This window comes from Streptomyces sp. NPDC107517 (assembly GCF_055582645.1).
In genome coordinates, this window is the sequence record NZ_JBVJPM010000009.1 from 1 (window position 1) to 115,343 (window position 115,343).

The window sequence follows — 115,343 nt, forward strand, 5'->3', positions numbered from 1 at the left end:
CCGTGAGACCGCCCCCGCACGATCGAAGTCCCGCTACACTCCCGCCACCCGGCGAAAAGACCAGGTCAGACAGCGAAATCCTGCTGGAGTACTAGTGGCGGCTCGTAGAAGGACGTAGCGGGGTCACGGTCTGTAAGGGACCGACCGGGTAGCCTCCCGGGCCCATTCGGCCCATGACCCGCACGGCACGAACCCGCAGCCTGAAAAGTGTCCGATGGCGGCAGCCGAGCCCTTGGAGGACGCCATGAACGGCACTCCGACCGGCGTGCACGATGTGATGCGCCATCGGGTTGTGGCCCTGCGCACCGGCGCGTCCTTCAAGGACATCGTGAAGGCGATGCGTGAGTGGCGGGTCAGCGCACTCCCGGTGCCGGACGATGACGGGTTGGTCCGTGGAGAGTGCCCTGACCGGACCGCCCCGGCACCGCCCCTCGACCCCGGCCTTCCGGACGCCGGCCACACCCGCGCGGCCTGACGCAGAGCGGCCGGCACTGGACCAGAGGCGGCGACGATGACAAGGACAGTTCCTGTAAAGGCCGCCTCACTGAGGTGGCGCTGGCGACGCAACTCGCTGCGCCGGCACAGCGATGTGGTCGAGGCCTGGCTCGTGCTCGTCATCTGGCTGCTCGCGGTCGCCACCGGCCTTCTGGCGGGTGTACTGGTGGTACAGGCCGTCGACTCGGCCTTCTCGGCGCAGGCGGCCAAGGCTCATGCCGTGACTGCGGTACTCACTGATCGAGCGGCGGGTACCGGGCCCACCACCGGGGGTTACGACGACGGCAGAGTATGGGCGGCCGTGCGCTGGACGGACGCTGACGGCGCGGTGCACACCGGCGAGGCGAAGGTCCTGCCGAGGGCGCCGGCAGGCACGCGGGTCACGGTGTGGACGGACGGGAAGGGCGGGGTGGTGCCGGCACCTGCCACCGGCGCCGAGGCGACGCTGCAGGAGTCCTTGGCCGCCATCCTCGTCGCGCCACCGGTCGCTGCCGCGGTCTGGGGCGCCGGCTGGGTGGTACGTAACCGGCTCATCCGGCGGCGCTTGGCCGAATGGGACGAGGAGTGGAAACAGATCGGCCCGCAGTGGGGGAACCTCAGTGGAGGAAGAGGCTGAGACCCACCACTTCGCGGCTGCCGGCACCGAGCCTGCTGCGGCAAGATGCCCCGCTCATTCGTTTGCGCCCCTTGGAATGGTGCACCCTCACGCACCTTGTCTTCCCTGCCTGCTGGCACGCTGCTCGAGCTTGGGGGTGGCGCTGATCGCGTACTACTGGGGCGTCGCCTCCGGATGCGCCACGGAAGAGATGGCGCATGCCGTCGCGATCGACGTCGACAGGTCGGCCCGCACCGAGCCCGCACCGAGCCCGGGCCGACCGCGGCAACGGGCGCCTGACAGCAGCCCCGTGAATGCGCGGACGCCCACTCCTGCACATTGCGACACCTGCCGAAACGTCACCGTGAGTCTTCCCGGCTCCCGTACGAAGGGGAGAAACGCCACCGAGCTAGTGTGCAGGCACTCCACCTGGCAGCGGCGCCGGGATCTGCGAACGGGAAGGTCACATGCCCATGGACACCAAGGCGTACCTCGAGGACCTCTACGGGCAGGTCTGCCGTCGCAGCGCGGGGGAGGGGGAGTTTCACCAGGCGGTGGAGGAGGTGCTGCACTCCCTCGCGCCGGTGCTTGAACGGCACCCGGAGTACGTGGACGCCGGGATCGTGGCGCGTCTGTGCGAGCCGGAGCGGCAGGTGATGTTCCGGGTTCCGTGGGTGGATGACCAGGGCGCTGTCCAGGTCAACCGCGGTTTCCGGGTGGAGTTCAACAGTGCGCTCGGCCCGTACAAGGGGGGTCTGCGCTTCCACCCGAGCGTCAATCTCGGCATCGTGAAGTTCCTGGGCTTCGAGCAGATCTTCAAGAACTCGCTGACGGGTATGGCGATCGGTGGTGGCAAGGGTGGATCGGACTTCGATCCCAAGGGCCGTTCGGACGGCGAGGTCATGCGGTTCTGCCAGTCCTTCATGACCGAGCTCTACCGGCACCTGGGCGAGCACACCGACGTGCCCGCCGGGGACATCGGTGTGGGGGCCCGCGAGATCGGCTACCTCTTCGGTCAGTACAAGCGGATCACCAATCGGTACGAGGCGGGCGTCCTGACCGGCAAGCCGGTGGCCTGGGGCGGATCGCACGCCCGCACCGAGGCCACCGGCTACGGCACGGTCTACTTCGCCCAGGAGATGCTCGCGACCCGCGGCCAGGACTTCGAGGGTCGCCGGGTGGTCGTCTCGGGCTCCGGCAACGTCGCCCTGTACGCCATCGAGAAGGTCCATTCCCTGGGCGGTCGCGTGATCGCCTGCTCCGACTCCTCGGGGTACCTCGTCGACGAGGACGGCATGGACCTGGCGCTGCTCAAGGAGATCAAGGAGGTGCGCCGGGAGCGGATCTCCGCCTACGCCGAGGCGAAGCCGACCGCACGTTTCTCCGCTCGCGGCACGGTGTACGACGTCTCGTGCGACATAGCTCTGCCGTGTGCGACTCAGAACGAACTGCGCCGCGAGGACGCCGTCGCGCTGGTCAAGAACGGCGTGCTGGCCGTCGCCGAGGGCGCCAACATGCCCTGCACCCCTGAGGCCGTCGGGGTGTTCCACGAGGCCGGGGTGCTCTTCGGTCCGGGCAAGGCCGCCAACGCGGGTGGCGTGGCCACCTCCGCGCTGGAGATGCAGCAGAACGCGGCCCGCGAAACGTGGACCTTCCAGCAGACCGAGTCCCGCCTCGCCGCGATCATGCGTGACGTCCACACCCAGTGCCGTGAAACCGCCGAGGTCTACGGCGCCGCCGCGGACGACTACGTCCTGGGCGCCAACGTCGCCGGCTTCCTGCGTGTTGCGGACGCCATGAACGCGCAGGGAGTGATCTGAGGTCAGCGCCTGGTGCGGGCGAGCATGCTGAAGGCGTTCGCCGCGACGATCGCCCCGATGCCCGCCCACTCCGGCCCGCCCAGATCCTGGCCGAGCCCGATCCGGCCGACGAGCGCGGCCAGGAGCGGGTTGACGCTCATGAAGAGGCCGAACGCCTGGGCGGGCACCCGGCGCAGGGTGAACAAGTCCGCCAGGTACGGCACCGCCGAGGAGAGCACACCGGCGGCGATCGCACAGCCCACGGCACCGGCGGACGGCGGGTGGTGGAGCACCACGACGACGCCGACCGGCATGAACATCGTGGCCGACACGAGTGTGGCCGCCGCGGAGCCCTGAGCACCGGGGACGCGGCGGCCGACCTCCCGGTTGAGCAGGATGTACGAGGCCCAGCAGCACGCCGCGAACAGGCCCAGGCCCATCCCGACGTAGTCCGCGGAGGGCTGTGGCCGCATCAGCACGACGACGCCCGCCGCGGCGACCACCGCACAGCACGCGTCGATCCGCCGCCGCGCCCCGGCCAGCGCGATCGCCAGCGGCCCGAGGAACTCCAACGTCACCGCGAGGCCCAGACCAATGCGGTCGATCGCGCTGTACAGGGACAGATTCATGGAGCCGAACACGACGGCGAGCCCCAGGACGGGCTGCCACTGCGCCCAGGTGAAGCTCCGCAGACGAGGGCGTGCGACAGCCGTCAGGACGACGGCAGCCACGTACTGGCGTACGGCGACCACACCGACGGGACCGATGGAGGGGAAGGCGAGCGAGCCGACCGCCGCACCGGTCTGGTTGGACAGGCCGCTGCCGATCATCGTGGCCACACCGACGAGTCGGCCCCTGGGCGGCTCGGGAGGCGCTGAGGGGGCACGGAGCTGAACGGGGGTCGACGCGGATACGCGTGCGGGTCGCATGCAACGAGCGTGCAGCCCGGGGACGCTTGCACAAAATGCGTTCGCCGCGCCAGCTATACGCTTGGGTTATGAATGTGGAGTTGCGGCAACTGCGCTGCCTTGTCGCCATCGTCGATGAGGGCAGCTTCACCGACGCGGCCATCGCGCTCGGCGTCTCCCAGGCCGCTGTGTCCCGTACTCTCGCGGCGCTCGAACGTGCCCTGGACGTAAGGCTGTTGCGGCGCACTTCCCGCGAGGTGACGCCGACAGCGACCGGCCTGCGCGTGGTCGCGCAGGCCCGTCGCGTGCTCGGTGAGGTGGACGACCTCGTCCGGGAGGCCACCTCGGGTCACACCACCTTGCGGATCGGCTACGCCTGGTCCGCGCTCGGCCGCCACACACCGGCGCTCCAGCGCCGCTGGGCCCAGGCACATCCCGAGACCGACCTGCACCTGGTCCGCGTCAACTCCGCGACGGCCGGTCTGGCGGACGGTGCCTGCGATCTCGCGGTGGTCCGCCGTTCGCTCGACGACCGCCGCTTCGACTCCGCCATCGTGGGCCTGGAGCGGCGCCTGGCCGCCCTGTCCACCGATGACCCGCTGGCCTCGCACTCCGCGATCCGTCTCGCCGACGTCGCCGACCGCACCCTGCTGATCGACCGCCGCACGGGTACCACCACCGTCGACCTGTGGGCGCCGGACTCCCGCCCCGCGGTCGAGGAGACCCACGATGTCGACGACTGGCTCACCATCATCTCCAGTGGCCGCTGCGTCGGCATGACGGCGGAGTCCACCGCCCACCAGTATCCGAGGCCTGGAGTGACCTACCTGCCCGTGCAGGACGCCGAGCCGATCGCGGTGCGGATCGCCTGGTGGCGGGACGACCCGCACCCCGCGACCCAGGCCGTGATCGAACTGCTCACCGCGCTCTACCGCACCGGCTGAGTAATGAATGGGCAGCCAAAAGCTTCAGGCCCGGGAAGACCGGACGAGCGGGTCGAGGTTCGGCGAGGTGAAGGGGTACGAAGACGATCCGCTGACTGCTCCCGAACTACCCCCTGTGCCGCTCGAACCGCGAGGCCGAGTGCGCCGAGCCGCGCGGCGGGCGCGGCCGGACCCGTCATCGGCGTGGTCGGAGACCCCGTGGACGACAGGAATCCGGCGGTGGCCGGGTTCGCCTGTTCCAAGGGTGGGTGATGCGAGAACTCGCATGGTCCGTAAGGGACTTCGTAAAAATTTGCTACTCCCGGGAGACGGGGGCCGTCTTCTGGGATCATCGGCCGGGATGAACCTGCAGGGGGGCTGGCACGAGTCAGCGAGGATGTGGCGTGCCCTGATACGGGCCGCGTGACCTGACCGGACGGAGTCCTGCGCGGGCCGGCCCGCGCGCGCCGCTCGTGGCTTCCATGAGCGGCGCACGGGACGGGTTCCGCACGATCGGGCGCTGCAGGTATCGAAGACCGAGGTGGGGAGATTGACGATGGGGACTGGCATGAGCGGCTTCACCAAGACGGGGTTGGACAGGGTGCACGACGTGCTGTCACGGCATGTCGACTCGGGGAAGATCCCAGGCCTGGTCGCGCTGTTCAGCCGGGGTGACGAGACGCATGTCGAGACGATGGGGACGGTGCGTCACGACGGCGGCGCGCCGATGCGCCGGGACACGATCTTCCGGATGGCCTCGACGTCCAAGCCGGTCTCGATCGCGGCGGCGATGGTGCTGCTCGACGAGTGCAGGCTGCGCCTCGACGACGCCGTGGACCAGTGGCTTCCGGAACTGGCCGACCGCCAGGTGCTGAAGCGGGTCGACGGCCCGCTGGACGAGACCGTGCCGGCGCGCCGGCCGATCACCGTACGGGACGTGCTGACCTCCACGTTCGGCCTCGGCATGGATATGACGGTGCTCGGCACGCCGATCATGAACGCCGTCTTCGAGCAGGGGATCACCCCCAATCTGCCGGAGCCGATGCCCGAGCCGGACGAGTGGATGCGCCGCCTCGGCACGCTTCCGCTGATGTACCAGCCCGGAGAGTGCTGGCAGTACCAGATCAGCAGCGATCTGGTGGGCGTGCTCGTCGCCAGGGTCACAGGGCAGTCGTTCGAGTCGTTCCTGCGCGAGCGCGTCTTCGAGCCGCTGGGCATGAAGGACACCGGGTTCCACGTGCCGGCCGACCAACTCCACCGGCTGCCGCCGCTGTACGCCCCCGACCCGGGGACCGGCGAGTTCCAGGTGTGGGACGACGCCGAGACGGGACGCCACAGCGCGCCGCCGGCGTTCCAGGGCGGGGGCGGCGGGCTGAACTCCACCGCGGACGACTACCACGCCTACTTCCGGATGCTGCTCAACGGCGGGATGCACGAGGGCGAACGGATCCTGTCGCGGGCCGCCGTCGAGCTGATGACCACCAACCGTCTCTCGCCCGAACAGCACGCCGCCCGGCACAAGTTGGCGGTCGACAACGTCCATGTGTCCCACGGCCAGGGGCAGCACGGTGGCTGGGGCTTCGGGATGGCGGTGCGCACCTACCGCGGTGACTACGCGCCCGTCGGCCAGTTCGGCTGGGACGGCGGAAGCGGCACCTCGACCTATGCCGACCCGGAGAACCAGCTCACCGGAATCCTGCTCACCCAGGTGGGGGCGTCCGTCCCGGATCCGGTGCATCTCATGCTCGACTTCTGGACCACGCTCTACCAAGCGATCGACGACTGACCGGGGGAGGACGGCGACGCGAGCCCGGCGCCGGAACAGGGGGCCTGCGGGTGCGCTGATCACGAAGGGTGGACAGGCTGGGTGCGTGGCCTGCACACTTAACGAATGATCAGCAGAGTTCTGGAGCAGGCGCAGCCCTTCGGCCCCCTCGGCAAGGGTGAGCGCCTCGCCCTGGAGGACGTCGGCTCGGGCGTCCTCCAGGGGTACTGCCACGCCGGCCGTGCGGCGCGGCGCGCCTACGGCGGGGCGGTCGTGGGCCAGGCCCTGGCCGCGGCGTACCGCACCGTCGAGGACGACCGCGCCGTGCACTCCCTGCACGCCTACTTCCTGCGCCCCGTCACGCCCGAGCGCCCCGCGCGCTACGTGTCCGACGTGGTGCGGGACGGGCGGAGCTACTCCGTGCGCCAGGTGACCGCCACCCAGGGCGGCAGGGACGCGCTCACGATGAGCGTGTCCTTCAAACTGCCACAGCAGGAAGGGAGCCCGCGACAGCCCGGCATGCCGGCCGTTCCGGGACCCGAAGGCCTCGACGACGGGTTCGCGTTCCGCCCGGCGACGCATCCGCTGCGCACGGCGGTGGAGTACCGGAAGGTGCCGGACGTCCACGGCGCGGTCGAGGGGCAGATCGAACGGTTCGGGTGGTTCCGCACGGTCGGCGCCCTCCCCGACGACCCCGCGCTGCACGCCTGCGCCCTCGCGTACATCTCCGACGCACCACTGGCCCCCACGGCCCTCGTGCCGTACGGGGAACCGCGGCCGGCCGGCGTCGTCCTCGCCTCGCTCGACCACGCGATGTGGTTCCACCGCCCGTTCCGGGCCGACGCCTGGCTCCTGTACGCCTGCCGCAGTCGCCTCGCGGGCGACGGGCGGACCCTGGCGTACGGCGAGTTCTGGGACCGGGACGGGAGGCTCGTCGCGTCGGTCGTCCAGGAGGCGCTGCTGCGGATACGGGAGGAATCCGGGCCCGCGTGAATCAGCCGCCCGGCTCGCCGCATGGGCAGCATCTGCATGTGCGGCATGACTTAACGATCGTTCAAGGAGGGTCGGCGGAGACGGGAAAGCCATGCAGATCAACACCGGTTCGTCCGCCCTCGTCACCGGTGAGGCCTCCGGCCTCGGGCGGGCGACCACCGAGCGCCTCGTCGCGGGCGGTGCCCATGTCGTCATCTTCGACCCGTCTGGACGGCTCGATCCGCATGGCCCCAAAGCCGCGAACCGGTCTTGAACGTGTGCTCAACGCATTGACGCCGTGCTGCCGGGCCGGGATGCTCACGGTCCGGTCCCGTCCTGTGACCAGTCGCCGAAGCCGACGCCGATGGAGGACTCCCGCATGGGCCCCTTCCTGCCCGACGCCGTACGACAGCACGCCGCGCTGAACCCCGACGCTCCCGCCGTCACCGAAGGCTCACGGACGCTGACCTTCGCCGAGCTCGATCGGCGGGGCAACCGTGTCGCGCAGGCCCTCCTCGCCGAGGGTCTGCCCAAGGGCGCCCACGTCGGATATCTCGTACGCCCCGGCATCCTCTCGGCGGAGCTCCTCATGGGCTGCGCCAAGGCGGGGCTCGTCGCCACCCCGCTGAACTGGCGCCTGGCCGAGCGCGAACTGGTCGCGGTCGCCCAGGACGCCGAACTCGCCGTCGTCCTCACCCAGACCGAGTTCCTGCAAGGCGCGCGTGCCGTCCGTGCCGCGCTTCCCGGCATCACCCTCGTCACCGGGAGCGAGGCGGACGCGGGCGAGCACACATACGAGAAGTGGCTGGCCGCGGCGAACGATGTCGACCCGGGCGCCGGGAACGAGGACGCGGTCTTCCTCCAGCTCTACACCTCTGGCACCACCGGGCTGCCCAAGGGCGTCCAGCTCACGCTGAACAACTGCAGCGCGAGTGAGGACCAGCTGTGCGAGATGGGCTGGACGACGGCGTCCGTCTCCCTGAACGTCATGCCCGTCTTCCACATCGCAGGCACCGGCTGGCTGGTGAACGCGCTCGCCGCGGGCGCCCACACGGTACTGGTCCCCGACCTCGTCCCGGCTGCCGTCGTCGACCTCATGGAGCGCCATCGGGTCACCCACACGTTCTTCGTGCCCGCCATACTCCACCTCCTCACCACACTGCCCGACATCGACGAACGCGACTTCTCCGCGCTCCAGTTGATCGTCTACGGCGCCTCGCCCATCACGCCCGCACTGCTGCGCCGCTCCATGGAAGCGTTCGGCTGCGGCTTCTACCAGAAGTACGGCCTCACCGAGACGACCGGTTCCGCCTCGCGGCTGCTGCCCGAGGATCACGTCGTGGACGGCCCGCGCTCGGCGCTGCTGCGGTCGGCGGGCAACGTGTGGCCGGAGGTCGAGGTGGCCATTGCCGACCCGGTCACGGGCGATCATGTGGCGCCGGGTGTCGTGGGCGAGATCCTCACCCGCTCCCGCCAGGTCACCCCGGGCTATTGGAAGCGGCCCGAGGAGAACGAGGCGCTGTTCACCGCCGACGGCTGGCTCAGGACCGGCGACGCGGGATACCTGGACAAGGACGGCTACCTGTTCATCACCGACCGGATGAAGGACATGGTGATCACGGGCGGCGAGAACGTGTACCCGATCGAGGTCGAGTCCGTGCTCGCCGAGCACCCCGCGGTCCTCGACGTCGCCGTGTTCGGAACCCCCGACGAAAAGTGGGGTGAGGCCGTCACCGCCGCCGTCGTCCTGCGGCCCGGGGCGGAGCCCGCCACCGCGCAGGACCTCATCGACTTCACGCGCGAGCGCATCGCCTCGTACAAGAAGCCGCGGATCGTCCACTTCATGGAGGAGCTGCCCCGCAACCCCAGCGGCAAGATCCTCAAGCGGGTCCTGCGCCAGAATCTGGCCCCGCGCGAGCCCTGATCGGCGGGAACACGCTGATCGTCATGCCGCCCATACGGGGAAAGGTGTGCCGCATATGCGTAGAAATGCGTGATAAATCCCACAAAGATATGCTCGGAGGGTTCCCGGCGTCGACGGCGCGGGGCTGGACGGAGCGCCGGAGGCGACAGGCCCGGCCGGCTGACCGGGGCTTCCCGGCTCACTTCTCCGGAGCGAACGCATGGCAGGACGGCGCAGGGCGGAGATCGGCCTCGGGGAGCGCCTCGCCCTGAACCGCGTGGGCACCTTCGAGTGGGATGTGGAGGGGGACACCCTCGAGCTGGACGCGGCGGGCCTCGCCGTCCTCGACATCGGGCCCGACGAGTACGACGGCCGGCCCGAGTCCTTGCTCTCCCAGGTCGCGCCCGAGGAGGGCGCCCGGCTCGGCGCCGCCGCGATGACGGCGATCCACGCGGGACGCTCCTCTTTCGGTGCCTACTTCCGCATCCGGCGCCGCGACGGCGAGCAGCAGTGGACACATCTGCGCGGCCGAGTCCTCAGGGACGAGCACGGCACACCCCGGCACGTGGTCGGCATCGTGCGGGACGCCGGCGCGGACCGCGCCCAGCTCGCCATGACCAGCCCCGTCCAGCTCGGGGGGTGGCAGCGGATGACCACCGTCCTCCAGGGCGCCGCCGACGCCCTGTCCCGCGCCATGACGGTGGCCGATGTGACCGCCGTCCTCACCGGCGCGGGCGGACTCGAACGCTTCGGCGCCGACGGACTCGTCCTCGGCCTCGTCGAGGGTGACGCGCTCCAACTCATCGCCCTGTCAGGCGAATCGACGCCCATGCTCGAAGAACTCGAGCTGCACCGCCTCGACGAGTCGCTGCCCCTCGCCGAGGCGGTGATCACCCAGCGCCCCCGCTTCGTGACCTCCCTGCGCCAACTCGCCGACACCTTCCCGCGCCTCGGCCCCCACGTGAAACGCCTTGAGCTGGACGCGGCCGCTTTCCTGCCGCTGGTCGCCCAGGCCCGCTCCGTCGGGGGCCTCGCGCTCCTGTTCCGGGGGCGCGACGAGTTCACGGCCGAGGACCGTGACCTGTTCCTCGGCCTCGCGAGCGTCGTCGCCCAGTCCCTTCAGCGGGCCATCCTCTTCGACAGCGAACGCGACTTCGCCATGGGCCTCCAGTCGACGATGCTGCCCCGGCACATCCCCGAGTTCCCGGGCGTCGAGATCGCGGCCCGCTACCACGCGGCGGGCCGCGGCCGGGAGGTCGGCGGCGACTGGTACGACGTGATCCCGCTGCCCCGGCGCAGGATCGGGATCGTCGTCGGTGACGTCGAGGGGCACGACACCCGGGCCGCCGCCGTCATGGGCCAGTTGCGCATCGCGCTCCGTGCCTTCGCGGGTGAGGGCCACCCGCCGTCCACAGTCATCGCGCGCGCCTCGCGCTTCCTTGCCGAACTCGACACCGACCGCTTCGCCACCTGCACGTACGCCCAGGTCGACCCGGCCACCGGAGATGTACGAGCGATCAGGGCCGGCCACATGGAACCGCTGCTGCGGCACGCGGACGGCCGCGTCAGCACCCCACCGGTGCGGGGCGGGCTCCCGCTGGGCCTGGCCACGGAGTTCGAGCAGGAGGAGTACCCCGAGACGCGGCTCGACCTGCTGCCCGGCGAGGCGTTCATCCTTTTCACCGACGGCCTCGTCGACCATCGGGGGCGCGACGTGACGGCAGGCGTGAAGGCCATCACCGAAGCGGTGCGTCACGGGCCCGTCCAGGCGCGCGCCATCGCCGAGCATCTGTCGGCACGGCTCTCGCAGGCCACGCCGACCGCCGACGACGTGGCACTGCTCGTCCTGCGCCGGGACCTCGACCCCGGAACCCCGCTCGCGCCGCGCATCCACCAGTACCTTCACCCGGCGGACCCGCAGGGTCTCGTCGAGACCCGCACAGCGCTGCGAAGCGCCCTTGAGGACTGGGGATTCGCCGCGGTGGCGGACGACATGGAGGTCGCCGCCGGTGAGCTGATGGTGAACGCGCTCCTGCACACGGAGGCCGGCGCCGTCATCACCCTCGAAGTCCTGCCGGGGCCGGTGCGGCGCGTCCGGCTGTGGGTCAAGGACCGGTCGAGCGTCTTTCCGCGCCGCCGCACTCCGGGCGAGGCGGCGACATCGGGGCGCGGGCTGCTCTTGGTCGACGCGGTCGCGGACTGCTGGGGCGTCGAGCCGCGGGGGGAAGGCAAGGCGGTGTGGTGCGATTTCGTGGAGCCGGAGCCGGCTGGGCGTGCCTAGGGTCTTTCGTTCGGCTCAGGCCCCGCTCCCTGTCCCGGGCTGAGCCGAACGTAAGTCCCTAGGACACGGCGAGATCCTCGCCGGTCTCGTCGAGATGGGCCGCCATGGCGGCGACCGCATCGTCCGGTGAGCCCGTCGCGATGGCGGCCAGGATCCGCCGGTGGGCCGTGATGGTCGCCCGCTGGCTGTCGCCCCGGCGGGACCGCCCTTCGTAGCTGGCGAGACGGTGTGCGGTGAGGATGTCCGAGAGTGACTCCAATACGAGTGCCAGCATCCCGTTCCCGGCCATGCGCGCGATCTCGTGGTGGAAGGCGAGGTCGAGGGCCACGAAGCGGTCGCGGTCCTCGACGGCGTCCTCCATCTCGTCGAGCAGCGTGGCCGCCGCGTCGGGGGAGGCGTCGCCGGACGCGACCCGCGCCGCCGCCCGGGACGCCAGCGCGCCCTCGATGGCGGCGCGCGCGTCCAGGACGTCCGCGAACTCCAACGACTGCTGGCGCAGCCGGAATTGGAGGATCTGCCCGAACACCCGCGCCGAGGGGACGTTGACCCTGGCCGGCCGGCCCTGGCTCGACACGAGGATCTCGCGGGCGGACAGCACCCGGATCGCCTCGCGCACCGCGAGCCGGTTGACCCCGAACCTGGCCGCGAGTTCGCCCTCCGAGGGCACGTCGTCGCCGGGCTCGAGCCCCGACTCCTCGATCAGGTCGACGATCTCGCCGGCGACCTGATCGAACAGCGTGGTGCGGCGCACTGCCACGTGGAAACTCCTTCGGGGGATGTGCCGGGCGGGCCCCAGCGTACCGTCGACGTCACGGCGGAAATCAGGCGTGTGCGCTGCTCAGCACCACGTACTCCCACTGTCCGAGCGGGCGCGACAGCAGCGGACGGTCGTCGCGCCAGGCCGCGGTGAGGCGTTCGCCCCTGGCCGTCACCTGGACCACCGAGCGCGGTTCCGGCATGCCCTGGGGCAGCCGGAGCCGGAAGTCGTCGGCTTCGTCCGGCGAGGCGTTCCACACCACGACGCGCCAGTCCGTGCCGTCGGTCAGCGCCTGTGTGACGAGCCACGGATGCCCGGTGGCCCGTGCGTGCGCACCCCGCGACAGCCAGTCGAGTACGGCGCCCAACTGCGCCTCGCGCTGCGCGTTCATCAAGGTCGTGCCGGGGGTGTGGGCGGGCCAGGGGGTGACGGCGACCCGGCCGCCCAGCGCGTTCTCGTACAGGAGGAGTCCGCTGCCTCTCTCGCGGTCGAGCTGATCGCGGACCACGCTGGCGACGCGCGCGTCCGGCGCGGGGTCGAACGCGACCACGGTGGAACGGTCGTAGCTCTCGGCGTCCAGCGAGATCGCGCAGCCGGGGCGCAGGGAGAATTCGGGGTCGGTGCAGATCTCGCGGGAGTGACCCTCGGGGGACGGCCGCGCCCCCGTCACGCCGATCAGCGGGCCGTAGCCGCGCTCGAAGAGGATCCGGGCCGCCACCGAGTCGAGCAGCAGTCCCTGGCTGAGCCACTCGCGCAGTTCGGCGTCTTCGAATGCCCAAGTCGCCTCCCCCGAGAGGGCGTTGACGCTCGCGCCGCCCCGGGCGGTGACGGCGTGGCCCGCGGCGCCGAGCAGTCCGGCCCATGAGCCGTGCGGGACGACGAGCGACCGCCAGCCCGCACGCTCCGTGTGGGTGCGCCTGCCGGTCCGCTCCGACCAGGGCAGCCCGACGCCGACCGTACGGAGGGTCTTGGGAAACGTCTCCGAGAGCCAGTCGAACGTGTCCCGCCACTCCGAGAGGAAGGAGGCGCGGCGGGGTTCGTCGTCCGGGTGGTTGCCGAGGAAGTCGTAGAGGCTGATCGCGAGGCCGTCGCTGCCGAGGACGTGGGCCAGGGACATCTGGGCGCCCGTCTGGCGGAAGGACTTGTTCCAGTGTCCGTAGGGCCAGCACTCGATCTCGGGGAAGCTGCGGAGGCCCTCGGGCTGCACCGCGCGCTGCATGTCCAACTGCTGGATCGCGCACGGAAGTTCGGGTCCGGCGGCGTCGGAGTAGCCCCAGAAGTGCGGGCGGTGCAGGGCCGGGAGGTCCAGCCAGGACTGCCAGTCGCGGCCCTCGGCGGCGTGGGAGTCCGTGCGTGAGGACATCAGGCCGAGCCGGTCGCCGAGTATCTCGCGCCAGGACGTGAGGAGTTCACGCTGCGTGTTGTCCCAGAAGTCCAGCCAGCGCTCCCGCCAGGGGTGCGGGTCGCCGGGCGCGGTACAGGCCGCGACCAGCTTCTCGCGCGTCGTCTCGATGCCGGTGCGGCGGGCGAACTCGGCCAGGTGGAGCGGGCAGAAGCAGCCGCCCCAGTCGAGCGGACGGTGGTTGTGCAGCCGGATGTCGTCCTCGATCCACACCGTGTCGACGTCCTCGGCTGCGTACAGACGCAGGGTCTGCGCGAAGTACGCGCGCCAGCCGGGGTCCAGCGGGCACACCTGCACGTCGGCGGCCGTCCCGTGCTGGTCGGTCATCGTCTGCCAGGTCTGGCCGGGCTTGAGGGAGCGGGCCCAGTCGCTGTGGCCCACGGTGTGGCCGGGGTTGAGGCTCACGGCGATGCCCTCGGCGCGGAGCCGGGTGCGCCAGGGGCGTGTGGCCGCCAGCCAGTGCGCGACGCCGTCGAGGCTCTCGTGGCCGTCGTTGAACTCCAGGCCGAAGAGGAACACGCAGATCTCCTCGGCTCGCGCCGCCCGCGCCAGGGCGAGCAGCCTGTCGCCGGCCTGCGTCGGATCGTCGGCCGGATCCACCTGGAGTCGGAGCACATAGCGTGAGGTCACTCGTTCGCACCTTCGGTCTCGGGGCCCGGCCGGGGCGCGGGGCGACAGCAAGGGTCGCTACTTAGCAGCTAGGCTGTCAAGAGTCGGCGAGGGTCGGGCAGCGGAGCGAACGAGGAGTGGCGATGGGACGGTTGGCGGACCGGGTGGTCCTGGTGACGGGCGGGGCGCGCGGCATCGGCCGGGCGCTCGTCGAGACGGCCGTGCGCGAGGACGCGGCCGTGGCGTTCTTCGACCTGGACGAGGAGTCCGGAGCGGCGCTGCGCGACGAACTCACCGGCAGGGGTGCCCGCGTCGCCTTCCGCCGGGTCGACGTCACGGACGGGCAGTCGGTCGCCGACGCCGTGAGCGACGTGGCCGCCACGCTCGGACCGGTCGACATCCTCGTCAACAACGCAGGACGCAACGTCTACGCCGACCCGGTCGCGATGACCGAGGCCGAATGGGACCAGGTCTTCGACGTCGACCTCAAGGCGGCCTTCCTCTGCGCGAAGCACACCCTGCCGTCGATGATCGAGCGCGGCAGCGGGGCGATCGTCAACATCGCGTCCCTGCACGCGAAACTGACCTGCGCCGGCATGTACCCGTACGCGGCGGCCAAGTCCGGTCTCGTCGGGCTGACCCGCTCGATGGCCCTGGAGGTCGCGCCGCACGGCGTACGGGTCAACGCGGTCAGCCCCGGCTACATCAGGACGGCACTGGTCGACGAGTACTTCGAGCAGCACCCGGACCGGGACGCCGAGCGCAAGGCGCTCGACGTCCATCCGCTGGGCCGGATCGGCACCCCCGAGGAGGTCGCCGAAGTCGTCTGCTTCCTCGCCTCCGACGCGGCGTCCTTCGTCACGGGCGCGGAGTGGGCCGTGGACGGCGGGCTCGGAGTGCGGTTCGCCTGATCTCCCTCACGACAAGTCCCCCTGTCAGCCGGCCCCGGTCGCGGCGGCGATGCGCTCCCGGGTGTGCCGCAGCTCGGTGACCACCGGTCGGCCCGTCACCAGTTCGCCGCCGTGCACGAAGCCCTCCTCGCGGTCGCGCAGCGCGTCGATCAGCCGCCCGCGCCAGCGCTCCAGCAGCGTCGCGTGCTCGGGCAGCCGGGCCAGGTTCACCAACTCCTTCGGATCCTCGGCGAGATCGAAGAGCTGCTCGTGCCCGTCGCCCGACATCCACAGATACTTGTGCCGCCCGTCGGTCACCCACTGCAGCGACTGCCCCAGATAGGTGTGCTCCCCGTGCAGATACTCCCGCCAGTCGTCCGGGCGCTCACCGCGAAGGAACGGCAGCAGGCTGCGCCCGTCGACACTGTCGGGCACCGGAAGTCCCGCCGCTTCGAGCAGCGTCGGCATCACGTCGCGCAGTTCCACGACCTCGTCGGCCACCGAGCCGCCCGCGTCGCCGCGCATCGACGGCGCGAGGTTCATCAGGATGGGCACCCGTGCAGAGCCCTCGAAGCCCAGTGCCTTACGGAACATGTGGTGATCGCCCATCATCTCGCCGTGGTCCGACACGAAACAGAACATCGTGTCGTCACCGAGACCCGCCTCGACCAGCGCCTCGCGGAACCGCTTGATCTGCAGATCTATGTGCGCCATGTGCCCGTAGTAGCCCGCCCGCGCCCGGTGCACCAGCCGCGGATCGATCACGCCGACGGCCGCCTCGTGATAGCCGTCCTTGCGGTACGGCGCATAGTCGTCGACCCAGTCACCGACCACGGGTTCGTACGGGTCGAGGGCCATGTACTGGTCGAAGGCCCACTCCGGCGGGTCGTACGGGTGGTGCGGCCGGTGGAACGACAGATAGAGGAAGAACGGCTTGGTGGGGTCGCGGCGCGGCAGCCACTCGATCGCCTCGGTCACCGCCCACGTCGTCGGATGGAGCGCCTCGGGCTTGTCCCAGGGGCGCGCGACGATGGAGTTGCAGCTGACGCCGTGGTCCGCGTAGTCGGCGGCCGGCGTCATCCCGGGCTGGCGGCGCAGCCAGGGCACGTAGTCGTCGAAGAACTCGAAGTTGCGGCTGTGACGCCTGCGCGCGTAGTGCAGATAGCCGTCGTGCAGCCGTACGTCGTCGAAGCCCAGGCGGGCGCGCTCCGGGAAGACGTGCATCTTGCCGACGGCCTGGGTCTGGTAGCCGCCGCGCCGGAACTCGCCCGGCAGCGTCACCGGGTGGACCTGCTCGAAGGGCACACCCTCGCGGTACCCGACCCGGCCGTGCCGCTCCTGCGACTGTCCTGTGAAGAGGGCCACGCGGGCGGGAACACAGGTCGGCGTCGCGGAGTAGGCGCGGTCGAAACGCACACCTTCGCCCGCGAGTTCGTCCAGGTGAGGGGTGTGGACGTCGGGGTGGCCCGCGGCGGAGAGGCAGTCGCCCCTCCACTGGTCCACACAGATCAGTACGACATTGGGCTGGCGCAAGAGGCTCTCCGGGTCCGGGTGTCCCGTCGGCCCCGGTCACCGCCGACGGGTGGGCGACGGTGACGATCATGCCTGGAGCGGGGCGGCCCGAACAGGGTGCGGGGGCGACTGAGCAGAGAGCGCACAGTCGATGTGGCGACAAGGAGCCATGACGCGCTCAGCAGCGCGGGGACGTGTCCAGGGTGGCGGCCCGGCTCCTGTACTCCGTCGGCGTGATGTCGTACGCGGTGCGGAACGCGCGGCTGAAGTCGGCCGCGCGGGGAAAGCCCCAGCGGGCCGCCACGGCGTGGATCGGGCAGGAGCCCAGCGCCGGATCGACGAGGTCGCGACGGGCCGCCTCCAGACACCGGCGGCGGATCCAGGCGGCGACCGTGGCCTCTTCGTTCTCGAACAGCCGGTGCAGATGGCTGGTGGAGATGTGGTGCGCGGCAGCGACGCCCGCGGGGGTGAGCTGCGGGTCGTGCAGGTGTTCCTGGACGAACTTCTTGATACGCAGGACAAGGGCGCGCCGGTACGTGTCCCCAGGGAGGCTGTTCTCGGCCTCAAGGGCATGGGCGAACAGCGCGGTGACCAGATCGGTCACGAGACCTCCCAGCCGGGGCCCGTCGGCGGGGCGGTAGCAGGCGGTGTCGGCGGTCAGCTGGGACAGGAACTGTGCGAGCAGCGCACCGATCCCCGTCCCGGCCGGCACCCGCTTCGGGACCGAGCGGCAGTCCGCCCCGGGGGCAGCGGCACCAGCGCCTTGGGCAGTTCGAGGCCCACGGCCGTCACCGGGTCCTTGCCGGTGCGGATCTCCCACGGCACCGACGAGTCGTTGATGTGCAGGTCGGACGGCCGGTACACGGCCTCCTCGCGGTCCCAGCTGCCGGTCCCCGTCCCGCCGAGGAGCAGTGAGAGGTGGTACAGCTCCGGGTCGGAGCGGCGGATGAGCCGGGGTGTTCGCCGGATGACGAGCTGCTGGAACGTGGCCGGCCACACGGACACGGAACCGAGGTCGATGACCCGTTGAGTGGCCCAGAAGTCATCGGCGTGGTCGCTGGTCATCCGCACCGGCGCGTGGGTCTGCCCCACCCGCTCCGCCCAGTACGCAAGCCGGTCGGCCGCCGGCACGTCCGCACTCCGGAACTCCGTCTCGTTCAGCACGCGATCTTCTCCCCGTTGCGTCCCCGTCGGAAGATCAAACACGTCGACGATAAACGTCCGATGGACGGATCCGGGTGCCACCTGGGGCGAGGCGGATGTGCGTGCCGGGCCCCGCGAGCCCGGCCTGATCCGAACGAGAGGCCCTAGGCTTCACGAGGCACAGGCACCGACCTCAGGAGCGCGCACCGTGTACGACCCCGCACCGGCCCACCCGTACCCCGACAGCACCGGCCCGGACGAGGCTCCCGCCCCGCACCCGCTGCTGGCGCCCGTGCTGGGCCTCCTGGGCATCTGGCGCGGACGCGGACAGGGCGGATATCCCACGCTCGAGGGGGACTTCACGTACGCGCAGGAGATCACCTTCAGCCACGACGGCCGGCCGTTCCTCCGCTTCGAGGCCCGCGCCTGGCTGCTCGACGCCGATGGTGCGCCGCTGCGGCCGTCGGCGCGCGAGAGCGGCTGGTGGCGGCTCCAGCCCGAGGGCCGGGTGGAGTCACTGATCACGCAGCCGACCGGCATCGCGGAGATCTCCGTCGGCACCGCGGACGGCAACACGGTCGACCTCTCCACCGACCAGGTGGCGCTCACGCCCACCGCCAAGGAGGTCAAGGCCACGCGCCGCCGCTACGCGCTGACCGACGACGGCACCCTCACGTTCACCCACGACCTCGAGGCCGTCGGGATGCCGCTCCAGCACCACCTGTCGGCTCGGCTGCGGCGCGTGGGCTAGCCCACGGGGGGTGAGGAACTGCCGTCGGTTGAGCGTGCATAAGTGTGCATGCCGGTCCTCTAGTTGCGTTACGATCATGGTGTGAATCTGACCGAGTGGGCACGAGCGCAGGGGGTGAGCCCCCACACCGCGTACCGGTGGTTTAAGAACGGGACGCTTCCCGTGCCCGCTCAGCGTGTTGGGCCGCGCACGATCCTCGTGAACATCGACGCTGCCCATGCTCGCGAGGCAGGCGGGGGTCTGGGCCTGTACGCCCGCGTCTCCTCCCACGATCAGAAGGCCGACCTGGAACGCCAGGTGGCCCGGTTGTCTCAGTGGGCGGCCAAGGCTGGTCACCGTGTCGTGCGTGTTGAGGCGGAGATCGCTTCCGGGATGAACGGTGCCCGTTCGAAGGCGAAACGTCTGCTGGCCGATCCGGCGGTGACCACGGTCGTGGTCGAGCACATAGACCGTCTCGGCCGCATGAACGTCGAACTCGTGGAAGCGGCCCTGTCCGCGCACGGCCGTCGCCTCGTCGTCCTGGACGACGGCGAGGTGGAAGACGACCTGGTACGCGATGTGGTGGAGGTGCTGACGTCGTTCTGTGCCCGCCTGTACGGGAGCCGCTCGGCGAAGAACCGTGCCCGCAAGGCCATGTAGGCCGCGCAGCATGGCTGAGAAGGAGCAGCTGCGGCAGATCGCCCGGCCGTTCGTCGCCGATGGCCCCTCGGGTGTCTCGATACGGGACCGCCTCAAGGGCCTGACCGGCGAGGACGAGAAGGTGCTGCGGGCCGTGGGCGAGCACATGGGGCGCCTGGCTTCCGCTGACCTGGCCCGCAGGTGCCGTGACGGCCTGGATCACTCCACCGACACGTGGGCCGCCCGCAAGAGGGACCTGACCACTGAGTCTTCTTCCCGGTGGGCCGGTTCGGTCACCTCCAACACCCACGACCAGTGGGGCCTGTCCCGCCGCGCCCAGTACGCACACCTCGCCTCCCTGGACGCAGGTATCCGCACCCTGCGGCACCGCCTGTCCCTGCCCGTCGGGGAGAAGGGCAGCCGGGGCAAGCCCGGCGGCTACCGCTCCAAGAGCGAGTTTTTCCACAAGACTAGGCGTCTGTCGATCCTCGAAGAACGGTATGAGCGCGTACGCGGCGAGCGGGAAGCCGGACACGTCTCGGTCGTGCGCGGGGGCCGCCGACTGCTTCACCAGCGTCACCACCTCAACGCCGCGAACAAGAAGCCCGAGCAGTGGCGTGCCGAGTGGGAGACGGAGCGCTGGTTCCTGACCGCTGACGGCGAGTCCGGCAAACGATTCGGGAACGAGACGATCCGCGTCACCCCCGACGGCGAGGTCAGCATCAAGCTGCCCGCTCCGCTCGCCGACATGGCCAACGCCCGGCATGGCCGGTACGTGCTGGGCGCCCGCGTAGCCTTCCCGCACCGGGGCGACGAATGGCGCGACCGCATCGGAGCAAACCGGTCCGTGGCCTACCGCATCCACCTCAACACCTCCTTCGCCCGCTGGTACCTCGATGCGTCCTGGACCCGCAAAGAGCTGCCCGTCACCCCACTCGACAGCTTGCGGACCGGTGGAATGATCGGCGTGGACACCAATGCCGATCACCTGGCCGCCTGGCTGCTCGACGCACACGGCAACCCGATAGGTGCACCGCGCCGCTTCGACTACGACCTGACTGGCACCGCCAGCCACCGTGACGCCCAGCTCCGCCACGCCCTCACCCGACTCCTTCACTGGGCCAAGACCACTGGCGTGCAGGCCATCGCGATCGAAGATCTCGACTTCACCGACACCAAGACCCGAGAGAAGCACGGCCGGAAGAAGAAGTTCCGACAGCTCATCTCCGGTATCCCCACCGGAAAACTCCGCGCACGCCTGTTGTCGATGTGCGCGGAAGCCGGTATCAGTGTGATCGCTGTCGATCCCGCCTACACCTCGATGTGGGGCGCGGAGCACTGGCAGAAACCGCTGACCACCAGGCGGCGCCCCGCGACACGGCACTACGCCGCATCGGTGGCGATCGGACGACGTTCCCTCGGTCACCGGATCAGGCGACGGACGGCACCGCCCCCACACCACCAGAGCGATGGTGTGGGGCATCGGACGGTCCAGGCCCGACCCAGCGGCCGAGGGCGCGAGGGAAACCGCCCCCGAGTACCCGGACCACGGACACGATCCGATGGCGCTGGACACGGAGCGAACGCGGTGGACCAGAACGCCCAAGACCGTTCGGGGCGTTCGGCTGAGCACGTGCAACCCATGCTCAGTCTTTAGGAACGGTAGGGGAATTGGCAGAATGTGGCCACCGGATGGTTACCCGGAAGTAACTGTGGCTGCTTTGATGTGGCGTGCTCACGTCCCTCACAACTCCCCCACAAGAAACGGGAGGCCACGTGTCCCGCGTTGCCCGCCGCACGACCGGTTCCGCCCTCGCCGTCACCCTCGCCGCCGCCTCCGCGGTCCTGACCGCCCCGCAGGCGTCGGCGGCGACACCGGCCGAAACGCCGAGGCTCAAGGTCCTGACGTACAACACGTTCCTGATGAGCACGAACCTCTACCCCAACTGGGGTCAGGCGCACCGGGCGGCGGCCATCCCGGCCGCGCCGTTCTTCCAGGGCAACGACGTCGTCGTGCTCCAGGAGGCGTTCGACAACACGACGTCCGACGCGCTCAAGAGCAACGCGGCGGCGCAGTACCCGTACCAGACCCCCGTCGTCGGGCGGTCCAAGGACGGCTGGGACGCCACCGGCGGCTCGTACTCGTCGACGACGCCCGAGGACGGCGGCGTGACGCTGCTCAGCAAGTGGCCGATCGTGCACAAGGAGCAGTACGTCTACAAGGACGCGTGCGGCTCCGACTGGTGGTCCAACAAGGGCTTCGTCTACGCCGTCCTCGACGTGAACGGCGCGAAGGTGCACGTGGTCGGGACACACACCCAGTCCACGGACTCCGGGTGCGGGGCCGGTGAGGCGGTCAACGACCGCAGCCTCCAGTTCAAGGCCGTCAAGTCCTTCCTGGACGCCAAGCACATCCCGGCCGACGAGCAGGTCATGGTGGCGGGCGACCTGAACGTCGACTCGCACGGCACGGAGTACGCCTCCATGCTCGCCGACGGCGGCTTGGTCGGGGCCGACTCACGGACCGGGCACCCGTACTCGTTCGACACCGAGACGAACTCGATCGCGAGCTACCGCTACCCGGGCGAGCCCAAGGAGGACCTGGACTACGTCCTGCACGTCCAGGGTCACGCGCGGCCGACGGGGTGGGTCAACAACGTGGTCAAGGAGTCCACCGCGCCCTGGACCGTGAGCAGTTGGGGCACGAGCTACACGTACGACAACCTGTCCGACCACTACCCGCTTCAGGCCGGCCGCTGAGTGACCCGCGTCCGGCGCCGGGCCAGGGAGGTCCGGCGCCGGACGCGGTCGCGCGGGTCCGAGGAGGGCGGGCCGCTCACAGCCCTCGGGCAGCGCGGGCCGCCGGCCCCGACCCTCTCCTGTGGCGCCCCGCGACCCCCTCCGCAAGGCTGGAGCAGGGGGCCGCCGCACGCAGCTCAGGAAGGGCCCCACATGCCGGACGCGCAGGACGCCGCCCCGCACTCCGCCTCGGCGCAGGGGGTACGCGTGTCGGAGAACGGGCCGTACGTCGTCACCGGCGGCGTCCCTCTCATCCAGCTGGTCATCGTCACCGACGCGCGGGGTCAGTCCGTCGAGTGGTGGCAGCAGCGCACGTACGACACCGATGAGACGTACGCGCTGTGCCGCTGCGGGCAGTCCGCGAACAAGCCGTTCTGCGACCGCAGCCATGAGCGGGCCGGGTTCGACGGCACCGAGACCGCGAGCCGGCTGCCCTATCTGGAGCAGGCCGACGAGCAGGACGGACCCGAGCTCAGCCTCACCGACGCCCAGCCCCTGTGTGCCTTCGCGCGGTTCTGCGACGCCGACGGGCAGGTGTGGAACCTCGTCGAGGAGAAGGGCAGCGCCGACGTGGTGACACGCGAGACGGGCGACTGTCCCTCAGGGCGCCTCGTCGCCTGGAACCTCGCCGAGCGGCGCCCCGTCGAGCCCGGCCTCCCGCCGTCCATCGGCATCATCGAGGACCCGCAGGAAGGCGTCAGCGGGGGAATCTGGGTGCGCGGCGGCATCCCGGTGACCGGCGCCGACGGCACGCCGTACGAGGTCCGCAACCGCGTGACCCTGTGCCGCTGCGGCGCCTCGCGCAACAAGCCGTTCTGCGACGGCAGCCACGCGTCGATCGGTTTCAAGGACACCTGACCGGGGCGCACTCCGTTTCGAGGGCGCCCGACCGCGCCGTCTCCGGCACCGGTGGCCGTACGCCGTACGGGTCATCCCAGCGCGCCGTCGTCCGCGGCTGCCACTGGAATGGACGAGTGCCTCCATGGAGCGGACCCCTCACTCAGAGCCCCGGCAGTTCGCCCGACGACTGTCTGGCGCGCAACGACTGGATCTGCGGCCAGTACCTGAGCACCCGCCGCCACATCCTCCTCGACGCGGTCGTCCAGCACCTCCAGCTCACCGCGCTCGCCGTCCTGATCGCGCTGGTGATCGCCGTGCCGCTGGCCGTCGTCGCGCGCCGCTGGTCCCTCGCGGCAGGACCCGTCCTCGGACTGACGACCATCCTGTACACGATCCCGTCGCTCGCGATGTTCTCGCTGCTGCTGCCCGCGTACGGCCTGTCCGCGTCCCTCGTCGTCGCCGGCCTCGTCCTGTACTCGCTCACGCTCCTCGTCCGCAACATCCTCGCGGGCCTGCGCGCGGTCCCCGAAGACACCCGGCAGGCCGCGCGCGGCATGGGGTACGGGCCGGTCAGGCTGCTGCTGACCGTGGAGCTGCCGCTCGCGCTGCCCGCCGCGATGGCGGGCCTGCGCATCGCCACGGTCTCCGCCGTCTCCCTCGTCACGGTGGGCGCCATCGTCGGCTACGGCGGCCTCGGCAACCTCATCTACGCGGGCATGAACACGTTCTTCAAGGCGCAGGTCCTCACCGCGTCCGTGCTGTGCGTGGTCATCGCGGTCGCCGCCGACCTGCTGCTGCTCGGGGTGCAGCGGATCCTCACGCCCTGGACGAGGGCGAGCCGCGCGTGAAGACCCTCACCGACGCCTGGGACTGGCTCGCCGACGCCTCGCACTGGTCCGGCGACGACGGCATCTGGCACCGGCTCGCCCAGCACCTCGCCCTGACCGTCGTCTGCCTCGTCATCAGCTGCCTGATCGCCCTGCCCGTCGCACTCGTCCACGGCCACCTAGGCAAGGGCGGCGCGCTCGCCGTGAACATCTCCAACGTCGGCCGAGCCGTCCCCACCTTCGCGGTCCTCGTCCTGCTCCTGCTCACGCCGCTCGGCAAGTACGGCGAGGGACCCACCGTCGTCGCCCTGGTGCTCTTCGCGGTCCCGCCGCTGCTCACGAACGCCTACGTCGGGATACGCGGCGTCGACCGTGACATCGTCCGGGCCGCCCGCGGCATGGGGATGACGGGACGGCAGATGCTGTTCCAGGTGGAGGCGCCCCTCGCCCTGCCGATGATCATGAACGGGGTGCGGATCGCCGCCGTGCAGCTCGTCGCCACCGCGACGATCGCGGCCCTCGCGGGCGGCGGCGGCCTCGGCCGCATCATCACCGCCGGGTTCAACCTGGCGAGCACCCCGCAGGTCGTCGCGGGTGCCGTCCTCGTCGCCGTCTTCGCGCTGCTCGTCGAGGGGGTCTTCGAGCTCGCCGAACGGTACGCGCCCGCCCTCGCCCGGAGGAGGGCCTGATGAGGGCCTTACGGCGACGGGCCGCAGCAACAGCCGTACTCCTCCCGCTCCTCGCTCTGTTCCTTGTCGGCGCATGCTCCGGCGGACCCTCCCTGGAGAACCAGGGCGCGGTCACCGCCCCGCCCGGCGACAGCAAGCACCTCACCATCGGCACGGCCGGCTTCACCGAGAGCGACGTACTCGCCCAGATGTACGCCCTGCTCCTGAAACAGGCCGGATACAGCACCGAGATCCTGTCCGTCGCGAACCGTGAACTGTACGAACCCGCCCTGGAATCCGGCCAGATCGACGTCGTGCCCGAGTACGCGGCGACCTTCGCCGACTGGCTCAACGCCAAGACGAACGGCGCCAAGGCCCCGCCCGTCGGATCGCCCGACCTCGACGCCACCATGATGGCGCTGCGCGGCCTCGCCGCCCCGCGCGGGCTCACCGTCCTCGACCCGGGCAGGGCGGTCGACCAGAACGCCTTCGCCGTGACAACCGCCTTCGCGAAGCAGCACGGCCTCAGGACGCTCAGCGACCTCGGCGCGTCGGGCCTGAAGGTACGGCTCGCGGCGGGCGACGAGTGCGTCCAACGGCCGTACTGCGAGCCGGGCCTGAAGAAGACGTACGGCATCGACGTCACCGGCGTCGACCCCAAGGGCGTCAGCACCACCCAGTCGAAGAAGGCGGTCCAGGACGGCAAGGACCAGATGGTGCTCACCACGACGACCGACGCGACCCTGTCCGACTTCGGCCTCGTGCTGCTTGCCGATGACAAGCATCTGCAGAACGCCGACTACATCGTGCCGGTCGTCAACCGGTCGCGGGCGGGCAGTGAGCGCGTCGCCAAGGCCCTCGGCGCGCTGAACTCCGTACTGACCACGCAGGACCTGGCGTCCATGAACCAGCAGGTGGACAGCTGGCGCAGGCTTCCGGAGGACGTGGCGCGCTCGTACCTGGAGTCGAAGGGTCTGCTCAAGCACTGAACGTTCATGGGTTCCAGCTGACTTCCACACAGGGGGCGGGTCGCTCACGCGTCGGCGACCGAGTCGAATTCCACCTTGCTGCGCGCCACGCCCTGCGCGTCCGCGTCCACCGAGCGGCGCAGCGCCTCATGGAGTTTCGCCGGGGTCAGCACGCCGAGGAAGCGGGCGCCGTCGAGGACGGCGACCCAGCCCGCGTCGTGCTGGAGCATCACGCCGAACGCCTGCTTGAGCGGGGCACCGACGGGGACCCAGGCGTTCATGCGGTGCGCCAGGTCGCCGACCAGCCCCTCCTCGCCCGCGAGCGACAACTCGTCGATACCGACCCAGCCGTGCAGATCGCCGTCCGCGTCGAGGACGACGGCCCAGCGCGCGTCCTCGTCACGCAGCCGGGCGGCGGCGTCGCGGGCGGGCTCGCCCGCGCGGGCCACCGACGGCTGGTCCAGGTCGTTTGGCTCGATCTCGGTCACGGAGAGCCGCTTCAGACCACGGTCGGCGCCGACGAACGCGGCGACATACGGCGTCGCGGGCGTGCCGAGCACGGCGCCCGGGGTGTCGAACTGCTCGATACGGCCCTGCCCGTAGACGGCGATCCGGTCGCCGAGCCTCACGGCCTCCTCGATGTCGTGCGTGACCAGGAGAACCGTCTTGCGCACGGCGGCCTGCATCCGCAGGAACTCATCCTGCAACTGCTCGCGGACCACTGGGTCGACCGCGCCGAACGGCTCGTCCATCAGGAGCACCGGCGGGTCGGCGGCGAGCGCGCGGGCCACGCCGACACGCTGGCGCTGGCCGCCCGACAGCTGTTCCGGGTAGCGGGACCCGTACTGCTTCGGGTCGAGTCCGACCAGGTCGAGCAGCTCGGCGGCCCGGGCGCGCGCCTTGGACTTCTTCCAGCCGATCAGCGCCGGCACGGTCGCCGTGTTGTCGAGGATCGTGCGGTGCGGGAAGAGGCCGACCTGCTGGATGACGTATCCGATGCGGCGGCGCAGCTTGACCGGGTCGAGCTCGGAGATGTCCTCGCCGTCGACGAAGATCCGGCCGGAGGTGGGTTCAATGAGCCGGTTGACCATCATCATCGTGGTGGTCTTCCCGCAGCCCGACGGGCCGACCAGGGTGACCAGTTCGCCCTCGCCGACCTCGAAGGACAGATCGTCCACGGCCGTCGTGCCGTCCTCGTACCGCTTGGTGACGTGGTCGAACCGGATCATTCCCTCACGCTAGCCGCGTCCGTCACTCCCCGCTCACCAGCACCACCTCCAGGGTGCGCGGGCCGTGCACGCCCTCGACCCGGTCGAGTTCGATGTCGCTCGTGGCGGACGGACCGGAGATCCACGTCAGGGGACGCGTGGGGTCGAGCCGTTCAAGGGCCTGCGGGACGGAGGAGACGACCTGGTCCGGGACGCGGACGACGCAGATGTGGTGATCGGGGATCAGCGTGATGCGCCTGCGGCCCTGGTCGGGCGAGCCGTCGAGCACGATGGTCCCGGTCTCGGCGATGGCGACCGCGCAGCCGGTGACGACGGCCCCGGACCGGTCCAGCTCCGCGGCGGTGCTGACCGCACGGTCGTGGATACGCGGCGGGTCGGCGGCCGACATCCACTCGGGCGGCAGCCCCGGCGGCACCAGTACGGTGTCCGGCCACCGCTCGCCGAGCAGCCGCATGATCAGAGCCGGCAGCTCCTGCGGGTCCGTGCGGTGCACGATCGCCCGGTAGTCCGCCAGGTTCTCCGCCAGCAGGTCGACGGTCTCCTCGGTGGTCCGGGAGCCGTGCTCACGCCGGTACTCCCGGTCCACGGCCGTCTCGTACGACTCCCGCGCATCGCCCCGGGGCGCGTCGCCCAGCGCGCGCCGCACCCGGCCCAGGATGATGTCCCTGCTGTTCACTTGCCGCTCTCCTTCTTGCCGTGCGTGCGCTGCCACCAGTCCCTGAACGGCTCCGCCGGCACCTGCGGCAGATCCCGCGTCGCGCTCCAGGCCCGGCCGGGACCGGGGAGCGTGCGGGGATGGAAGCGGCGGGTGCGCGAGGCGACGCGCTGGCCGGCGCGCAGGGCTCCGGGGTGGGTGAATGCCCAGGCGGCCGCGCGCATGGCCGCCCGCTCCGCCGCGTGCCCCTTCGCCGGTTTCAGGACCACCCTGTTGCCGTGCCGGGTGGCCGGCCCGCCCTGCACGATCCGCTCGCGCAGGTGGACGAGGACTTCGGGGATGTCGATGGCGACGGGGCAGACTTCATAGCAGGCGCCGCAGAGGCTAGAGGCGTAGGGGAGTGAGGCGTCGATCTCGCTTGCGGTGCCCCGGAGTTGGGGGCTGAGGATGGCGCCGATGGGGCCCGGGTAGACGGAGCCGTAGGCGTGGCCGCCGGCCCTTTCGTAGACCGGGCAGACGTTGAGGCAGGCGGAGCAGCGGATGCAGCGCAGGGCCTGGCGGCCGACCTCGTCGGCGAGGGTGTCGGTGCGGCCGTTGTCGAGGAGGACGAGGTGGAAGGCGCGTGGCCCGTCCGCGGTCTTGGCGTCGGTGGTCCCGGTCCACATCGAGGTGTACGGGTTCATGCGCTCGGCCGTCGAGGAGCGGGGGAGTGTCTGGAGGAAGACTTCGAGGTCGCGCCAGGTGGGGACGATCTTCTCGATGCCGACGACGGAGATGAGGGTCTCGGGCAGGGTGAGGCACATGCGGCCGTTGCCCTCGGACTCGACGACGACCAGGGTGCCGGTCTCGGCGACCATGAAGTTCGCCCCGGAGATGCCGACCTTGGCGCGCAGGAACTTCTCGCGCAGGTGGAGGCGCGCGGCTTCGGCGAGTTCGGCGGGGGTGTCGGTGAGGCCCTCGGGGGCCGGGCGGCCCCACTCGCCCATTTCCTTGGCGAAGATGTCGCGGATCTCGCCGCGGTTGCGGTGGATGGCGGGCACGAGGATGTGGGAGGGGCGGTCGTGGCCGAGCTGCACGATCAGCTCGGCGAGATCGGTCTCGTAGGCGTGGATGCCTTCGGCTTCGAGGTGCTCGTTGAGGCCGATCTCCTGGGTGGCCATCGACTTGACCTTGACGACTTCGGACTCGCCGGTCTCCTTGACCAGGCGTGTCACGATCCGGTTGGCCTCGTCGGCGTCGGCGGCCCAGTGGACGACGCCGCCTGCCGCGGTGACGGCCTCCTCCAACTGCAGGAGGTAGGTGTCGAGATGGCGGAGTGTGTGGTCCTTGATCTGCTTGCCGGCCTCACGCAGGAGCGCCCAGTCGTCGAGTTCGGCGACGGCCTTGGCCCGCTTGTCGCGGATCGTGTGCGTGGCGTGCCGGAGGTTCGCGCGCAAGGTGGTGTTGCCGACAGCCTCGTGCGCGGCCTTCGGGAATGCAGGCATGCCGACGAACGTGCCGCTCATGACAGGGGCTCCTCTTCCGTGCTCGCCAGGATCTCCGCGATGTGGACGGGGCGCATCGCGGTGTGCAGGCGGGACATCGTGCCGCCGAGGTGCATCAGGCAGGAATTGTCCGCCGCACACAAGACGTCGGCGCCGGTCGACGTGGCGTTGCGGACCTTGTCCTCGCCCATCGCCGCCGAGACATCGGAGTTCTTCACGGCGAAGGTGCCGCCGAACCCACAGCACTCCTGTGCGCCCGGCAGCTCCTTGAGATCAAGTCCCTTGACGGCCTTGAGCAGTTGGTAGGGCCGGTCACCGAGGCCGAGGGAGCGCAGGCCGTGGCACGTCGGGTGGTACGTCACCGTGTGCGGGTAGTACGCGCCCACGTCCGTGACCCCGAGCACGTCCACCAGGAACTCGGTGAGCTCGTACGTCTTCGGCACGACCGGCGCCAGAGCGGCCGCGAGCCCGTCGCCGCGGCCCTCCGCGCGGGCCCGCTCGCCCATCCGCGGATACAGCTCGCGCACCATCGCCCCACATGACCCCGACGGCGTCACGATCGCGTCGTATTCACCGAATACATCGGAGAACTTCCGGGCGAGCGGCTCCGCCTCATGGCGATAGCCGGTGTTGTAGTGCGCCTGCCCGCAACAGGTCTGCCCCATCGGGAAGTCGATGTCGACACCCAGTCTGGTCAGCAGTTTCACCACCGCACGGCCGGTGTCCGGATAGAGCGTGTCGTTGACACACGTCAGGAACAGTGCGACGCGCATCGCGGCCCCTTCGTATCGATCATCGGATGGGTGCAGGGTACGCGGCAGGCGGCCCGGAGGGGAGACACCTGGCGTCACCGTTCGGCGAGACGCCGCTCGGCGGCCCGCCACGCGGCGTGCTTCCCGCGCGGTTCGTACCGGGTCAGGGACTGGGTGCGGGCGAGAAGTCCGCGTATCGCCTCCCGGTCGCCGACGAGGCCATGGGTGCGCGCCTGCACGAGTACGTTGCCCAGGGCCGCCGCCTCGGCCGGGCCCGCCACGACCGGGAGACCGCACGCGTCGGCGGTCAACTGGCACAGCAGCGCGTTACGCGCGCCGCCGCCCACGATGTGCACGACGTCGACCGTGTGGCCGGCCAGGCGTGCCGCGTCGGCGATCGCCCGCCGGTGCGCGAGCGCCAGGGAGTCGAGGATGCACCGGGTCGTCTCGGCCCGGGTGCGCGGCACGGGCTGGTCCGTGTCCCGGCAGGCCTTCGCGATGCGCTCGGGCATCCGGCCCGGGGCGAGGAACGCGGCGTCACCGGCGTCCACCACCGAGCGCAGCGGCGCAACGTCCCCCGCCTCCCGCAGCAGCGCGCCCAGTTCGGGATCTCCCCAGGAGCGCAGGCACTCCTGGAGCAGCCAAAGACCCATGATGTTGCGCAGATAGCGGACCGTGCCGTCCAGGCCCAGCTCGTTCGTGAAGTTCGCGGCGCGGCTCGCCTCGGTCAGGACAGGGGCGTCCAGTTCGAGACCGGCCAGCGACCAGGTGCCGGTGCAGATGTAGGCGAACCGCTCGCCGGGCGCGGCCGGGACGGCGGCCACCGCGGAGGCCGTGTCGTGCGAGCCGACGGCCGTCACGGGAACCGGACCCGTCAGCCCCGTCTCCTCCAGCACCTCCGGCAGCAGCCGCCCCGCCGGGTCCCCTGGCCGCCGCAGCGGCGCGAACAGCCCGAGATCGACCCCGACGCGCTCGGCGACCGAGAACGCCCACTCACTGGTTCGCGGGTCGATCAGCTGTGTGGTGGAGGCATTGGTCACCTCCGTGCCCTGCTCGCCGGTCAGCCAGTACGTGATCAGATCGGGGATCAGCAACAGACGGCGGGCGGCCGCCAGTTGAGCGGAATCCTGGGCCGCGACGAGCTGGTAGAGCGTGTTGAACGGCGCGTACTGCAGCCCCGTCGCCGCGTACAGCTCCGCCGCCGGCACGCTCGCCCATACCTTCTCCGCCACGCCCTTGGTGCGCCCGTCACGATAATGCACGGGCTGGCCGAGCAGCGCGCCGTCCGCGTCGAGGAGGCCGTAGTCCACGGCCCAGCTGTCGACACCGACGGACGCGAGCCGCCCGCCCGCCGTCGCTCCCGCTGCCCGCAGCCCGTCCAGCACGCCGGCGTACAGGCCGAGCACGTCCCAGCGCAGCCCCTCCGGAAGCCGCACTGGACGGTTGGGGAAGCGGTGGGCCTCGACCAGGCCGAGGCTGTCGGGGCCGACCCGGCCGACCATGACCCGCCCGCTGGAGGCGCCCAGGTCGACCGCGGCGAACGCGCACTCGCGCCCACCCACCGGACCTCTCGACACGGAGCTCATCGCAGGAAGGCCGCGGCGACGCCGGCGTCCACCGGTATGTGCAGCCCCGTCGTGTGCGTGAGGTCCCCGCCCGTCAGGGCGAACACCGCGTTCGCGACATGCTCCGGCAGTACCTCGCGCTTGAGGATGGTCCGCTGCGCGTAGAACTCGCCGAGCTTGTCCTCCTCGATCCCGTACGTCGCCGCTCGCTGCGCGCCCCAGCCGCCCGCGAAGATCCCGGAGCCGCGCACCACGCCGTCCGGATTCACGCCGTTGACCCGGATGCCGTGCTCGCCCAACTCGGCGGCCAGGAGTCGGACTTGATGTGCCTGATCGGCCTTGGTCGCGGAGTATGCGATGTTGTTCGGACCCGCGAACACCGCGTTCTTCGAGGCGATGTACACGATGTCGCCGCCGAGCCCCTGCGCCCGCATGACACGGGCGGCCTCGCGCGACACGAGGAACGAGCCGCGCGCCATGATGTCGTGCTGGAGGTCCCAGTCCCGGGCCGTCGTCTCCAGGAGCGGCTTCGAGATGGAGATGCCCGCGTTGTTCACCACGAGGTCGACCCCGCCGAACGCCAGCACCGCCGCCCCGAACACGTCGACGATCTGCTCCTCCGACGTCACATCGACCGTGACGGCCACCGCCTTGTCGGGACCGCCCAACTCCTCGGCCACGGCGGCCGCGTTGTCCCCGTCCAGATCCGCGACCACCACGCACGCGCCCTCCGCCACGAGCCGACGGGCGATCGCCTTCCCGATCCCGCTGCCCGCGCCCGTCACGAGCGCGACCCGGGTGGCGAGCGGCTTGGGCTTCGGCATCCGCCGGAGTTTGGCCTCCTCCAGGGACCAGTACTCGATGCGGAACTTTTCCGACTCCTCGATCGGCGCGTACGCCGACACGGCCTCGGCGCCACGCATCACATTGATCGCGTTGACGTAGAACTCGCCCGCGACGCGGGCCGTCTGCTTGTCCTTGCCGAAGCTGAACATGCCGACGCCGGGCACGAGCACGATCGCCGGATCTGCGCCCCGCATCGCCGGCGAGTCCGGGCCCGCGTGCCGCGCGTAGTAGGCCGCGTACTCCTCCCGGTACTCGGCGTGCAGCTCCTTCAGGCGCGCGACCGCCTCGTCCAGGGGAGCCGTCGGCGGCAGGTCGAGGACCAGCGGCCTGACCTTCGTACGCAGGAAGTGGTCCGGGCAGGACGTGCCGAGGGCCGCGAGGCGCGGATGCTCGGTGCGCGACAGAAAGTCGAGCACGACGTCCGAGTCGTCGAAGTGGCCCACCTGGGGGCGGTCCTGCGAGGCGAGCGACCTGATGAACGGGGCGAGCGCCGCGGCCCGCTCCCTCCGCGCCGCCGGTCCCGCGCCCGTGTACCCCGCGAGCAGCGGTCCGAACGGCTCGGCCCTGCCCCGCTCGGCCAGGAACGCCTCCGCTGTACGGATGATGTGCAGGGAGCGCCGCTCGCACTCCTCAGCCGTGTCGCCCCACGCCGTGATGCCATGCCCCCCGAGCACACAGCCGACCGCCCGCGGGTTGGCCTCCTTGACCGCGGCGATGTCCAGGCCGAGCTGGAATCCGGGCCTGCGCCACGGCACCCACACCACCGTGTCGCCGAAGCACTCGGCCGTGAGCTTCTCGCCGTCCGCGGCGCAGGCGAGCGCGATCCCGGAGTCGGGGTGCAGATGGTCCACGTGCGCCGCGTCCACCAGGCCGTGCATCGCGGTGTCGATGGACGGCGCGGCCCCGCCCCGGCCGTGCAGGCAGTAGTCGAACGCCGCGACCGTCTCGTCCTCGCGCTCCACCCCCGGATACACGCTCTCCAGGGCGCGCAGCCGGTCCAGACGAAGCACCGCGAGCCCGTCGGCGGTGAGCGTCCCCAGGTCACCGCCCGAGCCCTTGACCCACATCAGCTCGACGTCACCACCGGTCACCGGGTCGGTCGACGTGCCCTTCGCCGAGGTGTTGCCCCCCGCGTAGTTCGTATTGCGCGGATCCGCGCCCAACCGGTGTGAACGCTCGAGGAGTTCGCTCACGCATGCGTGCTGCTCCGTCATGTCGCTCATGCCCCCCATCCGGCCTGTACGCCCCCGACGCGGTCCTTCACGATCCGCTCCTGCCATCCTGACCGCCGGTAGGCCCCCATGGGATCCGGGTCGAGCCCCAGCTCTTCCCTGACCTCCTCCAGTAGGGGACGCACGTCCGTGTTGTACGCGTCCATCAGCGTCCCGTTGGCCGCCAGCACATCGCCCTCCCGCTGGGCCGCGGCGAGCGCCTCGGTGTCGACGAGCAGTGCCTTGGCCGTCGCCTCCTGGACGTTCATCACCGAGCGGATGATCGCGGGGATCTTGGTCTCGATGTTGTGGCACTGGTCGAGCATGAACGCGATCCCGGAGTCCGCCTCCAGACCGCCGCCCCGCCGCACCTCGTACAGGATCCGGAACAGCTGGAAGGGGTCCGCCGCGCCGACCATCAGGTCGTCGTCCGCGTAGAAGCGCGAGTTGAAGTCGAAGGCGCCGAGCCGGCCCTCCCGCAGCAGGAACGCGACGATGAACTCGATGTTGGTGCCCGGCGCGTGATGCCCGGTGTCCACACACACCTGCGCCTTCTCGCCGAGCTTGAGGCAGTGCGCGTACGACGTGCCCCAGTCCGGCACGTCGGTGGCGTAGAAGGCGGGCTCGAAGAGCTTGTACTCGAGCACCATGCGCTGGTCGTCGCCCAGCCGCTCGTACACCGTCCGCAGCGCCTCTTCGAGCCGGTCCTGGCGATCCCGGAGGTCGTCCTGGCCGGGGTAGTTGGTGCCGTCGGAGAACCACAGCTTCAGATCGCGCGAGCCGGTGGCGTCCATGATGTCGACGCACTCCAGGAGGTGGCCGACGGCCTTGCGGCGCACCGCGGGATCCGGGTTGGTGACACTGCCCAGCTTGTAGTCGTCGTCCTGGAAGACATTGGAGTTGACCGCGCCCAGCTTCACGCCGCGCTCCTGCGCGTACGCGGCGAGCTGCGCGTACCCCTCGGGTCCGCCTTCGACGCGGTCCCACGGTATGTGCAGCGCCACGGTCGGCGCGGCCCCCGTGAACGCGTGGACCTGCGCGGCGTCGTCGAGCTTCTCGCGCGGGGTGCGGGGCACGCCGGCCTGGGCGAACACCTTGAAGCGGGTGCCCGAGTTTCCGTAAGCCCAGGACGGTGTCTCGATCGACTGGCGCTTCAGGACGGCCTTGGCGGCCGCTGTCCTCGCCTCGTGTGCTGTGGACCCGGTCATGTCTCTCCTGTGAACGTACGATCGTTGTGAAACGATTCAAATCCTGACGCTAAAGGGCCGTGCGGGGTGTGTCAACGGCCCCGCACGGCCTTGTCGGTGACTGTGCCCGCGGCTCGGTCGTCGAGGCCGCGGGCGCAGTTCAGCCCTCCTGCGTCAGTGTGAAGCGGTGGGTGCCCGGCGCGAGGCCGGAGACCCACACGCGGCCGGAGTCGAGGCGCACCCCGGACGCAGCGGGCCTGCTGTCCCGCCAGAGCGTGTGCCCACCGGAACGCACGGTCGCGCCCCGGCCGTCCGTGGGCAGCGCGACGACCCCCTCAGTGCCCCGCGGCACCCGTACGGTCAGGGTGAACGTGTCACCCTTGCGCTCCCACTCCACGCCCAACGGCCCGTGCGGCGTGGGCAGTTCACCGCGCGCCCAACGCACCGAGCCGGTGCACGGGCGCACCTCCCACGCGGCGTACCCGGGCGAGGTCGGCCTCGCGCCGAGCAGCTGATGGGTGAGCGCGGGCAGGACTCCGGTGGACCACCCGTGCGCCATGCTCGTGTAAGCGCCCTCGTACAGCGAGCCGTTCGGGCCGATGCCCTCCCAGTGCGTGATGCCTGGGTCGTGGCTCTCCATCCACCCGTAGGTGCGCTTGATCTGGTCGATCGCCGAGTCGGCCAGGCCGCTCTCGAAGCGCGCCACGAACTCCGGGTACGAGGTGAAGGCGTACACCCGCTGGGAGGCACCGCCGAAGAGGGTGTCGTTGTCCATGAAGGCGTTGCCGTACCGGCGTTTCGTCGTCGCGTCCAGGTGGGTGAGCGCCGAAGCCGCCCGCTCCGCGCCCGCGACGCCCGATGTGATGGCGATCGCGTTGCCGTCCTGCGCGTGCCGGACGGCGCCGGTCGCGGAGTCCAGATAGGCGCCCGCCGCCTCGTCCCACAGATGCGTGTTGACGGCCTGCGCGACCTTGTCCGCCCGCTCCCGCCACCGCGCCGCGTCCGCGTCATGACCCACGTGGTCCGCGATACGGGCCGCGTCCCTCAGGGCCTGCACGTAGTTGGCGTTGTAGTAAGTGATCCGGCCCGTGCGCCCGAGGAACGCGTAATCGCCGTACCCGGACGTGCCATTGAGGCCCTTGCTCAACAGGCCCGCGTCGTCCGTCACGCTCGGGTACCACGTGTCGAGGACCTTGACGAGCTGTGGGTAGTAGCGCTCGGCGTAGTCCTTGTCCCCGGTGTACAGGACGTAGTCCCAGCTGCACGTCACCCACCACAGGGGGTAGTCGAACAGCGGGAGCGTGTACTGGTTGATGGAGGCCGGCGGGATCCAGCCGTCGGCCCGCTGATGCTCGGCGAGGTCCGCCAGCACGTTGCGCGCGGCCTCGGCCGCGTCGTCGTGCGTGAGATACAGGGTGCGCCCCGCCACCGCCACGTCGCCGACGTACGGATCGCGGTCGCGCTTCGCGCCGTCGTGCAGGACGAGCTTTCCGTCGAGCGACGCGCTGAATGCACCCCGCGGGTCCACGTCGTCCTCGCGGAACGTGTCGACGACCAGCTCGTTCGTGTAAGAGGCGCCGTACCAGTAGCGGTTCAGCTCCTCGTCGGAGCACAGGAACCAGCCGCGGTACGACTCCGGTGTGCCGAGATACGCCGTGAAGTCGAGCGACACCGCGTCCACGGCGACGGTGCCCCACGGCTGCGCGGCGGGCGCGTCGGAGGGCAGCGCGTCCAGCGTGATCTTGAGATAGCGGAAGCCGTGCAGGCCGTCCGCGTACACCTTGTCACCGCCCGACGCGTAGCCCTTCTTGTCCGTCCACTCGGCGCCGCCCGCGGGCACGGCGTACTGGTCCGTTCCCTTCGAGGCGCCGCCCGCCTGGTCGTTGCGGGTGAAGTCGGAGCGGTCGGTGAGGAACTGGAGCGTCTCGGAGAAGGCGAGGCGCACCCCGGGGCTGTTGTCGGACGCCGAGGCGAAGTCGACCTTCGGGTAGCCGACGACGACCTTGCCGAAGTCGAGCGTCACGCTCGGCGCCACGACCGGGTCCACGGCCTCGGGCCAGACCTCGTTGATCCGCGTGAACACGCCGTGCCCGAGGTCCTGGGCCGACGTGACCGTGATCCGCACCCGCGCGGTGGACACCGGCCCGTCGAAGAGGACGGCGCGCTGCACCGCGCTGTTGCCGGTGACGGCGGCGACCTTCCGCCAGGTGGAGTCCACCCAGGCGTCCACCGTGAAGTCGGTGGGGACGCCGTCCGTGCCGGACACCACGGTCAGGCCCGACAGCGTGAGCGCATCGGGCGCCGTCACCGTCAGGGTGTCGGGAAAGGCGCGCTCGGTGTCGTCGTTCCAGAAGGTGTCGGGGTCGCCGTCGACGGCGTGCTGCGCGTCGTACGTGCGCGGCCGACCGTCCCCTCCGTTGTTGCCGGCGTGGGTGGTGGATCCCTCCGCGGTGGTGCCGCCGGGCCAGCGCGGGGGCGCGGGAGGCTCGGGGCGGCGCAGGACGGTGACCTGGCCGCCGGGCTTGAGGAGCGCGTCGGGACGCGTGACGTCACCGGCCGACCGGACGATCCGTACCGGGCGCACCGTACGGCTGGACGGCGCCTGGACGTAGCGGTGCCAGGCCGCATCCGCGACCGGCCCGGCGGCCGGTCCCTGAACCGGCGCCGCTGCCGCGGCCGTTCCCGAGCCCAGGAGGGGCAGTCCGGCCGCGGCCAGCACCGCCCCGCCCACACCCGCTCCGAGCACGGCGCGCCGGTCGGGCCCCTGTGCTGTGTTCGTCTTCACGTCATCCGTCACGTCTGTGTGCCTCCGTCCGCCCGCGCCGGGACCGGGCAGGAGTGAATCGATTTAGGCATGGCCTCATCTCAGCCTCGCGGTGCATCAGTTGGAGAAGCGGTGCGTGCCGGACGCCGCCGCGTAGACGGCGCAGCCGTCGTCCATGCGGAGGAACTTCGCGGCGCCGTGGGCCACTTGGGCCGCGTCGGACGCGGGGATCCACACCTCGGCGGTCGTGTTGGCCGGCACGGTGAGCGTGAGGCGGAAGCCGCCCGAGTCCACCGACCACTTGGTGCTGATCGGCCCCTGGACGGAGTCGTAGCGACCCTGTGCCCGCGTGATCCCGCCACCGGGCCGCGGTCGTACGAGGATCTTGCGGAAGCCCGGTTCGGCCGGTGCGATACCGGCGATGTTCGCGTACATCCACTCGCCGACCGAGCCGTACGCGTAGTGGTTGAACGAGTTCATCCCGGCGTCCTGGAAGCTGCCGTCCGGCTTGATGGAGTCCCAGCGCTCCCACATCGTCGTCGCGCCCTTGTCGATCTGGTAGCCCCAGCTGGGGAAGGACCGCTGGACGAGCAGCCGGTAGGCGACGTCGGTGTGACCGGCCGCGGTGAGGACCGGCAGCAGGCGCGGTGTGCCGAGGAACCCCGTCGACAGGTGCCAGTCCTTCGCCTTGATGAGGGCGACCAGACGGTCGGCGGCAGGGCCCCGGTCGCTCTCCGCCAGGAGGTCCATCGACAGCGCGAGCACGTACGCGGTCTGCGTGTCGCCCTTCACCTTGCCGCCGTCCGAGACATACGCCGCGCGGAAGGCGTCGCGCACACTGCCGAAAAGCGACGTGTACGGCGTGGGGTCCTTGCCCAGCGCCTTCGCCGCCCGGCCCACGAGGTCGGCGGCGTGGGCGAAGTAGGCCGTCCCGATGACGTCCTTGGGCGTCTCGTCCTGGAGGTTGAGCCAGTCGCCGAAGCCCTCGGCGGGGCGCAGGAAACCGCTGCTGTGCTTCTCCAGGTAGTCGAGCCACTTCAGCATCGAGGACCAGGACTCCTCGAGGACACGCGTGTCGCCGTACGCCTGGTACAGCGCCCACGGGACGGTCACGCCCGCGTCGCCCCAGCCCGCGACGCCGTTGCCGACGCCGGGCATGTCGGGGGCCACGTTCGTGAAGGCGCCCTCGTCGCTCTGGCCGTCACGCAGGTCGCCCAGCCACTTGGTGAGGAAGCGGGCCGACTCCATGTTGTAGGCGGCCGTCGGCGCGAAGACGTTGATGTCGCCGGTCCAGCCGAGCCGCTCGTCGCGCGCCGGGGTGTCGGTGGGGATGGAGACGAAGTTGCCGCGCTGGCCCCAAGTGATGTTCTGGTGCAGTTGGTTGAGCATCGGCACGTTCGTCGAGAAGTCCATGGTGAAGGGCGCCGCCGTATGGATGACCCGCCCCACGACCGCGTCGAGCGGCGGCTTGCCGGGGTAGCCGGTCACCTCGACGTAGCGGAAGCCGTGGAAGGTGAAACGCGGCTCGTACGTCTCCTTGCCGCCGCCCTTGAGGGTGTACGTGTCGGTGGCCTTCGCCGTGCGGAGGTTGGCGGTGTAGAGCGTGCCGTCGGGGTTGAGGACCTCGGCGTGCCGCAGCCGTACGGTGGTGCCGGCCTTCCCGGCGACGGTGAGGCGGACCGCGCCGACCATGTTCTGGCCGAGGTCGTAGACGAACACGCCGGGCGCGGGCTCGGTCATCTTCCGTGCGGGCAGCTCGCGTTCGAGGCGCGTGGGGCCGCCCGCCTCGGCCACGAGAGCGGCGCTCACCTTGTCGACGGCAGCCACCGGGACCCAGTCGGAGTCGTCGAACCCGGCCCGCGTCCAGCCGTCGGTCTCCAGGCGCGCGTCGTAGTCCTCGCCCGCCATGAGGTCGGCCTCGGTGACGGGCCCGGTCGTGGCGCGCCAGTCCGTGCCGGACAGCACCCGCTCGGTCGACCCGTCGGTGTACGTGACCTCCAACTGGGCCAGGAACGCGGGCCGTTCACCGTACTGATGGGGGCCGAACCAGGCGATGTTCCCGGCGTACCAGCCGGCGGCCACCGTCGCCCCGAGCGCGTTGGTTCCGGACCGCACCAGCCTCGTCACGTCGTACGTCTGGTACTGCACGCGTTTGCGGTAGTCCGTCCAGCCCGGCGCGAGCCGGTCCTCGCCGACCCGCTCGCCGTTGATGTGGGCGTCGTACAGGCCGAGCGCGGACGCGTACAGGCGCGCCCGCGCGACCGGCCTGCCCTTGAGCCGGAACTCGTGGCGCAGTTGGGCGGCGGGGGAGTGCGAGGGCGCGACCTTGCCCCAGGGGCCCGAGCCCCATGGGGCGAGGGCCTTCGCCGCCTTCCACGCGGTGTCGTCGAACCCGGCCGACTTCCAGTCGCCCGCGGGCTCCTGGTCGGCGGCCTTCCAGTCGGCGCCGGTGACGAAGGTCTTCGCCCCGTCGGCCGTCGTCAGCTCCAGGAGGCCGAGGAGGCCGGCGGGGCTGTCCGTGGCGTTGACGGCGGCGACGGCCAGCACGGCTGTACCGGCCCGGAGTTGGGCCGTGACGTCTACGACGGCCGGGCGGCGCCAGTTCTCCGCGGGGCCGTCCGGGTCGGCGTGCGCCACCTCGGTGCCGTTCACGTACGCGGTGTAGCCGTCGTCGGCGGTCATCACCAGGCGGGCCCGGGTCAGTCCTTCGGGTACCTCGGCACGGCCGCGGAACCAGCGGGTTCCCGCCGGGGCGCCGGCGGCCGGGTCGCTCTCGGGGAACCAGATCCAGGAGGCGTCGTCGAGCGCGGGCGTCCCGATCAGGGCCGCGGGCGCGCCGATCCACCGGGCCGACCAGTCCGAGGCGGCGGTCAGGCCGGTCTCCCACCAGGACGGCTCGCTCCACTCGGAGGCGTGGCCTGTGGTGTCCCAGATGCGGACCGACCAGTAGTAGCGGGTACGGGCGGCCAGGGCGGGGCCCGCGTAGGGGACGAGGGTGGACTCCGGGGAGTCGACCTTGCCGCTGTCCCACACGTCGGGGTCGCCGAGGCGGCTGGCGGTGGTGGCGACGCGTATCTGATAGGCGCTCTGGGCCCGGCCCGGTTCGTCCGACTCCAGGGGCCAGCTCAGCCTGGGACGCGGCACGTCGAGGCCGAGCGGGTGCCTCACGTACTCGACGGTGGGCGCGCTCACACTCACGGCCTTCGCGGCCCGAGCCCCTCCGGCGGCTTCCGGTGCCGGCGCGGCCTGCGCGGCTCCCGGTGCGGCGGAGGCGATGGCCGTCCCCAGTGCGGCTGTCGCGGTCGTGCTGAGCAGTCGTCTTCTGCTGATCACACTCGGCTCCATACGACTCGGCTATGAATCGTTTCAGGGAGGGAAGCTAGAGTGGCGAATGTGGCCTGTCAAGGGTTTGCCGCAGCGTTGCAACGGGTTGATGGATTTCCAAGTCCCCACCATTGACGGGGCTGTTGGTACGGGGCTAGCTTCCGTGCAATCTGTTTGAAACCTTTCACAGTCAGCTCTTCAGACCCGATCGGTGCCATTCCCATGAGAGAGCCCCCCGTCCTGGCCGTAGAGGGACTCGACAAGTCCTTCGGTGCCGTGCGCGCCCTCCAGGGCGTGTCCCTGCAGCTCCACGCCGGAGAGGCGCACGCCCTCGCCGGAGAGAACGGCGCGGGGAAGTCCACCCTCATCAAGACGCTCGCCGGGGTCCACCGGCCCGACGCCGGCACCGTGCTCATCGATGGCAAGCCCGTCACCCTGCACGGACCCGCCGACGCCCGCGACGCCGGGATCGCGGTCATCTACCAGGAGCCCACGCTCTTTCCGGACCTGTCCGTCGCCGAGAACATCTTCATGGGGCGCCAGCCCCGCCGCTCCCTCGGCAGGATCGACCACAAGGCGGTCAACGCCGCGGCCGCCGCCCTCTTCGCCCGCCTCGGCGTCGACCTCGACCCCGAGCAGCCCGCGCGCGGCCTGTCCATCGCCGACCAGCAGATCGTCGAGATAGCCAAGGCGCTCTCCTTCGACGCCCGGGTCCTGATCATGGACGAGCCGACCGCCGCGCTCACCGGCAGCGAAGTGGCCCGCCTCTTCGCCGTGGTGCGCACTCTGCGCGAACAGGGCTCCGCCATCCTCTTCATCTCCCACCGCCTGGAGGAGATCTTCGGGCTCTGCCAGCGCGTCACGACGCTGCGCGACGGCACCCTGATCGCGAGCGAACCCGTCGAGGGCCTGACCGAGGACGACCTCGTACGCCGCATGGTCGGCCGCGACCTCGACGAGCTCTACCCCAAGCAGGCGACCGACATCGGCGCGGTCGCCCTGAGCGTGCGCCGCCTCACCCGCGAAGGCGTCTTCACCGACGTGTCGTTCGACGTGCGGCGCGGAGAGATCGTCGGCCTCGTGGGGCTCGTCGGCGCCGGTCGCAGCGAGGTCGCCCGGGCGGTCTTCGGCATCGACCGCCGGGACGCGGGCACCGTCGAGGTCGACGGCCGCGCGCTCGTCAACGGCGCCCCCAGCAGCGCCATGGCCGCGGGACTCGCCCTCGTGCCCGAGGACCGGCGCGCCCAGGGCCTCGTGATGGGCATGTCGATCGAACGCAACATCGGGCTCACTGGATTGCGCACGACCGCGCGGGCCGGACTCATGGACCGTGGGGCCGAGCGCAGCCGCTCACTGGACTGGGCCATGAAGCTCCAGGTCAAGTACGCGCGGATCGCCGACGCGGTCGGCACACTGTCCGGCGGCAACCAGCAGAAGGTCGTCCTGGCGAAGTGGCTCGCCACCGGCCCCCGCGTGCTGATCGTCGACGAGCCGACGCGCGGCATCGACGTCGGCACCAAGGCCGAGGTGCACCGGCTGCTGTCCGGACTCGCCGCGGACGGCGTCGCGGTGCTGATGATCTCGTCCGACCTGCCGGAGATCCTCGGCATGGCCGACCGCGTACTCGTCATGCACGAGGGCCGCCTCACGGCGGAGATCCCGCGTACCGAGGCGACGGAGGAGTCCGTGATGGCGGCGGCGACGGGGAGGGCGGCGTGATGCGTGGCCCGAGCGAAGCGAACCCCGGAAGGAGGACCTCATGACCGTCACCGCACAGCCGCCCGCGCCCGCCGTCGATCCCGACAAGGCCGGCGGCACCCGGCTCGTCGACCGGGTCTTCAAGATGCGTGAACTCGCCATCCTGCTGGTCTTCCTGGTGATGATCGGCGTCACCCAGGCCGGCAACAGCGAGTTCCTCTCGGAGCAGGGCATCAAGGACCTGCTCCTCAACGCCACCATCCTCGTCCTCGTCGCCACCGGGCAGGCGCTGGTCGTCATCACGCGGAACGTCGACCTGTCCGTCGGCTCGACCCTCGGCATCAGCGCCTTCGCCGCCGGTGACTACCTCCACGGCGGCGGCAACTCCCTCGTCGCGATCGTGCTCGCCGTCGCCCTCGGCATCGGCTGCGGGCTCCTCAACGGCGCCCTCGTCAGCCTCGGCCAGGTACCGGCCCTCGTCGTCACCCTCGGCACGCTCTACGTCATCCGCGGCATCGACTCCATCTGGGTCGGCTCGCGGCAGATCACCGCCTCCGATCTGCCGGGCGGATACGTCGACTTCGGCTCCGGCGGCATCTCCGCGGTGCCGTATCTCGCGCTGATCGCCCTCGCCGTCCTGATCGCGGTGGCGTACTACCTGCGGCACTTCGGCGGCGGGCGCGAGCTGTACGCGCTCGGCTCCAACCCGGAGGCCGCGCGCCTCGCAGGCATCCCCGTGCGCCGCCGGATCCTCGCCGCGTACACCGCCTGCGGGGCGCTCGCCGGGCTCGCGGGCGCCCTGTACCTCGCCCGCTTCGGCAACGTCGACTCCGCCACCGGAAACGGCTACGAACTCACCGTCGTCAGCGCCGTCGTGGTCGGCGGCGTCGCCTTCACCGGCGGCTCCGGCAGCGTCTACGGCGCCGCCCTCGGCGCGCTCCTGCTGACGTCCATCAACAGCGTGCTGCCCGCCCTGGGCGTCAGCTCGGTGTGGGTGCTCGCGATCAACGGTGTCCTGCTGGTCCTCGCCATCGCCGTCGACCGGGTCGTCGCCCTGCGCGTCGCCCAGGCACTGAAGAAGAGGAACGCCCGCCATGGCTGATCTCCCCCTCGCCCGCGCCGTCCGCTGGGACACCGTGGTGGGCGCACTCCTGGTGGTGCTGCTCCTGGCGTCGTTCTCGTTCGTCGACGGCTTCGGCAACGCGCTCAACCTGTCGTTCCTGCTCGGCAACACCCTGCCCATCGCGCTCATCGCGCTTCCGATGACCCTCCTGGTGGTCGCCGGCGAGATCGACCTCTCCGTCGCCTCGACGGCCGGCCTGTCCGGGGCCGTGATGGGCTCCCTGTGGAACGCGGGCATGGCCATCGAGACGATCATCCCGCTGTGCCTCGTCCTCGGCCTCCTCTGCGGGCTCGTCAACGGCCTCCTGGTGACCCGCCTCGGGCTGCCCTCCCTCGCCGTCACCATCGGCACCATGGCCGCCTACCGCGGCATCGCCCAGATCATCCTCGGCTCGGACGCCGTCACCGACTTCCCCTCGCAGTACCTGGACTTCGCGGCGGGACGCATCGGAGACACCTTCCTGCCGTACGCGTTCCTGCCCTTCCTCGCGCTGCTCGCGATCGCGGTCGTCATCCTGCACGCGACGCCGTTCGGCCGCTCCCTCTTCGCGATCGGCGCCAACGAAGAGGCGGCGCGCTTCGCCGGTATCCGCGTCCGGCGCCACAAGCTGTGGCTGTTCGTCGCCACCGGCCTCATGGCCTCCCTGACCGGCGTGTTCTGGGCCCTGCACTACGCCAGCGCCCGCTACGACAACGCCACCGGGCTCGAACTGTCCGTCGTCGCCGCCGTGCTGCTCGGCGGCATCGACTTCGACGGAGGCAGGGGCACACTCGGCGGCGCGATCGCCGGAGTGTTCCTGCTCGGCGGCCTCCAGAACGCGATGAGCCTGCTCAATGTCTCCGCCCAGTCGCAGATCGTCGTCACCGGCGTCCTGCTCGTCGTCTCCGTGCTCGGACCCCGCGTCGCCCGGCAGCTGGCGACCGCCCGAGCGGGCCGCCAGGCCACCACTCCCTCGCACTGACCTCACGTACCGCCCGAAAGGGGCCCACGATGTCCGCACCCGCACTCCGCCGAGCCTGCCTGGCGCTCGCCGCCGTCACCTCGCTCGCGCTCGCCGCCACCGCGTGCGGCGGCACCACCAAGGACTCGGCGAAGGACGACGACGCCGGCACGTCCTCCCATGCCAAGGCCGACCCGGGAGCCGCGACCAAGAAGGGCCTGAAGGTCGCCTTCCTGCCCAAGCAGGTCAACAACCCGTACTTCACGACCGCCGACAAGGGCGGCGAGAAGGCCCTCACCGAACTCGGCTCGACGTACAAGGAGACCGGCCCCAACAGCGCCACCGACACCAGCGGACAGGTCAGTTACGTCAACACGCTCACCCAGCAGCAGGTCGACGCGATGGCCGTCTCCGCGCAGGACCCCGGCGCCCTGTGCACCGCACTCAAGCAGGCCATGAAGAACGGCATCAAGGTCGTCACCTACGACTCCGACACCAAGCCCGAGTGCCGCAACGCCTTCGTCTCGCAGGCCAGCGCCGAGGCGCTCGGGCGCACCCAGGTCCAGCTCCTGGGCGAAAAGATCGGCTACAAGGGCGACATCGCGATCCTGTCCGCCGCGCAGACGGCGACGAACCAGAACACCTGGATCGACTTCATGAAGGACGAGCTGAAGAAGCCCAAGTACAAGGACATGAAGCTGGTGAAGGTCGCGTACGGCAACGACGACGCCCAGCAGTCCTTCCAGCAGACCCAGGGCCTGCTCCAGGAACACCCCAAGCTCGCCGGGATCATCTCCCCGACCACCGTCGGCATCAAGGCCGCCGCCCAGTACCTGTCCGGCTCCAAGTACAAGGGCAAGGTCGCCCTGACCGGTCTCGGAACCCCCAACGACATGCGCAAGTACGTCAAGAACGGCACCGTCGAGGGCTTCGAGCTGTGGGACCCGGCCGAGCTCGGCGAGCTCGCCGCCCGCACCGCCGTCGCGCTGTCCTCCGGACAGATCACCGGCAAGGAGGGCGAGACCTTCAAGGCCGGCGGCATGGGCACCTTCACCGTCGGCACGGACGGCGTCATCGACCTCGGCAAGCCCACGGTCTTCGACCGGAAGAACATCGACGACTACCACTTCTGAGGCCCTGGCCCCCGTCCCCGCAGCCACCAGCGCATTCACGGGTAATCTGAACCATTCCCGTCGCTCATCGCCCCATGGAGGTCCCCGCCCGATGGCCCAGTCGGTGGGTATCAAGGACGTCGCCCGCGCCGCCGGAGTATCCGTCGGCACGGTCTCGAACGTCATCAACCGCCCGGACTCCGTCGCCTCCGACACCAGGGCCCGGGTGCTGTCCGCCATCGACCGGCTCGGCTATGTGCGCAGCGAGTCGGCGCGTCAGCTGCGCGCCGGCCGCAGCCGCATCATGGGTCTGCTCGTCCTGGACATGGGCAACCCGTTCTTCGTGGACGTCGCGCGCGGCGCCGAGCGTGCCGCGCGCGACGCGGGGCTCGGCGTCATGGTGTGCAACAGCGCGCAGGACCCCTCCGAGGAGGCCGAGTACCTGTCCCTGTTCGCCGAGCAGCGCGTGCGGGGCGTGCTCCTCACCCCGGCCGAGGCGAGCGGCCGCAACATCGAGAACTTCCGCCGGCACGGCATCCCGTTCGTGCTCGTCGACCGCGTCGCCGAGGGCACCTCGGAGTGCTCCGTGTCCGTGGACGACGTCACCGGCGGCGCGCTCGCCGTGCGCCACCTCGTGGACGCCGGACACCGCAGCATCGCCTACGTCAGCGGACCGCCCGCGCTCAACCAGGTCAAGGACCGCCGCACCGGCGCCCTCCAGGCCCTGGCCGAGGCGGGCCTCCCGGCCGCAGCGCTGCGCGAACTGCCCACGGAGCGGCTCGACGTCGCGGCGGGACGCGACGCCGGGGCCCGCCTGCTCGGCCTCGCCGATCGCCCCACCGCCGCGTTCTGCGCCAACGACCTGCTCGCCCTCGGCGTCCTCCAGGCGATGTACGCGGCCGGTGTACGGGTCCCCGAGGACATCGCGATCGTCGGCTACGACGACATCGAGTTCGCGTCGGCCGCCACCGTGCCCCTGACCTCCGTACGCCAGCCCGCCGTCACCATGGGAGCGATGGCCGCCGAACTCCTGCTGGAGGAGACGGAACCCGCGACCGGCGAACCCCACCGTCACCGCAGGGTCGTCCTCCAGCCCGAGCTCGTCGTACGGGGGTCGAGTCTGGGCTCGCGCTGACATGTGCTGAACTGAGCGGACACCGCACACCGTATTCCGAACGCCGCCCAGGAGCCCCCTTGACGACCGCCACATACCGCCAGCCCGGTGTCGTCCTCACCGACCGCCGCTTCTCAGTGCCGCTCGACCACGACCACCCCGAGGGCGAGAGCATCGAGCTGTTCGCCCGCGAGGCGGTGGCCGTCGGCAAGGAACACGCGAACCTCCCGTGGCTCCTCTACCTCCAGGGCGGCCCCGGATTCGGCGCCAACCGCTTCTCCGGCAAGCAGGCCTGGCTCGGCACGGCGCTCCAGGACCACCGGGTGCTCCTCCTCGACCAGCGCGGCACCGGCAGCTCCACCCCGGCCAACCGGCAGACGCTCCCGCTGCGCGGCGGGCCGAGCGAACAGGCCGACTACCTCGCGCACTTCCGCGCCGACTCGATCGTCCGCGACTGCGAGATCATCCGAGGCGAGGTGACCGGCGGCGCCCCCTGGACGGTCCTCGGCCAGAGCTTCGGCGGGTTCTGCGCCACCCGGTATCTGTCGACGGCCCCCGAAGGCCTCGCCGCCGCCGTCATCACCGGCGGCCTGCCCACGCTCGACGGTCACGCGGACGACGTCTACCGAGCCGCGTACCCGCGCATCGAGCGCAAGGTCGCCGCCCACTACGCGCGCTACCCGCAGGACGTCGAACGCGCCCGCCGCATCGCCGAGCACCTCACCGAGCACGAGCCCGTACTGAACGGCGGCTACAAGCTGACCGTCGAGGCGTTCCAGTCCCTCGGCATCCTGCTCGGCGGGACCGGCGGCAGCGACCGTCTGCACTACCTCCTCGAGGACGCCTTCGTCCGCACGCCGGGCGGCGTCGAACTGTCCGACGCCTTCCAGGAGGACGTACAGGCCACGCTCTCCTACGCCGGACACCCGCTCTACGCGCTCGTGCACGAGGCCATCTACGGGCAGGACGACCGGCCCACGAACTGGTCCGCCGAGCGCGTACGCGGAGAGTTCCCCCAGTTCGACGCCGCGAAGACCCTCGCCGGTGACGGGCCCCTGCTGTTCACCGGCGAGTCCGTGCACCCGTGGATGTTCGACTGCGACCCGGCCCTGCGCCCCCTGCGCGAGACCGCCGAACTCCTCGCCGCGCGCACCGACTGGGCCCCGCTCTACGACCCCGCGCGCCTGGCCGCCAACGAGGTGCCGGCCGTCGCCGCCGTCTACCACGACGACATGTACGTCGACACGGACCACTCCCTGCGCACGGCACGCACCATCAAGGGCCTGCGCACATGGGTCACCGACGAATTCGAGCACGACGGGCTGCGGGCCGGAGCGCCGCACGTCCTCGACCGGCTGCTCGCGATGGTGCGCGGAGACGTCTGAGAGGGCCGGGGCGGGGAAGCAGGACCGCCTTCCCCGCCCCGGCGAATCCCCCCACGCCGCGGACGGCACCGCATTAGGGTGCGGCCATGACCGAGCCGAAGAGCCAGACCGCCGCCCCGGACCAGCTGCTCCCCATGCCCGAGGGCTGGCAGCGGGCCCTCGCCGTCGTGGCGCACCCGGACGACCTCGAATACGGCTGCTCCGCGGCGATCGCCGCGTGGACCGACGGCGGACGTGAGGTCGCGTACGTCCTCGCCACCCGTGGGGAGGCGGGCATCGACACCCTCGAACCTGCCGAGTGCGGGCCCCTGCGCGAACAGGAGCAGCGCGCGAGCGCCGCCGTCGTCGGCGTCGACATCGTCGAGTTCCTCGGCCACAAGGACGGCGTCGTCGAGTACGGGACCGCGCTGCGCCGCGACATCGCCGCCGCGATCCGCAGGCACCGGCCCGAACTCCTCGTCACCCTCAACCACCGAGACACCTGGGGTGGAGTCGCCTGGAACACCCCCGACCATGTCGCCGTCGGGCGGGCCACCCTCGACGCGGCGGCGGACGCGGGCAACCGCTGGATCTTCCCCGAGCTGATCGAGCAGGGCCTGGAGCCGTGGAACGGTGTGCGCTGGGTCGCCGTCGCCGGCTCGTCGTCGCCCACGCACGCGGTCGACGCGACGCCCGGTATCGAACGGGCCGTGCGCTCCTTGCTCGAACACCGCACGTACATCGAGGTGTTGACGGACGAGGACCCCGAGGTCTACTGCCGCTCCTTCCTCACCGGCAACGTCCAGGCCGCCGCGGAGCGCTTCGGCGGCACACCGGCCGTACCGTTCGAACTCTTCAGTCGGTAGGGCCCGTCACCTACCCTGCGCCTTCTGATGATGCGTCAGGAAGGCGGGAGTGGTGGCGGAATGATCGACACGACGAGCAACGAACTTCCCGGCGAAGGCGAAGGCGAAGGCGAAGGCCAAGGCCAAGGCGGGGGTGAAGGTGACGGTGCGCGGCGGCTCCGGCTGGATGTCGAGGAGGGCGGCATCGGTGTCCTCACCCTGTGCCGGCCGGAGAAGCTGAACGCCTGGAGCTGGGAGTCGAGCCGCCAGCTCGGCCTGCTCGCCGACCGGATCCGCTTCGACGACAGGATCCGGGTGGTGCTGCTGCGGGCCGAGGGTCGGGCCTTCTGCGCGGGCATCGACATCAAGGCGCCCGGCGGCGGGATCGGCGGGCGCTCGGGGTCCGAGCTGACGCGCAACTACTACGAGGGCATTCGCTGGGTCCATGAGCGGTTCCGCGCGTTCGCCGGTCTGCCGCAGCCCGTCGTCGCGGCCGTCCAGGGCTACTGCCTCGGCGTCGGGTTCGAGCTGGCGCTGATGGCCGATGTGCGGATCGCGGCCGACGACGCGGTGTTCGCGCTGCCGGAGACGCGGCTCGGGGTCGCCGTCGACGCGGGCGGTGATCTGCGGATCGCGCGCGAGGCGGGCGCGGGGTGGGCCAAGTACCTCGCGCTGACGGGACGCCGTATCGACGCGGGGACGGCGCACCGGCTCAACCTGCTCCAACAGGTCACCGGTGCGGGCGAGTTGGAGGCGTCCGCCCGTTTGCTCGCCGCGGAGATCGCGGCCAACGCGCCGCTCGCCGTCCAGTCCGTCAAGCGGGACATCGACGCCTTCGCGGACGCGGGCATGGGGGCCGCGCTCGACCGTGTGGCGATGAGCGCGGCACTCACGCTCACGTCGCAGGACATCCGGGAGGGGTACACGGCGAAGGCGGAGCGGCGCGAACCGCGGTTCGAGGGGAAGTAGTGCTTTGAGCCAAGGGGTCGATCCCTTCACGGTCCCTCCCGGAACGGCCCCCTCCCCATCTGCTCCCGCACCGTCACCACGGGCGGGCTCACCAGCCCGCGCCGCTGCCAGTTCGCCCCGTCCACGACGAGCGTGTGGCCGCTGATGAAACGGGCGTAGGGGGAGGCGAGGAAGGTGGCGGCCCAGCCCAGCTCGTGGGGCGCGCCGACGCGCAGGGCGGGCTGCCGGGCGTCGTGCTCGCGGTGACCCGCCTCCGGGCTGAGGTTGGCGCGGATGTCCTCCGGCATGTCCTCGTGCGGCATGAGGCCCGGCACGAGGCCGTTGACCTGGATGCCGTACGGGCCCCACTCCACGGCCAGCGTCTCCACCAGGTTCTTCACACCTGCCTTGGCCGCCGCGCTGTGGGCGAAGCCGGGGCCGCCCGTCCACGCGTAGGAGGCGCCTACGGCGATCACCGAGCCCGGCGTGCCCGCCACGAGGTGTCTGCGGCCGAACTCGCGGGTCATGTAGAAGGTGCCGTTGAGGGTGATGTCGACGACGGTGCGCCACGCGTTCGGGCTCATGTCCTCGGCGGGTACGGGGAAGTTGGCGGCCGCGTTGTTGACGAGCACGTCGGGGGTGCGCCCGTGCGCCGCCTCCGCCGTGTCGAAGACCTCGGCGATGCGGTCCGGGTCCCTGATGTCGCACACCGCGGCTGTCACCGTGCCGCCGTCGCGGCTCACCGCCGCCAGTTCCTCCAGCGCGGGCTCCAGATGCGCGGCCCGGCGGCTCACGATCATCACGTCGGCGCCGAGTCGTGCGAACTCGGCGGCGAGGGCCTTCCCGAGACCCGTCCCGCCACCCGTGACCAGGACCAGGCTTCCCCGGTACGTTCCCGGGGGGAGTGCCGTCGTGCCGGCCGGGGGAGGGGCGGGCAGCCCCCGCGGTGTCGTCGGGTGGGTGGGGCCGGTCGAGTCCGTCATGCCGGTATCGATACCGCGTGGGCGCCGAAAGCTCCATGCCTGCGACACGGCCCGCGGCATCGTCTGGGACAGGCCCGCGACGGCCTGCGCGAAAAAGGGTCCCGCCCTGTTCCCAGATATCCAAGCGACCGCTTAGTATGCGTGCGAGCCCGGTAAGACGAAGAAGTCCCGTGGAGGCCCCGCATGCAGGCATGGCAAGTGCACCGGAACGGCGAGCCGAGCGAGGTGATGGAGCTCGCCGACGTCGAGCGGCCCGTCCCCGGCGACGGCCAGGTCCTGCTCAGGGTGCGCGCGGCGAACATCAACTTCCCGGACGCGCTGATGTGCCGAGGCCAGTACCAGGTGCGGCCGCCGATGCCGTTCACGCCCGGCGTGGAGATCTGCGGCGAGACCGAGGACGGCCGGCGCGTGCTGGCCAACCCCGCGCTGCCGCACGGCGGCTTCGCCGAGTACGCCGTGGCGGACGCCGCCGCCCTGCTGCCCGCGCCCGACGCGCTGGACGACGCCGAGGCCGCGGCCCTGCACATCGGCTACCAGACCGGCTGGTTCGGCCTGCACCGCAGAGCGCACCTCCAGGCGGGCGAGACGCTCCTCGTACACGCGGCGGCCGGCGGCGTCGGCAGCGCCGCCGTCCAGCTCGGCAAGGCGGCCGGTGCCACCGTCATCGGCGTCGTCGGCGGCGAGGAGAAGGCAAAGGTGGCCCGCGACCTCGGCTGCGACGTCGTCATCGACCGCCGCGCGCAGGACGTCATCGCCGCCGTGAAGGAGGCCACCGGCGGCCGGGGTGCCGACGTCATCTACGACCCGGTCGGTGGCGAGGCGTACACGCAGTCCACGAAGGTCGTCGCCTTCGAGGGCCGGATCGTCGTCGTCGGATTCGCGAGCGGCACGATCCCGAGCCCCGCCCTCAACCACGCCCTGGTGAAGAACTACGCGATCCTCGGCCTGCACTGGGGCCTGTACAACACCAAGGACCCGAAGCTGGTCGCGCACTGCCACGAGCAGCTCACCGAGCTCGCGGCGCGTGGCGCGATCAAGCCGCTGATCAGTGAGCGCGTGCCGCTGGCCGGCGCGGCGGCTGCCGTACAGCGCGTCGCCGACGGCGTCACCACCGGCCGTGTCGCCGTGGTGCCCGGCCACGAGGGGGCGGGCGTATGACCGACGCCGCCGAACTGCGCAGCCGCACCCAGGAGTTGCTGGCCGCGTATCCGCCCGCGACCACGGACCGCACCGACTTCCTGAAGGCCCGCTTCGACGCCGGGCTCGCGTGGGTGCACTACCCGCAGGGCCTCGGCGGGCTGGGGCAGCCGCGCTCGCTCCAGGCCGTCGTGGACGCCGAACTCGCCGCGGCGGACGCCCCGGACAACGATCCGCGCCGCATCGGCATCGGCCTCGGCATGGCCGCCCCGACGGTGCTCGGCTTCGGCACCGACGAGCAGAAGCAGCGCTTCCTGCGCCCGCTGTGGATCGGCGAGGAGGTGTGGTGCCAGCTGTTCAGCGAGCCCGGCGCGGGCTCCGACCTCGCGGCCCTCGGCACCCGCGCCGTGCGCGACGAGGCCACCGGCGACTGGGTGATCAACGGCCAGAAGGTGTGGACGTCCGGGGCGCACGCCGCCCGCTGGGCCATCCTCATCGCCCGCACCGACCCGGACGTGCCCAAGCACCGCGGCATCACGTACTTCATCTGCGACATGACCGACCCCGGCGTCGACGTGCGGCCGCTGCGCCAGATCACCGGCGAGGCGGAGTTCAACGAGGTGTTCCTCACCGATGTGCGCATCCCGGACGCGCACCGCCTCGGCGAGATCGGCGACGGCTGGAAGGTCGCGCAGACCACGCTCATGAACGAGCGTGTGTCGATCGGCGGCTCCCGCATCCCGCGCGAGGGCGGCATGATCTCCGCGGTCGCGAAGACCTGGCGCGAACGCCCCGAGCTGCGCACCCACGACCTGCACCAGCGGCTCCTGAAGCTGTGGGTCGAGGCCGAGGTCGCCCGTCTCACCGGCGAGCGTCTGCGCCAGCAGCTGGTCGCGGGCCAGCCGGGCCCCGAGGGCTCCGGCATGAAGCTCGGCTTCGCCCGGCTCAACCAGGAGATCAGCGGCCTGGAGATCGAACTCCTCGGCGATGAGGGCCTGTTGTACGACGACTGGACCATGCGCCGGCCGGCCGTCGTCGACTTCCTGGCCCGAGACGCCGGATACCGCTATCTGCGCGCCAAGGGCAACAGCATCGAGGGCGGGACGAGCGAGGTCCTGCTCAACATCGTCGCCGAACGCGTCCTCGGACTGCCGTCCGAGCCGCGCACCGACAAGGACGTCGCCTGGAAGGACCTCGCGCGATGAGCGATCTGCTGTACACGGAGGAGGAAGAGGCGCTGCGGTCGGCCGTGCGCGGCCTCCTCGCCGCCCACTGCGACGCCGCGTCGGTGCTCGCCCGCGTCGAGACGGACGAGCCGCACGACCGCGCGCTGTGGAAGTCGCTCGCGGAGGGGATGGGGCTCGCGGGCCTGCTGATCCCCGAGGAGCTCGGCGGCCAGGGGGCGACGCACCGCGAAGTGGCCGTGGTATTGGAGGAGTTGGGGCGCTCCGTCGCCCCCGTTCCCTATCTCACCAGCGCAGTCGTCGCGACCGAGGCGCTCCTCGACTGCTCGGGCGACGAGGCCTCCGCGCTGCTCGGCGCGCTCGCGTCGGGCCGCACGGTGGGCGTGCTCGCCGTGCCCCTGTCGGCCGCGCCCGGCCAGGCCTTCACGGGTGTCCAAGAAGAGGGTGGCAGGCTGGAGGGGCAGGTCACCGGCGTCGCCGACGCGGCGGCGGCCGATGTGCTCCTCGTACCGACGAGCAGCGGCCTGTACGCGGTCGACGTCGCCGACGACGGTGTCACTGTCGAGGCACGGACGTCCCTCGACCCCACCCGGCCCGTCGCCACGGTGACGTTCACCGGTGCACGCGCGCGCGTGCTGACCGACAATGCGGTCCCGGCCGTCCGCCGCGCGCTGCGGGCCGGAGCGGGGCTCCTCGCCTCCGAGCAACTCGGTCTCGCCGACTGGTGCTTGACGGAGACGGTCCGCTACACGCGCGAGCGCCACCAGTTCAACCGGCCCGTCGGTTCCTTCCAGGCGCTCAAGCACCGGCTCGCCCAGGTGTGGCTGGAGGTCGTCGGCGTCCGCGCCGCGGCCCGCAGCGCAGCGGACACCCTCGCCGCCGGGAGCGATGACGCCGATGTCTCGGTGGCGGTCGCCCAGGCGTACGCGGGACCTGCGGCTGTCCACGCGGCGGAGGAGGCGCTCCAGCTCCACGGCGGCATCGGCATGACCTGGGAGCACCCCGTCCACCTCTACCTCAAGCGGGCCAAGGCCGACTCGATCGCGCTGGGTTCCGCGGGCAGGCACCGGGAGGAGCTGGCCGAGCTGGTCGACCTCCGGGCGCCCTGACCCCGGGTCTGCCCCCGAGTCCGATGCCGGGTCTGACCCCGGGTTTTACCTTCCCTTGACGAGATGACATTATTGCGACTCATTCGCAATAAGAGTTGATCTTCAATAGGGGTGGGCATGGTGGTCAGGCCGGCACGAGGTGCGACAGCGGTGGCGGCGGTCGCCGCATTGTCGGTGACCGCCGCAGCCTGTTCGGCGCCCGGCGGTTCGGGTGAGGGCAGCAACGAGCGGGCGGGGGCGAGCGCGGTCGTGGGCATCGCCTACGAACCGGACACGCTCAGCCCGCTCCTCGGCTACGGCAAGGACGGCAACTCGAAGATCTTCGACGGGCTGCTCACCCACGACGCGGACATGGAGCTGAAGCCCGCGCTCGCCGCCGCCCTGCCGAAGGTGAGCGCCGACGGCCGCACGTACACGTACAAGCTGCGCGACGGCGTGCGGTTCAGCGACGGGAAGCCCTTCTCGGCCAAGGACGTCGTCTTCACCTACGAGACCATCCTCGACAAGAAGACCAACAACGCCTCCAAGACGGAGCTCGACGCCGTCGACACGGTCGAGGCCAAGGGTGACGACACCGTCGTCTTCCGCCTCAAGTACCCCTACGCCCCGTTCGCCGAGCGCACCGTCCTGCCCATCGCGCCCGAGCACATAGCGGGCCAGCAGGACGTCAACACCGGCGACTTCACCACGAAGCCGATCGGCACCGGGCCGTACACGCTCGTGAAGTGGTCCAAGGGCGAGAAGCTCACCTTCAAGGCCAACCCCCGCTACTGGGGCGGCGAGCCGAAGGTCAGCAGTTTCACCATGGCCGTCATCAAGGACGACGACGTGCGCGCCACCCGGCTGCGCTCCGGCGACCTCGACGGCGCCATCCTCCCGCCCGACCTCGCCGCGACGTTCAAGAGCGACAGCGACAAGAAGACGTACGCCGCCCGCACCTTCGACTACCGCGTCGTGACCCTGCCCACCGGCAACAAGGTCGCCGGGGACACCGCCGTGCGGCGAGCGCTCGACATCGGCGTCGACCGCAAGGCCATGGTCGACTCGATCCTCGACGGCGCGGGCAAGGAGGCATACGGCCCCGTCCCGACCGACAGCCCCTGGTTCACCAAGGGCACCGAGCGCACCCACCACCTCGCGAAAGCCAGGCACATCCTCGACGACGCGGGCTGGAAGGCCGGCAAGGACGGGATCCGCGCGAAGGACGGCGTCCGCGCCTCCTTCCCGCTCTGGTACCTGACCGGCGACAAGCTCCGCCAGGACCACGCCCTCGCCTACGCCTCCGACGCCAAGAAGCTCGGCATCCAGATCAAGGTCGAGTCCGGCACCTGGGAGGTCATCGAGCCGCGCATGCCCAAGGACGCGGTCCTCGCGGGCGGCGGCTCCCCGGCCGACCCCGACTTCGACCAGTACACCCTTCTCAAGTCCTCCCTCGCGGGCGACGGCTTCAACAACATGGCCCGGTACGACAACACGCGTGTCGACAAGGCGCTCGACGCGGCCCGCAGGACCGACGACCGGGCCGAGCGCAAGGCCGCCTACGACACGGTGCAGCGCGAACTCGTGAAGAACCCCGGCTACACCTTCCTCACCCACATCGACCACCTCTACGTCGTCGGCGACCGGTTCGGCGACCTCACCACTCAGGTCGAGCCGCACGACCACGGGCTCGCCTCCGGCCCCTGGTGGAACGTCGAGAAGTGGCAGCCGGCCTCGTGAAGCGGCGGCTCCCCTGGGGGCCGATGGCCCGCCTGACGGGACGGCGGATCCTGTTCGCCGTCCCGGTCCTGGCCACCGTGACCTTCGGTGTCTTCGCGATCGCCGCCGCGTCCCCCTTCGACCCCGTCAAGGCCTACGCGGGCACCGCCGGCCTCACCGCCTCGCAGGACAACCTCGACCAGCTCCGCGCCAACCTCGGCGTCGACCGGCCCCTCGTCACCCGTTGGTGGGACTGGCTGACCGCCGCTCTCCAGGGCGACCTGGGCGACTCCTCGGTACTGCGACAGCCCGTAGCCGACGTCCTCGGCGAACGCATCGGCTGGTCCGTCCTGCTCGCCGCCACCGCCTTCCTCGCCGCAGTCCTGCTCGGCACGGCACTCGGCGTCCTCGCCGCGCGACGCCAGGGAGGATGGCTCGACCGGACCGTCAGCGCGGTCGCCTACACCCTCGAAGCCGCGCCCCCGTTCTGGCTCGGCCTGCTCGCCGTCTGGCTGTTCGCCCTGAAACTCGGCGCGCTCCCGGCCGGGGGACTCACCGACACCGGCAGCACGACGATCACGGCAGGACAGGTCGCCTCGCATCTGGTGCTCCCCGCCGCCGTCCTCACCGTCTCACAACTCCCCTGGTTCGTCCTGTACGTACGCCAGGGCGTCGGGGACGCACTCGAGGAGGACCCCGTCCGCGGGGCGCGCGCACGCGGACTCTCCCCGCGCACCGTCCTGATGGGCCACGCCCTGCGGTCCGGAACGCTGCCCGTACTGACGCTCATCGGATCCCGCGTACCCGAACTGATCACCGGCGCGCTCCTGGTGGAGACCGTGTTCAGCTGGCCGGGGATCGCCGCCGCGACCGTGCAGGCCGCGACCTCCGTGGACTTCCCGCTGCTCGCCGCACTGACCACGCTCGCCACCCTCGCCGTACTCCTCGGCAACCTGGCCGCCGACCTCCTGTACGGCCTCGCCGACCCGAGAGTGGGATTCGATGGCTGAACTCACCTGGCGCACCCACGGCCGCGCGCGCCGATCCACGCGCGCGTGGCGGGTGCGCACGTCCGCCGTCCTCGTCGCGACGGTCGTCCTCGCCGTCCTCGTCGTACCGCCCTTCGCCCACCTCGACGAACAGGCCGTCGACCTCGCCGCCAAGCTTCAACCACCGTCGTGGGCACACCCGTTCGGCACCGACGACGTGGGACGCGACCTGCTGCTGCGCTGCGTGTACGGGCTGCGCGTCTCCCTCCTCGTCGGGGTCGTCGCCGCTGTCGTGGCGACCGTCATCGGAACGGCCGTGGGCGCGCTCGCGGGCGCAGTCGGCGGCTGGACGGACCGGGTCGTCATGCGGCTCGTGGACGTCTTCTCATCGGTGCCGCACCTGCTCCTCGGCATCTTCATCGTCGCCATGTTCCGGCCGGGCGTCTGGCCGGTCGTCGTCTCCGTGGCGCTCACGCACTGGCTGTCCACGGCCCGTATCGTGCGCGCCGAAGTCCTCTCCCTGCGCTCGCGGCCCTACATCGACGCGGCCGTGTCCGGGGGCTCCACGCGGTGGCGGATCGCGGTGCGCCACCTGCTGCCGGGCGTCCTTCCGCAGGCCGCGCTCGCCGCCGTCCTCATGGTTCCGCACGCCGTCTGGCACGAATCCGCCCTGTCGTTCCTCGGCCTGGGCCTGCCCACGCACCAGGCGAGCCTGGGCACCCTCGTGCAGTCCGCGCGGGGTTCGCTGCTCGCCGGGGACTGGTGGCCGACCCTCTTCCCCGGCCTGTTCATCATCGTGCCGACCCTGGCGATCGCGGGCCTCGCGGGCGCCTGGCGGGAACGCCTCAACCCGCGCCGCCGATCGGAGCTCATGCTGTGACCGAGTCCCGACCCGTCCTGTCCGTACGGGACGTGTCCGTACGCTTCCGCATGCGCGACGGCGCGCACGTCCAGGCCGTCAGCGGCGCACGCTTCGACCTCGCGGCGGGCGAGTGCCTGGCCCTCGTCGGGGAGAGCGGCTGCGGCAAGTCCGTGCTCGCGTCGGCCCTCCTCGGGCTGCTCCCGGGCAACGCGGAGACCACCGGGTCCGCGTTCGCAGGCGACCTCGACCTCCTCGCCGCCGACGAGCGCACCCTGGCCCGCACCGTCCGCGGCCGCCGCGTCGGCCTCGTGCCGCAGAGCCCCGCCGCACACCTCACCCCCGTACGAACCGTCCGCTCCCAACTCACGGAAACCGTGGGCGAGTTGACGGGGGTGCGACGCGGGCCGCTGCTGCGGGCCGCCGCAGTGGAGGCGGCGGCGCGCGCCGCGTTCCCCGCCGGGCATCTCGACCGGTACCCGCACGAGCTGTCCGGGGGGCTCGCCCAGCGGGCCGCGACCGCGCTGGCCCTGGTCGGCGACGCGCCCCTGCTCCTCGCCGACGAACCCACGACCGGACTCGACCGCGACCTCGTGGACCGCACCGTGGACGAACTGCGCCGTCACATCGGGGCGGAGCGCGCCCTCCTGCTCATCACGCACGACCTCGCGGCGGCCGAACGGATCGCCGACCGCGTGGCCGTCATGTATGCGAGCCGCATCGTCGAACTCGCGGACGCCGCCGACTTCTTCGGCAGCCCCGGGCCCCGGCACCCGTACGCACGCGGCCTCCTCGACGCGCTGCCCGACCGCGAGTTCACGCCCATTCCCGGGATGCCGCCCGAACTGGGCGCGCTCCCCGCCGGCTGCGCGTTCGCCGCGCGCTGCGACCGGGCCACCGACACCTGCGGGACCCGGCCCGCACTCGCGGACGGCGTGGCCTGCCACTACCCCGCGACCGTGCCGCTGGAGGCGCCGCGTGCTTGAACTGATCTCCGTCACCGCCGGGTACGAGCGCGGCAGTCCCGTCGTGCGGAACGCAGGCCTGACCATCGCCCCCGGCGAGGCCGTCGGCCTCCTCGGGCCCAGCGGCTGCGGCAAGTCCACGCTTGCCCGCGTCGCCGCCCTGCTCCACCGCCCCGACTCCGGCCGCGTCGTCATCGACGGGGAGCCGGCCCGCGGCTGGCGCCACCGCGCGCCCCGCGAGCAGCGCACCGCGTTCGGCGTGGTCTTCCAGCAGCCGCGCATGTCCGCCGACCCGCGGCTGCGCCTCGCCGACCTCATCGCCGAGCCGCTGCGGGCCTCGGGACGTGCACCGGACGCCCGAGTCGGCGAACTGGCCGAGACCGTCGGCCTGGGCGCCGACCTCCTGCCACGGCGACCCCATGAAGTCAGCGACGGACAACTGCAACGCGCCTGCCTCGCCCGCGCCCTCGCCCTGCGCCCCCGCTGGCTGATCTGCGACGAGATGACGGCGATGCTCGACGCGTCCACGACGGCGGCCCTGGTGGGCGTCGTGGAGGACTATCGCGCGGAGACGGGCGCGGGGCTGCTGGCCGTGGGCCACGACCGGCGTCTCCTCGAGCGCTGGTGCGGCCGGACGGTCGAGTGGGACGCGCTGGGCCCCGCCGAAGAAGGCAGGTGAACGAGGGGCGTTCCGCCCCCGCCCGGCAGCCCGTCGTTCACCCTGAGCACACAGGTGAACGCGGCATGCCGGTCCGGCCAACTCCCGTTCCGGTAACGCCCATTGAGACGTACGGGACTCCATACTCGCGGAGGCCCGTACGGCATTCCCCGGGAGGAACACATGGCCCACCTCACCCGTCGCAGAGCCCTCACGACCCTCGCCGCGGCGGTCACCGCGACCGTCGCCGCGCCCGGGCACGCGCAGGCGTCCGAGCGGGGACGCGGCCCCCGCCCCCTGCTGCGCGCCCACGCGCACAACGACTACGAGCACCCCCGGCCCCTCCTCGACGCCCTCGACCACCGCTTCGCCAGCGTCGAGGCGGACATCTACCTCGTCGACGGCGAGCTCCTCGTCGCGCACGACCCGATCGACCTCGACCCGAAGCGCACCCTCGCGGCCCTCTACCTGGAGCCGCTCGCGGCCCGCGTCAGGGCCAGCCACGGCTCCGTGTACCGGGGGTACCGCACGCCCCTCCAGCTCCTCGTCGACATCAAGACCGAAGGCGCGGCCACCTACCTCGAACTCGACCGCCAACTGCGTGGCTACCGCAACCTGTTCACCACGTACGCCCACGGCCGCGTGCGCACCGGCGCGGTGACCGCCGTGATCTCCGGCGACCGCGCCGCCCGCGAGCCCATGGAGCAGCAGCAGGTGCGCAGCGCGTTCTACGACGGCCGCCTCACCGACCTCGGCGGCGCCGCGCCCGCCTCCTTCACTCCGCTCATCAGCGACAACTGGGCCAACAACTTCACCTGGCAGGGCGCGGGACCGATCCCGGCCGCCGAGCGCGAGAAGCTGCGTTCCATCGTGTCGGCCGCCCACCGGGAGGGCCGCCGCGTCCGCTTCTGGGCGACGCCCGACGTCGCGGGACCCGAGCGCGATGCCGTGTGGGGCGAGTTGCTCGCTGCCGGCGTGGACCACCTCAACACGGACGACCTCGCGGGTCTCGAAGCGTTCCTCGACGCCCACGAGAAGTAGGCGTCCACTGTCACACCACTCGTTCGGGGGACACGTCACTCGCCCGGGCGCAGCCTCCGCTACGCCACACTTGCGGCCGAAAGCCGCGGTATTGGCGTGGCGGAGGAGGTTCGGCGATGTCCCTGTCGATTTCGGTCGTGCTGCTGCTTCTGATCCTGGCGGTGGTCTTTCTGCGCAACGGCGCGATGAAGATCTCGCACGCGATGGTCTGCGTGCTGCTGGGATTCCTGCTGGCCGGCACGAGTATGGCGCCCACGCTGCAGAACGGCCTGACGGCGACGGCGGGGATCGTGAGCGGCCTGCATCCGTGATCGTTCCCCGTTCATCGACGAGATGAGTGATCGTTTCGGGTTCGTGAACAACACCCCTATGCGCATGGACACTTCAAGAGCGTGGCCTTAGCTTCGCGCCATGACGAGCAGAGCCCTGAGCCGTGCCCTCGCCCTGACCATGACGATCGCCGCGGCCGGTGTCGCGTACCCCGCCCGGGCGGACGACATTCCCAAGGCACCCGGTCACCGGCTCGTCGAGCAGTACGCGGGAGCGCCCGCGCAGGCGCGCCCCGTGCCGGGTCAGGCGCCGCCGCAGCACCCGTATCTCGCGGCGAACGGCCGCAGCGGCATGCACGCGGACGCGGCGGGCAGCGGCACGTACCCCTGGAGCGGGCCGCTGGGGAACAAGCCCGCGGTGAGCAGCGAGAAGATGGCCGCGCTCGGCGGCGAATGCGCGACGGTGACCTTCGACAAGGACGGCCGTATCGTCACCGTCTGCGGCACGTTCACAGGGTTCCTGGTGAAGCTGCTCGACCCGCACTCCCTGAAGACCCTCGCCGAGTACAAGCTCCCGCAGCGCCCGTCCACCGTCGAGGCCATCACCCGGCTCGACTTCTCGAAGATCTTCAAGGACACCTCGGGCGGCGCCTACTCGTACCTCGACGACGAGGACCGGCTCGTCCTGGCCGACTCGCGCCAGCACATCATCAGGCTCGCGCACGAGCAGACGGCGGACGGCGGTTGGCACTTCCGCGTGACCGACGACTGGGACCTGACGGGACAGGTGCCGCACGACTGCGTGAGCTGGACGAACCTCTACCCGAGCGGTACTTGTGACCCGGTGACGTCGGTGATGCCCGACTGGCAGGGCCGCATCTGGTGGGTGACCCGGCAGGGGCGCGTGGGCACGGTCGAGCCGGCAGCTGGAACGGTCAAGTCGATCCAGCTGCCGGGGGAGGAGATCCAGAACTCCTTCTCGGTCGCCGAGGACGGCGTCTCGATCGTCTCCGACCACGCCCTCTACAGCTTCGAGGCGGCGGCGGACGGTACTCCCCGGGCCGTCTGGCGCCAGACGTACGACCGCGGCACGGGCACCAAGCCCGGCTCGGTGAACCAGGGTTCGGGCACCACACCCGACCTGTTCGGCGCGGGCGAGGACTACGTCGCGATCACCGACAACGCGGACGACCGCATGAACGTCCTGGTCTACCGCCGCGGCCGCCACGTCCCCGACGACCAGCGCCTGGTCTGCAAGGTGCCCGTCTTCGGCTCCGGCGCCTCCACGACCGACAACTCCCTGATCAGCTACGGCAACAGCCTCGTCGTCGAGAACAACTACGGTTACGAGAACATCACGTCACTCACCTTCGGCCGCTCCGTGGTGGGCGGAGTCACCCGTGTCGACGTACGCAAGGACGGCTCAGGCTGCGACACGGTGTGGGAGAGCAAGGTCCGTTCCCCCTCCACGGTCCCCAAACTCTCCACCGCCAACGGCCTTGTGTACTTCTATACGAAGGACCCCAACTCCCTGGGCGTAGACGCCTGGTACCTCACGGCAGTGGACTTCCGCACGGGCGAACCCCGCTGGAAGCAGCTCGCGGGAACGGGCGTCACCTACGACAACAACTGGGCCCCTGTCACGCTCGGCCCGGACGGCACGGCGTATGTCGGCGTCTTCAACGGGCTGGTGGCGGTGCGGGACGGGGAGTGAGACGCGCGGCCGCGGAGGGCTCCGAGCAGCCCACCGCGGCGACGTCCTGGCTGTGTGAGCGCTGAGCTCAGCGTCGCGAGAAGACCCCGATCCCGTTCGCCACGGCGCGCTCCGGGGCGTCCGTCGGGTGGTTTCTCACGGTGGTCGTCGCGGCGCCCGGGTCCCGCGTGACCAGCGTGGACGATCCGCCGCCGTCCAGGCTGAAGGCGTCATCCGCGCCCAGCTTGCGCATCACGTCCGCCATTTCCGCGATGGTCAGACCGGTGCGGTACTGCGGGGCGCCGTCCAGAGCCAGGAGGAAGAGGCGGCGGCCGTCTGCCGTGGCGCCCGCGGCGGTACGGACCGCGGCCGTCTTCGCGTCCAGGCCGGACAGCGGTGCGCCGTCCCGCAGCACGGGGTAGCCGCCGACCGCGAACCGGTAGGGAATGCGCGACGACGCCGCCACCAGGCGGTGCCTGATCTGGACGCGGTCGCCCGCCGACAGCTTCCGCAGCTCCTGCGCGCCCGCCTCGCGTCCGACGAGCACAGTGGCGCCGGACGCAATGGGCCCGCTGCCGGGAGTGTCGGCCGACGACACGACACGGCCGTCGCGCACGGTCACCTCGTACGTGTCCGTGCTGCACGGCGCGGCCCGGTCCTCGTCGGTGCCGCAGGTGGCGCGTACCCGCGACACGGCACCCCAGTCGGAGGTGAACGCGCCGACCGAACCGACGGGCAGGGCGTACTGGTTGAGGCCGCCGAGCGGCAGTCGCCGGCCGTCGGCGCTGACCGAGCCGTCGAGGGTCATGCGGTCGAGTCGGACGCGATGGTCCACGCCCACGCCGAGCACGTCCTCGGTGGTGGTGCCGGGCGGGAGCGCGGGACCGAAGCGCTGGCCGTTCGGCACGGCGGCCTTGAGCGTCCGGCCGCTCGCGACGGCCGGACCGACGGAGGCGCCGGTGGCCTCCACGCCGGGGTGCTGGGACTCGGTGATGTTGAAGAAGTCACCGTTGACGCCGCCGACCGCGCCGCTCTCGTCGGCCAGCGAGGAGACGGTGGCCCGTCCGCCGACCGCGTCCGGGTGCAGCAGATCGACCCGCACCCGCGCGTCACGCAGATCGACGCTCAGCACATGCGCGTGCGTGAGGCCCTTCGCCGCGGGGATGTCGAACTCCTCGTACGTGACGCCCGGGGCGATCTCGGTGCCGCCGCCCTCTGCGCCACTGGCCGGCGCCGCCCCGGCGAGGACGGCGCCGGCCAGCGCGCCGAATGCGGCACAGGCCGCCAGAGCCGATCTGTAGCGTCCGTCGCGATGTCTCACGTGACCCCCAGCTGTCCGTGTAACTCACCCCTGTCTCAAGGGAGTTCACCAGACGCGGAGGGGCGCGTCGATGGCTAGGTGCCGACCAGCCGGGAACGGATCAGGAAACGTACACCTTCGGGTGCTTCCAGGGAGAAGCCGCTGCCGCGGCCCTCGACCACGTCGACGATCAGCCGCGTGTGGCTCCACACCTCGAACTGGCTCTTCGACATCCAGAACGCGACCGGCTCCGCGACACCCTCCACGGTCAGGGATGCGAGCAGCACATCGCTGGCGCCGGTGCGGAACTCGCCCTCCGGATAGCACATGGGTGCGCTGCCGTCGCAGCACCCGCCGGACTGATGGAACATCAGGGGCCCGTGGGCGCTGCGCAGCCGCCGCAGCAGATCGGCGGCCGCCGGGGTCAGCTCCACACGCGGGGCCTCGTCACTCACGGCAGGCTCCTTCCGTAGGACGGTGTCGCGGAGCCCCAGTCAACTCCGCGCCACGTTGCAGGAGGGTTGCGCCCCGCGGCAGCTATGAAACCTCTGGAACCAGCCGTTCGCGCAGGAAGGCGACGACTCGTTCGCGGGCGGCGAGCGCCGGGTTGCCCGGCTCCTCGCGCACCTCCGCGGTGAGCACCGCGTGCGCGCCCTTGGCGAAACCGCCCGCGTTGCCCGGCGACGAGTCCAGTTCGATGACCTCGAAGGCGTCGCCGAGATGCGCGCGCAGCGTGCGGAACCGCTGGGCGGGCACCGCCACGTCCTCGCTGAAGCGCAGGCCGAGCACGCACAGGCCGGATTCCTTGGAGCGGCTGACCACCGTGTCGAACTCGGCGCGGGACAGGCCCGGGTCGACCCGCCGCGCCCCGCTGACCGGGAACGGCACCGACGGCTGGCTGAGCACCGGCGCGAGCACAACGTCGTCCACCGCGGCGGCGAGCGCGAAGCCTCCGGTGAAGCACATGCCGATGACGCCGACGCCGGGCCCCGGCGTGCGCGCCGCGAGATCGCGGGCCAGCGCGCGCAGATAGTCCGCGATCGGCCGGCGCGCGTTCGTGGCGAAGGCGCGGAACTCGGAGGCGACGCAGAGCCGGGTCAGGACCTTGAGGGCGTAGCCGACGGACTCCTCGCGGCCCGGCTCGCCGAACGGGGACGGGATCGAGACCGTGAACCCCTGCTCCACCAGATGGCCGGCGAGACCGAGCACGGCGGGCGTGATGCCGGGGATCTCGGGGATCAGTACGACGCCGGGGCCGCTGCCCTTCTCGTACACGTCGTACGTCAGCCCGGCGCCCGTGAACGGCGCCTTCTGCCAGCCGGTGAGATCAGAGGTCGGTGCCGAACCGGTCACGACGCTTCTCCTTGGACTCGAGTGAGCAACGAGCGGGCGTGGCCCACGATCTCACGCGGCGAAGGCCGAGATCTTCAGTGTGTCCGCAAGGACCTGCCACACCACCAGGGCGCCCAGCCCGCTCACCACACTGCAGCCGTTGGTGCACGTCGTCGCCTCGTCGTACCAGGCGCGCACGGTCATGAAGTGCATGCCGAGCGTCCGTGAGAAGGAGAACCGGATGTGGAGACCGTCCCCGAGGGCGTGTCCAGGCAGCGTCGTGATCTGGAAGTAGGTCCTCCCGACGCGCTCGACGGACACGGGGTTGTCGCCCACCAGCGCACACTGATCGCCCTGCCGCACCGGACCCCGGCAGCCGCTGCCGCTCACGGGGAACAGCCAGAAGTGGTGCGTGAGCTGGGACCGGATGTCGTGCGGGGTGGTGAAGGGATGCAGCCCGAGGGCGAAGTTGTACTCGTACAGCCAGTTCACCGCGGAGCATGGGTACGCGTCGGTGCCGCACTCCGCGCGGCGGCTCTCGGCGTGGGCGGCGGGCGCCTGAGGCCCGGCGGCGAGGACGCTCCCCAGGACGACCGCCAGTGCTGCCCGCGCCCACGTGAGACGACGCATGCGCACTCCCTACGTCCTCACGGCCGGATCATTCTCGTAAAGCACGATAAGGACGACAGAGTGTGAGTGGGTGGCGCAGTGGGGCAGTCGGCCCAAGGCCCGCGTCGGCCGGTCGGGTCCGAGGCCCGCTCACCAGCCCGTCGGCCGACCCGGTCGGCCCAGGCGTACGGCGCGGGGTGTGGCGCCCCACCAGCGACGGCAGCAGCGGTTGAGGGCCGACTGCTCGGAGAGGCCGAGGAGCAGGGCGACCTGGCCGAGGGGAAGGTCGGTGCCGGTGAGGTAGCGGTGGGCGGCGGTGCGCCGCTCCTCGTCGACGACCTCGGCGAACGTCGTGCCCGCGGCGCGCAGCCGCCGCTGCAGGGTCCGCGGATGGACGTTGAGCAGGCCGGCGACGGCCCCGATCTCGGGCGACGACGTGCCGAGCGACTGCTCGACGACGGCCCGGACGCTGCCCACGACGTCCGCGGGCTCCTTCGGCAACTGCTCGTCGAGGTACGCGAGCGCGAGGTGGCGCAGCCGCGCGTTGCCGCCGCCGAGCGACCGGCCGGCCAGGCTCAGCGGTACGCGCAGCAACGCCGAAGGACGGTCGCCCTTGACGGGTACGCCGAAGAAGTCCTCGTACACGGGCAGCGGGGCGAGCAGGGGGTGGGGGAGTTCCACGGAGCCCAGTCCGTACGGGCCGACCAGATATCGGATGGCGCGGTGAATGAAGCCGAGGGAGAGGTCGATGCCCTGCGGCGGCGCGACCAGCCCGTCGCGCACGCCGTAGCGCAGCGCGGCCATTCCCGGAGTGCCGTAGGGATCGGGTTCGAGGCTGAGGTTCACCGAGCGGGCGTGGACGAAGAGGTAGCGGGTCGTGCACTCCAGGGCGTCGCCGAGGGTGTCGGAGTTCTGGATGGCGAGGGCCAGGGCGCCGAGCATGCCCAGGTCCTGCCGGGCGGCGATGCGCAGCCCGAGGTCGGCGCAGCCGAGGTCCGCGGCGGCGAGTTCGAGCACCGTCGCCATCGCCTCCTCCGGCACCAGGAGGTCGTCCACGTCGAGCGCGGCCGGCGGGCAACCGGCCTGCCGGGCGTACGCGTCGGCGTCACCGCCGAGCTCCGCCACCGTGGCGCGGAAGCCGCGCAGCCCCGCCGATCTGATCACGGACATGTCGCCCAGGGTCAAAGATCTGTCGTTCCAGGTCAATTCCTGAGGGCTGTGCTTCCCGACACTGGGAACATGACGCACACCGCAGACTCCAGCACCGCCGGCTCCGGGGTCCGGGCCGAGCACATCGACGTGGTGATCGTGGGCGCCGGCCTGTCCGGTGTCGGCGCCGCATACCGGCTCCAGACCGAGTGCCCGGAACGCTCGTACGCGATCGTCGAGGCGCGGCAGTCCATGGGCGGGACCTGGGACCTGTTCCGCTACCCGGGAGTGCGCTCGGACTCCGACATGTTCACGCTGGGCTACCCGTTCAAGCCCTGGCGCGACCGCAAGGTGCTCGCCGACGGCGGGTCCATCCTGAGCTACATCAAGGAGACGGCGGCCGAGTTCGGCATCGACCGCCGGATCCGCTACGGCACCAAGGTGCTCGCCGCCGACTGGTCGACCGAGGCGGCGCGCTGGACCCTGACGCTGGAGCGCACCGACGCGGACGGCCGCCGTGCTCTGTCCACCGTCACCTGCGACTTCCTCTACTCCTGCGCGGGCTATTACGACTACGACAAGGGACACACCCCCGAGTTCGAGGGCGCCGACTCGTTCTCCGGCACGGTCGTGCACCCGCAGTTCTGGCCCGAGGACCTGGACTACGCGGGCAAGCGTGTCGTCGTCATCGGCAGCGGCGCCACCGCTGTCACGCTGGTCCCCGCGATGGCGCGGAGCGCCGCCCACGTCACCATGCTCCAGCGCTCCCCCACCTGGATCAGTTCACTGCCCTCCCGCGACAGACTCGCCGACGGCATCCGCGCGGCCCTGCCCGCGGGAGTGGCCCACCGGTTGGTGCGCAGCAAGAACATCCTGTTCACCATCGGCGTCTACCAGTTCTGCCGGCGCAGCCCGAAGGTGGCGCGGCGCGTGCTCACGGGGCTCAACAAGCGCATCGTCAAGGACGACCGGCTGGTCGACGAGCACCTCACGCCGTCGTACGACCCATGGGACCAGCGGCTGTGCGCGGTGCCCGACGCGGACCTGTTCAACGTCCTCAACTCGGGTGACGCCGACATCGTCACCGACCACATCGACCGCTTCGTCCCCGAGGGCATCCGCCTGAAGTCGGGCCGCGTCGTGGAGGCCGACATCATCGTGTCCGCGACCGGGCTCGACCTCCTCGCCTTCGGCGGCATCGCGCCGCGCGTCGACGGTGAACCCGTCGCGCTGAACCGGCAGTTCGTGTGGCGCGGCGCGATGATGACCGGCGTCCCCAACTTCGCGGTGTGCATCGGCTACACCAACGCCTCCTGGACGCTGCGCGCCGACCTCACCTCGCGGCTGGTGTGCAAGGTGCTCAACCACATGCGCCGCCACGACTACGCGGCGGTGGAGCCGAGGCCGACGGGCGCCCTGAACGAGCGCCCGCTGCTCGACCTCGCCTCCGGTTACGTGAAGCGCTCCATCGACGCGTTCCCCCGGCAGGGCGACCGCAGCCCGTGGAAGGTCCGGCAGAACTATGTGCTCGACGCCGCGTCGACCCTGCGCACCAACCTCCACCGGACACTGGCCCCCACACCGGCGTCCACGGTCCGCGCGGCCCGCAGCCGCATCGGCAACGAGCCGGCCGGGACGGCGACGCCCGGACGCTGACGGGCCGCCGGCCACCTTGCGGCACGGTGACGAGGCCAGGTCCACGTGCCGACCTCCGCGCGGCACGGTGACGAGCCCCGGTCCACGTGCCGACCCCTGTCCGGCACGGTGACGAGCCCCGTCGCCGTGATGTCCCGCGCCCGGACTACCCCTCGTCGACGAGTGAGTCGAGGATGGCGCGGACGGTCTCCTCGGTGATGTCCGGGTGGAGGAAGGCGAGGCGGGCGACCGTCTCGCCCTCCCAGACGCTCGGGGTGACGAAGGCGGTCCCCGAGGCGAGCAGCCTCTTGGACCAGGCGTAGTAGTCCTCCGGCTGCCAGCCGGTGCGGCGCACGAGGACCACGGTCAACTCGGGCTCGCGCAGCAGCTCCAGGCCCTCGGTCTGCTCGACGAGGCGGGCGGTGCGACGGGCGATGCCGGCGCCCCGGGCGACGGCGTCGCGGTAGGCGTCGGTGCCGTGCACGGCGAGCGAGAACCACAGCGGAAGTCCGCGGGGGCGGCGCGTGAGGTGGTACGCGTAGTCGCTCGGGTTCCACTCGGTCTCGTCGTCGGCGCCGTCCGCCCCGTGAATGGCGTCGAGGTAGGACGCGTCCTGGGTGTGGACCGCGCGGGCCGGCTTCGGATCGCGGTAGAGCAGCGCGCCGCAGTCGAAGGGCGCGAACATCCACTTGTGCGGGTCGACGACGAGCGAGTCGGCGTGCTCGATGCCGCGCAGCCGCTCGCGCAGCTCCGGCACGAAGAGCGCCGCGCCGCCGTACGCGGCGTCGATGTGCAGCCACAGGTCACGGGCGCGGGTCTGCTCGGCGACGCCTTCGAGGTCGTCGATGATGCCGGCGTTGGTCGTGCCCGCGGTGGCGACGGCGGCGACTACGGGCGCGCCGCCGTCCCGGTCGGCGGCGTCGAGCGCGGCGCGCAGGGCTTGGCCGGTGAGGCGGTGGTCGACGGTGGGCACGACGAGGGGCTCGACGCCGAGGATGCGCAGCGTGTTGCCGACCGAGGAATGGACCTGGTCGCTGACCGCGATCCGGACCGGAGCGCGCTCGTCCAGGCCGCGGCGGTGGCGGCCGGTGTCGCGGGCGACGACGAGGGCGGAGAGGTTTCCGGCCGAGCCACCGCTCACGAAGCAGCCGCCGGCGTCGGCGGGCAGCCCCGCCAGGTCGGCGAACAGGCGCAGCACCTGGTTCTCCGCCGCGACCGCGCCGGACGCCTCCAGCCAGGAGACGCCGTGCAGCGATGACGCCGAGAGCACCATGTCGAACAAGGCGGCGGCCTTGGTGGGGGCGCCGGGTATGAACGCGAGGAACGCCGGGTGGTCGCACGAGACGACCGTGGGCTCCAGGGCGTCGGTGTAGGTGCGCAGCACGTCAGCGGGGGGCTGAGGGGCGGGTCCGATCGCGTCCTTGAGCGCCAGGGTGAGTTCCTGGTGGTCCCCGAGGCGGCCGAGCGGCGGCGGGTCGAGCCGGAGTCGGTGCAGCAGATGGTCCATGACCTGCTGAGTGAGGTCCTCGTCGTAAGAGTGCACGGGGCGTCTCTCCTGTCGCGCGCTGCGGAAGCTATTTGGGTCTCGACTGGATCCATTTCGGAGAGTAGGCGTCACCGCAGGCGCGCGTCAATCGACGGGCGTACGGAGCGCGGGCGCCGGGGGTCGGTCGCGTGGGGGCGCGAGCGTGCCCGAGGTCAGTCCTGAGCGGCGAACTGGTCGAGCAGCGCCAGGAATTGGCGGTGCGAGTCGAGCAGGTGATCCCGCATGCGCGCCTCGGCCGCGTCGCCGTCGCCGGACAGCACGGCGAGCGCGATGGCCTCGTGCTCCTCCCGGAACGCGGAGCCGAAGTCCCGCTCCGCCGGGTACACGCGGCTCCAGTCGGAGCCGAGCCACAGCGCGTTGCCGCCCACGAACATCTCGGCGCGGGCCCGTGTCACCGCCTCCGTGAGCACCTCGTTCCCGCCGGCGGCCGCGATGCCCAGGTGGAACGCGGTGTCGCAGCGGTGGTACTCGCCGAGGTCGGCGACCTGGTTCTCCAGCATCGCCACCAGTTCGCGGCGGGCGGCCCCGGCCCCGCGCTCGGCGGCGAGGCGCGCCGCGTACGGCTCGATCGCGAGGCGGTACTCCATGTAGTCGCGCAACGAGGCCCGGATCGTCGCGGTGATCGCGGCCCGGGAACCTTCCCCGCCGGGCCGGGTGGGCGCCACGCGAGTGCCGCCGTTGCGCCCCAACGTGGTCGTGACCAGGCCTTCCTCGGCCAGCTCGCGCACCGCCTGCCGCACGGTGTTGCGCCCCACCCCGAAGACGGCGGACAGCTCCCGCTCGGTCGGCAGCCGGTCGCCCGGACCGAAGCCGCCGAGCGCGATGCGCTGCCGGAGCGCCTCGGCCACCACGGCGTGCGACGCCGCCTGGCGCGTTCCGGCCGTCCATTCGTCACGACTCTCGCTGTTGCTCACGGGCCCTCTCTCAGCTCGCGGGTCACGCGCGTCCCGTCATGCCCTCGGGTGGCCATGATATTGGACTTGACGTGAACCCTATTGACAGGGTCTGACGACCGCTTTAGCGTCGCCCCCACGTTTTTGGGTCCATGGCGAACCCAATCGTTGGCCGTGAAGGAGTACGCACATGAGCACAGTCGCAGGTGGCGCTACGGACCCGGGAGCACGGCGCCGGTCCGGTCCGTGGAAGGTCGCCGGGGCCTCGATGATCGGCACCAGCGTCGAGTGGTACGACTTCGGCATCTACGCCACCGCCGCCGCGCTCGTCTTCCCCGAGCTGTTCTTCCCCGAGATGAACCGGGCGCTCGGCACGCTCATGTCGTTCGCGACGCTCTTCGTGGGCTCCCTCGGACGCCCGCTCGGCGCGGTCTTGTTCGGGCACATCGGTGACCGCTACGGGCGTAAGCGCGCCCTGATCTGGTCCATGACGCTCATGGGCGGCGCCACCTTCTGCATCGGCCTGCTCCCGGGCTACGCCTCCATCGGCGTCGCCGCGCCGCTCCTTCTCGTTCTCATCCGCATGGTCCAGTCGCTCGCGGTCGGCGGCGAGTGGGGCGGCGCGGTGCTGTTCGCCGTCGAACACGCCCCGCCCCGGCGCCGGGCCTTCTTCGGCTCCTTCCCCCAGGTCGGCGACGGGGTCGGCTACTTCATGTCCACCGGCGTCTTCGCGCTCGCGGCACTGGCGGGCCATCACGCGCTCGTGGACTGGGCCTGGCGCCTGCCCTTCCTGCTGTCCGCCGTCCTGGTGCTGGTCGGCCTCGTGATCCGCAGCTCCATGGAGGAGTCACCCGAGTTCGAGGCGGCACGCCGGGCCGAGGCCGCCGAGGAGAAGCAGGCCGCACCGTTCGTCACCGTCGTCCGCGACGCCTGGAAGACCTGGCTGCTCGCCTCCGGCGCCTTCCTCATCACCGTCGGCGGCTACTACGTGGTCGTCACCTTCATGTCGACCTATGCCGTCAACGAACTCGGCTTCACCGACTCGCAGGTGGCGGGCGCCGGCACGGCCGCCTCCGTCGTCGTCATCGTGTGCACCCCGCTGGCCGCCCTGGTCGCCGACCGCCTCGGGCTGCGCCGGGTGACGCTGACCGGCATCCTGCTGCACCTCGTCGTGGCCTTCCCGATGTTCTGGCTCGCCGACACCCGCTCCGTGCCCGGACTCTGGCTCGCCATGTGCCTGCCGATGCTCGCCAGTACCGTCGCCTACGCCTCGATCGGCACGCTCATATCCGGCTGGTTCGCTCCCCGGGTCCGTTACACGGGCCTCTCCATGAGCTTCCAGACGGCGGGGCTCATCGGCACGCTGGCCCCGGCGGCGGCGACCTGGCTGTTCAGCGCAGCCGGCGACTCATGGACCCCGGTCGCCACCGCCTTCGCCGTGATGGCGCTGATCAGCGCGGGCTGCCTCGCCACGTTCCGGCAGACGCCTCAGGCGCAGGCGGAGCCGGAGTCGAAGGCGGCGCCGGACTCCGAGGAGCGCCAAGCCGCGAAGAGCTGATCCCAGGTAACCGGATGGCGCACCCCTGATCGTCATTCAAGGGCTTGCGGGAACTCGCCCTGTGGGTGCGCATCCTCGACGAACGTGACACCCGGGCTCGACGCGGCCGAGATCACCGTGTGCGCGGTCCTCGCCGTGATCGACAACGCCGTCAGAACGCGAAGCCCCGGCGCGGACCGGACGTGGCGGACCGCCTGACGGAACTGGGTACGGGGCTGCTCCTCGGGCGGGACCAGCGGGAGCGGGTGAGCTGGGCGCGGGTGAGCCAAGTGTGGGTGAGCCGGGCCCGGCTGCCGCGCCCCCCGGTCTACTCAGCCTCCGTCGGAGAGCTGCGTCGCCGCGTCGGAGAAGTAGCGCAGCGCCGAGTCGCGGGTGCCGGCCACGTGGTGGCGGGCCAGTTCCTCCGCCCGGGCCGCGTCGCGGTCGCGGAGCGCCTCGTACAGACGCTCGTGCTCCCCGCACATCGGATCGCCGTCATTGAGGTCGGAGGTCAGTCGGAAGAGCCGGCGCAGCCGCGCGTCCAGAGGTGCCATCAGCTCCTGGAGGAGCGGGTTGCCCGACGCCTCGACGATCTGCTGGTGGAAGTCCGCGTTGTGGGCCACGGCCTGGCGCAGCCGCCCGGCGTCGGACGCCTTGCGGCTGCGCGCCAACAGGCGCTCCATCGTGCGCAGTTGAGTCGTCGTCGCGTGGCGCGCCGCGAGTCCCGCCGCCAGGCCCTCGAGGTTCTCGCGCACGTCGAAGAGGTACGTCGCGTCCTGCGCGCCGAAATCCGTGACCACGGAGCCGCGCCTGGCCTGCACGGTCAGAAAGCCCTCCCGTTCGAGCCGCTGCATGGCTTCCCTCAGCGGGATGCGGGAGACACCCAGCTGGTCCGCCAGTTCGCGCTCCACCAGTCGCATGCCCGCCGGGAACGTCCCCTCGATGATCCGCTCGCGGAGTTCCACGTAGACCCGTTCTCTCAGGGACTGGTGGCTCTCACCGATCGTGGGGCGGCGGTCTGTGCGGGTGGTCATCGAGTCCTCTTCAGTGGCGAGCGGGCACGGCCGTGACCGCCCCGGGGGTGGTCCTGATCATCGCAGACCGCGGAAACAAGATCCCACAGACCATTGCCTGGTATTTGGTATACCAGTTAGCTTGTCGTTGCCCGCCGCTCACCAGCAGCGTTCCGCCGGATTCGCCGACCGGCTGGTCAGTCGCGCCGGGCGCCTAACGAACAGTTGGAGGAAGTCGTGTCGCATCCCGCCGACACCCCGTCGATCCCGCTCGCCCCCGAGGTCCTCAGGAACGCCACGCTGCCCGACGGCCGGCGCGCTGACATCCACCTCGCGGACGGTCGGGTCACGGCTCTGGTCGACCAACCCGACCAGGCCGGCCGGCCCAACCTGCCCGGCCGGCCCGGTGAGCCCTACCCCGGCCGAGGGTCAGTCGTCGGGCTCGGCGGCTTCGACCTCGGGGGAGCCCTCGTCCTGCCCGCGCTCGTCGACGGGCACGCACACCTTGACAAGACGCTGCTCGGCGCACCCTGGCAGCCGCACCCCACCTCGGCCTCGCTGCGCGAACACATCGCGAACGAACGGGCCCTGCGCGCCTCCATCGCCGTACCGGTGGCCGACCGGGCCACGACCCTGGCGCACCGCATGGTGTCCCTCGGCACCGGCCATGTGCGGTCGCACGTCGACATCGACCCGGACGTGCGTCTGGACGGCCTGCGCGCGCTGGTCGAGGTGCGGGAGAAGTTCCGCGACCGGCTGGGGATGCAGATCGTCGCGTTCCCGCAGAGCGGCGTGGTCACCGCCCCGGGCGTCGCCGACCTCCTCGACGCGGCGCTCTCGGAGGGCGCCGACCTGATCGGCGGGCTCGATCCGGCGGGCTTCGACGGGGACGTGGACGGCCAGCTCGACATCGTCTTCGGCCTGGCCGAGCGGCACGGAGCGGGCATTGACATCCATCTGCACGACGGCGGCGTGACCGGCACCCGGCAGCTGCGCGCCATCGCGGAGCGGACGGCCGCGCTCGGCCTCGACGGTACCGTCACCGTCAGCCACGCCTACGCCCTCGGAGAGGTCGACGCCCCCGAACTCGACCGCACCGCCACCGCCCTGGCCGCGGCCGGAGTGGCGATCATGACGAACGGCCCCCGGCGCTCCATGCCGCCCGTGCTGCGCCTGCGCGACCACGGCGTCCGCGTCTTCGCCGGCTCGGACAACATCCGCGACACCTGGTGGCCCTACGGCACCGCGGACATGCTCGAACGCGCCACCGTCATCGGCCTCCAGGGCGACCTGATGACCGACGAGGAACTGCGTCACGCGGCCTCGATGGTCACCGACGAAGCCGCCGCCGCACTCGGCCTTTCCGGCTACGGCCTCGCCCCCGGCTGCCGCGCGGACCTCGTCGTGATCGCCGCAGGCGGCGTACCGGAGGCCGTCGCGGCCCACCCGCGACGCCTCCTGGTCCTCCACGGCGGACGCGTCGTGGGACCCGCACCCGAGAACGACTTCCCGAACTTCCCCGCCATTTCCGTACCGGGCGGCGACGCCTCTGCCCCGCAGGAGGAGCGATGAGCGTCCAGCCGTCCACAGCCGAGCCCGCCGCCGCAGCGGCCGGATCCACCCGAGCCACCGAAGCGGCCGGAGCTGCCGGGAGACCCACACCCGGCGACGCCGGGCGGGACTCGGGCGGAGGTCTCTCCTCCGGACAGATCGGCACCTTCGATCTCGTCTTCTTCGTGGTGGCCGCCGCCGCCCCACTCACGGTGCTCGCCGGCGTGGCACCCGTCGCCATCGCCATCGGCGGTCCCGGCGCCCCCCTCGGCTACCTGATCTCAGGAGCCCTTCTCGTCCTCTTCGCCGCGGGCTTCACGGCCATGAGCCTGTACGTCCGCAACGCCGGCGCCTTCTACGCCTACGTGGCCCGCGGCCTGGGACGCACCCTCGGCGTCGGTATCGCCTACGTCGCCGTGGTGTCGTACAACCTCATCACCCCCGGAGTGGCCGCCGCCTTCGGCTACTTCGCGGCCGGCTCGGTGCACGACGCGACCGGAGCGGACATCCCCTGGTGGGTGCTCTCCGGTGTCTGCGTCCTCGCCGTGGGTGTGCTCGGCTGGCTCAGGGTGACCCTCAGTGCCAAGGTCCTCGGCGTCGCGCTGATCCTCGAAGTGCTGACCCTGCTCGTCATGGACGGCGGCATCCTCGGCCACCGGGGCACCGCGGCCCTCGACGTGCACTCCTTCGACCCGGGCACGCTCGCCACCGGCGGGATCGCGGGCATGTTCGTCATCGTGATCGGCGCCTTCACCGGCTTCGAAGCCACCGCCATCTACGCCGAGGAGGCGCGCGAACCGAGCCGCACCGTCCCGCGTGCCACCTTCATCGCCATCGGGTTCCTCGCCCTGTTCTACTCCGCCGGCGCATGGCTCATCATGGGCGCGTTCGGCACGGACAAGGCGGTGGCCATGGCTCGCGCCGCCGCCGGTCCCGAACTCACCTTCAAGGCGGGTGAGTTGTACGTAGGTTCCTGGCTGTCCGACACCATGCACGCCCTCGTCATCGTCAGCGCCTTCGCGGCCACCCTCGCCTTCCACAACGCCGCCGCACGCTACCTCTACGCCCTGGGTCGCGAAGGGCTCCTGCCGCGGCGACTCGGCGTCGTCTCCGCCCGGCACGGCTCTCCGGGCATCGCGGTGAGCACGCAGACCGTCTTCAACCTCCTGGTGATCCTCGTCGGCGCCGCGCTGGCCGCCGACCCGTTCTCGCAGGTCCTGATCTGGACCAACAGCATCGCCGTCCCGGGCATCATGGTCATGCAGGCCCTGGCGGCCCTCGCCGTGTGGGCCTTCTTCCGGCGCGACCGACGGGGCATGTCGGCGGCCCGCGTGGTCTGGTCCCCGCTGATCGCGTTCGCCGGTCTCGGGCTCCTCACCGTCCTGGCGGTCCTCCACTTCGATCTTCTGACGGGTGCCTCAGGGACGGTGAACGCAGTCCTCCTGGCACCCCTGCCCGTCGTCCTCGCGGCAGGCATCTGCATCGCCCTGCGCATCCGCAGCAGGGACCCGCAGCGCTACGCCCGGCTGACCAACACCGACGTCGAGAGGGACTGACGCCAGGGTCCCGGAAGTGAGGTACGCGGGCGGTGCGGACGCCCGCGTACCTCACCCGTCGGGCGATGAGTCCCGAGGACGTGCCCGGTCTATGTATGTACGGCGGAGGCCGGCAAACCCGCGGCACGCATGGCGGAACACCTGGGAGAAGTGATGGGCACCGTAGTGATGCACAACGTCGTCTCCGTGGACGGCTTCATCGCCGACTCGGAGGATCAGGTCGGCCCCCTTTTCGACTGGTACGCGAATGGCGACGCCGAGATCGGCGCGAACGACAAGGTGTTGGTGTCCAAGGTCTCGGCCGAGTACGTCCGGCCGATGTGGGCGAGCATCGGGTCGATGGTGATCGGGCGGCACCTCTTCGACATCACCAACGGCTGGGAGGGGTCGCCCCCGGCGGGGGAGCACGTCGTCGTGGTGTCCCATCGGCCCAGGCCCGAGGGCTGGCACCCCGAGGCGTCCTACTACTTCGTGGACGACGTGGCGCAAGCGGTCGCCAAGGCCAGGGAACTCGCCGGGGACCGCACCGTCGCCGTCGCCGCCGGTGAGGTGGGCGGCCAGGCGCTCGCCCTGGGTGTGGTGGACGAGGTGGCCATGGACGTCGTGCCCGTCGTCTTCGGCTCGGGCAAGCGGTACTTCGGCGCCGTCGACACCCAGCATCTTCTCGAGGACCCCCACGTGGTGATCCAGGGGGACCGCGTACTGCACCTCCGTTTCAAAGTGCGCCGCCAGGGTTTCACGCGGTGAGAACGGGAGCGACTCGGTCGGTCATGTCCTCCGGCGACGCCGGCGGGGTCTGGGTGTACGCGAGCAGCCGGCGGAGCCGCTGATCGCGCGTGGAGAACACGCGAGTCCGGTATCCGGAGATCCCTCTCAGGGATGGCCCCCACGCGCACCCTGATCGACCCCGGGGTCCTGGTCCGACACCTTTGCGAGGAAGCGCCGCCGGTCGACGATCGCCCGGTCGATCTCACCCGTGGCGACCAGCGCTCCCGTACTGTCGTGGGCCCGCACGAGGAAGGTGAGCCGTCGGCCTTCCGCTTCGGCCGGCGGTTCCGCGCGGACGTCGACCCAGGCGCCCACGCGGGTGGCGCGAAGGTGCTTGATGCGGACACCGGTTCCGACCGTCGTCCGGCCCGGCGCCGTGAAGGGCGCGGCGGCCCGCACGGTGGCCGCCTCCATCCACGCGATCAACCACGGGGTGGCGAGAACGGGCAGGTCACCGCTTCCCACCGTCCTCGCGGTATGGGCATCGGACACCTCGTGGCGCATCACACCACGCTAGCCCGAGGCCAGAGGCCCGCGCGCGTCGGCCGCAGTCCGCTACCGCTGATGGTGGAGCCGTTCCAGCAGGAGATATGCACGTTGCTCGGCGGCCGCGAGTTCGGAGGGGTCGATCCCCGCCGGCCACAGTTCGCCCGCGGCGGCGTCGTCGGCGTCGCGCAACTCGACCACGGCCAGCACCAGTTGGACCTGGACGACCGAGGGCTGGGGCCCCGGGCTCCCGGCCAGCGAGCGTTCCGCCCGATCGGATGCCTGCGTGCAGGCGGCGAGGGCACGCTCGACGCGCAGCGCGGCATGGTCGTGGACGATCAGCAACGCGCAGACGAGCCCGACGACGATGCCGAGCCCGCTGCCGAGGACGCGGTCGGTGACGAGTTCTCCGGCAGGGGCGGGTGCGGCGAGGTCGCTCATCAGCAGCGCCAGCGGGGTGAGGAAGACGACGCCGAGCCCGTAGTTGCGCGGGACGAAGTACTCGAGGAGGAATTCGAGCAGCACGATCACGCAGGCGAGTGCCTCGGGTCTCGGGTCTGTGGCGAGCACACCGAGTGCGATGAGCAGGCCGATGACCGTGCCGAGGGTGCGCTGGACGGCGCGCTGGGCCGTGGTGCGGAGGTTGACGGAGTGCAGCACGGCGGCGGCGGAGATCGACGCCCAGTAGCTGTGCTCGAGCCCTCCGGCCACGGCCAGTCCGCCCGCGATGCCGGTTCCCAGGACCATCCGCGCCGCGGGAACGGCGAGGACGGCCCGGTGTTCGGGGCCACCAGCGCGTCGCCCCATCAGAAGTTCGGTGGCGCGCCAGGCGACGGGTTGGCCCGGTCCCGTGGCCGGCCCTCCGGCAGGTCCGGACGCAGAGGGCGTGGAGGGGGCCTCGCTGTCCTGTGCCGCCGGAGGCGGGACGGCCAGCTCCGGCACGAGCGCGGGTGGCCGGCGGTTCCGCTCGGTGAGGACACGAGCCTGCCGGAGCAGCAGCTCCGCCGTCGCGGCGGGGTCGACCGGTGCCCTGCGCGCCGAGCCGGTCAGCAGCGACCACGACAGGTCGGTGAGGCGTACGAAGACTCCGTCCCGGCCGGCCTGGTGCGCCTGCGTCGGAGGCGCGATACCGAGGGAGTGGTACGCCTGCAGCACCGCAACCGTCGTACGGTGTCGCGCCTCCCGCGTGTCACTGCCGTGTCCGGACCCGGTCAGCAGTCCCGCGAGCTCACGCAGGGCCCTGGCCACGGCGTATCTCTGCGGACGGTCCGGGTGCACGAGCCAGCCGGACACACCGAGTACCCAGGCGACGGCGGCGCCGGCCGCGGCAAGCCCGGTCTGCGGGAGAACTTCGGCGGTGGTGGGCGAGCCATTGGCCGCCACGGCGAAGGAGAACAACAGCAGCACCGCGCCGAGCCCGCTCATCCGGGTCGCGTCACACGCCGCTTTCGCCAGCCCGGCGACCACCGCCGTCGCCGCGACCACGACGGCGGCACCCCAGCCACCGGCTTCCGGACGAGCCCACGCGGCGAGCGCCGATCCGCAGCCCACGCACGCCGTCATGGCCACCGCGACCAGCGCGAGAACGCGCGCGCGACGCGGGTAGGGCAGGTTGCGCCCGAACGTCGTGGTGAAGGCGCCCAGCATCGCGTACACGGAGAGATCGGGCCGCCCGGCGATCGCCACCGGCAGCGCCACAAGAGCCATCGACAAGGCGCCGCGTACGGCGAAGAGAAGAGCACCGTCCGCCCGCTGGAGCGCGAGTGAGCCGCGCGGGGAGAGGAGGCGCGCCGCGCTGGCCACGGCAGGCCACCAACTGTGCCTGGTCACGGCAGCGAGTGGGCGGCGGGAAGGAGGCATGTCCGGTATATACCACCGGCTCCGAGTGGAGTTCGTGATCTGGATGCGGCTGGTTCGAACCGGCTGCGGCGGATCCGGCCGACTGCAGCCGACTGCACCGGATCCAGATGAATCCAGTCTCTGCCCCCGCCGCAGGCTTCGCCAGGCCGGCCCGTGGCGGAAAGACTAGGGTGACGATCCATGAGCGCATGGTTGCCCTTGTCCGCGGTTCCCCGGCTCGGTGTCTCCGTGGTTGCCGGTGCCGTGGTCGGGGCGATCGTCGCGGTGACGAACAACGCTGCGCTGGGGGTTCTCTCCGGTATCGCCGCGACCGAACTGGTCTTCGTGGTGGCGGGCTGGGCGGTGCTGTGGCCGATGGATGCCAGAGCCACCCGCGCCAATGTCCGACGTGAGGACTTCCAGCCCATCACCGACGAGCTCGTGATCGTCGGTGTCGCTCTGTGCGGCCTGGTCGCCACCGTGCTGCTGCTTCTGCTCGGCAAGTCCGAAAGCGGCCACGCCGCGGCGGCCGTCGCGCTGGGCGGCGTGTTCATGGCCTGGGCGGCGCTTCATCTGATGTATGCCACGCGCTACGCGTACTTGTACTACACAGCCTCCGGCGGGATCGACTTCAACAACGACGACCCGCCCGCGTACCGCGACTTCCTCTACTTCAGCTACAACCTCGGCATGACCTACCAGGTGTCCGACACCAACGTCTCGACCTCGAAGATCCGCTCGGTGGTGCTGCGGCACTCGCTGCTGTCGTACGTGTTCGGCACCAGCATCCTCGCCACGACCATCAACCTCGTCACGGGAATCGTCACCGGCTGACATCCGCACGACAGGACGTCTCCGCCGACAGGACGTCCTCAGCGGGCGGGGGGACACTGAGAGGGGACGGGCGCCGCGCGGCCCCTATTTTTTGTTGCCTTCGGCGCGGATTTCGATTGTTCGCCGCGTCACCGCCGCGGTCTTCGGCAGGCGCAACGTCAGGACGCCGTCCGCCATATCGGCCTGGATGCGATCGACATCGACGTCGCCGGGAACGCGAACTCCATAGGAAAAGGTCCCGGACCGGCGACGCAGCGCATTTCCGTCCGTGGTTTCGTCGACGGCGCCGGAGATATGAAGTTCCCTGCCGTCCACCTCTACGTTCACGCGCTCACGAGGGACACCGGGCAGTTCCGCGCGCACCACATAGGCGACCCCTGAGTCCGCTTCCTCCACCACGGGCATCCAGTGCTGCGAAGGCCCGGCCGGCTGCGAGGAGCGCTCCAGCAGACGGCTCACCTCGCCCCACAGGTGCTGCAGCTCCGTTGCCGGATCGGCCCCCGCCCACCAGGAAGTTCGTGCGGGATGCGACCGCGTGACGTCTGCGCGTTCCACCATGATGTGCTCTCCGACTCCGTCGACTCTCGCGGCGCTCACCCGCCGGATTCTCTCGACGACAGCCTGCGTCCCCGGCCGCCCGCCCGCAATCAGGCCCGCGCCATGGGATTGCATTCCCTTCCGCACCCGATTCCGGCGTCCAGGTGCGCCGATTTCGCTGCTGTTGCGGCCCGGCTGACATCGCGCTTGAGTTGAACCAATCTCTCTCCATCAGGAGCAGGCATGTCGATGTCCTTCGGTTCGGGGTTCGGCTCGTCCGACCCTTTCAGCGACTTGTTCAGCCGGTTTTTCGGAATGTCGCCGGCATCCTCACCGCCGGCCGTCCAACGCGTGCCGATCGGACGGCTCTTGACGGACTCGTCGCAGGAACTCCTCGGTCTCGCCGCTCAGAAGGCGATCGAGGACGGAACCTCCGATCTCGACACCGAGCATCTGCTCTGGGCGACGACGAAGATCGATCCGACCCGGAAGCTGCTCTCCCAGATCGGTGTGGACCCCGACGCGCTGTCGACGGAAGTAGCCGCAGTCCTTCCGCAGGAGTCCGGCCAGCCGTCGGCGGAGCCCGGACTCACGCCGGCGGCCAAGCGCACGCTCCAGGCCGCCTACTCGCACTCGCAGGCGACCGGGGCCTCGTACATCGGCCCCGAGCACATTCTCGCCGCGCTCCTGAGCGACTCCGACAGCGGCGCCGCCCGGCTGCTGCGCGCGCAGGGCTTCAGCCCGGACCGACTGGAGAGCCTCGCGGATCAGGCGTCGCGCACGGAAGGGGCCGCGGAGGCCAAGAAGCCTGCGACGACGCTCGACGAGTACGGCCGGGACCTGACGGAGGACGCGAAGGCGGGAATGCTCGACCCGGTCGTGGGGCGGGCCGACGAGATCGAGCAGACCGTCGAGATCCTCTCGCGGCGCTCCAAGAACAACCCTGTGCTCATCGGTGAGCCCGGCGTCGGAAAGACCGCCATCGTGGAGGGTCTGGCCCAGCGCATCGTGGCGGGTGAGGTCCCGGAAACCCTGAAGGACAAGCGAGTTGTCTCACTCGACCTCTCCGGCATGGTGGCCGGCGCGCAGTACCGCGGCCAGTTCGAGGAGCGCCTGAAGAAGGTCATCGAGGACGTCCAGGAAGCCAGCGGCAGCATCATCCTGTTCATCGACGAACTGCACACGGTCGTCGGCGCGGGAGCGACCGGCGAGGGTTCCATGGACGCGGGCAACATGCTGAAGCCCGCCCTCGCGCGTGGTGAGCTGCAGCTCGTGGGCGCGACGACCATCGACGAGTACCGCAGGCACATCGAGAAGGACGCCGCGCTGGAGCGCCGCTTCCAGCCCGTCCTGATTCCGGAGCCGACCGTCGAGCAGACGGTGCAGATCCTGGAAGGACTGCGGGACGCGTACGAGGCCCACCACCAGGTCCGCTTCGCCGACGGCGCCCTGGCGGCGGCGGCCGAGCTCTCCGACCGCTACATCAGCGACCGGTTCCTGCCGGACAAGGCCATCGACCTGATGGACCAGGCGGGCGCGCGCGTGCGGCTGCGCAGCGCCGGGCGGTCCACCGAGGTCGTCAGCCGCGAGGACCGCATCGCCAAGCTGCGGCGAGAGCAGCAACAGGCCGTGGCCGTCGAGGACTTCGAGAAGGCGTCGGAGTTCAAGCGGCAGATCGCCGAGCTGGAGGGCGAGCTCGCGGGCATCGAGGAACGGCGCGAGGGCGTCGTCTCGGTCACCGAGGGCGACATCGCCGACGTCGTGTCGCGGCGCACCGGCATCCCGGTCTCCCAGCTCACCGCGAGCGAGAAGGAGAAGCTCCTCAACCTCGAGGCGGAGATGCACTCGCGGGTCGTCGGCCAGGACGAGGCGGTCACCGCCGTCTCCGAGGCCGTGCGGCGCAACCGGGCGGGCATGGGCGATCCCAACCGCCCCGTGGGCTCGTTCCTCTTCCTGGGCCCCACCGGCGTCGGCAAGACGGAACTCGCGAAGACCCTCGCCGACCTGCTGTTCGGCGACGAGGATCACATGATCCGCTTCGACATGAGCGAGTTCCAGGAGAAGCACACGGTCGCCCGCCTCGTCGGCGCCCCTCCCGGATACGTCGGTTACGAGGAGGCCGGTCAGCTCACCGAGAAGGTCCGCCGGCAGCCGTACAGCGTCGTGCTGTTCGACGAGGTGGAGAAGGCCCACCCCGACGTCTTCAACACCCTGCTCCAGATCCTCGATGACGGACGGCTCACCGACGGCCAGGGCCGCACCGTCGACTTCCGCCACTGCGTCATCATCATGACGTCGAACATCGGCGCCCACCGGATCCTCGCGCACCACGGCGACGTGTCCGAGATCAAGGGCGAGCTGATGGAGGATCTGCACTCCCGGTTCCTGCCCGAGTTCCTCAACCGCATCGACGACATCATCATCTTCCACGCCCTCACCGAGGACGACCTGTCGCAGATCGTGGAGCACCTCCTGGACCAGAGCAAGCGCCGGGTGCTCGGACAGGGCATGACCTTGGACGTCACCGAGGCGGCCAAGAAGCTGCTCGTCGCCCATGGCCACCAGCCGGAGTTCGGCGCGCGTCCGCTGCGGCGCACGATCCAGGCCGAACTCGACAACCGGATCGCGTCGATCCTGCTGAGCGGTGACGCGGAGCCGGGGGACACCATCGTCGCGGACGTGGTGAACGACACCATCCACTGCACCGTGAGCAAGGGCGATTCCGCGCAGGAGGCGAAGGCCGGAGGGTCCGCGAAGGACACACCCGCGGCCGAGGCGCAGCAGACTCCCGATGCCTGATCCGGTCGGGCGCGCCTGACGGCGCCTGAACCAAGGAGGACACATGGTCCGTCACCACAAGTCCAACCGTTCCGTCGAGGGCAACCCCGACGACCGGCGCGGCATGCCTCTGCGCCCCGACGTGGATGCACTCGAAAGGCGCACCCAGGAGGACCTGCGGGAGGTCGGGCTGCGGGTGAAGGAGCCCGAGCGGCCCGCGAAGCAGTACGAGGCAATCCACAGGGAGATCGATCGCGCGGTCGACAGCGGCGAGATGCCTGCGGGCAAGGGGCCGCGTTCGCAACGAGACGCCTTCCCGCCGTCGCGCTATGACCCGACCCGCTACGACAGGTGACCTTCCCGCACACCGGCAGCAGGCCGTGAAGGGAGCAGGAATGAGCGGAGAGCCCGAACCGATGAGCGCCGCCGAGCGCCGTGCGCTCGAGCAGGAACTCGCCGACGTGACGGCCGAACGCAACGCGGACGCCGCCACGTTGCAGGACACCACCGAGGTGGGCGACCGCGCCGACCAGGCCGACGAGTTGATCCGCTCCGACGAGGTCGACCGCCTCGACGCCCGCATCGACGAGATCAAGGTGCGCCTGCACGGCGCCGCCGACGCGGGCCCGCCCAGCACGGATGTGGTGGGCGTGGGCAGCACGGTCAAGGTGAGGTACGCGGACGACTCGGTGGCGACCGTCCAGATCGGCGAGGGCGCGGCGGTCCTCGACCGGACGCTGGTCACCGCCGACAGCCCGCTCGGCAGCGCGCTGCTCGGTCACCGCGCCGGGGACAGCGTCAGCTATGAGGCGCCGGACGGGCAGGCGACGGTCACGGTGGTGTCGCTGGGCGCGTGATCCGGGGCGGCTACGGGGTCACGGGATCCCCGGGGAGGCGTTCCAGCGCGGCCGCCACATCGGTGTGCCGGGCGACTTCCGTCAGTGCGCGGGCCATGACCGATCCCGGCTCGCGGGCCGTGACCACCAGTCCGACCGGCACGGTCCGGGAGGGTTCGACGAGTGGCACCGCGCGCATGCCGTGCGGGACGCCGAAGACATGCAGCCACGCGTGCGGCACGATGCTGGCCCACCGCCCCGTCCTGACATGGGCGAACAGCGCGCCCACCGAGTCGGTCTCGACCCGGGGCGACGGCCGGGTCCCGGCCTCGGCGAACACCTCGTCCAGCACGCGGCGCCCCTGCATGGAGTCGGTCAGCAGGCACAGCGGCAGCCGGGACGCCTCCGTCCACGTGGCCGTCGTGCGATGCGCCAGGGCATCGGCGGCCGTGATCAGGAGCACGTACCGCTCCTCGTACAGCGGGACCGTGTGGAAGTTCTCCGCAAGGTCCTTGTGCAGATAGGTGACTCCGGCGTCGATCTCGAAATTCTGCAGCTGGCGGAGGATGTCCCGCGACTGGAGGTCCGCTATCACCTCCACGGTCACCAGCGGGTGCTCCGCGCAGAACGGACCGGTCAGCAGGGAGACGGCGCCGGACGCGGTCGGGACCGAGCCGATCCGCATCCGGCCGCTCAGCCCGGTGCGCAGCGCGCCGACCTCGTCCTTGAGCGCGTCACGATCGGCCAGGATCCGCTGCGCCCACACCACGATGCGTTCGCCCTCGGGTGTGAGGCCCTCGTATTTGCGGCCGCGCCGGACCAGCGGCACGTCCAGCTCCTCCTCCAGCTTGCGGATCGCCTCGGAGAGGGCGGGCTGGGAGACGTAACAGGCCTGGGCGGCGCGGGCGAAGTGGCGCTCCCGCGAGAGGGCCACCAGGTATTCGAGTTGGCGAAACAGCACGCCATGGGTCTACCCGACGGCCCGGGGGAAAGCCAACCGGGCTCGCTGGCCGCCGGACGAGTCACCGGTCAGTGCGTCAGGCCACGGGCACCTGTGCCAGCCGCTCGGCGCCGGTGTAGACGTTCATCGAGGTGCCGCGCAGGAAGCCGATCAGGGTCAGTCCGCTCTCGGCTGCGAGGTCCACGGCGAGCGAGGACGGGGCGGAGACGGCCGCCAGCATGGGGATTCCGGCCATCAGCGCCTTCTGCACCAGCTCGAAGGAGGCCCGGCCGCTCACCATCAGGACGGTCTCGCGCAGCGGCAGCAGCCCCTCGCGCAGTGCGTGGCCGATCACCTTGTCGACGGCGTTGTGTCGGCCGACGTCCTCACGCAGGCACAGCATCTCGCCGTCGGCGTCGAACAGGGCGGCGGCGTGCAGGCCGCCCGTGCTGTCGAACACCTTCTGGGCCGCCCGCAGCCGGTCCGGCAGCGCCGTCACCAGCTCCGGGCCGACGCGCAGCGGATCCTCGGAGACGGTCCACGCCGCGGTGGTGCGCACCGCGTCCAGGCTGGCCTTGCCGCACAGCCCGCACGAGGACGTGGTGTAGAAGTTCCGCTCCAGAGAGGCGTCGGGTGCGGCCACGCCGGGGGCCAGGGCCACGTCCACCACGTTGTACGTGTTGCCGCCGTCGGCCGTGGCGCCCGCGCAGTAACGGATCCCCGTCACATCGTCGCCGGCGTGCACCACGCCCTCGCTCACCAGGAACCCGGCCGCGAGATCGAAGTCGTCGCCCGGTGTCCGCATGGTCACCGTGAGCGGGCGCCCGCCCACCCTGATCTCCATCGGCTCCTCGACGGCCATGGTGTCCGGCCGGTACGAGGACACCCCGTCCCGAACTCGCAGCACACGCCGGCGCGCGGTCACGCGTCCCATGATGGTGCTCCTTTCCTCGGAGCCGTACTCCGATGTCGTAGACGATATGACGCGTGGCGGACCTCGTCCTGCGCCCGCGCCATCAGGGAAGACTCCGGCGGCTGTACCCGGCTGTGACAGCCAGGCACAGCAGGCCCACGGCCGCCATGCCCGCCAGGAGCGCCGGGTAGGGGGCGGTGCCCGCGCCCGCCGTGAGGGCGAGCAGGAGCGGTGTGAGGAAGCCGCTGTAGGTGGCGCCCTGGTAGAGGACCGCCGTCGAGGGGTGGGCCTTGGGCGGCATGAGCCGCTGGATCTCCCTCAGGCCCGCCGCCAGGGTGAGCCCGTATCCGGCGCCGAGCAGGGCCGCCGCGGCCATCACGAGACCGGCGGAGTTCCGGTGTGCGGCGATCGCGCCCACGGTGAGTCCGCCGATCACGGTGACCATGGCGGTCAGGGTGGCCCGCGCGCTGTGCGCATGGTCGAGCCGTACGGCCAGGGGCTGGACGGCGATGCCCATGGTGAGCGTCAGCGCCGTCACGAGACCGCTGAAGAGCGGCGCGTATCCGGGAACCCGGTTCGCCACCAGCGGAGGCAGCACCACGTACGCCACGGTCGCGGCGCCGAAGACCGCCGGGCTCGCGGGAAGCACGACCCACAGGAAGCGCCTGTTCCCGACGATCGCCCGGTGCAGGTCCACGACGCGGGACGGCGCCGGGGCCGCACCGGGTGCCGGAGCCGTCTCCGGTACGCGGCGGGTCACGCCCAGCACCAGCAGGGCCAGCAGACAGTGGGCGAGGCCGGGCAGCACCATCGGATGCGGCAGCCACTGGGCGAAGGCGCCCGCCGTCACCGCACCCGCCGCGAATCCACCACCGGTGGCGTACGTAACGCGCCGGTCACCGGCGTCCGGGCGCCCGGCCCAGGCCGACAGCTCCCGAAGCCATTTGGTCCCCGCACTCAGGACGACACCTGCCGCGAATCCGGTGGCCGGCCGGCTCACGTAGACGGCGTCCGGGCTCACCGGCGCCGCCGCCAGCAGGGCGCTCGCGGCGGCGGACAGGGCCAGGGCGGGCCGGACCGTGAGGCATCGGCCGAACCTGTCGGCGGCCGGGCCGCCGAGCAGCAGGCCGGGGAGCAGACCCAGCAGGTAGGTGGTGAACATGGCGGCGACCGGGACGGGAGGCCAGTGCTCCTGGGTCCGGTACACCACCGCGAGCGGGGTGAACTGGTTCGCGCCCCACCCGGCGGTGAACACCGCGGCCGCCGCCGGAAGCCAGCCGCGGACGGCGCGAGTTGCGGCCATGCAGGCAATCACCTTTCTGAACACGGTGCTTCGGCCCGCCGTCGCGGCGGGCACTCCGAGGACTCCGGCACTCCCTGAACTGCCGTGGGAGTGCCGGGCGTCGGGTCAGCTCGGAGTGCCGACGGGCTCCAGACGCACGACAACTCCCTTGGACGTCGGGCAGTTGCTGATGTCGGCGACGCTGTCCAGCGGGACCAGGACGTTCGTCTCGGGGTAGTAGGCCGCGGCGGAGCCGGGGCTGGCCGGGTAGGCGACGACCTTGAAGTTCTCGGCCCGCCGCTCCCGCTCGTCGTGCCAGACGCTGACCAGGTCGACCATGTCGCCGTCCTCGATACCGAGCAGCTTGAGGTCGGCGGGGTTCACCATCACGACACGGCGGGCGTTGTGAATGCCGCGGTAGCGGTCGTTGGGGGCGTACCAGACGGTGTTCCACTGGTCGTGCGAGCGCAGCGTCTGGAGCAACAGGTGACCCTCCGGCACGTGCGGCATCGTGAACTCGTTCTCCGTGAACACGGCCTTTCCGCTCGGGGTGTTGAAGACGCCGCGGTTGGCCGGGTTGGGCAGGTTGAAGCCACCCGGGACGGAGACGCGCTCGTTGAAGTCCTCGAAGCCCGGGACGACGCGTGAGATCCGGTCGCGGACGGTGCCGTAGTCGTCCTCGAAGCCCTGCCACGGGATGCCGTACCTGTCGCCGAGGGTCGCGCGGGCCATGCGGCTGATGATGGCGACCTCGCTGAGCAGGTGCGGGGAGGCCGGCGGCAGCTTGCCGCGGGAGGCGTGCACGTCGCTCATCGAGTCCTCGACGGTGATGAACTGCTCGCCGGTGGCCTGGAAGTCCTTGTCGCTGCGGCCCAGGGTGGGCAGGATCAGCGCACTCTCACCGCAGACCGTGTGGGAGCGGTTGAGCTTCGTCGAGACGTGGGCCGTCAGGCTGCAGTTGCGCATCGCCTGCTCGGTGACCTCGCTGTCGGGGGTGGCCCGTACGAAGTTGCCGGCGACGCCGAGGAAGAACCTGGCTCGCTTCTCGTACATGGCGCGGATTCCGTCGACGGCGTCCAGACCGTGGTGGCCGGGCGGCGTGAAGCCGAACTCCTTGCCCAGGGAGTCCAGGAACTTCTGCGGCATCCGCTCCCACACGCCCATCGTGCGGTCGCCCTGCACGTTGCTGTGGCCGCGTACCGGGCACGCGCCCGCGCCGGGCTTGCCGATGTTGCCGCGCAGCATCAGGAAGTTGATGACTTCGCGGATGGAGGGGACGCCGTGCTTGTGCTGGGTGAGGCCCATCGCCCAGCACACGATGATGGACTTGGCCTTCAGGACGCGCTCGAAGACCTCGTCGATCTCCTCACGGGAGAGGCCGGTGGCGTCGTGGATGTGCTCCCACGTGACCTCGCGCGCGTGCTTCTCGAAGGCTTCGAAGCCGATGGTGTTCTTCTCGATGAAGGCGTGGTCGATCACCGTGCCCGGGTTGGCGTCCTCGGCCTCCAGGAGCAGCAGGTTCAGGGCCTGGAACAGGGCGAGGTCGCCGCCGGCCCTGATGTGCAGGAACTGGTCGGCGATCTGCGTGCCCTTGCCGATGATGCCGCGCGGACGCTGCGGGTGCTTGAAGCGGAGCAGGCCGGCCTCGGGGAGCGTGTTGACGGCGACGATCTTGCCGCCGTTGCGCTTGGTCTCCTCCAGGGAGGACAGCATGCGCGGGTGGTTGGTGCCCGGGTTCTGGCCCACGACGAAGACCAGATCGGAGTTCTCCAGGTCGTCGAGCGAGACCGTGCCCTTGCCGATGCCCAGAGTCTCCGACATGGCGGAGCCGCTGGACTCGTGGCACATGTTGGAGCAGTCCGGCAGGTTGTTGGTGCCGTATGCGCGGGCGAAGAGCTGGAGGAGGAACGCGGCCTCGTTGTTGAGGCGCCCCGAGACATAGAACAGGGCCTCGTCGGGGGAGGTGAGCTGCTTGAGCTCCTTGGCGAGGATGCCGAACGCCTCGTCCCAGCCGATCGGCTCGTAGTGGGTCGCGCCGGGGCGCTTGACCATCGGCTCGGTCAGCCGGCCCTGCTGGTTGAGCCAGTAGTCGGACTTGGAGTTCAGCTCGGCGATCGAGTGCTCGCGGAAGAAGTCACGGGTGACGCGGCGCGAGGTGGCCTCGTCGTTGATGTGCTTGGCGCCGTTCTCGCAGTACTCGTTCATGTGCCGCTTGCCCGGCGCTGGCTCGGGCCAGGCACAGCCGGGGCAGTCGATGCCCTTGGCCTGGTTGATGTTCAGCAGCGTCAGCATGGTGCGGCGCGGGGACGTCTGGCCGAGGGAGTACTCCAGCGCGTGCGTCACGGCGGGCAGACCCGTCGCCCAGGTCTTGGGGGGCGTGACCGTCAGGTCGTCGATCGGGTCCTCGATGCTGCTGCTCATGATCTGGTCTGCCTCTTTCTTCCGTGCACCTGGGCGGACGGGTCCCCGGGAAACGGCGGCCTGTTCTCCGTGTTCACTTTTACCGCGGTTTACTCGTGCGCGCCGGATACGTTTACGCGTCATCGCCGCGAGAGAAGCTTCCTGCAATTCTCGTGGCGCGTCAAAGAGGCATTTCCGATCGCCTGATAGGTGCCGCTTATCAAGGCGTCTTCCCTTGTCCTGGCTGGGGTCCGAGGCTCGATAACCTCGACCGATCATGCCATCGAGAACCCCGCTTTGACTTCTTGGGGAAACCTTTTCATGATGATCGACGAGTGGGGAAGAGGCGTAGCGGGGAAAGGCTTCGGATTCCGACCCCTGGATAATTCGCGAACCTTGGTCTCTAATAATTTCACCAACCCCGGCCACTGGTATTTCATGGGAGGGCGCAACCGTGCTTGATCACAGCGACGAGCCGACCGGGACCGGTCGGTCCCGGCGCCACCACGAGGAGCACCTTCCCGTCGTCCCGTCGCCCCTCGTGGACCGCTTCGGCCGGGTCCACACGGACCTGCGGGTCTCGCTGACCGACCGCTGCAATCTGCGCTGCACGTACTGCATGCCGGCCGAGGGCCTGAACTGGCTGCCCCGTGCCGAGGTCCTCACCGACGACGAGGTGGTACGCCTGGTCCGCATCGGCACCGAGCGACTCGGGATCACCGAGGTCCGGCTGACCGGCGGCGAGCCGCTGCTGCGCAGGGGCCTGCCCGGCCTGGTGGCCCGCCTGTCCGCCCTGGACCCGGCTCCGGAACTGTCGATCACCACCAACGGCATAGGCCTGGCGCGCAGCGCCGACGCATTGCGGGAGGCCGGGCTCGGCCGGGTCAACGTCAGCCTCGACACCCTGCGCCCGGAGCGATTCGCCGAGATCACCCGGCGCGACAGGATCAGGGACGTACTCGCCGGACTCTCGGCCGCCCGCGACGCGGGTCTGAACCCGGTGAAGATCAACGCGGTGCCGGTGCGCGGAGTCAACGACGACGAGATCGTCGACCTGACCGCGTTCGCGGCGGAGCACGGATACCACATGCGGTTCATCGAATCGATGCCCCTGGACGCGCAGGGAGCTTGGGACCGGGACCGGATGGTCACGGCCGCGGAGGTCCTGGAGCGTCTCGGGGAGCACTTCACGCTCGTGCCGGTCGGGCGGCGCGACAACGCGCCCGCGGAGGAGTGGCGGATCGCGGGCAGCGAGGCGCTGGTGGGTGTCATCGCCAGTGTCACCCGTCCGTTCTGCGGCACGTGCGACCGCGTGCGGCTGACGGCGGACGGGCAGTTGCGCAACTGCCTCTTCGCCCCTGAGGAGTCCGACCTGCGTGCCCTCCTGCGAGGCGGCGCCGACGACGCGACGGTGGAGGCGGCCTGGCGGACCTCGGTCGGCGGCAAGGGGCCCGGCCACGCGATCAACAGCCCGGAGTTCCGCCGCCCGGAACGCCCGATGTCGGCCATCGGCGGCTGAGGGCGAAGAGCCCCCAAGACACACGGCGGGCGGAAGCAACGAACAGAGGTGAGCTGGATGCGTCAGTGGATCGAGGACGTCAAGTCCGAACTCGGCATCGACCTTGATGTCGATGTAGCCCAACTGCTCGACATGACCAAGGTCGTCGCCCATGGCGTGGCCCGCCCGGCGGCGCCGCTGACCTCGTTCCTGGTCGGCTGTGCCGCGGCGCAGGCCGGCGGCGGGGCCGAGGCCGTGGCCGAGGAGAACCGCCGGGTGACGGCGCTGGCCGAACGCCGGTCGGCCGAGCCCGGGAACAGCGGGGGCACCGCATGACCGTCATGGACACGCACACCGTGCACGGCACGGAGGGCGGGCGAGTGACGGCCGACATCCACGTGACGTGGGAACAGGCCCGGCGGATCGCCCGGGACTGCGTCGGACACCCGCTGCCCGTCGTCCCCCGATCCCTGGCGGACGCGCTCGGTCACGCTCTCGCCGAACCGCTGACGGCGCTCACCGACCTGCCGCCGTTCGACACGTCCGCGATGGACGGCTGGGCCGTGGCCGGACCCGGACCGTGGCGGGTGGGCGGCGCCGCCGTGCTCGCCGGCGATCGGTCCGCCCCGCTCGGCGACTACGGCACAGCCGTTCCCATCGCCACCGGCGCCCGGCTGCCGACGGGCGCAACGGCGGTACTGCGCAGGGAACATGGGGAGTTCGACGCCGAGCGCGGCACGCTGCACGATCGCTCGAACGGGCCCGGCTCGGTGGCTGTGGGCCGTGACATCCGGCCGCGTGGCCAGGAGTGCCGTGCGGGCGAGGCGCTGATCCCGGCCGGCGTCACGGTGACCCCGGCCGTGCTGGGCCTCGCGGCGGCCGCCGGGTACGACAGCCTCGCCGTGCACTGCCGCCCGACCGTCGAACTCCTGGTGCTGGGGGACGAGTTGATGGAGTCCGGTCTGCCCCGGAACGGCCGGGTCCGCGACGCGCTCGGACCCATGCTGCCGTCGTGGCTGCGAAGTTACGGCGCCGACGTGATCGGCCGCCGCCTCGTGGCGGACGACTTGGGGCTGCTGCGGGAGGCCGTACGCACCTCTGCCGCCGATGTCGTCGTCACCACCGGCAGCACCGCCGCCGGCCCGGTGGACTTCCTGCACGCCACCCTCGAAGAGGCGGGCGCCCGCTTGCTCGTCGACTCCGTCGCCGTCCGGCCCGGCCACCCCATGCTGCTCGCCGAGCTGCCGCCCACCCCTGACGGCCGCACTCGCCGGCTGGTCGGCCTGCCCGGCAACCCACTTGCCGCCGTCGCCGGCACGGTGACGCTCGCCGCGCCGCTGCTGCGACGCCTCGGCGGGCGTCCGGACGCGGAACCCTGCCGGATGCGCGCCGCCACCGAGCTGCCGGGACACCCGCGGGACACCCGGCTCCTGCCGGTGCGACGCACGCACCACGAAGTGGCGCCGCTCCCGTTCGACGGCCCGGCCATGCTGCGCGGACTCGCGTGCGCCGACGGCCTCGCGGTCGTCCCGCCCGGCGGGGTGCCCGCCGGGGCCACCGCGGAAGTCCTGGAGGTGCCGGGACAGTGACCGCGTGGGGACATCCGCACGTAGACCAGAGCGGCTCGACAACAGGAGGCACGGCCGTGGCGACGCCGATGACGCCGGCCGGAACCATCCGCTACTGGGCGGCGGCCAAGGCCGCGGCCGGTACGGCGCAGGAGCCCTACCGCGCGGCGACACTCGCGCAGGCGCTGGAACAAGTCCGTTCCCGGCACGACGACAGCCCGCGGTTGGCGCGGGTGCTCGGCTACTGCTCGTTCCTTGTGGACGGCCACCCGGTCGGCGGGCGCGACCACGCTTCGGTCCACCTCACCGAAGGGGGGACGGTCGAGGTGCTGCCTCCGTTCGCGGGTGGCTGATCCGCCTCAACTCGTCGCACACAAGCCGGAGTTCAAGACGCTCCTGCGCGCACCGCAATGCCCCCCGACCTCAGGAGCGAACCATGCCGCACATCCCGGACCCCTCCGGCCACCCCGTTCAACTGCTCGCACTGCGCGACACCCCGCTCTCTCTGGACGAGGTGTACGAGGCCGTGGGCGATGCCACCGCCGGAGGCACCGCCGTCTTCGTCGGAACCGTGCGCAACCACGACGGCGGCAGATCGGTGGACGCCCTCGAATACAGCGCCCATCCCGCCGCCGAGAGCGAGTTGCGCCGGGTCGCCGAGAAGGTCGCCGCCGACTTCCCGGTCAGCGCCCTCGCCGCCGTCCACAGGACGGGCCGTCTGGAGATCGGCGACGTCGCGGTGATCGCGGCGGTCTCCTGCCCGCACCGCGCGGAGGCCTTCGCCGCCTGCGCCCGCCTCGTCGAGGACCTCAAGCACGAGGTGCCCATCTGGAAACACCAGTTCTTCTCGGACGGCGACGAGGAGTGGGTCGGCGCCTGCTGACGCGCCGCCGCCGGCCATCAGCGGGGCCGCCACAGCCGGCGACCCGCACGCTCCCATTGGTGAAGAACTCGGAATTGTCACCATTGGGTCCCAGCCAGAGCACGGCTGCAACCTCCGAGCCCCGCAACCGGTCTACCTGGCAGAGAACGCGTCAGGCGCATCGAGCGCCCTGCCAGGAAAGGCCCTTCCATGGGGGACATACGCAGACGGGGAGCCGTCGCACTGGGGATCACCGGACTCGTCGCGCCGCTGACACTCGCGCTGGGCGCCGCGCCCGCGCAGGCCGCGAGCTGCACGACATCGACCGGTCCCTATCAGAAGCAGGTGGAGGGGTTCCTCGGCCGGCCGGTCGACGGAAAGCAGTCCGCCGCCGACTGCAAGGCTGTCCAGAGCTTCCAGAACAAGCACGGCATCAGCCCGAACATCGGCTACGCGGGACCCGTCACGTGGGGCGTGATGGACCTGATGAACAAGCAGAAGGCCGTCGGCAGTAATCCCAACAAAGACGGCAAATGCCCCGTCAACAAGGGACGCATCGCCTGTGTGAACCTGACGCTGCAGCTCAGCTGGATCCAGGACGGCAAGAACCTCGTCTACGGACCGGTGCCGGTCCGCACCGGCCGTGACGGCTACGAGACCCGCACGGGCCTGAAGAAGATCTACTGGCGGTACATCGACCACGTGTCGAGCATCTACAACGTGCCCATGCCCTACAGCCAGTTCTTCGACGGCGGCCAGGCCTTCCACTCGGTCGGCGTGAGCATGTGGAACCCGCCCGGCTCGCACGGCTGCGTGAACATGACCAGTACCACCGCGAAGAAGTACTGGTCCCTGCTGAAGACGGGTGACGACGTCTACGTCTACGGCCGCAAGCCGGGCACCTGAGCCCAGCGGGCCGCCGCGAGTTCTCCGCTGTAGGGGCAGCGTGGGTGGCGGCAAGAGGTCGCCGAGCGCCTCGTCGTCGACGCGCTGCCGAGTCCCTTTCGCCGGCAGCGGCTCAGTCCATTCCGTACCGCGCCTCGATCCCCGCGATCACCAGGGCGAGACCGTCCTCGAAGTGCTGTTCGTAGTCCTCGAAGATCTCCGCGCCCGCCGCGGCCGACAGGGGGAAGTCGGCCATCCGGCGGGCGCGTTCGTCGATGTCGTACCCCTCGCGGCGCTCGCCCGGCAGGGGCTGGACGCCCTGCTCCTCGGTGACGAAACCGAGGGTGTACATATACGCGGTCGTGGCGGCGCGCACCGCCTGTGCGAGCGTGAATCCGGCTTCGGTGAACAGGGTCAGCGTCCGCTCCATCTCGACCGCGTGCAGCGTGCCGGTGAAGCGTGAGCCGCTGAAGACCTTGGCGCCGTCGCGGTGGCTCAGGAGCGCGGTGCGCAGTCCGCGGTTCGCGGTCAGCAGGCGCTCCCGCCAGGTGGCGTCCGTCGTGAGCGGATCGTCGGCCGTCATGCGGCGGTACATCTCCGTCGCCATCTCGTCCAGCAGCTCCTGCTTGTTCTTGAAGTGCCAGTAGAGCGCGGGCGCCTGGACACCCAGCTCCTTGGCGATGGCCCGGAGTGTGAGGCCGTCGAGGCCGACGTCGTCGAGCAGGCGCAGCGCGGTGCCGACCACCTGCTTCTTGTCCAGCTTGGGGGATCTCTGCGTAGCCACGCTTGACAGTTTAACGCCGTTAAGCGCATGCTGCGAGCATGGAATTTAACAACGTTAAGGAGCGGGCGGTGAGCCCTCGTGCAGACCGTGCGGACGCGATCACGCACACCGAGGTCCTCGTCGTCGGCGCCGGGCCGACCGGCCTCGCCCTGGCCGTCGACCTGGCCCGGCGCGGGGTCGACGCCCTCATCGTCGAGCGCGCCGACGTGCTCTTCCCCGGGTCTCGCGGCAAGGGGATCCAGCCGCGCACGAGGGAGGTCTTCCACGATCTCGGCGTGCTGGACGCGATTCACGCGTGCGGCGGCCCCTATCCCGTCGGGATGATCTGGAAGGACGGCGCGCGGGTCGGCGAGCACAGGATGTTCGACCCGGGGGAGCCGAGCGAAGACTCCCCGTACACCGAGCCGTGGATGGTGCCGCAGTGGCGCACGCAGCAGATCCTGTTCGAGAGGCTCATGGAGCTCGGGGGGCGGGTGGAGTTCGGCCGGGAACTGGTGGCGGTGGAACAGGACGCGGACACGGTGACCGCGCAGTTCGCCGCCGGCGGTGTGGTCCGCGCCCGGTACGCCGTCGCGGCCGACGGCGGGCGTTCGACCGTGCGCCGCGCGCTGGGCATCGGCATGACGGGCGAGACCGTCGACCCGCATCCGGTGCTCGTGGCGGACGTGCGCATCACCGGCCTCGACCGCGACAACTGGCACTTCTTCCCGCCCCGCGAGGGGAGCGAGGGCTTCCTCGGGATCTGCCCGCTCGCCGGCACCGAGGACTTCCAGGTGAGTGCGCAGTTCCCCGAGGGAAGGGTGCCCGACCTCTCTCTCGACGGCATCCGCGAGGTGGTCGCCGCGCGCTCCCATCTGACGCCCGAGGACGTGACCGAGCTGCGCTGGGCCTCGGACTTCCGGCCGCGGGCCGCCCTGGCCGACCGCTTCCGCGCGGGGCGCGTTCTTCTGGCCGGGGACGCCGCCCACGTTCACTCGCCCGCTGGGGGCCAGGGGCTGAACACCAGCGTCCAGGACGCGTACAACCTGGGCTGGAAGCTGGGCGCGGTGCTGCGCGACGGTGCCCCGGAGACCCTCGTCGAGACGTATGAGGAGGAGCGTCGCCCGATCGCCGCGCACATGCTCGGAATTTCGACGGGCGTGCACCGCGGAGAGATCCGCCGCGGCGAGGCGACCCGTCAACTGGGCCTCGGATACCGCGAATCGTCCCTCACGGTGGACGCCCGCACGACCGCGGGGCCGGTCCGCGCGGGAGACCGGGCGCCGGACGGAACGGTGGACGGCGTCCGCCTCTTCGACACCTTCCGCGGCCCGCACTGGACACTGCTCACGGTGGGCACGGACACCGAACTCCCCGAGCTCGGCGTCCCCGTCGTCCGGATCCCGGCGTACGAGGCGTACGGCGCGGGCGTGTACCTGGTGCGGCCCGACGGCTACGTGGGATGGGCGGGCGACACGGCCGACGGACTCGCGGAGTATGCGCGGAAGTCGGGTCTTCAGGGCAGCCGGGCGACCCCGACGTAGAAGCCGCTCAGCTCCTCCTCGGGTGCGGGGGAGTCCTTGTACCACTGGGTCGCCGTCACCAGACCCGGATCCACCAGCTCCAGCCCCTCGAAGAACGGCTCGACCTCGGCCCGCGTACGCATCCGCAACGGGATCTCGCCCTGCCGGTACGTGTTCTTCACCGTCTTCGCGAGGTGCGGGTGCTCATCGGTGGTGCCGTGGGAGAACACGAAATAACTGCCCGAGGGCAGAACGTCGATGAGCGTCCGCGCGAGAGCGTACGGGGCCTCGTCGTCAGTGATGAAGTGCATCAGCGCGACCATCGACAGCGCGACGGGCCGGGTGAAGTCCAGGAACGTGCGGGCGTGGTCGAGAATGACCTGGGGCCGGCGGACGTCGGCCTCGATGTAGTCGGTCGCCCCCTCGGGGGTGCTGACCAGCAGTGCCTCCGCGTGCCGGAGCACGATGGGGTCGTTGTCGGCGTACGCGACCCGCGCCGACGGCACGATGGACTGCACGATCTGGTGCAGGTTCGGCTCCGTGGGGATACCCGCGCCGATGTCGAGGAACTGGTCGATGCCCTTGCCCGCCAGCCAGGCCGCCGCACGGTGCATGAACGCGCGGTTGCGCTGGGCGCTGAGGCGGGACTCCGGAGGCAGTTTCTCCGCCACTTCCTGATCCACCGGATAGTTGTCCTTGCCGCCCAGCAGCCAGTCGTAGACACGCGCCGGGTGGGCCCTGCTCGTGTCGATGCGGCTTCCGGAGGACTGTGCCGTCATGCGTGACTCCAGCGTCATCTCGGTTGTGGGGAAGGCCCGTTGGCGCTTCAGGGAGGCGGGACCCGGTACGGCGGAGGGGGCATCTCCGACGCCGTACCGGGCCCGGCTCCTCTCAGTGCGTCGGTCAGGCCGTGGTCAGGCTCAGACCGTACCTGTTCAGGATCTCGTTGATGGGCTGGTACCAGGTCTCACCGCCGCCGGAGCAGTCGCCCCAGCCGCCCGAGGTGACACCCTGGGCCTGGTCGCCGCTGATGAACGAGCCGCCCGAGTCGCCCGGTTCGGCGCACACGTTCGTCTTGGTCATCTCGTGCACCGCGCCCTGGCTGTAGTTCACGGTCTCGTTCTTGGCCAGCACATTGCCGCAGTGCCAGTGCGAGGTGGAGCCCGAGCGGCAGATGGACGCGCCGATCGGGGCCTCGGCAGAGCCGCGCACCAGCTGGTCCGGGACAGTGCCCCAGCCGAGGACCACGGGGACGGTCCACCAGCCGCTGCCCACGTTGACCCAGGCGTAGTCGTTGTCCGGGAACGACGACCCCTGGAAGTTGCCGATGTACGAACCGTCCCAGCCGTTCACCGCGGCGCCGGCGCCGCTGCAGTGGCCGGCCGTGACGAATCCGCCGTTCACCGAGAAGCCGATCGAGCAGCGGACGTTGCCCGTGTAGTAGGGGTCGCCTCCGACCGTGCCGGCGGCGAGGGTGCGGGGTGCGTGGGCGGTCTTCTCGACGGTGACAGGGCCGGCCTCGCGGGCCTGCGCGAGGAACTGCCTGACATCGTTGTCGCCCTGCCGTCCGGCCAGGGTCTCGATCACGATCCGGTTGGACGCCGGATCGACGTGCCAACTTGCCACGCCCTTGGGAGCCTTGAGGGCGTCGATGCGCTCCTTGGCCGCGTCGAGCTGTTTGGCGCTGTACTTCACCAGCTTGGCCTCGGCGCCCGTCGACCGTACGGCCGCGGCCTTGTTCCGGTCGGTGACGGCCACGGTCAGGCGGCCGCTCTCCGGTGTGAACCAGGCGCCGCCGTAGGACGATCCGGCGGCTCGCCGTGCCTTTCCTTCGACGGCCGTGGCCTTCTTCTCCGCGCTCAGCCGAGCCTCTGCCTCGCTCTTGCTGAGGCCGAAGTCGCGCTGCATGGCCGCGAGCATGGACCCGGAGGCGGGTGCCTTCTCGTCCGCGGGGGTGGCGGCACCGGCGGAGGCCGGCAGGAACCCGGCGGACACTCCGGCGACCAGTAATGCGGACAGCGCGATGCGCAGGGATTTCGTGCGTCTCATGGGGTTGGCCCTTCGTTGTTCCAGCATCGTGGGGGTGGAACAGCAAAGCCTGGGAGCGCTCCCAGGAAATGCCCGTGGGGAGCCTACCGAAGGATCACGGGCAGGTCCATGCCAATGACGCCTGGTGATACGTCCCGCTGACACAACCTGCTGACACGCCCCGCTGACACGCCCTGCTGGCATGCCCTGTTGAGACCGGCATGGTGCGTGAGCTCAGTCCTCCGTCTCGCGGATCAAGTGCACGGCCGCGCTGGACCAGTCGCCGGGCGGCAGGTCGAGGTGCATTCCGTACTGGGTGAGTACGGCGGCATGGTGGACCGCCCCGGTACGCGCGTCGCGGTAGCGGGCTGTGGGCGTCAAACCCCTGAGCCGGACGGGCAGTTGAGGACTTCCGTGGCGGGAGACGCGCCGCCATGCGAGCAGCAGCGTCTCCGTGGCGTCCGGAGCGGTGTACTGCACCACAGAGAGTGCTTCGTCGGAGGGAGGCGACAGGCGGTCCAGAGTGCCGTGCTGCACCAGATGGCGCACGTGCTTGTACTCGGCCACCAACGCGGCCCCCTCCCGGAGTTCGTCCTCCGGCCACCGGGTGAGATCGCCGCCGATGCCCAGCGCTCCGGCCATGGCGACATGGAAGCGGAACCGCAAGGGGACCGTGCGCCCCGTGAGCTGGTTCGGCACGTCGGTCACCCAGGAGCCCATGGTGCGCGCGGGGTAGACCTGGCCGTAGCCGTGCTGGATCCACATGCGGTCGGCGGCATCGGTGTTGTCCGACGCCCACGCCTGGTCGGTACGGGACAGAATGCCCAGGTCGACCCGGCCGCCACCACCGCTGCACGACTCGATCCGGAGAGCGGGATGGTCCGCGCGCAGGCGGTCGATCACGTCGTAGAGGTTGCGTACGTACTGAGGTCCGAGGCGGTCGGTGCCGTCCTGTCGGCCGGGCCAGCCCGCCTCGCTGAAGGCGCGGTTCATGTCCCACTTGAGGAAGTCGATGCCGTGGTCGCCGACGAGGCGGGTCAGCCAGCCGTGGGCCCAGTCGGCGACGTCCCGTCGGGCGAAGTTGAGGACCAGCTGGTTGCGCAGCTCGGAGCGGGGGCGGCCGGGGAAGTGCAGGACCCAGTCGGGGTGTCGGCGGTACAGGTCGCTGTCAGGGTTCACCATCTCGGGCTCCACCCACAGGCCGAAGCGCATCCCGAGCCGGTGCACCGCCCCGACCAGCGGCCCGAGCCCGTCCGGGAATCGGTCGCGCGCCGGGGTCCAGTCGCCGAGCCCCGCGCGGTCGCTCCGACGGGCGCCGAACCAGCCGTCGTCCACGACGTACAGCTCGGCCCCGAGCGCGGCGGCCCGCTCGGCAAGCGCCTTCTGGCCGGCCTCGTCCACGTCGAATCCCGTGGCCTCCCAGGAGTTGTAGACGACCGGCGCGACCTCGTCCGGATGCGGCAGGACGTGGGTCAGGGTGTGGGCGTGCCACGCGCGGCTCGCGCCGCCGAAGCCGCCGTCGGTGAACAGGCCCAGGAACGGGGGAGTGGTGAATTCCTCGCCCGGGTCGAGCGGCACGCTCGTGCCGTCGTGCCCGAGGCCCCCGGTGAGTGCGGCCCGCCCGTCGGGGGTGCGCTGAGCCGTGATGCGCCAGCTCCCGCTCCATGCGAGGGCTGTGCTCCAGACGCGGCCGGACTCCTCCGTCGCCGTGCCGTCGTCGAGCATCACCCAGGGGTTCGCGTGGTGGCTGGTGATGCCGCGGCGGCTGGTCAACACGGTCTCGCCGTACGGGAGTTGCTCACACCGCAGCCGGCTCTCGGCGGACCACTGCCCGGTGACGTGCCTCAGGCGATAGTCGCGCAGCGGCGGGAGTGTCCACGCGGCGGAGTCGGCGCGCAGCAGGGTGACGGGCTCGTCGCCGGCATTGCGCACGACGGTCCAGCGTTCGATGACGTCGGTGCCGACGCGTACGCGGTAGTGGAGTGCTACATGCAGCGCGTAGCGGCGGTCGCGGAACTCGAGGACGAGCTCCCCCGCTTCGGGGGAGCTCTCGTCCACGAGGTGGCCTGTGGGTTCCCACTCGAACGCACGGGATCCGTCGCCGAATCGGACCTGGAGCGAGGGGGGCCCATAGCGTGTCCCGCCGTCGACGGGACACTCCTCTCCCACGGCCGGTCTTCCTTCGAAGCTGCTGGTCGCGGACGGCTGCGGGGCCGTGAGATCCTCCGCCTCCTCCAGCGTCAGCCGCGGACCCCATGCGACGTGGCAGGGCGCGCCGGACTCGTCGAGGCGTAGCGCGTACGACGTGTCCGGTGTGGCCAGCAGCCAGACCCCGGTCCGCGGGGCGAAGGAGATCAGCGACATGGATCCTCACGTTCCTGTGGTGCCACGAGACGAGAGGAACACAACCGTGGCCTTGGATCATGTGTCAATACCCCCTACAGGTCTGGCATTTGGAGGTTGTGGGCCCCTCATTGAGGACGCACAGGCAATTCCTGTTTCTTTCATTGACAGCGGAAAATAAGGGGCCTAGGTTCCCGGCCATGCGCTCGACTTCCCTCACCGAGGCGTTCCCGGCCCACACCGCGGCCGCTTCCCAGATTTTCACCACCGTGCTGTCCCACGGCCCGCTCACCCGGTCGGAGATCGCCGGGCGGACCCGTCTCTCGGCGGCGGCGGTGACGAAGGCGGTCCGGCCGCTGATCGAGTCCGGGTACCTCCTGGAGGACGTCGACGAGGACGCGCGGCAGCCGTCTCTCGGGCGGCCCGCCAACCCGGTGCGGGTCGACGGCGGCCGGGCGCTGTTCATCGGGGTCAAGGTGACGGGGGACGAACTCATCGCCGTGCTCACCGACTTGTGCTGCCGCATCCGGGTCGCCCGGCACGTCCCGCTCACCTGCCGTGACCCCAAGTCGGTCCTCGCCTCGATCGCGGGACTCGTGCAGGAGCTCCTGACCGAGGCGGACGGCTTCGGCGTGCAGGTGCAGGGCCTGGGCATCGCGGTCTCCGGTGACGTCGACCGGGCGGCCGGCGCGGTGCGCTACTCGCCCTTCCTGGAGTGGCGCGACGTCGGCCTCGCCGAACTGGCTCGGATGACGACAGGGTTGCCGGTCACCGTAGACAACGACGTCCGGGCGCTGACCGTCGCCGAGCAGTGGTTCGGAGCCGGTGTGGGCCTGTCCGACTTCGCGGTGGTGACCGTCGGGGCCGGTATCGGCTGCGGCCTCGTGGTCCACGGCCAGGTGGTGGCGGGGGTGAACGGAGTGGCCGGCGAGATCGGACACGTGGCGATCGACCCGGCCGGACCCCTCTGCCACTGCGGAAACCGTGGCTGCGTCGAGGCGATCGCCGCGGACTCCGCCATCGTCGGCCGGGTCCGGGAGGTGACGGGTGTGCACGTGGCCGACGCGGCCGAGGCCCTGGAGCTGGCCCATGGCGGTGACCCCGGAGCGCGGGAGGTGTACGCGCGAGCGGGCGAGGCGATCGGACGAGGCATCGCCACGGTGGCCAACCTCCTTGGACCCGAGCGCGTGATCATCTCCGGCGAGGGCCTGGCCGCGTACGACCTCTTCGCCGAGCAGATCCGCGAGGCGTTCACCGCGGCGGCCTTCGGCTCCGCCGCCCGCTGCGACGTGCGGACCCGCCCCCTGCCCTTCGAGGAGTGGGCGCGGGGGGCCGCCGCAACCGCGATCCAGTCCTTCATCCGAGCGGACACGCACTGAAGTCCGGGCAAGTGGGTCCAGACGCGAACGGATGTCCAGGCACGTACGGAAGTTCAGGCGCGAACTGAAGACCGGATCCGCACCGGAGATCAACAACTGCCCACAGCCCGGCCCCCACCACCCCCGCTGACACCGTCCTTGGAGGTCCGACCCATGAGGTCATCCTCGTACTCCGTCATGCCCGGAGCCGCCCCCTCCGGTCGCCGCACCACCCTCACAGCCGTGGTCGTCCTCGCCTTCTGCGCAGGCCTCGTGACGACCGTCCCGGCCGCCCGGGCCGACACCACCACTCCCGCTGAGGCGGCCGTCAAGCCGTACATGGGCTGGTCGAGCTGGAGCATGCAGTCGTCGAAGTACCCGGGCCTCAACCCGGACGGCGACTACAGCTACCTCACCGAGGCGAACGTCCTCAAGCAGACCGACGCCATGGCGTCGAAGCTCAAGAAGTACGGCTACGAGTACATCAACATCGACGCCGGCTGGTGGCGCGACAAGACCTGGAAGCCCGAGTTCGACGAGAACGCGCGCCAGAAGGCGGACCCGGACCGCTTCCCGCACGGCATGAAGTCCGTCGCCGACCACATCCACGCCAAGGGTCTCAAAGCGGGCATCTACCTCCCGGCCGGTCTGGAGCAGGAGGCGTACGGCGAGGGCAAGACCCCCATCGCGAACGCCGGCGACTGCACCACCGCCGACATCGTCTACAGCGACCTGCGCACCACCAACGGCTGGGACAGCGCCTACAAGCTGGACTTCTCGAAGCCGTGCGCCCAGAAGTACATCGACTCCCAGGCACAGCTCGTCGCGGACTGGGGATACGACTTCCTCAAGCTCGACGGCGTCGGCCCCGGCTCCGGCAAGAGCGGGGACCAGTACGACAACGTCGCCGACGTGGCCGCCTGGAACAAGGCCATAGCCGCCGCCGGACGCCCGGTCCACCTGGAGATCTCCTGGTCCCTCGACATCGGGCACGCCGCCGACTGGAAGAAGTACTCCGACGGCTGGCGCATCGACACGGACGTCGAGTGCTACTGCAACACGCTGGTCAGCTGGGAGAACTCCGTCGACGACCGCTGGGACGACGCTCCGGGCTGGACACGGCACGCCGGCCCCGACGGCTGGAACGACCTCGACTCGCTCGACGTCGGCAACGGCGAGATGGACGGGCTGACCAAGGCGGAGCGACAGAGCTATGCGACCCTGTGGGCCATCGCCAAGTCCCCGCTCTACACCGGTGACGACCTGACCAGGCTGGACAGCTACGGCGTCGCCCTGCTGACCAACCGCGAGGTCATCGCCCTGAACCAGGGAAGCACGCCTCCTGCCCGGCCGGTCACGCCCTCGGACCCTCAGCAGGTGTGGGCCGCGAAGAACGCGAACGGCAGCTACACGGTCGCCCTCTTCAACCTCTCCGACGCCCCGGCCTCCGTCACCGCCGACTGGTCGTCCCTCGGCTTCACCGGCAGGGCCGGCGTCCGGGACCTGTGGAACCACGAGAACCTCGGCACGTACAAGAACAAGGTGACGCAGGCCCTGCCCGCCCACGGCTCGCGCCTGTTCACGGTCACCCCGAACGGCGCCGCCGTGACCTGGAAGGGCTACGAGGCCGAGGCCCCGGCAAACACCCTCGGCGGCAACGCCTCTGTGGGTGACTGCGGCGCCTGCTCCGGCGGCCACAAGGTCGGCAACCTCTATGGCGGCGGCAAGCTCCGCTTCGACGGCATCGACGTGGACAAGGCCGGCACCTACCTGGTCAAGGTCGCGTACATCAGCGGTGACGCCCGCTCCGCCGACGTCTCCGCGAACGGTAACGGCGCCACACGTCACAAGTTCCCGTCCACCGGGGACTGGGGGAGCGTCGAGACCGTCAGCGTGCCCGTCACCCTCAAGGCCGGCAGCAACACGATCACCTTCGACAGCGGCTCCGGCTACGCACCGGACATCGACCGCATCGACGTACCCCAGTCGTCCTGACCCGTCCGCCCTTCCCCCTGGAGCCGCACGATGGACACCAACCTCCCGACCGATCCACCGGACAGACTCCCCAGCAGACGTGGCCTGCTCTCCCTCGCCGCGGCGGCCGGAGCCGTCACCGCACTCGGCGGCCTGCCCGCCTTCACCGCCTCCGCCACCCCGCAGCGCCCCACCGAGTCACCCGCGTTGCCGGCGAGCCCGCGGAACCAGCTGTGGTGGCAGGCGCCCGCCGACGACCACTCGATGATCGAACAGGGCCTGCCCCTCGGCAACGGCCGTCTGGGCGCGCTTGCGAGCAACGACCCCGGGCGCGAGCTCCTCCTCATCACCGACGCCACCCTGTGGACCGGAGGACTCAACGACAAGCTCGACGCGGACGGCCAATTCTCCTACACGCGACAGGACTTCGGCTCGTTCACGCTCCTCGGCCGGCTCACCGTCGACATACCCGACCACGACATATCGGCCGTCAACGACTACCGCAGGGGCCTCGATCTCGACCAGGGCCTGGTCACCACCTCGTATGTGCGCTCCGGAGTGACGTACCAGCGCCGTGTCTTCGCAGGCCGCCCCGACGACGCCATCGTCCTGCACTTCACCCAGAGCGGCGGCGGACGCTACACCGGCACCGTGACCCTGGAGGGCACCCACGGCGAGACCACGACCGGGGACCGCACCGGGAAGTACGCCTCCTTCGGCGCCACGTTCCCCAACGGCCTGCGCTACGGGGCCGCGGTGACGGCGCGTGCCACCGGCGGCAGCGTCACCGTCGACGGCTCCCGGATCGACTTCTCCGGCTGCAAGGAACTCACGGTGGTGGTGAGCGGTGGCACGAACTACGCGCCCGACGCCTCCCAGCACTATCGCGACCCCTCCGTCCAGCCCGAGCGGCTGGCGCGCACGAAGGTCGTCGACGCGGCCGGGCACTCGGCGAGCACGTTGCTGCGCACCCATGTCGCCGACTACCGGGACCTGTTCGGGCAGATGGACATCTCGCTCGGCACGTCGTCCTCCGCGCAGCGCGCTCTGAACACCTGGGAACGCATCGAGGCACGCACCAGAGACGGGCAGCCCGACCCCGAACTGGAGGCCGCCTACCTGCAGTTCGGGCGGTATCTGATGATCTGCGGGTCCCGGGGAAGCCTGCCGCTCAACCTTCAGGGGCTGTGGCTCGACGGCAACGACCCGGACTGGATGGGCGACTACCACACCGACATCAACATCCAGATGAACTACTGGATGGCCGACCGGGCCGGCCTCTCGCAGTGCTTCGACGCCCTCACCGACTACTGCCTCGCCCAGCTGTCGTCCTGGACCGAACTCACCCGCACCCTCTTCAACGACCCGCGCAACCGCTACCGCAACTCCAGCGGAAAGGTCGCGGGCTGGACGGTCGGTATCTCGACCAACGTCCACGGCGGGATGGGCTGGTGGTGGCATCCGGCGGGCAACGCGTGGCTGTGCAACACGCTCTGGGAGCACTACGAGTTCACGTACTCCTCCGCCTACTTGGCAAGGATCTATCCGCTCCTCAAGGGTGCCTGCGAGTTCTGGGAGGCCCGGCTCATCCCCACGACGGTCACCGACCCGGACACCGGAGCCGAGAAAGAGGTGCTCATCGCCGACAGCGACTGGTCGCCGGAACACGGCCCGCTGGACGCCAAGGGCATCACGTACGCCCAGGAACTGGTGTGGACCCTGTTCGCCAACTACCGCACCGCAAGCGAGGTGTTGAACCAGGACGCCGCTTACGCCGACAAGACGGACGCGCTCCAGAAGCGGCTGTATCTGCCGCGAGTGAGCCCCAAGACAGGCTGGCTGGAGGAGTGGATGTCTCCCGACAACCTCGGGGAGACAACTCATCGGCATCTGTCCCCGCTGGTCGGACTCTTCCCCGGAGACCGCATCCGCCCGGACGACTCCACTCCTGCGGCCCTGCTCGACGGAGCCACCGCCCTGCTCACCGCCCGTGGCACCCAGAGCTTCGGCTGGGCCAACGCGTGGCGCAGCCTGTGCTGGGCGAGGCTCAAGAACGCGGACAAGGCCTACGAGCTGTTCGTGAACAACCTCAGACCGTCGACCGGCGGGAGCAACGGCACCGCCCCGAACCTCTTCGACATCTACGAGGTGGAGAAGGGCCGCGGCATCTTCCAGATCGACGCCAACTTCGGCACTCCTGCCGCGGCGGTCGAGATGCTCCTGTACTCCCGGCCGGGCCGTCTGGAACTCCTTCCTGCTCTCCCGGAGGCGTGGTCGAAGTCCGGTGCGGTGACCGGCATGGGCGCGCGCGGTGGCTTCGTCGTCGATCTGCGCTGGCGTGACGGCAGGCCGACGCAGGCCAGGATCCGTAGCGTCGGAGGGCACACCACGACGGTGTCGTACGGCGGGATGTCACGGAAGATCAGCCTGAAGCCGGGCGAGGCCACGGTCCTGAGGGAGTTCGACCGGTGAGGGCCGAGAGGGGGCAATCGGTCGTGCCCAGTGGGTTACTTGGCCTGTGGCGTCGCCTCGCCGCCATCACCGTGACGCTGCTGATCGCGGCCGTATGCGCACCCGCAGCCGCCCATGCCGGCCCGCCGGCTGCCCGCCACGACGTGATCACCTGGGGCGCGAGCGCCGACCGCGTGGGCGACGCGGTTCCCGATCACAGCTACCGCCTGATCCTGCACACCAGCGTCGGCGGGGACAGCCTGCGCATCCGGCTCTCCAACGCCTTCGGCGACCGACCGGTGACCTTCGACAGCGCCTATGCGGGCCGCCGGCGCGAGGGTGCGGAGCTGGTCCGCGGCAGCAACCGGCGCCTGACCTTCGGCGGGGCGCGCTCCGTCACCGTGCCTGCGGGCGACACCACGTACAGCGACCCGCTGCCCGGTCGGCTGCCCGCCGAGACGACGCTGGTCGTCAGCCTGCACACCGCGCAGGCTGCGGGTACGGCGACGGGCCACTCCATGGCCATGCAGACGTCGTACGCGGCAACCGGCGACCACGCCTCGGAGGAAGGCGCGGACAACTGGACCGAGCGGATCGGCTCCTGGTTCTACCTCGACTCCGTCACCGTACGGACCGCAGTGGACACAGGCGCCGTCGTGGCGCTCGGCGACTCCATCACCGACGGCTGGCAGTCGACCACCGACCTCAACCGGCGCTGGCCCGACTACCTGTCCCGCCGGTTGCAGGCGGCGGACGACCCATCGGTCAAGGGGGTTGCCAACGAAGGGATTTCGGGGAACAAGGTGCTCGCGGACGGCGCCGGGCAGAGTGCGCTCAACCGATTTGAGCGCGATGTGCTCTCTCACCCCGGAGTGCGCACCGTGTTCCTCTTCGAGGGCGTCAACGACGTCAAGGCCCACACGGGCGTCACGGCCCAGGACGTGATCGACGGCCTTCGCGATATCGCCGAACGGGCCCATGTGGCAGGCAAGTGCGTCGTCGGCGCCACCATCGCGCCGTTCAAGGGCTGGTCCGAGTGGGACCCCACGGCCGAGTCCGTACGCCTCGAGGTCAATGAATTCATCAGGGACAGCGGTGAGTTCGACGCGGTCACCGACTTCGACCGCACTCTGCGCAGCCCTTACGACCACGAGCGCATCCTCCCGGCCTTCGACGGCGGCGACCACTTGCACCCCAATGACAAGGGCATGCAGGCGATGGCCGACTCGGTCAACATCAAGGACCTGGCCGCCTGTTGACGACGGCACGGACTCTTCATCACTGCGCCACACAGCTGGGCTCCGCCGGGCAACCGCGACCTGGATGATGACGAGGGCATGCCAGATTCGCTCGCGTGTGTCCCACACCCCCACGGTTCATCAGGAGGACGCAGTGAAGAAGAGCCCGCCGATCCGCAGAGCGACACTCACCCTCGGCAGCGCCGTCGCGCTGGTCATCGCTTTCCCGGGCATCGCGCTCGCGGACCCGCCCCCGGCGCTCCCCGCCAACGCGGACGGTCTCGAGCAGACGTTCCAGCCGGCCTACGACTACGACGGTGACGGGTGCTACCCGACGCCCGCCATCGGCCCCGACGGCACCATCAACCCCGGCCTCAATCCGTCCGGGGCCGTCAACGGCCAGTGCCACGACTCCTGGGACCTCGACAGCACCAACGGCTACTCCCGCTCCAAGTGCAACAACGGCTGGTGCGCCATCATGTACGGCCTGTACTTCGATAAGGACCAGGCCGTCGCGGGCAGCGGTCTCGGCGGGCACCGCAACGACTGGGAGCACGTCGTGGTGTGGGTGCAGGACAACGAGGCCAAGTACGTCTCCACCTCGGCGCACGGCAACTTCAATGTCTACAGCCGTGACCAGATCCGCTGGGACGGCACCCACCCCAAGGCCGTCTACCACAAGGACGGCCTGGGCACGCACTGCTTCCGCCCCGCGAACGCCAACGACGAGCCGCCGGAGAACCACCGCCACACCTGGCAGTTCCCGACCCTCGTCGGCTGGAACGGCTACCCCTCGGGCCTGCGCGAGAAGCTCAGCCAGGCCGACTTCGGCAGTGCCGTCTTCGGCCTCAAGGACGGCAACTTCAACTACCACCTGGAGAAGGCCGAGCCGGCCGGCATACCGTTCGACCCCAACGCCTGAGGGGACGGCGGAAAACAGGTTGGGCCGCACGGCGGCCCGTTGGTAGCGTCCCGCCCAGGCCGTGACGTCGTGCGAGGAGGTGAGACCCATGAACGCTGTATCTGTATGGGTGCTCCCCTCCTCGCCACGGTCGGACGGCTGACGTAGGTCTCGCCGGGAGCGCCTCCTCCACAAGGCACTCCCGAAAGGCAACACCTATGAACTCTGTTCAATTCACCGCGCAGACATCGACGAACGGTGTCCTGGAGCGCGACTTCACCGTGGGTGAGGTCACCGGCGCGCTCTGGTCGCCGGCCCCCGGCTCCGACCGCGCGCCGCTCGTGCTGATGGGCCACGGCGGCGGCAACCACAGGAAGTCACCGGCCATGACCGGCCGGGCCCAGCTGCTCGTGGCGGGCGGCGGCTTCCACGTCGCCACCATCGACGCACCCGGGCACGGCGGCCGCCCCCGTACGGCACACGACGAGCGTGAGATCGCCGTGATGCAGCAGGCGATGGCGGCGGGCGAACCGGTCGGCCCGATCGTCCAGCGCTACAACGCACACCTGGCGGAGCGCGCCGTGCCGGAGTGGCGGGCGACCCTTGACGCCCTCCAGGAACTCCCGGAGATCGGCACCGACGGGCCGGTCGGCTACTTCGGCCTGAACATGGGCACCGCGATCGGGGTGCCGCTGACGGCGGTCGAACCCAGGATCACCGCCGCGGTCTTCGGTCTCTACTGGGCCGAGACCCTGGCCGGGGCGGCGAAGCAGATCACCGTTCCGATCGAGTTCGCGCTCCAGTGGGACGACGAACACATCCCGCGCGCGTCCGGTCTCGCGCTCTTCGACGCCTTCGCCTCGAAGGAGAAGACGCTGCACGCCGGCGCGGGCCGGCACAAGGAAATGCCCAGGTTCGAGGCCGACAGCGCGGTGCGCTTCTTCGTCCGGCATCTCAGCGGGGCCCACCCGTCGCAGGCATGACCTGAGCTGACGGCAGCGGCGTCGTCCGGGCGCCGCTGCCCACCGGTGGAGCCAGGCTGAGGTGGCGGGTCCCGGCGCCGGGAAGTTACTCTGCGCTGCGGCGCTGATCGGCGGAGATTGGCCGCCGATCCCATGGGAGGTCATTCGTGGACGTGTCACTTCCGGTCCTCCTGGAGGACCACCCGGTCGTCGCCAGTGTCATCGACGACGACGGGCTGCGCGCCGTCATGGACTCCGAGTGCAAGGTCGTCTTCCTGCTCTACGGGTCCCTGCTGAACCTCCCCGCGATCGTGCAGCAGCTCAAGGACGGCGGCAAGGTCGTCCTGGTCAATGTGGACCTGCTCGAAGGGTTCAGCGGCAAGGACATAGTGGTGCAGTACGTGAAGGAGCACACCTCCGCCGACGGGGTGCTCAGCTCCAAGGCACACATGGTGCGCGCCGCCCGCGAGGTCGGCCTGTTCGCCGTCCACCGCTTCTTCCTCATCGACTCGAAGTCCTACCGCAATCTCGCGCCGCAGGTTCGCCAGTCCAGGGCCGACTGTGTGGAGATCCTGCCGGGCTGTATGCCGCGGGTCATCTCCTGGGCCGTGCAGGACATCGAGGTGCCTCTCATCGCGGGCGGCCTCGTGTGCGACCGCGAGGACGTGTTCGCCGCGCTGAAGGCAGGAGCCGCGGCCATAGCCTCGTCGAATCGTGACGTGTGGGCCATGTAGGCGTCCGGCCGTGTAAGGGAATGTGACGCCTGACTCTATTGACACTGCCGATCGGCCCTGCCTAGCATGGCGAACGCACCCGGAGTTCATGTCATGGCCACGGGCGCGACAATCAAATAAAGGTTCTGGCTTCATGCCGGGACAGTTACTAGAGACCAGAGAACAGTAACCTCCGAACACCGGAGTTTGCTGTTCTTTTTTTGTGCCCATTTCCTGTCCACGACGAGGTGGCTGCGGTGATCCGGATGAACAAGGCCCAGAAGTGGCTGAGCTTCCTCGCGCTCTCCATGACCGGCGGAATTATTTTCCAGGTCGCCTACATCCGGTTCGTGTATCTCGAACCTACCTATACGGCGCTGAATCTCAGCTCGCAGGAGTACGGCAACATCATCTCGGCTTTCGGTGCCGTGGCCATCGTCATGTATTTCTTCGGCGGCTGGTTCTCCGACAAGTTCTCGCCGAAACTCCTCATCGTGGCTTCGCTCGTCGGAACGGGAATCGCCGACATTTATCTCGCGAGCGTTCCCGGATTCTGGGGAATCGTGGCGGCGCACCTTCTGATGGCCGTCGTCGGCATGGGCCTGTACTGGTCCGCGCTGGTGAAGTCGATCAGCATGCTCGGCGACTCCGGCGAGCAGGGACGGCTCTTCGGCTTCCTCGAAGGCACCCGTGGCATCGTCTCGACGGCCGTCGGTTTCATCGGCACGGCCGTCGTCTCCGCCTCCGTCGTGCCCGCGCACGGCGTCCTCACACTGATCCGGATCTACGGCGTGCTGAGCTTCGTCTTCGCCGCGATCGTGTGGCTCGTCGTCCGCGAGGACAAGACGCGGCTCGCCGGGCTCGACTCTGCGACCGTCACCCTCAAGCAGCTCCTCGCCGCCGCCCGCAACCGGTACACCTGGCTCATCGGCGGCACCGCCATGCTGATGTACTGCTTCTACACGACGCTCGGCTACTTCTCGCCCCTGCTCCAGGGCAACTACGGCGTCTCCGCCTCGATGATCGCCGTCATCGGGGTCGTGCGGTCCTACGTCTTCCAGTTCGTCGCCGGACCCGCGGGCGGCGTCGTCGTGGACAAGGTGACACGCTCCTCCGCGGTGTTCCTGCGCTGGATGTTCGCCGGCAGCGCCGTGCTCGCCGCACTCTTCCTCGTGCTGCCGCGCACCACCTCCCTCGCCTGGCTCGCGCTCGTGATGATGTTCGTCCTGTGCGCACTGGTCTTCGCCTCGCGCGGCGTCTACTGGTCCACGGTCGGCGAGGTGGAGGTGCCTGAGCGGGAGCGCGGGGGCGTCATCGGGCTCGCCTCCGGCATCGCGTACCTGCCGGACGCGTTCCTGCCGTCCCTGTGCGCCTGGTGGATCGGCGACTCCTCGGCGAGCCCGAAGGTGCCCGAACGGGGTGGCGGCTACAGCGCGCTGTTCGTCTTCCTGCTCGCGGCCGCACTGCTCGGCCTGGTGATGACGACACTCACCGCCCGTACTCGTCGGCGCGAACTCGCCGCCCGGCAACCGGCCCCCGTCAGCGACCGCGTGCCGGCAGGGGTGTGATCGCCGGGTCCTTCGACTCACCGCCCCGAGCGCGTAGAACGTATCCATACAAAGCTTCAGAAGACTCGTAAAGATTCACGAAGAGTAAGAAGATCGGCAGGCATCACATGGACATCACGGACTTCTCCCGGGACTTCTTCTCCCTCGACGGGAAGAACGCGATCGTCACCGGCGGCAACACCGGCCTCGGTCAGGCGTTCTCCCTCGCCCTCGCCAAGGCGGGCGCCAACGTCCTCGTCCCCGCGCTCGCCGACGACGGCGGCGAGACGCGCAAGCTGATCGAGGCCGAGGGCAGGCGCATGGAGTTCCTCGAGGCCGACATCACCGGCGCCGGTGTGCCCCGGCAGGTCGTCGAGCACTGTGTGGACACCCTCGGGTCGGTCGACATCCTCGTGAACTCGGCGGGCATCTGCAATCTCGCCTCCGTCGAGGAGTTCGACCGCGCCGCGTGGGACCCGATGCTGGCCGTGAACCTCACCGCGCCCTTCGAACTCGCCCACGAGGCAACGAAGTTCATGATCCCGCAGCGCTCCGGAAAGATCATCAACATCGCCTCCCTGTTCTCCTTCCTGGGCGGCCAGATGTCCCCCGCATACGCCGCCACCAAGCACGGCATCGCCGGCTTCACCAAGGCGTACTGCGACGAGCTCGCCCAGCACAACATCCAGGTCAACGCGATCGCCCCGGGCTACTTCGCCACCAGGATCACCGAGGCGACGCGCGCCGACCCGGCGACCAACCAGCGCGTCCTCGACCACATCCCGGCCGGCCGCTGGGGCGATGTCGCCGACCTCATGGGTGCCACCGTCTTCCTCGCCAGCCGCGCCGCCGACTACGTCAACGGCCATGTCCTGACCGTCGACGGCGGCTATCTCGTCCGCTGACCCCGACCCGACACCCACTTCTCCCTCACCCCCACACGTACACACACACGTACAAAGAAGGTTGATCCACATGGTGCAGTCCGCATCGAAGCTGAACCGAGAAGAGATCGTCGACCGCCTCACCTCCCTGGTCGGCGCGGGCGCGGTCGTCACCGACGAGCAGCAGCTGCGCGAGGCGAGCGTCGACCGCTTCAAGAAGTACCAGGCGGTGCACGGCATCTACGACGCCCCGCCGCCGGCCGCGATCGTCAACGCCACCAGCGTGGACGACGTGTCCAAGGTGCTCGCGTTCGCCGACGAGAACCGCATCAACATCGTGCCCCGCACCGGCCGCACCGGCACCGAGGGCGGCCTGGAGACGGCCGTCACCGACACGATCGTCCTCGACGGCTCGGGTCTCGACGAGATCATCAAGATCGACGAAGAGAACATGCAGGTCACCGCCGGGTGCGGCGTTCAACTCCAAGTCCTCGAGGACACGCTGCGCGCCAAGGGCTACACGACCGGGCACTCCCCGCAGTCCAAGCCGCTCGCGCAGATGGGCGGGCTCGTCTCGACGCGCTCGATCGGCCAGTTCTCCACCCTGTACGGCGCGATCGAGGACATGGTCGTCGGTCTGGAGGCGGTCTTCCCCGACGGCACCGTCAGCCGTATCAAGAACGTCCCGCGCCGCGCGACCGGCCCGGACATCCGGCACATCGTCATCGGCAACGAGGGCGCCCTGTGCTACATCACCGAGGTCACGGTGAAGATCTTCAAGTACCAGCCGGAGAACAACGAGTTCCACGGCTTCCTCGTCGACGACATGGCGACCGGCACCGCCATCATCCGCGAGGTCGTCGTCGGCGGCTTCAAGCCGTCCGTCGTGCGCGTCTACTCGCCCGAGGACGCCGGCCAGCACTTCTCGCACTTCTCGAAGGGCAAGTGCGTCGTCGTCTTCGTCGCCGAGGGCCCCAAGGGCATCGTGCGCGCCACCAGCGACGAGATCGAGCGGGTCGCCGACCAGCACGCGCACGAGAAGGTCGACCCGAAGCTCATCGAGGCGTGGTTCGACAACCTCAACTGGGGCCCGGACAAGATCGAGGCGGAGAAGGAGGTCATGCGCGCCAAGGCCGAGCTCGGCTACACCACCGAGGTCTCCTGCGACTGGTCGAAGGTCACCGAGCTGTACGGCGCCGTCATGAACCGCATCCGCACCGAGTACCCGCACGCCGACGACCTCACCCTCCTCGGCGCCCACTCCTCGCACAGCTACCAGACGGGTACGAACCTGTACTTCGTCTACGACTACAAGATCAACTGTGAGCCGGAGGAGGAGATCCACAAGTACCACGTGCCGCTCAACGCGATCATCGTCGAGGAGGCGCTGCGCGTCGGGGGCTCGATGGTCCACCACCACGGCGTCGGCAAGTACCGCACAGCGTGGACGAAGCAGGAGCACGGCAGCGCTTACCACATGCTGGCCAAGCTCAAGGAGGCGTTCGACCCGAACGGGATCATGAACAAGGGAACGATCTTCCCCCTCGACGCCTGATCCCCAACTGTCGTACAGGGGGCCGCCACTGCAGGCGGCCCCCTCCTCCCTCGCACCCCGGAGTGGGCCATGACTCGCTACTTCATCGGCATCGACAACGGCTCCCAGAGCTCGAAGGTGACCGTTTTCGACGAACACGGCCGGGCCGTGTGCGAGGGACGGCAGACCCTGCGTCCGTACGCCACCCCCCGCCCCGGCGTCGTGGAACACCCGGACGACGACCTGTGGACGTCGATCGGAGCGGCCAGCCGCCAGGCCATGGCAGCCTTCCCCGGCGACGTGGCCGACATCGTCGGCGTCGGTCTGTGCACGATCCGCTTCTGCCGGGCCGTCCTCAAGGCCGACGGCACACTCGCCCAACCGGTGATGAGCTGGATGGACGCGC

97 protein-coding genes and 2 pseudogenes (1 of these 99 running past the window's edge) are annotated in these 115,343 nt (G+C 70.7%); 65 read left to right on the top strand and 34 right to left on the bottom strand.

The window, feature by feature from the left end:
- Positions 1-244: 244 nt before the first annotated feature.
- The 3 genes from ACZ67T_RS21220 (at position 245) to gdhA (ending at position 2,910) form a co-directional block, all read left to right on the top strand.
- On the top strand, positions 245-475 hold the full coding sequence (locus ACZ67T_RS21220; protein ID WP_469985961.1) for a CBS domain-containing protein: 231 nt from the start codon (positions 245-247) through the stop codon (positions 473-475).
- 36 nt (positions 476-511) lie between these two features.
- Positions 512-1,111: an Rv1733c family protein gene (locus tag ACZ67T_RS21225; RefSeq protein WP_469985962.1), complete on the top strand. Its 600-nt coding sequence runs from the start codon at positions 512-514 to the stop codon at positions 1,109-1,111.
- Between the two features lie 452 nt (positions 1,112-1,563).
- Positions 1,564-2,910 carry an NADP-specific glutamate dehydrogenase gene (gene gdhA / locus ACZ67T_RS21230; RefSeq protein WP_469986392.1) on the top strand — a complete coding sequence of 449 codons (1,347 nt, stop codon included), beginning with the start codon at positions 1,564-1,566 and terminating at the stop codon, positions 2,908-2,910.
- Between the two features lie 2 nt (positions 2,911-2,912).
- Here gdhA and ACZ67T_RS21235 read toward each other — a convergent pair whose 3' ends face one another.
- Positions 2,913-3,728 (bottom strand): EamA family transporter, encoded by an 816-nt coding sequence (locus ACZ67T_RS21235; protein ID WP_469985963.1) that lies wholly within the window; start codon positions 3,726-3,728, stop codon positions 2,913-2,915.
- 158 nt (positions 3,729-3,886) lie between these two features.
- Between ACZ67T_RS21235 and ACZ67T_RS21240 the strand changes: the two genes are divergently transcribed.
- The 7 genes and pseudogenes from ACZ67T_RS21240 (at position 3,887) to ACZ67T_RS21270 (ending at position 11,641) form a co-directional block, all read left to right on the top strand.
- The gene (locus ACZ67T_RS21240; protein WP_469985965.1) at positions 3,887-4,741 is read left to right on the top strand and encodes a LysR family transcriptional regulator; all 855 of its coding nucleotides are present in this window, start codon (positions 3,887-3,889) and stop codon (positions 4,739-4,741) included.
- A 25-nt stretch (positions 4,742-4,766) separates the two neighbouring features.
- Positions 4,767-4,886: pseudogene (locus ACZ67T_RS21245) on the top strand (pirin family protein); the annotation flags it as partial.
- Positions 4,887-5,276: 390 nt separating this feature from the next.
- A complete protein-coding gene (locus tag ACZ67T_RS21250) occupies positions 5,277-6,506 on the top strand; it encodes a serine hydrolase domain-containing protein (RefSeq protein ID WP_469985966.1) in 1,230 nt (409 codons plus the stop codon).
- Positions 6,507-6,611: 105 nt separating this feature from the next.
- A complete protein-coding gene (locus ACZ67T_RS21255) occupies positions 6,612-7,478 on the top strand; it encodes an acyl-CoA thioesterase (protein ID WP_469985967.1) in 867 nt (288 codons plus the stop codon).
- A 91-nt stretch (positions 7,479-7,569) separates the two neighbouring features.
- Positions 7,570-7,731, top strand: a complete 162-nt coding sequence (locus ACZ67T_RS21260; RefSeq protein WP_469985969.1) for a hypothetical protein — start codon at positions 7,570-7,572, stop codon at positions 7,729-7,731.
- A 105-nt stretch (positions 7,732-7,836) separates the two neighbouring features.
- Positions 7,837-9,381, top strand: coding sequence for a long-chain-fatty-acid--CoA ligase (locus ACZ67T_RS21265; RefSeq protein ID WP_469985970.1), 1,545 nt, complete (start codon positions 7,837-7,839; stop codon positions 9,379-9,381).
- Positions 9,382-9,580: 199 nt separating this feature from the next.
- Positions 9,581-11,641, top strand: a complete 2,061-nt coding sequence (locus ACZ67T_RS21270; RefSeq protein ID WP_469985972.1) for a SpoIIE family protein phosphatase — start codon at positions 9,581-9,583, stop codon at positions 11,639-11,641.
- A 58-nt stretch (positions 11,642-11,699) separates the two neighbouring features.
- Here the strand turns inward: ACZ67T_RS21270 and ACZ67T_RS21275 are convergent, their stop codons facing one another.
- Both ACZ67T_RS21275 and ACZ67T_RS21280 read right to left on the bottom strand, forming a co-directional pair.
- Positions 11,700-12,398, bottom strand: coding sequence for a FadR/GntR family transcriptional regulator (locus tag ACZ67T_RS21275; RefSeq protein WP_469985973.1), 699 nt, complete (start codon positions 12,396-12,398; stop codon positions 11,700-11,702).
- A gap of 64 nt (positions 12,399-12,462) precedes the next feature.
- On the bottom strand, positions 12,463-14,430 hold the full coding sequence (locus tag ACZ67T_RS21280) for a hypothetical protein (protein WP_469985975.1): 1,968 nt from the start codon (positions 14,428-14,430) through the stop codon (positions 12,463-12,465).
- 122 nt (positions 14,431-14,552) lie between these two features.
- Here ACZ67T_RS21280 and ACZ67T_RS21285 point away from each other — a divergent pair, with 122 nt between their 5' ends.
- The gene (locus ACZ67T_RS21285) at positions 14,553-15,320 is read left to right on the top strand and encodes an SDR family NAD(P)-dependent oxidoreductase (protein ID WP_469985976.1); all 768 of its coding nucleotides are present in this window, start codon (positions 14,553-14,555) and stop codon (positions 15,318-15,320) included.
- A gap of 24 nt (positions 15,321-15,344) precedes the next feature.
- On the opposite strand, the gene ACZ67T_RS21290 is transcribed toward ACZ67T_RS21285, so the two are convergent.
- The gene (locus ACZ67T_RS21290) at positions 15,345-16,832 is read right to left on the bottom strand and encodes an arylsulfatase (protein WP_469985977.1); all 1,488 of its coding nucleotides are present in this window, start codon (positions 16,830-16,832) and stop codon (positions 15,345-15,347) included.
- Between the two features lie 157 nt (positions 16,833-16,989).
- Positions 16,990-17,975, bottom strand: a pseudogene (locus ACZ67T_RS21295) (AraC-like ligand-binding domain-containing protein).
- Positions 17,976-18,162: 187 nt separating this feature from the next.
- Between ACZ67T_RS21295 and ACZ67T_RS21300 the strand changes: the two are divergent.
- From ACZ67T_RS21300 to ACZ67T_RS21335, 8 genes are all read left to right on the top strand, one after another.
- A complete protein-coding gene (locus tag ACZ67T_RS21300) occupies positions 18,163-18,705 on the top strand; it encodes a nitrobindin family protein (RefSeq protein WP_469985979.1) in 543 nt (180 codons plus the stop codon).
- Positions 18,706-18,786: 81 nt separating this feature from the next.
- The gene (locus ACZ67T_RS21305) at positions 18,787-19,344 is read left to right on the top strand and encodes an IS607 family transposase (RefSeq protein WP_469985980.1); all 558 of its coding nucleotides are present in this window, start codon (positions 18,787-18,789) and stop codon (positions 19,342-19,344) included.
- A gap of 10 nt (positions 19,345-19,354) precedes the next feature.
- Positions 19,355-20,980, top strand: a complete 1,626-nt coding sequence (locus ACZ67T_RS21310; RefSeq protein ID WP_469985981.1) for an IS200/IS605 family accessory protein TnpB-related protein — start codon at positions 19,355-19,357, stop codon at positions 20,978-20,980.
- 119 nt (positions 20,981-21,099) lie between these two features.
- On the top strand, positions 21,100-22,083 hold the full coding sequence (sph, locus tag ACZ67T_RS21315) for a sphingomyelin phosphodiesterase (RefSeq protein WP_469985983.1): 984 nt from the start codon (positions 21,100-21,102) through the stop codon (positions 22,081-22,083).
- A gap of 192 nt (positions 22,084-22,275) precedes the next feature.
- The gene (locus ACZ67T_RS21320) at positions 22,276-22,980 is read left to right on the top strand and encodes a CDGSH iron-sulfur domain-containing protein (protein ID WP_469985984.1); all 705 of its coding nucleotides are present in this window, start codon (positions 22,276-22,278) and stop codon (positions 22,978-22,980) included.
- Positions 22,981-23,096: 116 nt separating this feature from the next.
- Positions 23,097-23,810, top strand: a complete 714-nt coding sequence (locus tag ACZ67T_RS21325) for an ABC transporter permease (protein WP_469985985.1) — start codon at positions 23,097-23,099, stop codon at positions 23,808-23,810.
- On the top strand, positions 23,807-24,478 hold the full coding sequence (locus ACZ67T_RS21330; protein ID WP_469985987.1) for an ABC transporter permease: 672 nt from the start codon (positions 23,807-23,809) through the stop codon (positions 24,476-24,478). Before ACZ67T_RS21325 ends, ACZ67T_RS21330 begins: the two co-directional genes overlap by 4 nt.
- Entirely contained in the window at positions 24,478-25,446 is a 969-nt protein-coding gene (locus ACZ67T_RS21335; RefSeq protein ID WP_469985988.1) for an ABC transporter substrate-binding protein, read from the top strand. The genes ACZ67T_RS21330 and ACZ67T_RS21335 overlap by 1 nt, the downstream gene beginning before the upstream one ends.
- A gap of 44 nt (positions 25,447-25,490) precedes the next feature.
- Here the strand turns inward: ACZ67T_RS21335 and ACZ67T_RS21340 are convergent, their stop codons facing one another.
- From ACZ67T_RS21340 to ACZ67T_RS21380, 9 genes are all read right to left on the bottom strand, one after another.
- A complete protein-coding gene (locus ACZ67T_RS21340; protein ID WP_469985989.1) occupies positions 25,491-26,654 on the bottom strand; it encodes an ABC transporter ATP-binding protein in 1,164 nt (387 codons plus the stop codon).
- A 22-nt stretch (positions 26,655-26,676) separates the two neighbouring features.
- Positions 26,677-27,330, bottom strand: coding sequence for a LutC/YkgG family protein (locus tag ACZ67T_RS21345; RefSeq protein WP_469985990.1), 654 nt, complete (start codon positions 27,328-27,330; stop codon positions 26,677-26,679).
- Complete coding sequence (locus ACZ67T_RS21350; RefSeq protein ID WP_469985992.1) at positions 27,327-28,814, bottom strand: LutB/LldF family L-lactate oxidation iron-sulfur protein; 1,488 nt, start codon at positions 28,812-28,814, stop codon at positions 27,327-27,329. The genes ACZ67T_RS21345 and ACZ67T_RS21350 overlap by 4 nt, the downstream gene beginning before the upstream one ends.
- Positions 28,811-29,566: a (Fe-S)-binding protein gene (locus ACZ67T_RS21355; RefSeq protein ID WP_469985993.1), complete on the bottom strand. Its 756-nt coding sequence runs from the start codon at positions 29,564-29,566 to the stop codon at positions 28,811-28,813. Before ACZ67T_RS21355 ends, ACZ67T_RS21350 begins: the two co-directional genes overlap by 4 nt.
- Positions 29,567-29,640: 74 nt before the next feature.
- A complete protein-coding gene (locus tag ACZ67T_RS21360) occupies positions 29,641-31,131 on the bottom strand; it encodes a rhamnulokinase (RefSeq protein WP_469985994.1) in 1,491 nt (496 codons plus the stop codon).
- The gene (locus tag ACZ67T_RS21365) at positions 31,128-33,170 is read right to left on the bottom strand and encodes a bifunctional aldolase/short-chain dehydrogenase (protein WP_469986394.1); all 2,043 of its coding nucleotides are present in this window, start codon (positions 33,168-33,170) and stop codon (positions 31,128-31,130) included. Before ACZ67T_RS21365 ends, ACZ67T_RS21360 begins: the two co-directional genes overlap by 4 nt.
- 5 nt (positions 33,171-33,175) lie before the next feature.
- Positions 33,176-34,375, bottom strand: coding sequence for an L-rhamnose isomerase (gene rhaI / locus ACZ67T_RS21370; RefSeq protein ID WP_469985996.1), 1,200 nt, complete (start codon positions 34,373-34,375; stop codon positions 33,176-33,178).
- 139 nt (positions 34,376-34,514) lie between these two features.
- Complete coding sequence (locus ACZ67T_RS21375; RefSeq protein ID WP_469985998.1) at positions 34,515-37,151, bottom strand: alpha-L-rhamnosidase-related protein; 2,637 nt, start codon at positions 37,149-37,151, stop codon at positions 34,515-34,517.
- 84 nt (positions 37,152-37,235) lie between these two features.
- Positions 37,236-40,451 (bottom strand): alpha-L-rhamnosidase, encoded by a 3,216-nt coding sequence (locus ACZ67T_RS21380; RefSeq protein ID WP_469985999.1) that lies wholly within the window; start codon positions 40,449-40,451, stop codon positions 37,236-37,238.
- 213 nt (positions 40,452-40,664) lie between these two features.
- Between ACZ67T_RS21380 and ACZ67T_RS21385 the strand changes: the two genes are divergently transcribed.
- The 8 genes from ACZ67T_RS21385 to ACZ67T_RS21420 all read left to right on the top strand — a co-directional run bounded on the left by ACZ67T_RS21385 (position 40,665) and on the right by ACZ67T_RS21420 (position 49,607).
- Complete coding sequence (locus tag ACZ67T_RS21385; protein WP_469986001.1) at positions 40,665-42,161, top strand: sugar ABC transporter ATP-binding protein; 1,497 nt, start codon at positions 40,665-40,667, stop codon at positions 42,159-42,161.
- Positions 42,162-42,201: 40 nt separating this feature from the next.
- The gene (locus tag ACZ67T_RS21390) at positions 42,202-43,242 is read left to right on the top strand and encodes an ABC transporter permease (RefSeq protein WP_469986002.1); all 1,041 of its coding nucleotides are present in this window, start codon (positions 42,202-42,204) and stop codon (positions 43,240-43,242) included.
- Positions 43,235-44,224, top strand: coding sequence for an ABC transporter permease (locus ACZ67T_RS21395; protein ID WP_469986004.1), 990 nt, complete (start codon positions 43,235-43,237; stop codon positions 44,222-44,224). Before ACZ67T_RS21390 ends, ACZ67T_RS21395 begins: the two co-directional genes overlap by 8 nt.
- Before the next feature lie 29 nt (positions 44,225-44,253).
- The gene (gene rhaS / locus ACZ67T_RS21400; protein ID WP_469986006.1) at positions 44,254-45,336 is read left to right on the top strand and encodes a rhamnose ABC transporter substrate-binding protein; all 1,083 of its coding nucleotides are present in this window, start codon (positions 44,254-44,256) and stop codon (positions 45,334-45,336) included.
- 91 nt (positions 45,337-45,427) lie between these two features.
- A complete protein-coding gene (locus ACZ67T_RS21405) occupies positions 45,428-46,450 on the top strand; it encodes a LacI family DNA-binding transcriptional regulator (protein WP_469986008.1) in 1,023 nt (340 codons plus the stop codon).
- A gap of 59 nt (positions 46,451-46,509) precedes the next feature.
- The gene (locus tag ACZ67T_RS21410; protein WP_469986009.1) at positions 46,510-47,814 is read left to right on the top strand and encodes an alpha/beta fold hydrolase; all 1,305 of its coding nucleotides are present in this window, start codon (positions 46,510-46,512) and stop codon (positions 47,812-47,814) included.
- Between the two features lie 86 nt (positions 47,815-47,900).
- The gene (locus ACZ67T_RS21415) at positions 47,901-48,659 is read left to right on the top strand and encodes a PIG-L deacetylase family protein (RefSeq protein WP_469986011.1); all 759 of its coding nucleotides are present in this window, start codon (positions 47,901-47,903) and stop codon (positions 48,657-48,659) included.
- Positions 48,660-48,719: 60 nt separating this feature from the next.
- Positions 48,720-49,607: an enoyl-CoA hydratase/isomerase family protein gene (locus ACZ67T_RS21420; protein ID WP_469986013.1), complete on the top strand. Its 888-nt coding sequence runs from the start codon at positions 48,720-48,722 to the stop codon at positions 49,605-49,607.
- Between the two features lie 26 nt (positions 49,608-49,633).
- Here the strand turns inward: ACZ67T_RS21420 and ACZ67T_RS21425 are convergent, their stop codons facing one another.
- Positions 49,634-50,569 (bottom strand): SDR family oxidoreductase, encoded by a 936-nt coding sequence (locus ACZ67T_RS21425; RefSeq protein WP_469986015.1) that lies wholly within the window; start codon positions 50,567-50,569, stop codon positions 49,634-49,636.
- A 183-nt stretch (positions 50,570-50,752) separates the two neighbouring features.
- Here ACZ67T_RS21425 and ACZ67T_RS21430 point away from each other — a divergent pair, with 183 nt between their 5' ends.
- The 11 genes from ACZ67T_RS21430 to ACZ67T_RS21480 all read left to right on the top strand — a co-directional run bounded on the left by ACZ67T_RS21430 (position 50,753) and on the right by ACZ67T_RS21480 (position 62,192).
- On the top strand, positions 50,753-51,727 hold the full coding sequence (locus ACZ67T_RS21430; protein ID WP_469986016.1) for an NADPH:quinone oxidoreductase family protein: 975 nt from the start codon (positions 50,753-50,755) through the stop codon (positions 51,725-51,727).
- Positions 51,724-52,911, top strand: coding sequence for an acyl-CoA dehydrogenase family protein (locus ACZ67T_RS21435; protein WP_469986018.1), 1,188 nt, complete (start codon positions 51,724-51,726; stop codon positions 52,909-52,911). Before ACZ67T_RS21430 ends, ACZ67T_RS21435 begins: the two co-directional genes overlap by 4 nt.
- Positions 52,908-53,999, top strand: coding sequence for an acyl-CoA dehydrogenase family protein (locus tag ACZ67T_RS21440; RefSeq protein ID WP_469986019.1), 1,092 nt, complete (start codon positions 52,908-52,910; stop codon positions 53,997-53,999). Before ACZ67T_RS21435 ends, ACZ67T_RS21440 begins: the two co-directional genes overlap by 4 nt.
- A 117-nt stretch (positions 54,000-54,116) precedes the next feature.
- Positions 54,117-55,718, top strand: a complete 1,602-nt coding sequence (locus ACZ67T_RS21445) for an ABC transporter substrate-binding protein (protein ID WP_469986021.1) — start codon at positions 54,117-54,119, stop codon at positions 55,716-55,718.
- 23 nt (positions 55,719-55,741) lie between these two features.
- Complete coding sequence (locus ACZ67T_RS21450; RefSeq protein ID WP_469986395.1) at positions 55,742-56,707, top strand: ABC transporter permease; 966 nt, start codon at positions 55,742-55,744, stop codon at positions 56,705-56,707.
- The gene (locus ACZ67T_RS21455) at positions 56,700-57,566 is read left to right on the top strand and encodes an ABC transporter permease (protein ID WP_469986023.1); all 867 of its coding nucleotides are present in this window, start codon (positions 56,700-56,702) and stop codon (positions 57,564-57,566) included. Before ACZ67T_RS21450 ends, ACZ67T_RS21455 begins: the two co-directional genes overlap by 8 nt.
- The gene (locus ACZ67T_RS21460) at positions 57,563-58,531 is read left to right on the top strand and encodes an ABC transporter ATP-binding protein (protein WP_469986025.1); all 969 of its coding nucleotides are present in this window, start codon (positions 57,563-57,565) and stop codon (positions 58,529-58,531) included. The genes ACZ67T_RS21455 and ACZ67T_RS21460 overlap by 4 nt, the downstream gene beginning before the upstream one ends.
- A complete protein-coding gene (locus tag ACZ67T_RS21465; RefSeq protein ID WP_469986026.1) occupies positions 58,524-59,189 on the top strand; it encodes an ABC transporter ATP-binding protein in 666 nt (221 codons plus the stop codon). Before ACZ67T_RS21460 ends, ACZ67T_RS21465 begins: the two co-directional genes overlap by 8 nt.
- A 162-nt stretch (positions 59,190-59,351) precedes the next feature.
- Positions 59,352-60,209 carry a phosphatidylinositol-specific phospholipase C/glycerophosphodiester phosphodiesterase family protein gene (locus tag ACZ67T_RS21470; protein WP_469986028.1) on the top strand — a complete coding sequence of 286 codons (858 nt, stop codon included), beginning with the start codon at positions 59,352-59,354 and terminating at the stop codon, positions 60,207-60,209.
- A gap of 116 nt (positions 60,210-60,325) precedes the next feature.
- Positions 60,326-60,520 carry a hypothetical protein gene (locus ACZ67T_RS21475; protein WP_266556035.1) on the top strand — a complete coding sequence of 65 codons (195 nt, stop codon included), beginning with the start codon at positions 60,326-60,328 and terminating at the stop codon, positions 60,518-60,520.
- A 100-nt stretch (positions 60,521-60,620) separates the two neighbouring features.
- Positions 60,621-62,192: a hypothetical protein gene (locus tag ACZ67T_RS21480; RefSeq protein ID WP_469986030.1), complete on the top strand. Its 1,572-nt coding sequence runs from the start codon at positions 60,621-60,623 to the stop codon at positions 62,190-62,192.
- Positions 62,193-62,259: 67 nt separating this feature from the next.
- Here the strand turns inward: ACZ67T_RS21480 and ACZ67T_RS21485 are convergent, their stop codons facing one another.
- From ACZ67T_RS21485 to ACZ67T_RS21505, 5 genes are all read right to left on the bottom strand, one after another.
- Positions 62,260-63,492 carry a phosphodiester glycosidase family protein gene (locus ACZ67T_RS21485; RefSeq protein ID WP_469986031.1) on the bottom strand — a complete coding sequence of 411 codons (1,233 nt, stop codon included), beginning with the start codon at positions 63,490-63,492 and terminating at the stop codon, positions 62,260-62,262.
- Between the two features lie 74 nt (positions 63,493-63,566).
- Positions 63,567-63,926: a DUF779 domain-containing protein gene (locus ACZ67T_RS21490; RefSeq protein ID WP_469986033.1), complete on the bottom strand. Its 360-nt coding sequence runs from the start codon at positions 63,924-63,926 to the stop codon at positions 63,567-63,569.
- 82 nt (positions 63,927-64,008) lie between these two features.
- Positions 64,009-64,824 (bottom strand): dienelactone hydrolase family protein, encoded by an 816-nt coding sequence (locus ACZ67T_RS21495; protein ID WP_469986035.1) that lies wholly within the window; start codon positions 64,822-64,824, stop codon positions 64,009-64,011.
- A 51-nt stretch (positions 64,825-64,875) separates the two neighbouring features.
- On the bottom strand, positions 64,876-65,433 hold the full coding sequence (locus ACZ67T_RS21500; protein WP_469986037.1) for a hypothetical protein: 558 nt from the start codon (positions 65,431-65,433) through the stop codon (positions 64,876-64,878).
- Between the two features lie 129 nt (positions 65,434-65,562).
- Positions 65,563-66,582, bottom strand: coding sequence for an AraC family transcriptional regulator (locus ACZ67T_RS21505; RefSeq protein ID WP_469986038.1), 1,020 nt, complete (start codon positions 66,580-66,582; stop codon positions 65,563-65,565).
- Positions 66,583-66,651: 69 nt separating this feature from the next.
- On the opposite strand from ACZ67T_RS21505, the gene ACZ67T_RS21510 reads away from it, so the two are divergent.
- The gene (locus ACZ67T_RS21510; RefSeq protein WP_469986039.1) at positions 66,652-68,217 is read left to right on the top strand and encodes a flavin-containing monooxygenase; all 1,566 of its coding nucleotides are present in this window, start codon (positions 66,652-66,654) and stop codon (positions 68,215-68,217) included.
- A 145-nt stretch (positions 68,218-68,362) separates the two neighbouring features.
- Here ACZ67T_RS21510 and ACZ67T_RS21515 read toward each other — a convergent pair whose 3' ends face one another.
- Together ACZ67T_RS21515 and ACZ67T_RS21520 are read right to left on the bottom strand one after the other, a co-directional pair.
- Complete coding sequence (locus tag ACZ67T_RS21515; RefSeq protein ID WP_469986040.1) at positions 68,363-69,739, bottom strand: pyridoxal phosphate-dependent decarboxylase family protein; 1,377 nt, start codon at positions 69,737-69,739, stop codon at positions 68,363-68,365.
- 155 nt (positions 69,740-69,894) lie between these two features.
- Positions 69,895-70,656, bottom strand: coding sequence for a FadR/GntR family transcriptional regulator (locus ACZ67T_RS21520; RefSeq protein WP_469986041.1), 762 nt, complete (start codon positions 70,654-70,656; stop codon positions 69,895-69,897).
- Positions 70,657-70,825: 169 nt separating this feature from the next.
- Here ACZ67T_RS21520 and ACZ67T_RS21525 point away from each other — a divergent pair, with 169 nt between their 5' ends.
- Complete coding sequence (locus ACZ67T_RS21525) at positions 70,826-72,193, top strand: MFS transporter (protein WP_469986043.1); 1,368 nt, start codon at positions 70,826-70,828, stop codon at positions 72,191-72,193.
- Between the two features lie 311 nt (positions 72,194-72,504).
- Here ACZ67T_RS21525 and ACZ67T_RS21530 read toward each other — a convergent pair whose 3' ends face one another.
- Complete coding sequence (locus ACZ67T_RS21530) at positions 72,505-73,206, bottom strand: GntR family transcriptional regulator (protein ID WP_469986044.1); 702 nt, start codon at positions 73,204-73,206, stop codon at positions 72,505-72,507.
- A gap of 216 nt (positions 73,207-73,422) precedes the next feature.
- Here ACZ67T_RS21530 and ACZ67T_RS21535 point away from each other — a divergent pair, with 216 nt between their 5' ends.
- From ACZ67T_RS21535 to ACZ67T_RS21545, 3 genes are all read left to right on the top strand, one after another.
- Entirely contained in the window at positions 73,423-74,757 is a 1,335-nt protein-coding gene (locus ACZ67T_RS21535) for an amidohydrolase family protein (protein WP_469986046.1), read from the top strand.
- Complete coding sequence (locus tag ACZ67T_RS21540; protein WP_469986048.1) at positions 74,754-76,292, top strand: APC family permease; 1,539 nt, start codon at positions 74,754-74,756, stop codon at positions 76,290-76,292. Before ACZ67T_RS21535 ends, ACZ67T_RS21540 begins: the two co-directional genes overlap by 4 nt.
- Positions 76,293-76,445: 153 nt before the next feature.
- Positions 76,446-77,039, top strand: coding sequence for a dihydrofolate reductase family protein (locus ACZ67T_RS21545; protein WP_469986050.1), 594 nt, complete (start codon positions 76,446-76,448; stop codon positions 77,037-77,039).
- A 126-nt stretch (positions 77,040-77,165) separates the two neighbouring features.
- On the opposite strand, the gene ACZ67T_RS21550 is transcribed toward ACZ67T_RS21545, so the two are convergent.
- Together ACZ67T_RS21550 and ACZ67T_RS21555 are read right to left on the bottom strand one after the other, a co-directional pair.
- Positions 77,166-77,564: a thioesterase family protein gene (locus ACZ67T_RS21550; RefSeq protein WP_469986052.1), complete on the bottom strand. Its 399-nt coding sequence runs from the start codon at positions 77,562-77,564 to the stop codon at positions 77,166-77,168.
- 51 nt (positions 77,565-77,615) lie between these two features.
- On the bottom strand, positions 77,616-79,406 hold the full coding sequence (locus ACZ67T_RS21555) for an FUSC family protein (protein ID WP_469986054.1): 1,791 nt from the start codon (positions 79,404-79,406) through the stop codon (positions 77,616-77,618).
- 180 nt (positions 79,407-79,586) lie between these two features.
- Here ACZ67T_RS21555 and ACZ67T_RS21560 point away from each other — a divergent pair, with 180 nt between their 5' ends.
- Entirely contained in the window at positions 79,587-80,219 is a 633-nt protein-coding gene (locus tag ACZ67T_RS21560) for a DUF1345 domain-containing protein (protein ID WP_469986055.1), read from the top strand.
- An 84-nt stretch (positions 80,220-80,303) separates the two neighbouring features.
- On the opposite strand, the gene ACZ67T_RS21565 is transcribed toward ACZ67T_RS21560, so the two are convergent.
- Positions 80,304-80,777: an Hsp20/alpha crystallin family protein gene (locus ACZ67T_RS21565; protein WP_469986057.1), complete on the bottom strand. Its 474-nt coding sequence runs from the start codon at positions 80,775-80,777 to the stop codon at positions 80,304-80,306.
- 222 nt (positions 80,778-80,999) lie between these two features.
- Between ACZ67T_RS21565 and ACZ67T_RS21570 the strand changes: the two genes are divergently transcribed.
- Genes ACZ67T_RS21570 through ACZ67T_RS21580 form a run of 3 tightly spaced genes read left to right on the top strand, consistent with a single transcriptional unit; the run spans position 81,000 to position 84,391 of the window.
- On the top strand, positions 81,000-83,555 hold the full coding sequence (locus tag ACZ67T_RS21570; RefSeq protein ID WP_469986059.1) for an ATP-dependent Clp protease ATP-binding subunit: 2,556 nt from the start codon (positions 81,000-81,002) through the stop codon (positions 83,553-83,555).
- Positions 83,556-83,598: 43 nt separating this feature from the next.
- Positions 83,599-83,889 carry a hypothetical protein gene (locus ACZ67T_RS21575; RefSeq protein ID WP_469986060.1) on the top strand — a complete coding sequence of 97 codons (291 nt, stop codon included), beginning with the start codon at positions 83,599-83,601 and terminating at the stop codon, positions 83,887-83,889.
- Positions 83,890-83,929: 40 nt separating this feature from the next.
- Positions 83,930-84,391: a GreA/GreB family elongation factor gene (locus ACZ67T_RS21580; protein WP_469986062.1), complete on the top strand. Its 462-nt coding sequence runs from the start codon at positions 83,930-83,932 to the stop codon at positions 84,389-84,391.
- A 10-nt stretch (positions 84,392-84,401) separates the two neighbouring features.
- On the opposite strand, the gene ACZ67T_RS21585 is transcribed toward ACZ67T_RS21580, so the two are convergent.
- The 4 genes from ACZ67T_RS21585 to ACZ67T_RS21600 form a co-directional block, all read right to left on the bottom strand.
- Entirely contained in the window at positions 84,402-85,331 is a 930-nt protein-coding gene (locus ACZ67T_RS21585; RefSeq protein WP_469986064.1) for a LysR family transcriptional regulator, read from the bottom strand.
- 76 nt (positions 85,332-85,407) lie between these two features.
- Positions 85,408-86,244 carry a formate dehydrogenase accessory sulfurtransferase FdhD gene (gene fdhD / locus ACZ67T_RS21590; RefSeq protein WP_469986065.1) on the bottom strand — a complete coding sequence of 279 codons (837 nt, stop codon included), beginning with the start codon at positions 86,242-86,244 and terminating at the stop codon, positions 85,408-85,410.
- 82 nt (positions 86,245-86,326) lie between these two features.
- Positions 86,327-87,526, bottom strand: a complete 1,200-nt coding sequence (locus ACZ67T_RS21595) for an MFS transporter (RefSeq protein WP_469986067.1) — start codon at positions 87,524-87,526, stop codon at positions 86,327-86,329.
- Between the two features lie 105 nt (positions 87,527-87,631).
- Positions 87,632-89,926 carry an FdhF/YdeP family oxidoreductase gene (locus tag ACZ67T_RS21600; RefSeq protein ID WP_469986068.1) on the bottom strand — a complete coding sequence of 765 codons (2,295 nt, stop codon included), beginning with the start codon at positions 89,924-89,926 and terminating at the stop codon, positions 87,632-87,634.
- 520 nt (positions 89,927-90,446) lie between these two features.
- On the opposite strand from ACZ67T_RS21600, the gene moaA reads away from it, so the two are divergent.
- The 6 genes from moaA (at position 90,447) to ACZ67T_RS21630 (ending at position 94,739) form a co-directional block, all read left to right on the top strand.
- Positions 90,447-91,424: a GTP 3',8-cyclase MoaA gene (gene moaA / locus ACZ67T_RS21605; protein WP_469986397.1), complete on the top strand. Its 978-nt coding sequence runs from the start codon at positions 90,447-90,449 to the stop codon at positions 91,422-91,424.
- 57 nt (positions 91,425-91,481) lie between these two features.
- Positions 91,482-91,739: a DUF6457 domain-containing protein gene (locus tag ACZ67T_RS21610; protein WP_469986070.1), complete on the top strand. Its 258-nt coding sequence runs from the start codon at positions 91,482-91,484 to the stop codon at positions 91,737-91,739.
- A 5-nt stretch (positions 91,740-91,744) separates the two neighbouring features.
- On the top strand, positions 91,745-92,992 hold the full coding sequence (locus tag ACZ67T_RS21615) for a molybdopterin molybdotransferase MoeA (RefSeq protein WP_469986398.1): 1,248 nt from the start codon (positions 91,745-91,747) through the stop codon (positions 92,990-92,992).
- 68 nt (positions 92,993-93,060) lie between these two features.
- Positions 93,061-93,324: a MoaD/ThiS family protein gene (locus ACZ67T_RS21620; RefSeq protein ID WP_469986400.1), complete on the top strand. Its 264-nt coding sequence runs from the start codon at positions 93,061-93,063 to the stop codon at positions 93,322-93,324.
- A gap of 83 nt (positions 93,325-93,407) precedes the next feature.
- Positions 93,408-93,854: a molybdenum cofactor biosynthesis protein MoaE gene (locus tag ACZ67T_RS21625; RefSeq protein WP_399971347.1), complete on the top strand. Its 447-nt coding sequence runs from the start codon at positions 93,408-93,410 to the stop codon at positions 93,852-93,854.
- A 189-nt stretch (positions 93,855-94,043) separates the two neighbouring features.
- A complete protein-coding gene (locus ACZ67T_RS21630; protein WP_469986073.1) occupies positions 94,044-94,739 on the top strand; it encodes a L,D-transpeptidase family protein in 696 nt (231 codons plus the stop codon).
- A gap of 112 nt (positions 94,740-94,851) precedes the next feature.
- Here ACZ67T_RS21630 and ACZ67T_RS21635 read toward each other — a convergent pair whose 3' ends face one another.
- Positions 94,852-95,502, bottom strand: a complete 651-nt coding sequence (locus ACZ67T_RS21635) for a TetR/AcrR family transcriptional regulator (protein ID WP_469986075.1) — start codon at positions 95,500-95,502, stop codon at positions 94,852-94,854.
- Between the two features lie 38 nt (positions 95,503-95,540).
- Between ACZ67T_RS21635 and ACZ67T_RS21640 the strand changes: the two genes are divergently transcribed.
- A complete protein-coding gene (locus ACZ67T_RS21640; RefSeq protein ID WP_469986077.1) occupies positions 95,541-97,025 on the top strand; it encodes an FAD-dependent oxidoreductase in 1,485 nt (494 codons plus the stop codon).
- Here ACZ67T_RS21640 and ACZ67T_RS21645 read toward each other — a convergent pair.
- The 3 genes from ACZ67T_RS21645 to ACZ67T_RS21655 form a co-directional block, all read right to left on the bottom strand.
- Complete coding sequence (locus ACZ67T_RS21645; protein WP_469986078.1) at positions 96,998-97,783, bottom strand: SAM-dependent methyltransferase; 786 nt, start codon at positions 97,781-97,783, stop codon at positions 96,998-97,000. The two genes, ACZ67T_RS21640 and ACZ67T_RS21645, sit on opposite strands and share 28 nt — an antisense overlap.
- Before the next feature lie 124 nt (positions 97,784-97,907).
- Positions 97,908-99,053, bottom strand: coding sequence for a S1 family peptidase (locus ACZ67T_RS21650; RefSeq protein WP_469986080.1), 1,146 nt, complete (start codon positions 99,051-99,053; stop codon positions 97,908-97,910).
- A 213-nt stretch (positions 99,054-99,266) separates the two neighbouring features.
- The gene (locus tag ACZ67T_RS21655; RefSeq protein ID WP_469986081.1) at positions 99,267-101,396 is read right to left on the bottom strand and encodes an alpha-galactosidase; all 2,130 of its coding nucleotides are present in this window, start codon (positions 101,394-101,396) and stop codon (positions 99,267-99,269) included.
- A gap of 179 nt (positions 101,397-101,575) precedes the next feature.
- Between ACZ67T_RS21655 and ACZ67T_RS21660 the strand changes: the two genes are divergently transcribed.
- The 11 genes from ACZ67T_RS21660 to ACZ67T_RS21710 form a co-directional block, all read left to right on the top strand.
- Positions 101,576-102,754 (top strand): ROK family protein, encoded by a 1,179-nt coding sequence (locus tag ACZ67T_RS21660; RefSeq protein WP_469986082.1) that lies wholly within the window; start codon positions 101,576-101,578, stop codon positions 102,752-102,754.
- 153 nt (positions 102,755-102,907) lie between these two features.
- The gene (locus ACZ67T_RS21665) at positions 102,908-104,728 is read left to right on the top strand and encodes an alpha-galactosidase D (RefSeq protein ID WP_469986084.1); all 1,821 of its coding nucleotides are present in this window, start codon (positions 102,908-102,910) and stop codon (positions 104,726-104,728) included.
- Positions 104,729-104,758: 30 nt separating this feature from the next.
- Positions 104,759-107,179, top strand: a complete 2,421-nt coding sequence (locus tag ACZ67T_RS21670; RefSeq protein ID WP_469986086.1) for a glycosyl hydrolase family 95 catalytic domain-containing protein — start codon at positions 104,759-104,761, stop codon at positions 107,177-107,179.
- Between the two features lie 23 nt (positions 107,180-107,202).
- A complete protein-coding gene (locus ACZ67T_RS21675; RefSeq protein ID WP_469986088.1) occupies positions 107,203-108,417 on the top strand; it encodes an SGNH/GDSL hydrolase family protein in 1,215 nt (404 codons plus the stop codon).
- 133 nt (positions 108,418-108,550) lie between these two features.
- Positions 108,551-109,318: an NPP1 family protein gene (locus ACZ67T_RS21680; RefSeq protein ID WP_469986089.1), complete on the top strand. Its 768-nt coding sequence runs from the start codon at positions 108,551-108,553 to the stop codon at positions 109,316-109,318.
- Positions 109,319-109,515: 197 nt separating this feature from the next.
- Positions 109,516-110,280 (top strand): alpha/beta fold hydrolase, encoded by a 765-nt coding sequence (locus tag ACZ67T_RS21685; RefSeq protein WP_469986090.1) that lies wholly within the window; start codon positions 109,516-109,518, stop codon positions 110,278-110,280.
- Between the two features lie 146 nt (positions 110,281-110,426).
- Complete coding sequence (locus ACZ67T_RS21690; RefSeq protein ID WP_469986092.1) at positions 110,427-110,993, top strand: glycerol-3-phosphate responsive antiterminator; 567 nt, start codon at positions 110,427-110,429, stop codon at positions 110,991-110,993.
- Between the two features lie 245 nt (positions 110,994-111,238).
- A complete protein-coding gene (locus ACZ67T_RS21695) occupies positions 111,239-112,540 on the top strand; it encodes an MFS transporter (protein ID WP_469986094.1) in 1,302 nt (433 codons plus the stop codon).
- A gap of 107 nt (positions 112,541-112,647) precedes the next feature.
- On the top strand, positions 112,648-113,424 hold the full coding sequence (locus ACZ67T_RS21700) for an SDR family NAD(P)-dependent oxidoreductase (protein ID WP_469986095.1): 777 nt from the start codon (positions 112,648-112,650) through the stop codon (positions 113,422-113,424).
- A 70-nt stretch (positions 113,425-113,494) separates the two neighbouring features.
- On the top strand, positions 113,495-114,958 hold the full coding sequence (locus tag ACZ67T_RS21705; protein ID WP_469986096.1) for an FAD-binding oxidoreductase: 1,464 nt from the start codon (positions 113,495-113,497) through the stop codon (positions 114,956-114,958).
- A 69-nt stretch (positions 114,959-115,027) separates the two neighbouring features.
- Positions 115,028-115,343, top strand: partial view of an FGGY-family carbohydrate kinase gene (locus ACZ67T_RS21710; protein WP_469986098.1) — the 5' end (the start) only. 1,115 nt of this gene lie beyond the right edge of the window; 316 of the gene's 1,431 nt are visible here — the first part of the coding sequence; it begins with the start codon at positions 115,028-115,030; the stop codon falls past the right edge of the window.

Bases quoted from the DNA above. Each gene is read 5' to 3' on its own strand.
- ACZ67T_RS21395 (WP_469986004.1), top strand. From the start codon at position 43,235: ATGGCTGATCTCCCCCTCGCCCGCGCCGTCCGCTGGGACACCGTGGTG.
- ACZ67T_RS21265 (WP_469985970.1), top strand. From the start codon at position 7,837: ATGGGCCCCTTCCTGCCCGACGCCGTACGACAGCACGCCGCGCTGAAC.
- ACZ67T_RS21580 (WP_469986062.1), top strand. From the start codon at position 83,930: ATGAGCGGAGAGCCCGAACCGATGAGCGCCGCCGAGCGCCGTGCGCTC.
- ACZ67T_RS21560 (WP_469986055.1), top strand. From the start codon at position 79,587: ATGAGCGCATGGTTGCCCTTGTCCGCGGTTCCCCGGCTCGGTGTCTCC.
- ACZ67T_RS21500 (WP_469986037.1), bottom strand. From the start codon at position 65,433: ATGCGTCGTCTCACGTGGGCGCGGGCAGCACTGGCGGTCGTCCTGGGG.
- ACZ67T_RS21425 (WP_469986015.1), bottom strand. From the start codon at position 50,569: ATGACGGACTCGACCGGCCCCACCCACCCGACGACACCGCGGGGGCTG.
- ACZ67T_RS21610 (WP_469986070.1), top strand. From the start codon at position 91,482: ATGCGTCAGTGGATCGAGGACGTCAAGTCCGAACTCGGCATCGACCTT.
- ACZ67T_RS21540 (WP_469986048.1), top strand. From the start codon at position 74,754: ATGAGCGTCCAGCCGTCCACAGCCGAGCCCGCCGCCGCAGCGGCCGGA.
- ACZ67T_RS21665 (WP_469986084.1), top strand. From the start codon at position 102,908: ATGAGGTCATCCTCGTACTCCGTCATGCCCGGAGCCGCCCCCTCCGGT.
- ACZ67T_RS21600 (WP_469986068.1), bottom strand. From the start codon at position 89,926: ATGAGCAGCAGCATCGAGGACCCGATCGACGACCTGACGGTCACGCCC.
- ACZ67T_RS21645 (WP_469986078.1), bottom strand. From the start codon at position 97,783: ATGACGGCACAGTCCTCCGGAAGCCGCATCGACACGAGCAGGGCCCAC.
- ACZ67T_RS21355 (WP_469985993.1), bottom strand. From the start codon at position 29,566: ATGCGCGTCGCACTGTTCCTGACGTGTGTCAACGACACGCTCTATCCG.
- ACZ67T_RS21435 (WP_469986018.1), top strand. From the start codon at position 51,724: ATGACCGACGCCGCCGAACTGCGCAGCCGCACCCAGGAGTTGCTGGCC.
- ACZ67T_RS21240 (WP_469985965.1), top strand. From the start codon at position 3,887: ATGAATGTGGAGTTGCGGCAACTGCGCTGCCTTGTCGCCATCGTCGAT.
- ACZ67T_RS21480 (WP_469986030.1), top strand. From the start codon at position 60,621: ATGACGAGCAGAGCCCTGAGCCGTGCCCTCGCCCTGACCATGACGATC.
- ACZ67T_RS21250 (WP_469985966.1), top strand. From the start codon at position 5,277: ATGGGGACTGGCATGAGCGGCTTCACCAAGACGGGGTTGGACAGGGTG.
- ACZ67T_RS21405 (WP_469986008.1), top strand. From the start codon at position 45,428: ATGGCCCAGTCGGTGGGTATCAAGGACGTCGCCCGCGCCGCCGGAGTA.
- ACZ67T_RS21640 (WP_469986077.1), top strand. From the start codon at position 95,541: ATGGAATTTAACAACGTTAAGGAGCGGGCGGTGAGCCCTCGTGCAGAC.
- ACZ67T_RS21260 (WP_469985969.1), top strand. From the start codon at position 7,570: ATGCAGATCAACACCGGTTCGTCCGCCCTCGTCACCGGTGAGGCCTCC.
- ACZ67T_RS21285 (WP_469985976.1), top strand. From the start codon at position 14,553: ATGGGACGGTTGGCGGACCGGGTGGTCCTGGTGACGGGCGGGGCGCGC.
- ACZ67T_RS21555 (WP_469986054.1), bottom strand. From the start codon at position 79,406: ATGCCTCCTTCCCGCCGCCCACTCGCTGCCGTGACCAGGCACAGTTGG.
- ACZ67T_RS21595 (WP_469986067.1), bottom strand. From the start codon at position 87,526: ATGGCCGCAACTCGCGCCGTCCGCGGCTGGCTTCCGGCGGCGGCCGCG.
- ACZ67T_RS21365 (WP_469986394.1), bottom strand. From the start codon at position 33,170: ATGACGGAGCAGCACGCATGCGTGAGCGAACTCCTCGAGCGTTCACAC.
- ACZ67T_RS21320 (WP_469985984.1), top strand. From the start codon at position 22,276: ATGCCGGACGCGCAGGACGCCGCCCCGCACTCCGCCTCGGCGCAGGGG.
- ACZ67T_RS21510 (WP_469986039.1), top strand. From the start codon at position 66,652: ATGACGCACACCGCAGACTCCAGCACCGCCGGCTCCGGGGTCCGGGCC.
- ACZ67T_RS21650 (WP_469986080.1), bottom strand. From the start codon at position 99,053: ATGAGACGCACGAAATCCCTGCGCATCGCGCTGTCCGCATTACTGGTC.
- ACZ67T_RS21655 (WP_469986081.1), bottom strand. From the start codon at position 101,396: ATGTCGCTGATCTCCTTCGCCCCGCGGACCGGGGTCTGGCTGCTGGCC.
- ACZ67T_RS21350 (WP_469985992.1), bottom strand. From the start codon at position 28,814: ATGAGCGGCACGTTCGTCGGCATGCCTGCATTCCCGAAGGCCGCGCAC.
- ACZ67T_RS21615 (WP_469986398.1), top strand. From the start codon at position 91,745: ATGGACACGCACACCGTGCACGGCACGGAGGGCGGGCGAGTGACGGCC.
- gdhA (WP_469986392.1), top strand. From the start codon at position 1,564: ATGGACACCAAGGCGTACCTCGAGGACCTCTACGGGCAGGTCTGCCGT.
- ACZ67T_RS21340 (WP_469985989.1), bottom strand. From the start codon at position 26,654: ATGATCCGGTTCGACCACGTCACCAAGCGGTACGAGGACGGCACGACG.
- ACZ67T_RS21450 (WP_469986395.1), top strand. From the start codon at position 55,742: ATGGCCCGCCTGACGGGACGGCGGATCCTGTTCGCCGTCCCGGTCCTG.
- ACZ67T_RS21470 (WP_469986028.1), top strand. From the start codon at position 59,352: ATGGCCCACCTCACCCGTCGCAGAGCCCTCACGACCCTCGCCGCGGCG.
- ACZ67T_RS21565 (WP_469986057.1), bottom strand. From the start codon at position 80,777: ATGGTGGAACGCGCAGACGTCACGCGGTCGCATCCCGCACGAACTTCC.
- ACZ67T_RS21390 (WP_469986002.1), top strand. From the start codon at position 42,202: ATGACCGTCACCGCACAGCCGCCCGCGCCCGCCGTCGATCCCGACAAG.
- ACZ67T_RS21550 (WP_469986052.1), bottom strand. From the start codon at position 77,564: ATGCGCCACGAGGTGTCCGATGCCCATACCGCGAGGACGGTGGGAAGC.
- ACZ67T_RS21700 (WP_469986095.1), top strand. From the start codon at position 112,648: ATGGACATCACGGACTTCTCCCGGGACTTCTTCTCCCTCGACGGGAAG.
- ACZ67T_RS21685 (WP_469986090.1), top strand. From the start codon at position 109,516: ATGAACTCTGTTCAATTCACCGCGCAGACATCGACGAACGGTGTCCTG.
- ACZ67T_RS21660 (WP_469986082.1), top strand. From the start codon at position 101,576: ATGCGCTCGACTTCCCTCACCGAGGCGTTCCCGGCCCACACCGCGGCC.
- ACZ67T_RS21670 (WP_469986086.1), top strand. From the start codon at position 104,759: ATGGACACCAACCTCCCGACCGATCCACCGGACAGACTCCCCAGCAGA.
- ACZ67T_RS21335 (WP_469985988.1), top strand. From the start codon at position 24,478: ATGAGGGCCTTACGGCGACGGGCCGCAGCAACAGCCGTACTCCTCCCG.
- ACZ67T_RS21630 (WP_469986073.1), top strand. From the start codon at position 94,044: ATGGGGGACATACGCAGACGGGGAGCCGTCGCACTGGGGATCACCGGA.
- fdhD (WP_469986065.1), bottom strand. From the start codon at position 86,244: ATGGGACGCGTGACCGCGCGCCGGCGTGTGCTGCGAGTTCGGGACGGG.
- ACZ67T_RS21430 (WP_469986016.1), top strand. From the start codon at position 50,753: ATGCAGGCATGGCAAGTGCACCGGAACGGCGAGCCGAGCGAGGTGATG.
- ACZ67T_RS21620 (WP_469986400.1), top strand. From the start codon at position 93,061: ATGACGCCGGCCGGAACCATCCGCTACTGGGCGGCGGCCAAGGCCGCG.
- ACZ67T_RS21545 (WP_469986050.1), top strand. From the start codon at position 76,446: ATGGGCACCGTAGTGATGCACAACGTCGTCTCCGTGGACGGCTTCATC.
- ACZ67T_RS21475 (WP_266556035.1), top strand. From the start codon at position 60,326: ATGTCCCTGTCGATTTCGGTCGTGCTGCTGCTTCTGATCCTGGCGGTG.
- ACZ67T_RS21455 (WP_469986023.1), top strand. From the start codon at position 56,700: ATGGCTGAACTCACCTGGCGCACCCACGGCCGCGCGCGCCGATCCACG.
- ACZ67T_RS21445 (WP_469986021.1), top strand. From the start codon at position 54,117: ATGGTGGTCAGGCCGGCACGAGGTGCGACAGCGGTGGCGGCGGTCGCC.
- ACZ67T_RS21385 (WP_469986001.1), top strand. From the start codon at position 40,665: ATGAGAGAGCCCCCCGTCCTGGCCGTAGAGGGACTCGACAAGTCCTTC.
- ACZ67T_RS21360 (WP_469985994.1), bottom strand. From the start codon at position 31,131: ATGAGCTCCGTGTCGAGAGGTCCGGTGGGTGGGCGCGAGTGCGCGTTC.
- ACZ67T_RS21525 (WP_469986043.1), top strand. From the start codon at position 70,826: ATGAGCACAGTCGCAGGTGGCGCTACGGACCCGGGAGCACGGCGCCGG.
- ACZ67T_RS21220 (WP_469985961.1), top strand. From the start codon at position 245: ATGAACGGCACTCCGACCGGCGTGCACGATGTGATGCGCCATCGGGTT.
- ACZ67T_RS21440 (WP_469986019.1), top strand. From the start codon at position 52,908: ATGAGCGATCTGCTGTACACGGAGGAGGAAGAGGCGCTGCGGTCGGCC.
- ACZ67T_RS21705 (WP_469986096.1), top strand. From the start codon at position 113,495: ATGGTGCAGTCCGCATCGAAGCTGAACCGAGAAGAGATCGTCGACCGC.
- ACZ67T_RS21695 (WP_469986094.1), top strand. From the start codon at position 111,239: ATGAACAAGGCCCAGAAGTGGCTGAGCTTCCTCGCGCTCTCCATGACC.
- ACZ67T_RS21310 (WP_469985981.1), top strand. From the start codon at position 19,355: ATGGCTGAGAAGGAGCAGCTGCGGCAGATCGCCCGGCCGTTCGTCGCC.
- ACZ67T_RS21570 (WP_469986059.1), top strand. From the start codon at position 81,000: ATGTCGATGTCCTTCGGTTCGGGGTTCGGCTCGTCCGACCCTTTCAGC.
- ACZ67T_RS21415 (WP_469986011.1), top strand. From the start codon at position 47,901: ATGACCGAGCCGAAGAGCCAGACCGCCGCCCCGGACCAGCTGCTCCCC.
- ACZ67T_RS21420 (WP_469986013.1), top strand. From the start codon at position 48,720: ATGATCGACACGACGAGCAACGAACTTCCCGGCGAAGGCGAAGGCGAA.
- ACZ67T_RS21225 (WP_469985962.1), top strand. From the start codon at position 512: ATGACAAGGACAGTTCCTGTAAAGGCCGCCTCACTGAGGTGGCGCTGG.
- ACZ67T_RS21270 (WP_469985972.1), top strand. From the start codon at position 9,581: ATGGCAGGACGGCGCAGGGCGGAGATCGGCCTCGGGGAGCGCCTCGCC.
- rhaS (WP_469986006.1), top strand. From the start codon at position 44,254: ATGTCCGCACCCGCACTCCGCCGAGCCTGCCTGGCGCTCGCCGCCGTC.
- ACZ67T_RS21505 (WP_469986038.1), bottom strand. From the start codon at position 66,582: ATGTCCGTGATCAGATCGGCGGGGCTGCGCGGCTTCCGCGCCACGGTG.
- rhaI (WP_469985996.1), bottom strand. From the start codon at position 34,375: ATGACCGGGTCCACAGCACACGAGGCGAGGACAGCGGCCGCCAAGGCC.
- ACZ67T_RS21530 (WP_469986044.1), bottom strand. From the start codon at position 73,206: ATGACCACCCGCACAGACCGCCGCCCCACGATCGGTGAGAGCCACCAG.
- ACZ67T_RS21575 (WP_469986060.1), top strand. From the start codon at position 83,599: ATGGTCCGTCACCACAAGTCCAACCGTTCCGTCGAGGGCAACCCCGAC.
- ACZ67T_RS21625 (WP_399971347.1), top strand. From the start codon at position 93,408: ATGCCGCACATCCCGGACCCCTCCGGCCACCCCGTTCAACTGCTCGCA.
- ACZ67T_RS21255 (WP_469985967.1), top strand. From the start codon at position 6,612: ATGATCAGCAGAGTTCTGGAGCAGGCGCAGCCCTTCGGCCCCCTCGGC.